Below are 97,913 nucleotides of genomic sequence, written 5' to 3' on the forward strand. Positions count from 1 at the left end.
ATTAACAGCGTCCGAAACCTGCGGACTAAAAACCCGCAATTTTTAAAGAAATAAAAACCTTGTCAAAAAGTTTCAGAAAATATAGGTGTTTAAGCAAAAACACAACCCCCTGACAAGAACTTTCAGAAAACATATACGTTTAAGTATAAAACCAGTATGGTTTTAAACTATAACGCATCTTAAAGGATGTGATCTTCACGGCTTGATAACATCAAAATATTATCAAGCCACTGGCTACGGTTTATAATACATCAACGATCGATTCACAAAGTCTGGACATATTATCCAGCGTCATACCGGCAACATTAATACGTCCGGAATTTACAATGTAAATCCCATAATTATCCCGTAATTTCAATACTTGTTCTTCACTCAGTCCGCTAAAAGAAAACATACCGTTTTGTTTTGCAATAAAACTAAAGTCTTGATTGGCACCTTTATCTTGCAGTGTTTTGACAAACAGTTGTCGCATACGGTGTATACGTTGGCGCATGCTGGTTAATTCGTCGATCCACTCTTCTTTTAGTTCATCATTGTTTAAAATATAAGAGACAATTTTAGCGCCATGTGCCGGCGGATTAGAGTAATTGGCTCGAATAATTGTTTTAACTTGACTAAAGCTACGATCGGCAATTTCAGCATCAGCAGCAATTAAGGTAAATGCGCCAACCCGTTCATTGTAAAGTCCAAAGTTTTTCGAATATGAGCTGGCAATCAACAGTTCAGGATGATGATTGGCAAAAAGTCGTAATCCATAGACATCTTCTTCAATCCCTTGTCCAAATCCTTGATAAGCTAAATCAAATAGCGGTAGCCAGCCATTTTTTAGCGCTAGCTCAGAGATAGCTTGCCACTGCTCTGGTGTAGGGTCGATGCCGGTTGGATTATGGCAACAACCATGAAATAGTACCGCTTCACCAGCGGTGACGAGGTTTAAATCTTCCATTAATCCGGCAAAATCAAGTCCATGATTTTGTGCATCGTAATAACGGTATTCACGCACTTCAAGTCCGGCGGTTTGGAAAACACTGCGATGATTAGGCCATGAAGGGTTGCTTACCCAGATGCGTTTTACTTTTGTGCGGCGTGATAAAAAGTCCGCCATAATGCGTAAAGCGCCTGTTCCGCCGGGTGCTTGGGCGGTACGTGCTCGCTCCATTTCACTGCCGAAAAGCAGTTTTTGAGTTGCAAGGTTGAATAGAGGGACGCCATCAATAGGCAAATAACTTTTTGTTGTTTCTTCGTCTAATAATAGACGTTCTGCCTTTTTCACACTCTCTAAAATAGGTGTTTTGGTGGTTTCATCTTTATAAACCCCAACGCTAAGATTTATTTTGTTGGTACGTTCATCACTGTTGTAGAGATCCGCTAGTCCTAAAATGGGATCAGCTGGTGCTTGGAGTAAATATTCAAACATAATTCACCTATTTCCTTTAATGACTCTCAACGCATTATAAACACATTATTTTGTACTTTACAATTTCGTTAATGATGTTAAACCGATAAATAATTTTTAGGGGTCAACTTACGCTGCTGGAAAAACGGTTAACTTATTGAGAAAACAAGTTAAATTTTCTGCCAACGGGCGCACTTCACCGCTAATCAGGTCTTCAATTACCACTTCGCCAGTTAGGTTATTTAATGCCACAATTTCGGTACTTTCATCGGTAGCGGCAATAAATATTGTCGGTAATCGTCTTAATTTTTTTTGTTGCAATAAATGGGCGATTATATTTTGTTCAAGATTAGAGAAGTCATCATCATTCCACGCTTGGAGCAACACTAAATTTGTTTGTTCAAATTTTGCAGACATATTGCCGGCATATTGCGTGCCATAAAAAATATGGGCACTTTGTTGAAGGGTAATGCCGACCAGTTGTTCGGCAATAGCTAACGTTTTTGCCGGCTGTAGTAAAAAAGGTTGCCAGTAAACCGCTAGCTGCTCTGTTTTGATTATGCAAGGTGAAGGTATGGCATGCAACTCTTCACTTTTAGGGGCGTTGTCAAACTGCTTTATCCAGCGTGTGGTAAAATCAATTAAGGCTTTTTTTTCAGGAACACTCATTAACAATCTAAATCTCTTTTATTGCTATATTATTGTCGTATTATACTGATTGTATTGCGATATACACGATAATCTTTCTCGCATCATGATAAAGTGCACCAAAATGTCAAGAAGTTTCAGAAAACATAGGTGTTTAAGCAAAAACACAACCCCTTGACAAGAACTTTCAGAAAATACCTATGTTTAAGTATAAAAACAAAAGTTTAAGATATTTCCAAAATATTCCCAAACCCTAATCCTTACCTTCCACAAAAGCATACAAGTGCACCAGACCGCACCTTCACAAAGCGCCGACAACGGAGAGAGGTTAACACGCCAAACAGGGATGTTTGGCGAGGCGCTGTTTTGTCCGGAACAAATCAGCGCCGGTGCGTTAAGACCGAACGAAGGCGGAGGGCAGTCGAAGACCGCTTTGGGTGGTGCTGCGAGGGGGTATAGGGGGATTTCGCATAAAATCCCCCTAATTCAGACGCAGACACCGAAATGAAAATATCAACCAATCAACAGCGTCCGAAACCTCCAAACCAAAAAACCGCAACTTTTAACGAAATAAAAACCTTGTCAAAAAGTTTCAGAAAACATAGGCGTTTAAGCAAAAACACAACCCCTTGACAAGAACTTTCAGAAAATACCCATGTTTAAGTATAAAAACAAAAGTTTAAGATATTTCCAAAATATTCCCAAACCCTAATCCTTACCTTCCACAAAAGCATACAAGTGTACCAGACCGCACCTTCACAAAGCGCCGACAACGGAGAGAGGTTAGCACGCCAAACAGGGATGTTTGGCGAGGCGCTGCTTTGTCCGGAACAAATCAGCGCCGGTGCGTTAAGACCGAACGAAGGCGGAGGGCAGTCGAAGACCGCGTTGGGTGGTGCTGCGAGGGGGTATAGGGGGATTTCGCATAAAATCCCCCTAATTCAGACGCAGACACCGTAATGAAAATATCAACCAATTCCCAGCGTCCGAAACCTGCAAACCAAAAAACCGCAACTTTTAACGAAATAAAAACCTTGTTAAAAAGTTTCAGAAAACATAGGTGTTTAAGCAAAAAACACCAAATCTTGATAAGAACTTTCAGAAAATACCCACGTTTCAGTATAAAATTATCACTATAACAACCATATTGTTAATATTATCAATAGTATCTTGGCAAAATAAAAAAAAGATTGGCTAACTGTCGATAAAATAGCAAGTTTAATTTACTTGCTATCCTTCGCTGAAACGTGAATAATAAGCGGGGATAATTTTATCCGTGTAATGCAGCAATGGCGTTAGACATTACAATTTATCAAAAAATAAAATAGCGTAAGTAGAATTATTATAATTAAATAATATGTTTATTTTAAACAATCATATAAAGATTTAATTGGTTTGCCAAAAGTCGCTTACAAACCGAAGTTTGCAAATTAATCATAGCAATAATATCAATAGTAATAAGTTTAATGGTGTTGACAAATTGCACCAATCTTTTGAATTAAAAGTTAGTTTTTGCAACCATTAGTTCTAAAGTGAAGTATCGTATTGATATTGTTTGCGTTATACAGGATTCACATAAAATAATAACAAAAATAACACAAATAAAATAATGAATGCCGTATACGAGAATATTTAGTCAGTAGCATTATTTATCATTGTTAAAATAAGCATTTATTAATAATAAAATCCTACCTACAATTAATTAAGATTAATTAAGAGTGTAGAATAATGAAAAGAATGCTGATCAACGCAACCCAGCAAGAAGAGCTGCGTGTTGCCCTTGTTGATGGCCAACGCTTGTATGATTTAGATATCGAAAGTCTTGGACATGAGCAAAAAAAAGCCAATATATACAAAGGTAAAATCACTAAAATCAATCCAAGTTTAGAAGCCGCTTTTGTCTCTTATGGTGGTGAGCGAGATGGTTTCCTACCGTTAAAAGAGATCGCTGAAAGTTATTTCCCGTCTAATATTTCTGGTCGTCGTAGTATTAAACATTTACAAGAAGGTCAGGAAGTTTTAATTCAAATTGAAAAAGAGATTCGAGGCAAAAAAGGGGCGGCGTTAACAACCTATATTAGCCTTGCCGGTAGTTATCTTGTTTTAATGCCAAACGATCCACGTGCCGGTGGTGTATCACGCCGTATTGAAGGTGAAGATCGTGATGATTTAAAACGTATTATTGATGCCTTAGAAAAGCCAAAAGGTATGGGCGTTATCGCTAGAACAGCTGGTGTGGGCAAAAGTCAGGAAGAGTTACAACAAGATTTAAATGCACTGGTTACCTATTGGACAGCCATTCAAAACGAAGCTAAAAATCACCCGGCACCGAGTTTGATTCATAAAGAAAGTGATATTATCACCCGTGCATTTCGTGATTATTTACGTGATGATGTCGGTGACATTTTAATCGATAATCCGAAAGTGCTCGAAATTGCTAAAAAACGTTTAGTTGATTTAGGACGGGTCGAGTATGTTAATCGTCTTAAATTATATGACGGTGATGTGCCTTTATTTAACCATTTCCAAATTGAAGGGCAAATTGAATCGGCTTTCCAACGTGAAGTCAGGTTACCTTCTGGTGGTTCGATTGTGATTGATGCAACTGAAGCATTAACTGCAATTGATATTAACTCCGCTAAATCAATTCGGGGGAGTGATATTGAAGAGACCGCATTTAATACTAACTTAGAAGCGGCAGAAGAGATTGCCCGCCAGTTACGTTTACGTGACTTAGGTGGCTTAATTGTTATCGACTTTATCGATATGACGCCGGTACGTAATCAACGTGAAGTTGAAAACCGCTTAAAAGAGGCGATGAAAACCGATAGAGCAAGAATACAAACAACCCGTATTTCTCGCTTTGGTTTACTTGAGATGTCTCGCCAGCGATTAAGCCCGTCGTTACGTGAAGCAACGCATCATATTTGTCCTCGTTGTCAAGGTACAGGTACGGTACGGGATAACAATTCATTATCGCTCTCGATTCTTCGTTTAATTCAAGAAGAAGCGATGAAAGATAATACTGTTCAAATCGATGTGATTGTACCGGTGCCGATCGCCAGTTACTTGCTGAACGAAAAAAGACGAGCCATTACCAATATTGAAAGAATGCATCCGGATGTCAAAATCGTCATTGCCGCTGATGAAGAAATGGAAACACCGCTTTATAAAGTGATCCGTAAGCGTACCGGCGAAGAAACTGATGTGTTAAGTTACAATCTACCGAAATTGATTCGTGAACTTGAAGACGAAGAAGAAGAGCAAGTTGCCGAAGTTGTGGTTGAACAAGCGGTCTTATCCGGTCCTAAAGTTGAAGCGTGTGGTACCGGCAAAGCGAACAACGAGCCGAAGGTTGAAAAATCGACCGGTTTATTTGGTGGTCTGTTTAGCAAAATTCGTAACCTGTTTGTTGCGAAAAAACCGGAGCCGGAACCAGAGGTTAAACCGAAACCGACCCGTAAACGTGATAACCAACGTTCGAATAATCGTCGACGTAATAACAAAAATAACCATACAGCGAACAATAGCAATAATGCCGCAAGCGATGAAGTAAAAGAGACAACTCGCAGCAATAATCGTCGCAGTAAACAAAACAATAATGCGAACAACAATGCTAATGCTAATAACAATGCCAATAACAATGTTAAAGCAGAAAAAACCGTTAATGAAGCGCCGCAACCGAAGGTCAAAGAGGTTAAACCAAGACGTCAGCAACGTGCATTAACCAAAAGTGTTCGGGTAAAAAATAGCGAAGCTACCGTACCTGCTCAGCAAGAGCGTGTTGTTATTCCGTCGTTATTATTACCGGTAATTGTGCGTGATGAGACTCAAGCGGCCGCATCGGACGCTCAACCAAAACGCCAACGTCGTACATCCCGTCATTTACGTATGAATGGGCCACGTAATAAGCGTCGGTTGAAAAATAATGAGCTGAAAACCTCACCAATGCCATTACCATTTGCCGCGGCATCGTTAGAGTTGGCTTTGGGTCGGGTTGCTATTGACTACAGTCAAGTGGTCAGCCAAACTCAATCCAATACACCAACACGAGTTGTGATCCCTTCACTCTTATTACCGGTTATTGTTAAACCGGAAGATGAAGTAAGTAGCAATGTGGATGCTGTTGAGCAAACAGTTGAGGTAAGTGAAGCGGTTGCGCCGCAAACAACAAAAAGCGTTGTGGCAAGTGAGCAAAAGTCTGAGCAACAAATACCGCAACAACTCGAACTGGTATCAGAGCCTGAGCAAGAAGCGGCGACTGAAACTAAAATTGAAACTGAAACTGAGCAAGCGGCTGATACCACGCATTCATCAACCGGTAGCGCCTCTTCAGCAATGACCAAAGCGCCAGCGCCTGATTATGTTGTCAGTGAAGCAGAAATAAAATCACGACAAGAGTCAGATTATAATTATGCCGGTAAAGGGAATGCTGGTGGTTTAAGTGCTCAAGACCATGCTTATGCCGCCGCAGGCAAACCAATGGTATCGGATGACTAATCGATACTTCATCTAAAATAACGGTGATAATCTTCACCGTTATTTTATCAATCACTAAAGCGATAAAGATAAACAATGATTACCTATATATTTAAAAAAATAGTAACGTTTTTATTTATTATCTGCGTACTGGCTCAGATTAGCTTTTGTCTTGTCTATTTTGTTCCTCATTCCACTTTTCAAAATCTGAATTTTAGCGATGCCTATATAGCTTTTTTCAAGCAATTGCTACAAGGACAATTTAGATTGATGTCGGGTGAAACCGTGCCATTTTTACACACATTATTAGCGACTTTTGAGCTGTGTATTTTGGCGTTAATCGTGGCGTTACTCATTGGTTTACCGCTCGGTATTTTATTGGGTCTTAGTAACATTAATTGGCTTAATAGTTCGATTCGGTTGAGCTGTCTGCTATTTTATTCTTGCCCGATAGTCATGCTGGTTGTGGTGGTGATGCACTTAATATCACCAAATTGGACGGTATTGATTAACTATAACGTATCGCCTTCGGTATCCGGCGTTTCTTTGTTGGATATTTTTACCTCATCAAGAACAGATAAGCTAAGTGCGATACTTGATCAACTCCATTATCTGATGCTGCCAACGATTATACTTGCCATTCAGCCAAGTATTATGACTATTCAATTAATTAGCCAAAATGTCAAAAGTACCTCACGGCAAAATTATATTAAAATGGCGATTATTCGGGAACGTTCACCCTTTAGAGTGTTACGACGTCATTTATTACCTAATTCAATTCCGAACACGATACCGCAGTTGACCTATAATACCACGACACTGTTATTTTCAACTATGGTGATCGAAATTCTCTTTAATCGGGTTGGCTTAGGGCAGTGGGTGATGATAGCATATCGTCATCACAACTATTTTATTATCTCCATTGCTATTCTTGCTTGTGGGACAGTGATTAGTTTATTAACCCTATTAGGTGAAATAACCGCTGTTGCGATTTATCCACTGCGCCGTAAGGAGCATTATGTATAACTCAGCTAATATATTAAAAAACATTAGGTTATTTTTTAATAAGCTTCATAGTAATCTTTACTCGATTGTCGGCTTTTATGGCATATTAGCAATCACATTTGTGGCAGTGTCAACCAAATGGTTTTTCCATGCCCATTTAAATCCAATTTATGTTGCTTCGTTACCGCCGGCATGGTGGGCAAATGGTGATATTAATCATATATTGGGCACCAATCATCAAGGGCAAGATATTTTTGATTATCTGCTAATCGGTTATCGCTCCACAATGTCCATGACTTTAAAAGCGGTATTTTATGTGGTTGTGATTGGCGGGATAATTAATTATTTGATGTTTTTTGTCGCTTTTATACGGCCATTCATTCTTTTTATCTTTCGATTCTTTATGGTGGTACCGCCACTGCTGGGGGTCATTGTTGTCAGTTTATTGCTGGGAGATGATATTACCAACGTATTAATTATTATCGGTTTATCTTATGCCCCACGCTTTATTTATAATATTCATCAGCGAGTGATAAAAGAGTGGAATAAGACATACATTACCGCCTATCGACTAGACGGCTTGTCACGTTTTACCATTTTAAATCACTATATTTTGCCAAATATTTTACCGCTTTATTTAACGGAAATTGTTTCACTGTTTGGGTCAATTATCTTAGCGATGACCACTATCACTTTTTTAGGCTTTGCCAATGACTATTCACGGCCTGATTTAGGGATGATGATGTATACCATGAAAGATATTATCGACACCAACTTTTTAGCATTTTTAGCGCCGGGATTGGCTGTTTCTGCTACAATTACACTGGTTTATTTATTCAATTATGGATTATATGGCCAACGAGCAGGGCAATAATTATGGCATTGTTAGATATTCGAAATTTAACCATAGAATTTATCACGCCTGACGGTCTGTTGCGTGCCATTGATCGGGTAAATTTAAAACTGTCTGAAGGTGAAATTCGTGGGCTAGTGGGTGAGTCTGGTTCGGGTAAAAGCCTGATTGCTAAAGCTATTTTAGGGGTCACCAATCATAATTGGAAAATTTCGGCCGATAGATTCTATTTTAATGACATTGATCTGCTCAAATTGACGCCAAAACAGCGTCGTAAAGTGATCAGTGCCAATATCTCAATGGTGTTTCAAGAGCCTCAGTCGTGCTTAGATCCTTCCATGAAAATCGGGCAACAATTAATTGAAGCGATTCCTCGTCGAACGTTTAAAGGACACTTTTGGCAACGCCTGTTTTGGCGAAAAAATCGGGCGATCGAACTTTTACATCGGGTTGGGATTAAAGATCATAAAGAGATCTTAAAATCTTATCCGTTTGAATTAACCGAAGGCGAATGTCAAAAAGTCATGATAGCCATTGCACTGGCAAATCAGCCTAAATTACTGATTGCCGATGAGCCAACTAACGCAATGGAAGCCACAACCGAAGCCCAAATCTTTCGGTTATTGGCGAGTATGAATCAAAATATGGGGACCACCATTTTGCTCATTAGTCATGATCTACAAATGGTAACAAGGTGGACAGATCGCATTAATGTCCTTTATTGTGGTCAAACGGTAGAAGTTGCTGATAGTGAAGATCTGATCAAGTCGCCTTATCACCCCTATACTCAAGCTTTGATTTATGCGATCCCTGATTTTGGTAAATCAATGCCGCACAAAAGTCCGTTAAATACTTTGCCCGGTGTTATTCCTTCACTAGAACATTTACCGATCGGTTGTCGGTTGGGTCCTCGTTGTCCGTATGCGCAAAAAAAATGTATTCAAGCACCCGAACTTATTCCAATAAAAGATCATGCTGTTGCTTGCCACTTTCCTTTAAATATTGATGAGTAACCATAGATAGTAGGAAGATAACATGAATCCAATATTAAAAGTGCGTAACTTATCAAAGCGATTTAAGATCCCAAAAGGTCTGTTTGGGCATTTGTATATCGATGCTGTTAAACCGATATCCTTCTCATTAAACGAAGGCAAAACCTTAGCCATTATTGGGCAAAATGGCTCCGGTAAATCAACATTGGCTAAAATGTTGGTCGGTATGATTAAACCCGATAGCGGTGATATATGGATCGACGGTAGCAAAGTCGAGTATGGTGATTTCAGTTCCCGTTCTCAATTAATTCGTATGATCTTCCAACATGTTGAAAGCTCGTTCGATCCAAGACTACGCATTGGTCAATTGCTCGAAATACCCTTAAAGTGCAATACTCAGTATGATGCTTTTGAACGGGAAAAGATGATCAGTGATGTATTAAAACAAGTCGGACTATTGCCGGAACATGCTTCTTATTATCCGTCAGTCATGGCCGCCGGGCAAAAACAGCGTGTTGCACTGGCTCGGGCACTGATTTTAAAACCTAAGGTGATTATTCTCGACGAGGCGTTAGCCGCTTTAGATATCTCTATGCGTTCGCAGATTGTCAATTTAATGCTTTCACTGCAAGCTGAGCAAAATATCTCGTATGTGTATGTTACTCAGGATATCGGCATGATGAAACATATCAGCGACGAAATTTTAGTGATGCATAATGGCGATCTTGTCGAATCCGGTAATACCGCAGAAGTATTAGCCTCGCCATTAAGTGATATCACCCAAAAGCTGATCAATAGCTATTTTGGTGAAGCATTGACTGCCGATACCTGGCGTACCGATACACGGGCTTTTTAACCATATTTTTTAATCATTCTTTTTAACATGCACTTAAATACGTTATTTACTACGCTGTTTCACCGGTCAAATCATATCGTAATATAAGCATGATTAATCCGTGCGAATAATCATCAGTAATCATGACTATTTGTCTGATTTTGTTTGAAATATCTTATCCGAATATATCTGATAAAATTCTCGACAAACTTGCTAAAACACATTATATTTAGCTATAAAGATTTCTAGACGTCTATTTTAGAGGTTTAAAATTATTTATTGTTTTTTAGGAGTTTTGTTATGCCAATATGTATTCCTGATTCATTACCTGCTGTTGATGTGCTTCGTAATGAAAATGTATTTGTGATGACGTCGTCTCGTGCCAATACCCAAGAAATTCGACCGCTTAAGCTCCTGTTCCTCAATTTAATGCCCAAAAAAATAGAGACCGAAAATCAATTTTTACGGTTACTGTCTAACTCTTCACTACAAGTCAATATCCAGTTATTACGTATCGATCAACGTGAATCCAAAAATACCCCGGTTGAACATTTAAATAGCTTTTATTGTGATTTTGATGATATTTGTCAGCAAAATTTTGACGGATTGATTATTACCGGTGCACCATTAGGTAAAGTCGCATTTTCTGATGTGGTTTACTGGCCTAAGCTTGCTCAAATCATCGCTTGGGCAAAAGAGCATGTGACCTCAACGATGTTTGTTTGTTGGGCGGTACAAGCGGCATTAAATGTGCTTTATGATTTGCCAAAATTCACCCGTAACCATAAATTATCGGGCGTGTATCAACACCAAATATTGCAACCTAATGCGATTTTAACCCGTGGTTTTGACGATGCTTTTTTAGCACCACATTCAAGGTATGCCGATTTTCCGATTGATAAAATTAAAAACTATACCGATTTAATGATTTTGGCCGAATCAGATATAGCCGGTCCTTACTTAATGGCAACCGCCGATAAACGAATGGCATTTGTCACCGGTCATCCGGAATATGACTCGTTTACCTTAGCCAATGAGTATTATCGGGATTTGAAAGCAGGAATAAATCCGGATATTCCTTATAACTATTTTCCGGAAAATAACCCCGATTTAACCCCCAAAGCAACATGGCGAAGCCACGCTTATTTACTCTTTAGCAACTGGCTTAACTACTATGTGTATCAATTAACACCGTTTGATTTAACCACTCGTAATTTGACGATTGATGATTAATTTTTAATAATAAATAGATGGATTTAAATGAATAAGTCCATCTAGGTGAATCTTTGCATATTAATGTTCATATTTTAGTAAATGGCTAAAAGCCAAAAAGCAGCATCATAGAATTTTGACAATCCGATAAGTTTATGTCTCTTGGATTTCCTTCAATACCTAAATTAACCTTTGTTGTTTTGGTAAATCCTTTTATCTCTTTCTTTTTTATGCAAAAACTCTATAATTTAAATAAAATTAATATGTTATACAATGAAAAATGTAGTTGGTTTCCATTTCTATTTTTGGACTTGGTGGCAGAATTAGCTAGGCAAGATGATAAAACTCCCTCTAAAAATCCACAATACGTATTAAAAGACGCTACAACTAAATCTAATGATAAATAATACGATATACTAAATTAGGAACAATGCTAATAATGGCTTCTATGAGTAAAATGATATTATCAGGTTTAGAATGTTTTTTTAATAAGATAAAAGTTAAATATGAATTAAATGTTTTGTTTTATTGACTTACAAGTAAACAACAAATAGCATTAATTAAAATAATAAATAGGAATAGGCAGCATAAATGACTAAAGAGATAGCATTAATCAATAATTATACTACTACTGGAGGGCGAATAATTAGCGGAGATCAACGTGAAGTTGCACATGGATATGCAGTTGCCTTGTTAGGGGATAAAACTACCTGTCCTAAATGTAAGTCGATAGGAACAATAATTGAAGGGGCTATAAACTGGTTAGTTGATGGAAAGCCTGTTGTTTATGATGGTTGTATTGTTGCTTGTGGTTGTAAACCGATTGGATGTAATCGTGTTATTGCCAGTAAAAGTTATCTGTTTGTGGGTGTAACTAGTGATCACTACCTACCTTATGCGTCTTCTTTATCAAGTAAAGAATCCACTCATTACACTAATGGATCACAAATAAATCAACACTCCAATTTTACAAAAAATAAAATTTCATATTTACACAACATAACTACTAATGAAAAAAATTTAATTCGTGCTGATGCACACCATCTTTTACAATGTGTAGATGAGCTTTGTGAAAAACATTTATATCATAACGATATAAAACAAGCTTTTAAACAAAATCTAAAGGCATTTGCTAATAATATTGTTGAGCAGGTAGATAACAACACAATATCCTATCAGCAAGGCTCTGAAAAAATCAAAGAAGAAGAAAAAGATCTATGGGATCAATCATTCGAGTGGGTGACTAGGGGATTATCTATTCTTGGTGGAACAGGTTTGCTGATGGCTGGAGCAGCAATGTGTACTACAGGTATTGGATGTGTGGTTGGGGCATATTTGGGTGCTCATGGCATAAATAGTATCCAAGAGGGGGTTTTGGGAGAAGATGGCTTTTTGAAATCGGCTTATCAAGAAGCAGCCAAACAATTAGGTATGTCAAAGTCTGTTGGTAGTTTTATTTATGACATGGTTGATATAGGAATATCGGTTAAAGGAAAACTTAAATTAGTGCCCAAAATAGGGGAGCTGGGCGAGCCTGTCAAAAAATTATGGTATTATGGTCGTCAAGATCTTGTTCGTTACTATAGGCAAATGGGAAAATGGGCTCTTGCTTCAGAAATTTTTAGTGATATGGTTTCACTAAAGTCCATTATAGAAGATTTTAAAAATATTTTTGTTTATGATAAAGATACAAAACAATCGTCATTAAGTATATCTGAACCGGAAAAAATCACGAATATAGGTAATTTAGTTGATAGTTGTGTGATAGTTCACGTACTCACATTTGATGAAAATGAAGAAGCACCCGGACATTACTATCGTTGTATAAGTCCAAATGGTGAACAATATGAGATTAAATAAATTTTAAGGATGATTATTGATGCTAATAATTGTTGTTTTTATCTATTATTTTATATCAATCACCACTCTTTGGATTTGTTATTATTTTCGGCGTTTTACTGAAAAAGATTATAAATATAATAATAGTTTGAGATGGAAACGCCGATTTGCAATTATATTGACATATGCAATGGTTTTTTTTCAAATAACAGTTTGTAGCGAACGTAAAATTTTTTTTTACACAATCGATAATTATTTTATTCTTTATTCAGCTTGCTTTTTTATCATAGCTGCTATTTTTGCAATAAATTGGGTGGAAACAATAAGACATCCTTTTAATAGAAATAAAAAAATTAAATAATATTTTTTTACGCTCACATTTATTCAATCACAATCATTTTATCTGTTACAGTCGTTGATATCATTATTGATATCGGGGCTATTATCATAGGTAAATGATACATTTTTATGGTTTTTTGGATTAACTTCGATTGTTCTATTTGGGTATTTTCGGCTGTATGCTTGTTGCCGTTGTTTAGCTACTCAATAACTATTTTTCGATTGTGTCGTAACGGTTGATGAGTGTTAGTAAATTGTGCTTAGCTTGTCTGCCATGATCTACTCGCACGTTTGCATAGCAAACTTAACGGTTAAAGCCTAGGAAAAACCCCACTGACGCCTTTTGGTTATTCAAATTTAAAAAAATCGAGTTTACCCATAGGACTGGGGTTTATTTTTTTTCTTTGTTTTTTATGTAAGTTGGCTATCTTTCTTAATTAATAAGAAACATTAGATGATTGATTTGTTTTTTCTAGCTGTTTAAAGTGGCTTAATCTTTCATCAAGCGCTTGCATATACAACATGGTATCAACACCAACGGCAACGAAATTTGCTCCCCATGAAATACATTTTTTGGCCATTTCGATATCGACCGCTAAAAATCCTGCCGCTTTACCTAATTGCCTAATTCTTTTGATCGTTTTTTCAATGATTTTTTGGACTTCTTCATGTCCTGCATTGTCGGGATAACCTAAGGAGGCGGATAAATCGGCTGGACCAATAAATACCCCGTCAATGCCGTCAGTCATCACAATTTCATCAAGATTTTCTAATGCTTTTTTGCTTTCTACTTGCACCAGCAGGCAAAGCGAATCATTCACTTTTTGTATGTAGTTTTCAATTTTTCCCCACCGGGCGGCTCTTGCCACGCTCGCCCCGACACCGCGCATCCCTTCCGGCGGATAACGTGTTGCTGAAACGATTTCTTTAGCTTGTTTGGCCGTTTCGACCATGGGAATTAATAATGTTTGTGAGCCAATATCTAAAATCTGTTTAATATTTGCTTGCTGACCTTCTAAAGGGCGTACGACCGGGTGTGCTTTATATGGCGCAATGGCTTGAAGTTGTGTCAGTAGTGTTTGTGCGGTGTTTGGTGCATGCTCACCGTCAATAAGCAACCAGTCATATTGTGATGTGGCTGCAATTTCAGCCATATAGGATGTTGCGGACGATAACCAAAGCCCAATTTGTAAATTTCCCTTTGTAATTTGTTGTTTAAATTCGTTTTCCAATAAATTTTTCATTGTGTTATTCCAAATTTTTAGGAGCTTATTGATAAAATCAATAAGCTCAGTTTATTAACTATTTTTGTTAGTCTGTTTTAGCATAAATATGGTTAAGGTACCGATTATCGTGATTAACGCCAAAGTGAGTAAACCAGCCATATTGTTATTAAAAACTGTTTCGGCTTTTACACGGATAATTGGCGCAAAAAAACCACCAAATGCACCAAACATGTTGATAAAGCCGATACCAGCGGCAAGCGCTGCGCCGGATAACAGATTAGTTGGTATCGTCCAAAAAACAGGTTGCACGGCAATAAAACCAATAGCGGCAAAACACAGCGCAATAATTGCAATGGTAGGGCTGGCAAGGGCTGAAATCCCGATGCCTAAACCGGCGATGAGTAGGGTTATTGCGGCGATATTTCGTCGTTCGCCTACTTTGTCAGAATATCGCGGAATAAAATAAGTGCCAAATAATGCGGCAATCCATGGAATGGCTGCCACTAAAGATGCTTTAAATCCAACTGTAGTTCCCATTAATTGGGCAACTTGAGTGGGTAAAAAGAAAATAAGTCCATAAACACTTATTTGAATGATCATGTAGATAATGGCCAGATGCCAAACGGTAATATTACTGATAGCATCGATTATTTTAGATGTCGTTTTTACACTTTCTTCGGATGATAATTTTGCTTGTAATGCCTGTTTTTCATTTTCATTGAGAAATCTGGCATCACTGATGTTGTCATCAAGATAAAGGAAGGTGATAACACCGGCTATCACGGCAAGCACGCCTTCGATAATAAACATCCAGTACCAACCGGGGCGATCTAAAAAGCCATGCATTTCTAACAAAGCGCCGGATAGCGGTGATCCAAATGTGAGCGCTAAAGGTGCTCCCATATAAAATAGCCCCATTATTCCGGCACGATACTTTTGCGGAAACCATTGCGAAGTTAAGTAGATCATACCGGGGAAGAAGCCCGCTTCAGCCATACCAAGTAGTACCCGTACCGCTAAGAATTTCCATTCACAATCTGCATAAGCCATTGCAGCGGATAAAAATCCCCATACTAAAGTTGTTCCACCAATCCAATAGCGGGCGCCAAATTTGCGCATTAATAAATTGGCGGGTGCACCTAAAAAAGCATAAGCGACGAAGAATATTCCGGCGCCAAGCGCAAATGCTTCGTTACTTAGTCCGGTATCTATTTGATAGGCAGATTTAGCAAAACCAATATTTGCACGATCTAAAAAAGCTAATACATATAGCACTAACATAAATGGTACAAGTCTTAAACGGGTTTTACTTACCGCTTTTTCAAGAATATTAGACATAAAAACCCCCCTCTCCATACATATGATAGAGATGTAGATAGTGTTCATATGAAGAAGATTATTGGATCTTAAATTGCAGTTTTAACGTTTTTGTAAAACTGCAATCATTAATCAACAATCGTTTTTTTCTTCATATCATTAATGAGAATAAGGACGAATGAATTTACATTCACGATTTAATTCAACGCCAAAACCCGGTTTATCAAGTACTGATTTATGAATTTTTCCATTCACAGGAACAGGCTCATCAATCAGTATTGGATCAAATTGAGGGCGTAGCGTTGAACAATCGGGGCTTGTCATTAAAAATTCACTAAATGGGGTATTGGTAAATGTTATTACTGCATGGTGGGAATACACCGATGAACCATGAGGCACAACCAGTTGTCCTTTTGATTTTGCAATGGCTGCAATTTCCAGTAACGTGGTTAAACCGCCACACCAGCCAACATCGGGTTGCATGATATCAATACCTGTTTCAGATAATGTTCTAAATGATTGAATTGTTCCATGATGTTCACCGGATGTGACCATCATTCCCGGTGGGGCATTGCGTTTTAATTCCCGGTATCCTTCATATTGTTGGGGAGGTAGGCACTCTTCGATCCATTTTAAGTTATAAGGCGCACATGCGTGAGCGAGTTTTGTTGCATAGTTGACATCTTGACTCATCCAGCAATCTAGCATTAGCCAAAAATCTTCACCGCATGCTTTACGCATTTGGGCAACCATTTGCGCATCTTTCTCTATTCCTTGATCACCGTCATGCGGTCCCCAATGCGTTGGCATCTTACCGCCAATAAATCCCATTGATTTGGCTAAATCCGGACGAGCGCCGGTTGCATAAAATTGAATTTCATCACGGACGGCACCGCCTAATAACTTGTATACAGGCAGATCCGTGACTTTTCCAAACAGATCCCAAAGGGCAAGATCAACGCACGATATGGTGTTCATCACTAATCCACCGGATCCGGCGTAATACATGGTTGCGTTGAGCATTTGATCATGAATTAATTTGATATCAGAAACACATTTTCCTTCAACAAATCGATTTAGGTGTTTTTCTACAATAAAACATCCCATTTCTCCGCCGGTTGATACGGCAAATCCTGTTTGACCATTATCAGCTTCAACTTCAACAATAAGTGTGCCAAGGACATTAATACCAAAAGATTGACGCGATTGTTCATACTCTTTATACTTACTCATTGGCGTGGCGATATGGTCGTCGATCCAGTGGTGGCCGCCCTGATCGTGATAGTCTGCCCCGCCGCTCCCTTTTTCGGCGGTTGCTCCTCCCATAAAATAAGCCCTTATTTCTTTTATTTTAGGTAGTTTCATCTACTTTCTCCTTTTGTGTTACAAAAATTATTCGTACATAAGACAGCCCAACTCTTTTGAGATATCTTTTGCACACTCCTTAATTTTAGTTGTGATTTCCGGTATGACTTTATCGGTTATTTGAAATGTTGTTCCTACAGCAGATATGGCCGCTGCGATATTGTTTTGTGCATTAAATATGGGAGCAGCTATACATCTTATATTGATATAATCCTCTTGATTATCAAAACTACAGCCTTGTTGACGAATCTTTGCTAATTCTGTATGTAATGCGCTGGTGGTCATGATTGTATTTGCGGTTTTTTGTTCGAAGGACAGTTGCTTAACAATTTCGGCTATTTTTTCACTAGGTTGGAATGCTAATAAGCATTTTCCGACGCCGGAACGATAAAGGGATACTTGTTTGCCGACATAAGAACGCACACTGATTGTGCTGTGTGATTCACATTTCAAAATGTAGTAAGCGGTATTGTTGTCTAAAATGCCCAGATGAGTTAAAAGCCCGGTGTGATTGGTTAATCGGGCAAGATGTTTTTTGGCTATTTCTCTTATATCAAAACAATTTGAAGCCAGTTCACCTAACTCAACTAATTTTATCCATAAAAAATAATCACCGTTCTGATCTTGTTTGATAAATTGATACGATTTTAGTTCTTCTAATAATAGATAAGCGGAGCTCTTAGGTATTTGTAGATTACTGATTATTTCGGCGGCACTACACTTACCTTTAGAAGCGATTAAAGTAAGAATTTTAACTGTTCTTTGTAAAGCGGGTACTTTAGACATACATTCCCATATATTGTACTTTTATCCTGTATATTGGATAAGTCGATTTTACGATTATCAAATTCCGGAACAACTATTTGATTGCATAATTGTGAACTTGATCATAAAAAATCTATAATTAACAAATGGTTATTCCTCTATATTGGAATTTTTGTTGTTATTCCAATATAGAGGAATTTCAGCAAGTTTGATTGATTAAATTTTTTTGTTTGTGTTTTGTCTTAAATTAAATTGGTTTTAGTTAGAATCGATTTAGTGGTAACAGATAAGATCATTTTTAGTAGATCTGTTTCTATTTAAGGTTTTATCGGCTAAACCATTTTAAAAGGTTTGTATCAATACGCTGCATTTATTTAGTATCAGTTTGCCGATAGGATCTTCTATATCGTCATGGGCGGTATTTTATCGCTGTTGCCTACTGTAAATACGATCTTGACTTTAAAGTGCCACGAATATTGATAGGTGGCACTTTGTGTTATTGTTATTCTATATATGCACCCGCCATTAATGATTTAGCTTTTTGGGTATATTGCTTAAACACGCCTTTTCGGTTGGAATAATCCGGTGGCGTCCATTGTTGTTTTCGTTGAGAAAATATTTCAGCAATTTCTTGTGCAGATTTCATCTCGCCATTAATACCAATAATATTGAGTTTTCTTGCGTGGACATCAATTTCGACAATATCATTATCTTCAACAAGGGCAATTGGACCGCCTTCAGCCGCTTCCGGCGATACATGACCAATACATGGCCCATGTGTCGCACCTGAAAAACGACCGTCAGTGATCAACGCAACACTTCCATTGAGACGTTTATCAAAGACAATCGCATCCGTGGTCATTAGCATTTCTGGCGCACCTGATCCTTTTGGTCCTTCATAACAGATAAAAATAACATCGCCAGGGTTAACCCGATTATTAATAATAGCTTCTTGAGCGGCTTCTTCAGAATTATAAACTTTTGCCGGCCCTGTATGTTTATGCATATCAGCACTACAAGCCGTGTATTTGATAACGGCTCCGTCCGGAGCGATATTGCCTTTTAAAACGGCGATAGATCCCATTTTTTCTTGGTTAGGTTGGCGGATTAAATCATTTCGTTGTAATTTGTAATTATGCAAATAGCCCAAATTTCGGTCAAAGAAACCGGTTTGCTGCATCATTTCCAAATTATCACCTAATGAATGTCCGGTCACGGTCATGACATCCAGATCAAGTAAGTCTTTAATCATCCATTGCACCATAGGGATACCGCCGGCGAACCATAATAATTCGGTGACATATTGCCCGCTAGGTTGTACATTGGTGAGGTAAGGTACGGTATTGTTGATTCGATCAAAGACATCTGCTGTTAACTCGAAGCCTGCTGCATGGGCAATTGCCGGTAAGTGAATGAGCGCATTAGTACTACCACTGATTGCTGCGTGGACTTTTATGGCATTTTCAAATGCTGCGGGTGTAAGGATTTTACCTGCTGTTATCCCTTCTTTGGCTAGATACATGGCATGGTGTCCGGCCGATCTGGCCATTCTTCGAATTTCAGACATGGTCGATGGCGCTAATGCACTTCCCGGAAGCGCTAATCCCAGCGCTTCGGACATACATTGCATAGTACTTGCGGTGCCCATGAATTGACATGCCCCAGCGGTAGGACAACCACATCTTTGTAAGGTTTGAATTTGTTTAATATCAATCTCGCCTTTTTTATATTGTGCAGTGGCACCGCCTAGGTCTGAGGTTGTCATATTGGGAGCAGGGCGCATCGATCCGCCCGGAACATGCACTAATGGTATATCAAGTCGTGCTGCGGCAATAAGATGAGCCGGTACAGATTTATCACAACTTGAAATAAGTACCGCGGCATCATAGGGTATGACCGATCCATGAATTTCGACCATATTTGCGATAGCTTCTCTTGAGGCTAGTATATAATTCATGCCGTCGTGACCTTGCCCCCAGCCGTCACATATATCGGTGACATGACTACGTACAGAGCGTCCACCCCGCTCATGTACACCAAGCATAACTTCATAACCTAAACTATCGAGGTGATAACTTCCGGGGTGGCTTTCTCCATAACAGTCGTCAATTAGCACTTGTGGTTTTTCAGTATCTTCAACGGTATAATTCATTCCCATTCGTAATGCGTCTAATTGTGACCATAGATCCCTGGCAAATTTACATTTCTGTTGCATAATATCCTCCAATGCAGTTTTAATTTTTTTATTTTGTTGGTTTTGCGGTGATAGCCGGTAGCGTGAACAATAACAGTATTGCCATAATTAACGCCCCAACTAAGGTATACAATCCTGCATTTTTACTTACGGTTACGGTTAATAAACCAACAAGGTATGGACCGATAAATCCGCCTAGATTACCTAGCGCATTGATTGTTCCTCGCACTCCGCCTAACACATTTGCCGGGAATAATAATGGGGGTAAAGTCCAAAATGGACCGGCATACGCTTGTAGGAAAAAGCCACATAAAACCATCATTCCATAAGCCAGCCATGTGTAATTTTCTAATAATATTGATAATGTTAAACATATCGCAAATCCAATCATTGGAATGGCGGTATAGAGTCTACGATTCAATGTTTGGTCACATAATTTGGCAATATAATATTGTCCGAAAATACATAAAATGTATGGCGCTGCGGTTAATAGCCCTACAATAGACATACCACTACCGGTCAATTGTTTAATTAACATTGGCATCCAAAGGGCAAAACCGTAAAAACCGATTTGGAAGAAGAAATAGATAGCCACCAGTTTCCATAAGTTGATACTGCTTAATACGGTTTTGACACTGGCTTTATCATCTAATTTTATCAGCGCTTTATCTTTGGCAAATTGCTGATTTAACCAATCGAGTTCTTTTGGATCGAGCCATTTAGCTTGATGTGGATAATCACAAACCAGTGGCATCCAAACAAATAGCAGTGCTAACGAGATAATGCCTTCAATGATAAACATCTCTCTCCAGCCCCAAACTTCAATTAACCAGCCAGATAACGGGCCGGTGATAATAGATGCTGCCGCTAAATTCATTTGGAAAAATGCTATTGCTCTAGCTCTTTCATGGTTAGGAAACCAATGCCCAATTAATGCTAATATAGCCGGATAAACGCCACCTTCAGCAACTCCCAATATAAAACGGATGATTAGTAGTTGAATCGGATCACGAACAAACCCTGTTATCGCTGCAAAACCTCCCCAAACAACAATCGTCCATGCAATAAATTTTTTGGCGCTGTATCGTTCAGCTATTTGACCACCCGGAATTTGTAAAAAGATATAACCAATAAAAAAGATTCCTGCGACAAGACCGGCAAACGATGCTGTCATACCTAAATCTTTATTCATTCCGCCTGCAATACCAATGGCAATATTGGTTCTGTCCATGTATGCCACTATATACACCAAAATGGTTGCTGGAATGATATGTTTCCAACGACCTTTAGGAATGGTTTTATTTTCAATATTATTCATATGGATCCCTCCAATTATTTATTGATAATAGGAATTTGTGCCGACTTTAATAGTTCAACTAATAAGTCTTGTTTGTTGTTTGGTAGTTTTTTTACCGGCGCTAAAACTTCAGTTGAAATATCGATACCGGTGAGTTTGATCGCTTGTTTAATAACAGCAAAAAATGGGGTTTCAATTGCATAAATAGGCATCAATTTTGCTAATTGACGTTGTAATGTAAATGCTGTTTCATAATCCTTTTGCTTGAACGCTTTATAGATTCCCTTGGTAACTTTAGGTGCAAAGTTAAATGTAGCCGGAATACCGCCATGACCACCTAAAATCAGCGTATCTAGCATATACTCGTCAAATCCACTGAAGATGATAAAATCAGGCCGGAAAGCATGCACTTGGTTGATCACTTCCCGTGTATGGCTAATGTTATCAATGGTATCTTTTAGCCCGATAATATTTGGCACATCCTTTGCCAATCGGGTAATGACATCTATACCAATATCTTGACCGGTTAATGCGGGGAAATTGTAAAGTAGGATCGGTATATTAATATTTTCAGCGACAGTTTTATAATGGTGATAAATTGCCTCACTATTCAATAAAGCATAATAAGGATTGACAACTAAAACGGCATCAGCGCCGATTTGTGCTGCATGTTGACCGTATTCAATTGTTTCTTTGGTACTCGGGCTGGATATACCAATCATGACCGGAATACGTTGCTTGATATGCTTAACCGCAAATTCAGCCACTTCAAATCGGAGTTTAGGTGGCATATGACAAAACTCACCACCGCTACCTAAAATCAAAACTCCGTCAGCTTCATTGTTAATCAGATGATCTAATAAATTAGCCATCCCTTTTTTATCAAGATCCCCGTGTTTATCGACGATTGTCGGAACGGGTGGGAATATTCCTTTAAATTTTGCCAGACTCATTTTTTCTCCTTTGTTCATGATATAGAACTTTATTTCTTTGCCTTGAACGGATTATTGGTGAAAAAATTCTCAATTGCAATCCGAAATTTTAAAAGAAAACAAATTTTGTGATCCTCCTCTCATTGTAAAAATTATTTTTTTTGCATGTTTATTTTTTCCGTATAATGAAATTAAGTTCTTTTCTAGGAATTGTTTAAGATGTTATTAATTTAAGAGGTAAATATGATTTATTACATTCCGCCGGTTAATTTATTAGGCAAAGGTTGCCTATCTGAATTAGGTGTACCCGTAAAAAAATTGAATTGCAAAAAGGCATTTGTGGTTAGCGATAAGTTTTTATTTGGTAATGGTACGGTCGATAAAGTCGTTGATATTTTAGAAAAAGAGGGTATCGAATCAGTTATTTTTTATGATGTGAAACCTAATCCAACCGTTGCCAATGTTGAAAATGCACTCAAGTTATGTCAAGAATCGGCATGCGATTTTATCGTCTCAATCGGTGGCGGTTCTCCACAAGATTGTGGTAAAGCCGTTGCGGTTTTGGCGACCAACGGTGGTAAAATTACCGATTATGAAGGGATGCATAAAAGTAAACAAAAATGTTTGCCTATTGTGGCAATAGCAACCACAGCGGGCACTTCTGCTGAAGTCACCATTAATTATGTTATTACCGATGAAAGTAGACATGTAAAAATGATTATGGTCGATCCTAATACGCTGGCATCAATAACCGTTAGCGATCCGGATTTAATGATTTCTAAACCTGCCAATTTAACCGCTGCAACCGGAATGGATGCGTTAACTCATGCAATTGAAGCGGTGGTTGCTAAAGGGGCGATGGATGTTACTGATTCAACAGCATTATATGCTATCGCTCAAACCTTTAAATATTTAGCCAGAGCGGTTAAAAATGGTGATGATATTCAAGCCAGAGAGCAGATGAGCTATGCCTGCTTTTTAAATGGTATCGCTTTTAGTAATGCCGGGTTAGGCAATGTGCATGCTATGGCGCATCAATTAGGCGGGCTTTATGATTTACCGCATGGTGTTTGTAATGCGATGCTGTTGTCGGTAGTTGAGAAAGAAAATGCTAAACATGCACCACAAAAATTTAGAGTGATTGCACAAACCATTGGCTTTGATACAAAAGATAAAAGTGATCAAGAGTGTGTTGATTATGTGATTAAAAGAATTGAAGATTTAGCGCAAGAAGTCGGCATTCCTAAATCATTGAAGGAATTAGGTGTTAATAATCCTGATTTTGAATTATTGGCTGAAAATTCAATGAAAGATGCCTGTGCTGGTGCCAATCCGGTATTTTTTGATAAACAAAAACTGATTGAGCTATTTAAGCAGATCGCTTAATAATGTATTGAGTAAAAGCGTTAAAATAATATTGAATCGTTATGATTCAATATTGTTAAAACTTATTGGTTAGCTGTTGGCAGGCTTTACGGACGAGCTCGGAGTATTTTTCGATCTTCTCTACCGGTAGCTGAAAAAGAACGCCGGAAATACTTATCGCCGCAATTGGTTCATGATTTTTATTAAATATCGGCGCTGCGATACAATGTACGCCTTTTACATCTTCCTGATTATCATACGCCCAACCTTGCGATCGGATTTTAGCCAGCTCTTTTTTTAACTGTTTTTTGTTGGTTATGGTGGTGTCGGTATATTTGGGCAATTTGTCTTCGGGTATCAGTTGGTCGATTTTTTCATCCGGTAACCAAGCTATTAAGGCTTTACCAATACCTGAACTATGTAATGGTAATTTTTTGCCAATCCAGGTACGAATGCCAATTGCCTGATCATTTTCAATTTTAGCAATATAGACAGAATAGAGCCCATCAAGAACACCTAGATGACAAGTTAAGTTGGTTTGATCTCTTAATTTAGTCATCAATGGCTGAGCGATTTGGGTGATATCGAACTGTTCCAACGATTTATCACCCCATTGATGCAATTTTAATCCAAGATAAAACTTATTTTGATCTTGACGTAAGATACCATGCATAACTAATGCATTAAGTAGTGTTGAAGTACTGCTTTTAGGTAAACTAAGGTCTTGAAATATTTGACTAAAAGTTGCACCTTTATGACTATCTAAATAATCACAAATACGAACGATTTTATCTAAAGCTGGTACTAGCGTCTGAATATTGGGCATGAAATATCCTAATATAATAATCTACGAAATTTATTTGTTTTATTGGTTATCATTCGTTAGAAAATCTTTTTTTGAAAGGTTAAATGTATCAAATATCTTATCTTTAACATTATATTCAAGTTATTTGATTAGGAAAAGAAAATAACTTTTATTATTTTTTCTACTTACTTCATTTTGAAGGATAAATCCTTATCTTGCATCATGTTATGCATAGTTATATCATGGTTAATAGTGCAATATTATTTAAGGAATAAGTTTATGTTAAAGTCAATTGATCCAACTACCACCTCTTCTTGGAAATCCCTTCAAGCAAGCTATCAACAACAAAAAGATAAAACCATTGCCCAAATCCTCAAAGAGGAGCCAAACCGAGTTGAACAACTCAGTATCCCTTTTGAAGATGAGTTTTTGGTTGATCTGTCTAAAAACCGTATTACTCAAGCAACCCTTAAGCAACTTTATCAGTTGGCTGATGAGTGTGATTTAAACGGCGCAATTAATGCGATGTACAGCGGCGAAAAAATCAATCGCACTGAAGATCGTGCTGTTTTGCATGTAGCATTAAGAAATGTGTCTAATACGCCGATTTATGTTGACGGTAAAAATGTCATGGATGAGGTCAATGCAGTATTAGCAAAAATGGAATCTTTCAGTAAAAAAGTCATTAGCGGTGAGTGGAAAGGTTACACCGGTAAAGCAATTACTGATGTGGTAAATATCGGTATCGGCGGTTCAGATTTGGGGCCGGTGATGATTACCGAAGCGTTACGCCCTTATAAAAATCATTTAACTATGCACTTTGTTTCAAATGTAGACGGGACACATATTGTTGAGGCACTTAAGGGCTTAAATCCGGAAACGACCCTATTTTTGGTTGCTTCTAAAACGTTTACCACACAAGAAACGATGACCAATGCCCAAACCGCACGTGACTGGTTGCTTGATGCCGCTAAAGACGATAAAGCAGTTGCCTTGCACTTTGTAGCGCTTTCAACTAACGCCAAAGAGGTTGAAAAATTTGGTATCGATACCGCTAATATGTTTGAGTTTTGGGATTGGGTTGGTGGACGTTACTCTTCTTGGTCGGCAATCGGTTTATCGATTGTATTATCCATTGGCTTTGATAATTTTAAACAGTTTTTAGCGGGCGGTCATGCCATGGATAAGCACTTCCAAAGTGCACCGATTGAAAAAAATATTCCGACGTTGCTTGCTTTAATTGGTATTTGGTATAACAACTTTTTTGGCGCAGAAACTGAGGCTATTTTACCTTATGATCAGTATATGCACCGTTTTGCTGCCTATTTCCAACAAGGCAATATGGAGTCAAATGGTAAAAGCGTTGATCGTAATGGTAAGAAAACAACTTATACCACTGGTCCAATTATTTGGGGTGAGCCAGGTACTAACGGGCAACATGCTTTTTATCAATTAATTCATCAAGGCACAAAATTAATTCCTTGTGATTTTATTGCACCGGCAATCAGCCATAACCCAGTTGGTGATCATCATCCTAAATTATTATCTAACTTCTTTGCGCAAACAGAAGCATTAGCCTTTGGTAAAACCGCTGAGCAAGTTGAACAAGAGTTTATTGCTGCCGGTAAAAAACTCGATGACGTTAAGTCGATAGTGCCATTTAAAGTTTTTGAAGGTAATAAACCGACCAACTCTATTTTAGTGAAAAAAATCACGCCATATACTTTAGGAGCATTAGTGGCGATGTATGAGCACAAAATCTTCACGCAAGGCGTTATTTTAAATATCTTTAGCTTTGATCAGTGGGGCGTTGAATTAGGTAAACAGTTAGCCGGTCGAATTTTACCTGAACTTGCGGATGATAAACCCGTTAGCTCACATGATCAGTCAACCAACAGCTTGATTAATCAATACAAAAAATGGCGTTAAACCAATTATTTGAACTCTGTGTTTGAGTTTTTGCAACAAAAAACCTTCAGCGAAAACTGAAGGTTTTTTTATGAGTAGTAACTTTTTGCGATGTTATTTTTTTACACGCATAATTGGTGTTTTACCTGCCTCAACAGAGCCAGATAACTTAGTCAGTTCAACAACAGTTTCCATATTAGATATCACAACTGGTGTTAACACTGATTTGGCTTTGCTCTCAAGTAATGGCAGATCAATTTCAATAATTGTATCGCCAATTTTTACTTGTTGCCCTTCTTCTGCAATACGAGTAAAGCCTTCACCTTTAAGCTCAACAGTATCGATACCAAAGTGAACAAATAGCTCGATACCCTCGTCAGATTCAATTGCAAATGCATGATTTGTCTCGAAAATCTTGCCAATTCTACCATTTAATGGTGCAACAATTTTATTACCAGACGGTTTGATAGCTACGCCATCACCAACGATTTTTTCAGCAAAAACCACATCTGGTACATCTTCGATTTTGACAATTTCTCCACTTAGTGGCGCAATAATTTCGATGCTATTTTTGCTACCATCGGACACAAATTGCTTAATTTTATCGAATAGACCCATTATTGTCTCCTAACAGATTTGTTTTTCAGCGGTATATTTTTCAATTAAATCAAGAATTTCTTTCGCTGTTGCTTTTTCTAATGCATTTTCAGCAAATTTCTTCGCTTCTTCGTAATTGGTGTTACGAATCAGTTTTTTGATTTTTGGAATCGATACCGCACTCATACTAAATTCATCAAGTCCCATACCGAGTAGTAAAACTGTTGCTCTTTCATCGCCAGCAAGTTCACCACACATACCCGTCCATTTGCCTTCTTTGTGAGAAGCATCAATAACATTTTTAATTAATGTTAACACTGATGGTGACAGTGGGTTATACAGGTGAGAAATTAGCTCATTACCACGGTCAACAGCAAGGGTGTATTGGGTTAAATCGTTAGTTCCGATACTAAAGAAGTCAACTTCTTTCGCTAAATGGCGAGCTATCACCGCAGCAGCCGGGGTTTCAATCATAACACCGATTTCAATACCCTTATCAAACGCTTTACCTTCAGCGGTGAGTTGTTCTTTAAGAATATTAATTTCAGATTTTAAGATACGGATTTCTTCAACCGATATGATCATCGGGAACATAATACGTAATTTACCAAATGCAGAAGCACGTAAAATAGCACGTAACTGTGCATGTAAAATCTCTTTACGATCCAGACAGATACGGATTGCACGCCAACCTAAGAATGGATTCTCTTCTTTTGGCAGGTGCATATAAGGGACATCTTTGTCACCACCGATATCCATTGTACGCACTATGACGGATAAACCTTTAGCCGCTTCAGCCACTTCTTTGTAAGCTTTGAATTGTTCTTCTTCATTTGGATACGCATCACGATCCATGAATAAAAATTCAGTACGATAAAGCCCCACACCTTCATAGCCGTTACGCTCAGCTCCGGCAATATCACGAACAGTACCGATGTTGCCACAAATTTCGACTTGGTGACCATCAAGCGTGACCGCAGGGAGATCTTTTAATTTGGCTAACTCTTCTTTATCACTGATGTATTTTGCTTGAACTTGTTTAAGTTTTTCTTGAGTGGCGTGATCCGGGTTAATATAAATTGCGTTGTTGATCGCATCTAAAATAACAAAGTCACCTTGTTTAATCATTTGCGTTGCATTTGATGTACCAACAATGGCTGGAATTTCTAATGAACGTGCCATAATTGAGGTGTGCGAAGTGCGTCCACCAGCATCAGTAATAAAGCCTAATACCATATCTAAATTAAGTTGCGCTGTTTCAGACGGTGTTAAGTCGGTTGCCACTAAAATACATGGTTGGCTAATCGCACTTAAATCAACGATTTCAATGCCTAAAATATTTTTTAGTAATCGCTTACCAATATCACGAATATCAGCTGCACGCTCTTTTAAATATTCGTCATCTAAATTTTCTAGCTCTTTTGCTTGGGTTTCAAATACAGCTTGAACTGCGGCATCAGCACTTGAATGTTTGCTTTTAATGCGAGAGATAACTTCTTGTTCAAGATCTTCATCTTCAAGAAGCATAATATGACCTTCAAATATGGCTGCTTTATCTTCGCCTAAAGTCGTTTTTGCTCGTTCCATAATCGCATTAAGTTGCTCGCTTGATTTTTGACGAGCTTGTTTAAAGCGGTCTATTTCAGCATCGATTTTGTTATCAAGAATTGGCCTATTATTGATCACAATAGGTTCTTCTTTTAATAATAGCGCTTTTGCAAAAGCGATACCCGGAGAAACAAGTATACCTGATACCATAACATTTAATCCTTATTCAATATTAAAACCGTTTATAGCTTATTGGGAGTTTTATTCCAATTCAGGAATTAATTTTACTAAATGATTTACTGCTTCTTTCTCGTCTTCGCCTTCAGCAGAAATTGTAATTGTTGTCCCTTGTGTTAAACCTAAAGTTTGCAATTTAAATAAACTTTTAGCACTGGCACTTTTACCGTTTGAAGTGACGGTGATTTCAGCGTTAAAGTTTTTTGCTTCTTTTACAAATTGTGCAGCAGGGCGGGTATGAAGACCGTTAGATGCAGTAATGGTTACATCTTGCTTGTACATAGTATTTTTACTCCCAAAAATATTTTCATTTTTACACAACCAATATAAATAAAAACAGCTAGAAAGGCTAGTAAGATTTGATAGATCTTTTACAATTAATCAATCTTATTTACACTTCTATTGCTAAAGCTAGCTGATATTATCTTAATATCGGTAAATTCGAGTGACTTTGTCACTACATTTATTAAATTCAACCTGTCCATGAATACCATGTTTGATATTTTCAAAGACGACCTCTTCACTGCCGTCAAGCTGTGATGCTCTAATCTCTTCCCGGCAGAATGTTTCAAATTTTTGTAACTCTTGTTCGCCATTACCCAATTGATAATTTCTAGGTAAATTCTGGCTACTTACATAGGTATGCGTTTTATTCTGCACATCAAGAATAATGATGCCTTGATTGGTAAACCATGCACTACAAGCGGTTAATGATAAAGCAATCAGTGATAATAGTAGAGGAAATTTCACAACTAATCTTAAAATGTTCAAAATAATTCCTTTATTAAGCAATGTAACCTGTTTATTATTGTTAACTGGGTACGAATTATATACTAATAATCAGTGAAAGTGCAGGGGGTGTATTTTTTACTGATATAACTGAAAATCAGGGTGGATTTAATGACTGATATGATCAATTATGACGAACTTAATCGCCAATTAATGCAAAATAAAATAGGGGTAAGTGCGGCCGAATTGCATGGTTTTATTTCAGGCATATTAGCTGGTGGTAATCTCGATGAGAGCTGGCGTCCTTTAGTTGAAGATATGTTAAATAATGGGCAGGCTATTGCTCAGCCATTAAATAAGCAGATTGAAAATTTATATCATTTAACTAAGCAGCAGTTAACCGATGAAGATTTTGAGTTCCAATTGCAACTGAGCTCTCAAGACCTGTTTACTCAAATCAATGATCTTGTTGGTTGGGTCAATCATTTTCTGTTAGGGATTGGGCTTGTTCAGCCAAAATTAAGTCGCATAAAAGGCGATGTTGGCGAAGCGATTTATGATCTAAGGGAAATTGCTAAGTTAGGTTTTGATGAAGATGAAGATCAGCAAGAGCTGGGTTTTGCTTTTGAAGAGATCAAAGAGTATGTACGCATTACTGCGATGCTCTGCTTTGAAGAGTTTAACGAGCCCGATATTATGCCAACTATCCATTAATCTCTATTTATCGCTAAGGTCATAACAATGCCAAACACAGATATCAAAACAGAGCTGTTTGCTCGTCGGGAGAAACTGCTTGCTCAAATGGTGCCAAATAGTGTGGCACTCTTTTTTGCTGCGCCAGAAATGACCCGCAGTAATGATACCCATTATCCTTATCGACAAGATAGTGATTTTTGGTATTTTACTCAGTTTAGTGAACCACAAGCGGTACTGGCAATCATTAAACAGTCTAATGATGCCAAATATGTGCTATTTAATCGCAAAAAAGACCCACTGGCTGAAACGTGGACAGGTTATCGTTTAGGACAACAAGCGGCGCTCGAAGCGGTATTGGTGGATGAAGCTTACCTTTTTGATGACATCGTAACTGTTTTACCCGATATCTTAGATGGCAAAACCACTATCTACCATGCTGATCAGCATTATGATTATGCCGACACTATTGTTAAACAAGCACTGATGACTTTAAGAGAAGGCGCTCGTGTTAAACGCGTTGCACCAACGACAGTCATTGACTGGCGCCCAATTGTTCATCAAATGCGAATGTTTAAATCGGAGTATGAGTTGCAGATTTTACGCAAGGCGTGTGACATTAGCGCAAAGGCGCACGTGCGTGCGATGCAAAAATGTCAGCCGTCGTTGTATGAATATCAGTTAGAAGCCGAAATCTTACATGAATTTGCATGGCATGGCGCTCGTTTTCCGTCTTACAATACCATTGTTGGCAGTGGCAATAATGGTTGTATATTGCATTATGAGAACAATTGCGATCAATTGAAAAATGGCGATTTGGTGTTGATTGATGCAGGGTGTGAATACCAATATTATGCCGGGGATATTACCCGAACATTTCCTATTAATGGCAAGTTTAGTCAAGCTCAGCGAGACATTTACGACATTGTGCTGGCGGCACAATATCACGCCATTGAACTCTTTAAACCCGGAACGACCATTTTAGCTGTTAATGAACAGGTTGTACGTATTATGGTTGAAGGTTTAGTTAAGCTCGGAATTATGCATGGCGATGTCGATAGTTTAATCGCCAATAAAGCTTATAGCGAATTTTATATGCATGGTTTAGGGCATTGGCTGGGGATAGATGTGCACGATGTGGGGCAAGGGCGAGATTGCATTTTACAACCCGGCATGGTGCTAACCGTTGAACCGGGGCTGTATATCAACAAAGATGCTGATGTACCCGAACATTATAAAGGGATTGGTATTCGTATTGAGGATAATATTTTAATTACACCGTCGGGCAACGAAGTATTAACGGCTAAGGTGCCTAAAGATCCTTTAGCTATCGAAGCTTTGATGAAAAAGCCGATGTAACGTTTTTTGGAATAATGCTTTGGTATCGCTATTATCAGCAAAATAAAATGGTGATAATAGCGAACGCCTGAACTGTTTGGGCATAACTTGTTGGGCGATGTTAATCGGATCGTTAATTTAATTTAATTTAATGGAACGGTCTCGATTAAAGACGATTTTAATTTTTAAATTTTTGGCCACAATCGGTTTATATTTCCATGTTTTCATGGCATTGATAACCGAACGATTAAAGATGTTATTAGGCTGAGCTTCGATAATTCTGATATTTTCCACTCGTCCGTCGCTGTTGATATCAAATAGTGCAATAACATAACCTTCTAAACGCATATCCAGCGCTCGACGTGGGTATTCGGGTTGATTGCGACTGATTGGCGAAGGATTGCCTGAATATTGTCGGTTTTCTGAAATTTGCGGCGCAACGGCGGTATTGGCAATATTTTGAGTGATTGCTTCCTGACGAACTTGTTGGCGTGACGATCGTTGCGTTGGTTTCGACTCTGGTTTCGGTTTTTGTTTTGGCTTTGGTTTCGGTTTTGGCTCCGGCTCCGGTTCTTTTTTTTCCACTACCTCTTTTTCCGGTAAGGGAATTGGCGTATCAACTACAGGCTCAGGTTCTTTGACAACTTCCGGCTCTTTAACTGGCTCAACCGGTGGCTCTTCAATAGGTTTGTTATCAATAATTTCACTATCTTCAACGCCTTTAATATCTGGCGTGTTTTCAACTAAGGATTGTTGCGGCGCTGCCATTTGGGTAAGATCGACCATTACCGCTTTGATTGAGTTATCCCCTTCATCAATAACAATTTCATTGGCAAACAGCGCTGAACTGAATAATAATCCAAATAAACATAAGTGCGTGATGACCGAAAGTGACGTATAGAAATAGCCACCTTGCTTTTTAATTGCAGGTACTTGTGGCGCTTTGTCAGTGTTGATATCGATATTAAAGTTGATCTTCATAACAGTGTTTATTTGTAACTTAAGTTAGCTATTCTAAATGAAAATGCGTATCATTTGTAGCATATTTTTTAAATATGATATACCAATAACTTGTTGCTTAAAAATATTTAGCAGATAATAGAGAGCAAAATCGTAATTATTGGTAGTGGTTATAGGGATGAATGATCCATCAATGAATCAAATTCTTGAACTTGTAAAAGATGACTTAGTTAAAGTTAATGCTGCAATCCAAGCAGAGCTTAACTCTGATGTGGCTTTGATTAATCAACTGGGCAATTATATTATTAGCAGTGGCGGTAAGCGTATCCGTCCAATTATTGCTTTGCTAGTTGCAAAGGCACTAAATTATCAAGGTGATAAGCATATTATTACCGCTGCGTTTATCGAATTTATTCATACCGCAACATTATTGCATGATGATGTTGTTGATGAATCTGATTTAAGACGAGGCAAATCAACAGCGAACGCCCTGTTTGGTAATGCCGCCAGTGTATTAGTGGGTGACTATATCTATACCCGCTCATTTCAAATGATGGTGCGCACTGGATCATTTAAAGTGTTAACCATTATGTCAGAAGCGACAAATGTCATTGCGGAAGGCGAAGTACAACAGCTGATAAATTGCAATGATCCTAATATCACTAAAGAGCAGTATTTAGAGGTGATTTATCGTAAAACAGCCCGACTATTTGAAGCCACTTCTCATTCGGCAGCGGTGTTGGCTGAGGCAAATGAGCAACAAGAGTATGCCTTACAACAATATGGCAAATATTTAGGCACTGCTTTCCAAATTATTGATGATTTACTTGATTACAGCGCTGATAGTAATCAAAAATTAGGAAAGAATTTGGGGGATGATTTAAACGAAGGCAAACCAACACTGCCATTACTGCATGCCATGCATCATGCGCCAAATGCTGATGACAGGGCAATGATTCGTCAAGCGATTGAGCAAGGTAATGGGCGCCATTTGTTAGATCGTATTTTACAGGTCATGGATGCGTGCGGCTCATTGGCATTTACCTTAGAAGTGGCGCAGCAAGAGGCAAAAAAAGCATTTGATGTGATTGCGATTCTACCTGACTCTCCTTATAAAAAAGCATTGCAGGATCTTGCGTTGTTATCGGTTAAAAGGGATAACTAGTTGTTATGTGTCGTTAAAGATTTAAAAGTGCTGTTTATCAATTTAATTTAACTGCTTTTACTTTCTCAGCGTTACCAATCTTTTCATCAATTATTTTTTGGTACTGTCATTTATACACACTATCACAGCGTGTGTTATTTAATGGCGGTACCTTTTGAACAAGGTATCATTTATGTTTAAAAGATCTTGGCCAGTTTTATTAATTTTTATTTCAATGATTTCGGTTCAAGGCAGTGCTTCTATTGCTAAATATCTGTTCCCCGTTCTTGGGCCAGAAGGTATGACTGCATGGCGCTTAACCTTTTCATCGGTGATGTTAGCGATGATCTTTAAGCCGTGGCGCAAAGCGATAACTAAGCAAGCTTTGCGGTATATCATCTTATACGGATTGGCAATGGGGTGCATGAATTTAAGTTTTTATAATGCTATCTCACGCATTCCGTTAGGTATTGCTGTTGCCATTGAGTTAACCGGCCCGATTATGGTGGCAATGTTTTCCGGACGTCGGTTAGCTGATTTTATTTGGTTGGGTATTGCGGTAGTTGGTCTGGGGATGTTATTGCCTATTCATCAAGCCTCGAGCGAATTAGATCCGATCGGTATAGTAATGGCATTAACTGCCGGTGCTTGTTGGGCATGTTATATTCTTTTTGGGCGCAAAGCCGGCGCAATACATGGTTCGTCAAGTGTGGCATTGGGCGCAATTATTGCTTCAATACTGTTATTTCCAATTGGTGTTTGGCAAAGCGGTAGTGCGATGTTTTCGATTTCGCTCTTGCCGTTGATTTTTCTCGTTTCGTTGCTGGCGTCTGCTATTCCGTATGGGTTAGATATGGTGGCACTTCCACGGTTACCGGCTCAAACATTTAGTACTTTAATGAGCCTTTCGCCGGTATTTGCCGCTTTTTCGGGATTGATTGTGTTACACGAGCAGTTAACGCATTATCAGTGGTTAGCCATTGGCTTGATTATCTTGTCTTCAATTGGTACCGTGCTGTCTATGAATCGTCCTACCAAAATCAAATCGCTTAAACAGCAGTAAAATAAAAACATCGCACTATAAATTAATAAAGTGCGATATAAAATTGAGATAGATTAATTGTTGAGTGGCAAGCGGTTTTTGCTTGCCGATAAGATTAGCCTAATTTAGCGTCGGGGTAATCCCATTCCGCCACCCATAAGGCCTTTCATTTGGCGCATCATCTTCATCATGCCGCCGCCTTTCATCTTCTTCATCATTTTTTGCATATCTTCAAACTGTTTAAGCAGTTTGTTGACATCTTGTACTTGAGTACCGGAACCTTCAGCGATTCGGCGTTTACGTGAGCCTTTTATAATCTCCGGATTGGCTCGCTCTTTTAATGTCATTGAGCCGATAATCGCTTCCATTTTTATGGTGATTTTATCATCCATTTGTGCTTTGATATGCTCCGGAAGCTGACCTACACCCGGCAATTTAGCCAGCATGGCACCCATTCCGCCCATATTGCGCATCTGTTTAAGCTGATCTTGGAAATCGTTAAAGTCAAATTTATCGCCTTTTTTAAGTTTTTTGGCAATTTTCTCGGCTTTTTCACGATCAACATTATTTTGCAGCTCTTCAATCAGAGAGATAACATCGCCCATGCCTAAAATACGTGATGCAATGCGATCCGGATAGAATGGCTCTAAGGCATCGGTTTTTTCACCCATACCTAAGAATTTAATCGGTTTGCCGGTAATGTGGCGAATAGATAATGCCGCACCACCACGCGCATCACCGTCGACTTTGGTCAGTATCACACCCGTTAAAGGAAGTGCATCATTAAAGGCTTTAGCCGTGTTAGCGGCATCTTGCCCGGTCATCGCATCGACAACAAATAGCGTTTCAATTGGGTTGATTGCTTGATGAAGGGCTTTGATTTCATCCATCATCTCACCGTCGATATGTAAACGACCGGCAGTATCGACAATCAGCACATCAAAAAATTGTAATTTCGCATGCGAAATGGCATTGTTAACAATGTTTATCGGTTTTTCTTTAATATCAGACGGGAAGAACGCAACATCGATAGCTTTGGCTAACGTTTCTAACTGTTTAATCGCTGCCGGACGATAGACGTCGGCAGAAACAACTAATACTTTCTTTTTCTGTTTTTCTTTTAAAAATTTGGCTAATTTTGCAACGCTGGTGGTTTTACCGGCACCTTGTAAACCTGCCATTAAAATAACCGCAGGTGGTTGGGTGGCCAGATTGAGCGAGCTGTTGACTTCGCCCATTGCGGCGGTCAGTTCAGCCTGCACAATTTTGATAAATTCTTGACCCGGCGTTAGGCTTTTGCTGACATCTAATCCAACGGCCTTTTCTTTTACTTGATTGATAAAATCACGGACGACCGGTAGTGCAACGTCAGCTTCAAGCAGTGCCATTCGCACTTCACGCAGTGCTTCTTTAATATTATCTTCAGACAAACGCCCACGACCACTTAGATTGCGAAATGTCTGTGATAAACGTTCGGTTAAATTCTCAAACATATTAACTCTCAATATACGGAAAAATTTTGGTTATCATATCAGAAAATTTAAAGAAGTCCCATGATCATCGTTACCCCTTTGCTTGACACCTAATAGTGTTCCTGTTGAAATGGGCAGAGATAAAAGTAGAATGATTTCAGATTTTTACAATCTAACTGAATGTTAAATCAAAAGGAGAGTATCGAACATGGCAACAGTAATTAATACCGATAAAGCACCTGCGGCGATTGGACCATATGTTCAGGCAATCAATTTAGGTAATATGTTATTTGCATCCGGGCAAATTCCGCTTGATCCGGCAACCGGGGAAATGCCTGCTTGTGTGAAAGAGCAAACAAAACAGAGTTTAGCGAATGTCAAAGCGATTGTGACAGCGGCCGGTTATCAAGTCAGTGATATTGTTAAAACCACTATCTTTTTAGCCGATATGAATGATTTTGCCGCCGTTAATGAGGTGTATCAAGCCTTTTTCGTCGAAAATAATGCTTCTTTCCCAGCTCGCTCTTGTGTACAAGTTGCCCGAATTCCAAAAGATGCCAAAGTTGAAATAGAAGTGATAGCCGCTAAGTAATTTATCTCGCTTCAGTTAGCACCGTTATGGTGCTAATGCTTGTCAAGAAGTTTCAGAAAATATATACGTTTGAGTATAAAATCTGAATTGAAAATATTTATCCAACAACTAAGCTAAATTGCCAAAGATTCCAAAGTTAAAGGAGACGTAAGTACGGACAGGGCACTTTTACATATTTAATCTCATTATTAGATGCTAATCTTTGTCAAGAAGTTTCAGAAAATGCATATGTTTTAGTATAAAATCTGAATTGAACATATTTAACCAATAACTAAGCTAAATTGCCAAAGATTCCAAAGTTAAAGAAGACGTAAGTACCGACAGGGCAAATTTACAGATATAATCTCATTATTAGGTGTTAATGCTTGTCAAGAAGTTTCAGAAAATGTATACGTTTAAGTATAAAAGCTAAATTGAAAATATTTATCCAATAACTAAGCTAAATCGCCAAAGATTCCAGAGTTCAAATAGACGTAAGCACAGACAGGGCAATTATACAGATTTAATCGCATTATTAGATGCCAATTGTTGTCAAGAAGTTTCAGAAAGTGTATGTGTTTGAGTATAAAATCCGGTTGAAAAACCGTTATTTTCTTTCTCTTTATTATAATGTTTATTCTCTTGTCCCGATTAATTAAAATCTTATTAAATGATTTGTTGTTAAACTGCTATTTAGAGATTGATTGCCAATGAAGTTGGTGTAATAATCTACAATTATCGATTGTCAGTTTATGTGTAATCAGGTTGCAAATATGTTTGAGAAAGTAGAGCCGTATGCAGGGGATCCAATTTTATCATTAGTTACAGAGTTTAATCATGATAACCGTGAAAACAAAGTTAACTTAAGTATCGGTTATTATTATGATGATAATAGTGTGGTACCTCAATTACAGTGCGTTAAGACTGCTCGTGATTATGTTTATCACCATAATCAAGGTGCGCAGTTATACTTACCAATGAGTGGAATGCCCGAATATTGTCAAGCGATTCAAAAGTTATTATTTGGTCAAACGCACAGTGCCTATAAAGATAAACGAATTGCAACTATTCAAACATTAGGTGGATCAGGAGCGCTTAAAGTCGGTGCCGATTTTTTATTTCGCTATTTTCCAGATTCGCAAGTTTGGGTAAGCGATCCTACCTGGGAAAATCATATTGCTATTTTTAGCGGGGCTGGCTTTAAGGTTAATAAATATCCCTATTTTGATTCTGAAACTTGTGGGGTAAATTTTGATGCAATGCTTGAAACGTTAAATCAGTTACCGGCTAAAAGCATTGTATTGCTACATCCGTGTTGTCATAATCCGACCGGCGCAGATTTGACTAAAGCGCAGTGGGATACGGTGATAGATGTTTTACGTGCACGTGATCTTATTCCTTTTATGGATATTGCTTATCAAGGCTTTGGCGAGAGTATCGAAGATGACAGTTATGCCATTAGAAAAGCCGCAGAAGTTGGTTTATGCGGGTTTGTAAGTAACTCATTTTCCAAAACATTTTCGTTATATGGCGAGCGAGTTGGTGGACTATCTGTTTTATGTGATAATAGTGAAGTAGCAAATCGTGTACTTGGTCAACTTCAAGCGACCGTACGTCGAAATTATTCTAGTCCTGCGGCCTATGGTGCGCAGTTAGTGGCTTACGTATTAAATAATGATGCGCTTAAAGCACAATGGTTTGACGAAGTCGAGTCAATGCGTAAACGTATTGCGACTATGCGTTCAACTTTAGTTCAATTACTGAAAACAGCGGCGCCTAATCAAAATTTTGATTATTTAGTCAAACAGCGTGGCATGTTTAGTTATACCGGATTTTCAGCAGCACAAGTCACACATTTAAAAGATAATTTTGCTGTTTATTTGGTGGGCAGTGGAAGGATGTGTGTGGCAGGTTTGAATCACCAAAATATTCATCGCGTAGCAGAGGCATTTGCTACCTTAAACTAACCGTGTATTAATTATAGAGGAGTATGTAATATGTTCCATAAAATATTAATTTTGGTGTTAGGGATTGTCATGACAACGCTGGTAACTGGATGTAATACATTTAGTGGTGTTGGTAAAGATGTTCAATCAGGCGGTAAAGCGATTACAAATACTGCTGAATCGGTAAGCGATAAATTATAATTAGGATGATAACCATTTTTATAAATAACCCATATTTATAAAAATAATACGTAAAAATGCGATTTATACTTATTTGTATTAGTTTATTTTTTTTGGTTGGGTGCGGTTCGTTAAATTTTCGAACTGCACCTTTAACTATGGAAAACTGCCATTATGCCTCGCTTAATCAGATTCAATTTCAATTAAATCCACTTTCTTCCAATATCACCAGTTATCAGCACATCAATATCGCACCTAGCCGATCCAGTCGGCACTTATCGGCAACTTATGCCGAGATGAAAGGTAAATTAACCGGTAATATTATCGTTCGTCATTATCCTAAAGAGACATTTTGGCGGGCACCAAGTTTATTAGAAAGAGCATCTTTGTATGATGATGGCTATGATGATCTCTACATTAGCCCTGCGCAACGAGCAGCACGTGACCGTAAAGCAAAATTTGTGGCAAGGGAAGCCATTTTACAAAATTGCCAAATTATTTATATCGTGATTGATTCTTTAGCTGAAGATAGTGACAATCCAAAGCTCATTGTTTCACCGGAAGTTTCAATTATTCAGTAAGCTCAATGCACAATGTTAGCAAAGCGAAATAAAACGGGCTGGATTTATGGATGTTAATGTTTGGAATGTGGTGCATTTTTAATCTATCGGTTTTTAGCTATAAATAATAAATTGATTGTTATCGAAATAGTATAAAGATTGTTTTATCATTATATCGATTAGAGAGTAAATTAAGTCAGTCAGAAAAAATATAAAAGTTTAGTAAGAAGTGTTGTTGGTGCGTGTATCTCGATAGCTTATATGCTAAAGTTTATACGTGTTAAACATGCCTTAGTTAATCGTAGCGGTTGTGTACCAAGCATTAACGGTATTGTTAGTTAATTTGTTTTTAAGGAAATAAAATGTCATTAAACTTTGAATCTTCTTTAAATGGAAAAGTGAAAAAAGCAGTTGTTCCGGTTGCCGGTTTAGGTACGCGAATGTTACCTGCAACCAAGGCAATTCCAAAAGAGATGTTGCCGGTGGTTGATAAGCCTCTTATTCAGTATGTCGTAAAAGAGTGTATTGCTGCTGGTATTACCGAAATTATTTTTGTTACCCACTCTTCTAAAAACTCGATTGAAAACCATTTTGATACCAGTTTTGAATTAGAAGCGATGCTAGAAGCTCGGGTTAAACGTCAATTATTGCAAGAGGTGCAAAGCATTCTACCTAAACATGTGACCATTGCCAGTGTTCGCCAAGGTTTAGCTAAAGGGCTAGGGCATGCGGTGATGTGTGCGTATCCTTTAGTTGGTAATGAGCCATTTGCCGTGGTTTTACCCGATGTCATTATTGATGAGTATGACAGTGATCTTGCCACTGATAATTTAGCGGCGATGATCAAAAACTATCATGAAACAAAGCACAGTCAAATTATGGTTGAGCCGGTACCTAAAGAGTTGGTTTCATCTTACGGTATTGTTGATTGTCGTGGTGAAGCGCTATCTGCCGGTAATGTTACCCAAATGTATAGTGTGGTTGAAAAACCTTCAATTGAAGAAGCGCCTTCCAATCAATCTGTTGTTGGACGCTATGTTTTATCTGAAAAAATTTGGCCGTTGCTTGCGAAAACGCCATTAGGTGCAGGCGGAGAAATTCAATTAACTGACGCTATTGCAATGTTACTTGAAGAAGAGCCGGTTGATGCTTATTGCATTAAAGGTCGTAGCCACGATTGTGGTAATAAATTGGGTTATGTCCAAACATTTGTGCAATACGCAATGCGTCATAAAAGTTTGGGTGATGATGTGAAAGCTTGGTTAAAAACGCTTTAATCTCCTAATACGACTGTTGTTACGAGCGTAACAACCAAAAAAAGGACGCAACGTGGCGTCCTTTTTTGTGGCTTACGTTTAATTAGGCGGAATTATCATTGTCCAGTATGACATTAGGATCGTTAAACACGTCCATATCCATTGTTCCCACCTCACGGTCGGTTGCCACAGCCGCTGTCATAGCGCCCGATACGTTGGCTAAAGTCCGTGCCATATCAATAATTGGATCAACAGCCAGTACCATACCGATAAGCGCAAAGTGCTGCGCCATACCCATGCCGGATAAAACTACTGTTGCAGCAACCGTTGCTGTGCCTGGAATGCCGGCAATACCAATTGAGCCAATGACCACAACAATCACTAACATGATGTAAAATTGAAAATTGGTGTCGATTCCTACCATATGCGCCACCATGACCGCCAGTAGCGCCGGGAAAAAGCCGGCACAACCGTTCATCCCCATAGTACTGCCAAGCGAGCCAACTAAGTTAGCTGTACCGCTATTTACGCCCATTCGCACGGTTAACGTTGAGATTGTCATCGGTAAAGTGCCAACCGATGAGCGACTGGTAAAAGCTAACAGCCATGTGCCCAATGCTTTTTTAATAAACATAACAGGTGAGATACCGTGTAGCATCACAATGGCAATATGCACAATAAGCATAATGAGCATTGCAATATAGACCGCTGCGACAAAGCTTGAGACTTCAATAATGGCAGGAATACCATTTGAAATAATTGTACGTGCCAGCAATGCAACAACTGCATAAGGCATGTATTTGATGATTGTCATGGCAATTGACATGACGATTTTATATAGTGCCTCGATAAAGGTTTTAAATAGTGCAATAGGTTGAGGATTTTTCTTTTCCATGCGATTAGCTGCCAGCCCCATCAGTGCTGAAAAGATAACTAATCCAACAATATTTTCTTTAACCATTGATGCAATAATATTGCTAGGAATAAGATTAACAAAAGTATCAATGATGCTGGTATATTGTTTAGCTTCAGCATGATGTACCGATGTTGAGCTCATTTCACCCAGTTCAAATAAGTTGGCTAAAATAATGCCGACAATACAAGCGATAGCGGTGGTGAAGAGTAACCAAAAAATTCCACGGAAGGCAATTTGTGGCAGGTTTTTTTTGCCGGAAAAATCAATAATCACTTTGACAATTGAGACAAAAATGAGCGGAATAACCAACATGCGAATAAAGGCGATAAAAGCCCGCCCAAACAGACCGTACCAATTGGCGATTTCTTGCATCCATGTCTTCGGGGTTGTTGGGAATCCCGCCATAGCTTGAATGCCTAAGCCAAGCACAGCGCCAAGGATTAACCCCACTAACATGCGGATTGAAAAACTGACTTTTTTATTTTGTAATGGTTTTAACAGCGCAAAAAAACAGATGAGTAGTAACCCTATACCAATTAACGTTTGATAGTAGGTAATCGATAGGAATTTTTCGAAAAAAACTCCATGAAAAATGGCTTCTGACATAATACCTCCGCCGTTTAGTGATAAATTTAATTATCTAATAATCCTATTTAATAATCAGTCTATTTGTTGAAATGACATGTAGACTAATTGAGCGAAACTATCTGGTTAAGATAGCGGCATGTTCATAACTTGTCTTAAAATCGAAAAGGGGGATAAACACAATTTGCTGTTTATCGGTAACCTTCTCTATTTTGCGATCGAACCTGCAATATTTAAAATGTCCCATGGTCTGGAAAATGGGGGCGCATATAAAAAGTCCATCATGGATAATTCATCGATTTTCATTTTTGCCCAAATAGCGCAAGCCAGCACATTAACCCTTAATGCAGCGCCATGGCCGCCGGCAATTTGTCCGCCTAAAATCACTCGGGTATCGGCGTGATAAATCAATTTAGCCACAATCGTGGTTTGTCCGGCGACATAATTACTGTGGTTTTTATCTTTAACCATAACCGTTTTATAGGGAATTTGTGCTTTTATCGCTTCATTTTCGCTCAGACCTGTTCGCCCGGCTTCACTATCAAATACTCTGAGCGCTGAGGTGCCTAACGTGCCCGGGAATTGGGCATTTCCGCCGGCTAAGTTCTCCCCAACGACTTTGCCCAGTTTATTGGCGCTGGTTGCTAAAGGGATATAGACGGTTGATTGGCTTACTCGATGCTCGATTGCGGCGCAATCGCCTGCTGCATAAATATTGGCAATGTTTGTTCGCCCGAAACTGTCGGTAATAATGGCGCCATTGCCCAGCATATTCATGCCAAGGTGCTGATAAATGTGGCTATTTGGCTTAACTCCGGTGGCGATAATGACCAGATCAGCTCGATATTGTCCTTTATCGGTTATGACACCGGTGACAGCGTGTTCACCTTCAAAGCCTTGTACTCGCTCTTGCAAATGTAAATCGCAGTGCTGTTTGATATTGTCTTGAATAATTGCCGTCATTTCGCTATCAAATGCATCGACTAATACTCTGTCATCGAGTTGGATCAGTTTGACTTTTTTCTTTAAAGCGACCAACGATTCGGCAATCTCAAGCCCGATATAGCCAGCACCAACCACAATCACATTTGTAACGTTAGGGTTAGATAGCGCTTGTTTAATGGCTTGACCGTCGTGAAGATCACGTAGAGTAAAGATATTTTTTAGATGACCATTTGAAAAATTTGGCATAATTGGACTTGCGCCAACGGCAAGTAGTAGTTGATCGTAATTGTCATCAAAACTATGACCGGTGCTAAGATCTTTCACCGTCACTTTTTTAGCTTGGGCATCAATAGCAATCACTTCATGGCGAGTTTTGATTTCAATACCGTCTTTTTCGAACTGTTCAGGTGTGCGGGAAATCATTTCGTTGTCATCGTTAAAATGCTCGCCAATAAAGTAAGGCAATCCACAAGCTCCAAACGATACAATATCAGACTTTTCATAAATACGAATTGTTGCATTTTGAGCCATCCGTTTGGCTTTTGCCGCAGCACTTGCTCCGGCAGCTTGAGCGCCAATAATGATTATTTTCATCTATTATTCTCCTTAGTGCTCAGATAGAATCTTATCTATCATCCTATCATAGGTTATAACCTATGGTTAACTTTGATGAAGATTTGGTATCTTTATTAGTCAATTTAAGCTGTCTGTTTCACGCTAAGCTAATAATAACTGACTATTAAATAGTTTGAATTGATGTTGATAGTAACCGATTTTGTCAAGAAGTTTCAGAAACATTATATGTTTTAGTATAATTAATTAAATCTTTGATTAAATCTACCTGTAATTGTTCGTCATTAAGTGCCGGAATATAATGAAATTGCTTACCGCCGGCATCGAAAAACAGTTGCCGATTTTCTTGATCGATTTCATAAATCGTTTCAAGACAATCAACCGAAAATCCCGGGCTGATAACATGCACATTATGTATCTGTTTTTTTGCCATTTCTTGCAACATATCGCAGGTTTTAGGTTTGACCCATTTTCCTTTACCAAATTCCGATTGATAAGCCATATGTATCGGTATAGTGATACCCTTTGCTTGGCATTTTTCAATAAGAAGTAACGTGGTCAGTTCACACCGCTCTATATAATCATCTTGACGTTGGCGGATATATCGCTCCGGAATACCGTGATAAGAAAGTAAAAGCGCTTGTGGCTGACCATGCTCATTGAAAGCCTGTTTTATTTGTAGATATAGGGCTTGGATATAACTTGGATGATCGGCATAATCACGAATATAGTGGATTTTTTGTTTGCTTTTTTCGCTCGCCACAATCTGTCTTAATTTATCTAAAACCGCCAATGTGGTGGTTGTGGAATATTGTGGAAACAGCGGCAATACAGTAATTTTTTTACATGCCTTAAGTTTATTGAATGCGGATTGAATATCTGGTTGACCATACGTCATGGCAAGCTCGCACTGCACATCAGTTAATTGCGATTGTAGTTTGTCGCACAGTAAGCGGCTGTAATGCAGTAAAGGTGATGAGCCGTCGATCCAAATTTTTTGATAATGGTTGATGATATACGGCACTCGTTTAGGTAACACGATATATTTTAGTAGTGGATACCAAAAAAAGGCCGGTAGATCCACCACATGCCGATCCAATAAAAACTCAGTTAAATACTGTTTTATTGCATCCGGTGTTGCGGCGCTAGGGGTGCCTAAATTAACTAGTAATAAACCATGCTTTTTATTCACAAGCAATCCTTATATTTAGCTAAGATATCGGTTAATAATGGCAAGAAGCCGATCTAATGCTCCTTGATTTTGTTTTAAGACTTGATACGCATTTTCGCCAATCTGTTTACGTTTAGTTGGGTGATTTAACAGATCATCTACGGTTAAATAGAGTTCATCTACTGAGTTACGGCAAACAAGCAGTCCATTGGCTGCCTTTAGTTGTTCACAAATAACCTTAAAATTGAAAAAGTGCTCGCCAATAATAATCGGTATATGATGCAAAGCCGGCTCTAACGGATTATGACCGCCGTGCTCAATTAAACTGCCACCGATTAAGGCAATATCCGCAACACCATAAAGCTCCAGTAATTCACCCATGGTATCACCTAATATCACTTGCGTTTGATCGTTTGGCGTTTGATCAGCGCTACGCTTAATATAGCGCAATCGGTTATCGATAATCAATTTTTCTACTGTTTTAAAACGCTCCGGGTGGCGAGGCACTAAAATTAATAACAGATTCGGGTGGTTTTGGACTAAGCGTTTAAATGCCGATAAAATAATTTCATCTTCACCGCTGTGGGTGCTGGCTGCTATCAATACCGGTCGATTTAATTGCCATTGCTGTTTCAACTCAGCAATGCGCTGATGTTGTTTAGCGGTTAAATCAATATCAAATTTTATACTACCGGTAATGGCTAAGTGATCTGCCGGTAAACCTAACCGGATAAATCGTTCGCCGTCTTGCTGATTTTGTGCAGCAACCACACTGATTTTACGCAGTAGGCGACTGATTGCTGAGCCAAGTTTACTGTACCGTTTCGCCGAACGCTCAGAGAGTCGGGCATTAGCGACAATTAAAGGAATATGCCGTTTATAACACTGATTGATAAAATTTGGCCATAGTTCTGTCTCCATAATTATCACCAGCTTTGGTTGAACAGTGTTTAAAAAACGACGAAGCGCACAAGGTAGGTCATAAGGTAAATAAACATGATTAACGCTATCTTTGAGCAGTGATTTTACCCGTTCGGAGCCGGTTGGTGTCATTGTGGTGACAGTAATAGGTAAATGTGGATATTGCTGTTTTAACGCGTTAATTAGAGGCACAGCCGCAATGGTTTCGCCCACTGATACGGCATGCACTAAAATGCCACCGGCCTTGACTTTATTTTGACAAAAGCCATAGCGCTCAAGCCAACGTTGACGATAAGCCGGTGCTTTTCGGCTACGCCAAAGAAGCCTTAACCATACCAACGGCTGAATAAGATAGAGTAAAACAGTGTATAAAATTTGCATAGCAATTAATGAGATAAGTTAAAAAAATGTTGGCGATAATAAACTAGCTCAGCAATGGAATCACGAATATCATCGAGCGCTTGATGTGAACTCTTTTTGCTGATGCCTTTTAAAATTTCCGGTTTCCAACGTTTTGCTAATTCTTTCACCGTGCTGACATCTAAATAACGATAGTGAAAATAGCGCTCTAAATCGGGCATGTAGTTGAATAAAAATCGGCGGTCTTGACCAATGGTATTACCGCAAATCGGTGAGCAATTTTCCGGTACCCACTGTTTTAAAAATGCCAGTGTTTGAAGCTCTGCTTGTTGTTCATTAATTTTACTTTGACGCACTCGATCAATAAGTCCCGAGTTTCCATGAGTCTTTTTATTCCAATCATCCATTAATGCTAATTGTTCGTCTGGCTGATGAACAGCAATTACCGGCCCTTCTGCAAGAATGTTGAGATTTGTGTCGGTAACGATAGTGGCAATTTCGATAATGCGATCAACCGCCGGATTAAGTCCGGTCATTTCAAGATCAATCCAGATAAGATTATTACTATTTGCTTGTGATGGTTTAGTCATAATTTGCGTCAGAAATTTTCTTTTTAGTGCTCATTAGTGTAGCATAACTGTCAATCTCTGTTTTAGCAAAATTAATGACTGTGGCAAAAATACAACTATCAAAAAATCAGAAACGGCGAGTGGCAGCTAAGCACCAACAACGTTTAGCAACAAAGCAAGATGAGAACTTGTCCAACTTTTCATCGCCTTACGAAGGTGTGGTGGTGAGTCGATATGGTAAATCTGCTGACGTTGAAAACGATGCCGGGCTTATCTACCGTTGCAGTATTCGGCGTACATTACCTTCACTGGTGACCGGCGATAGAGTTTTGTGGCGTGAAAGCCTCGAGCCTAATACCAATGGCATCATCGAGGCGGTACATCCTCGCCATTCGGAGCTGGTTCGTCCGGATTTTTATGACGGCGTTAAACCGGTTGCCGCCAATGTCGATCAAATTGTTATTATTTCAGCAGTATTACCCGAGTTATCATTAAATATTATTGACAGATACTTAGTTGCTTGTGAAGCAACCGACATTCGCCCGATTATCGTGTTAAACAAGATCGACTTGCTCAATACCGATGAGCGAGCAGCTGTTGAAAAACAGTTAGCTATTTATAGTAAAATTGGCTATCAAGTGCTGTATGTATCTTGCCAAAATCAACAGGGTATTACACCTTTACAAGCCGCTTTGCAAGGTAAAATCTCAATTTTAGTTGGGCAATCAGGTGTGGGAAAATCGAGTATTATTAATCGATTGTTACCACATCAAACGCAATCGGCCATGACAGGTGATGTATCACAACTATCCGGACTTGGGCAACATACCACTACAGCAACCCGACTTTATCATCTACCTAATGGCGGTGATATTATTGATTCACCCGGTATACGTGAATTTGGTTTGTGGCATTTGGAGCCGGAACAAGTGATAGCCGGTTTTATTGAATTTGGTGACTATTTAGGGGGCTGTCAGTTCCGTGATTGTAATCACTTAAATACGCCTGGTTGTTTACTGCAACAAGCCGTCGCTGAAGGGAAAATTGCTTCATCAAGATTAGATAATTATCATCGCATTTTACAATCGATGAAAGAAGTCAAAGCAAAAACCAATAAAAGCTATAAATAGCTATAAATCAGCGATTGTTGCGCTAGCCAGAGTTTGACCGTCGGGTGATTAAAGCGGTGAGGGGGAATGGCTATCATGAACTGTTGCCCACAAACTACCAGTGATAAATGGTGGGCAACAAGTTAATCTACTCTCTTATGGGCGTTTTTTCAGAGCAATACCAATAGCCACATATGCCCAACCTTGAAATATTAAGTCTATCCCTAAGAACATGCCTAACACCCAAAGACTATCATATGGCCAACCGACGATAATCATCACGCCTAAAATTAGTGTAATGATACCTGAGGTTAACACCCAACCCCAACTTGGTAAGTGGCGGTTATTCATGGCAGCAAATATTTGGGTAAAACCACTCATAATTAATAAGATTGAGATAACTAACGTTAATGCAGAAGATACTGCCACCGGTTGGAAATAAGACATTACGCCAATAAAGATGTATAAAATCCCCATTATTGCCCATAGCGCAGATTGTCCGAAACCTTTAACCGTAAACGCATGGACTGCTTGGGCAATACCGGCAATTAAAATTAAAGTTCCAATAAAATAGACGGAAAAAACGGTTGCAATAAACTGGTAGCCTAAGGCTAAGGCACCTAATATCATTAAAATTATACCAATAACAATAAACCAGCCTGATTTTTGTTTAAGCTCTTCAATACTATTTGTGTTTGATATCATGTTAATTTCCTATTTTATAATTGATTTATGGTTGTTAATAACAGTATTTTTCATTTCATATTTAACGTTGTTACGCCTTGAATCTGAATTGAAAAATACTAATTGATAACGTAAAGACACGATAAATAGCAAGATTAAGTGCATTTAAATTGTACAAAAATCACTCAGCATAATAAAGCGAATTGTAAAATTAATTTTTATCTTTCAGTGCTTCATCTAGTGTTGAGTAAAACATTAATTTATTGGGAATAGGTAAAATTTTGGCACGTGCCAACGTTTTTAACGGTTGAAATTGTAATTCACAAATCGATAAATTTACCTGTTCGGGCAGTTCATCGATAAAATGTATTAATGCATTAAGTCCACCTGCATCGAGTATTGGCACCGCATCCCATTGTAATACGATATTTTCGTATCCATTTATTTTTTGGTACAGTTCCAAAAATGTTCGCTCAGCAGCCGCAAAAAATAGTGGACCACTAATACGAAGAACTAAGGTTTTATCATCACTTCGGTTAAGTTCAACTAAGCGAGTCATGCTGGCAATGCGACGCATAAAGAGAATTGAAGCAAGCACAATGCCTAATGTTATGGCAATGACCATATCAAACAATACCGTCAATGACATGCAGATAAGCATGATTAATATATCATCTTTAGGCGCACGTTTGATAATATAAATTACTCGCTGAACAGCGCTCATGTTCCATGCCACAATTAACAGTAAAGCCGCCATTGCCGAAAGGGGTATAAACGACAATACTGGCGCAAAACAGACCAGCGCCAGTAAGACAATGACTGAATGCAATACGGCCGCAATTGGTGATGTCGCACCCGCTTTTACATTTGCCGCTGAGCGTGCAATTGCAGCTGTTGCTGAAATGCCACCAAAAAATGGTGCAATAATGTTGCCCAAACCTTGACCAATTAGCTCACTGTTTGAGTGGTGTTTGGTGTGGGTCATCTCATCTAACACAACTGCGCAAAGTAGTGATTCGATCGCACAAAGCATTGCCATTGTTAAGGCGATTGGCGTAAGGGCAGAAATCGTTGACCAATCCCATTTAAAATCGGCATGTTGCCAAGGTAAGATTAATTCCGGTAACACAGACGGTATACCATGACCGATAGTGTTGTCCGGTAAAGTATAGCTAAATTTAGATCCTATTGTTTCAATATGACAATTAAATTGATTTAAAATAAACATCACTATCATGCCGGCAACCAATGCCGGTAAGTGACCGGAAATTTTTACCCTCAGTTTTGGCCATACAATTAACACAACTAATGTCACTAAACCGACTAAAGTATCAGCCAGATTAATTGTTGGAAAAGTTTTAACCAGTTCGATCACTTTGCCGACATAGCTTTCCGGCATATGCTCAAGGGTTAATCCAAAAAAATCTTTGATCTGCATGGTGGCAATGGTGATTGCAATTCCGGAAGTAAAACCTAATACCACTGGCAAAGGAATATATTCAATTAAGCGCCCTAAACGAATTATCCCCATTAAAATAAGAAAAAAACCGGAAAGCAGGGTGGCAACTAAGAGTCCGGATAAGCCATACTGCAACGAAACCGGATATAAAATAACCACAAATGCCGCAGTCGGGCCTGAAACACTAAAGCGTGAACCGCCAGTTATGGCAATAACAAATCCTGCAACAATTGCCGTATATAGACCGTGTTGAGGGGGAACACCACTAGCGATAGCTAACGCCATGGCGAGCGGTATAGCAATAATACCAACAGTAATGCCTGCAATTAAGTCTTTAAAAAAACGTGTTGTGGTATAAGGGGTTTTAATACATGATGATATTAATGCACTGCTAATTAGCGTTCCGGAAAAGCCATATAATTTCATTATCTTTTAATCAATTAGTGAGGTATAACTTGAATACTAATAAGATAATCTTTTTTAAAAAAATTAAAAGAGTGTTGTGAAAATAAAATCTATTTTGTAATTAAATAAAGTGAATAAATTTAGCTTTGGCGTGGAAAAAGTTTAGGGTTAGCAAAATGGTATTTGATTAAAACTATTTGCCGTTTAATTTAATGAATCAATCAGCCGTGGTAAATAATATTGTTTTATTAAATCGCTTGTTTAGCGCCACTTTTCGCTTTAATCTATTACCGAGTACTTTCTTTACTCGTCACTATTAAAAAAATAAAAACTACCCTCTCTTTTTATCACTTATCTTGCATGATTTGTAGGAGCGATTTATGGTGTTTGCAAAGCAGCAATTTTTTAAACATTCATTTAAAGCGATAGGATTAATTATGTTACTTGCTTTATCTTCATCGGTGTTTGCGCTTGCGCAATTAGCTGGCTCAAAATCGGCTTATCAATATGATAATCAGCAAATGCTAACGCCGGCACCAAAAGGCTATAGTGCATTTTATATCGATCATGTTGGTCGGCATGGTTCACGCTATATCAGTAAAGCAAAATATGAAGATATTGCCTATAGTGTTTTAATATTGGCAGAAAAAAATAACCAGCTAACCCCAGCAGGTAAAGCGTTAATTACTCAAGTTGCTGCTATTAAACAGCTCAATAATAAGCACTATGGTGAGCTGACCGATCTTGGTCGCAACGATATAGCGTTAATTAGCAAGCGCATGCTAGCCAATAATCCAACCGTATTTAAAGGGCAGAAGATCGAGGTGCTCAGCTCAACGTCATCAAGAGCAAAACAGACCGCTCAAATTTTTATGCAAGCATTTCAAGCTCTATATCCTGATATTGAAATAGCCACTCAGCCGGAAGATCAGCAATTTTTACTGCGCTTTTTTAACTATGCGCCGGCTTACGATGAATATAAAAAAAGCGGTCTTGTTAAACAGGCATTAACATCACTTGAGCATGACCCAAAAACGATTGAAATTAGTCGAACGGTAGGCAAAAAAATCTTTACTGATGCGTTTTTATCACAGTTAAATGAAGGTATCTCAATTAATGATAAATCGCCGATTAAGACGGAAGATTTTGTGATTGCGCTTTTCCAACTTTATCAAGAGTTGTTAGCATTACCTTCACAGGTATTAGTCGATAATCATCTTGATTTTGATGATTATTTTTCAGTAGATGATAACGCATGGCTAAATACCGTTGTCACAGCTAAAAACTATCTGCAAATTGGTCCGGCGTGGGATGCAAATGGTATTCAAATTAAAATCGCTGCGCCGCTATTATGGGATATGTTAACAAGTGCCGATAAAGCCATTGAAAATGGTCATATTGATGCCAATTTACGCTTTGCTCACGCTGAAACTGTCTCGCCGTTAGCCACATTACTAGAAATCGAAGGGGCGGCAACGGTGGCTGCATCAATTTTTGATTATCCAAACGTTTGGCGAGCCGATAAAATTGTGCCCATGGGCGCCAATATTCAATTGATTTTTTATCGTAGCGAGCAGGCTAATCAACCGATACTGGTGAAGGTATTATTAAATGAGCGAGAAGTTCATCTGCCAATTAGCACCGTCAATTATCCTTACTATCGTTGGGATGAGGTTAAACAGTTTTATACCGACAAGCTCAATAAATTGGGCTTAATGCAAAATCAAAATATGATGAAAATGTTACAAAATTTGCAGTGATTTTACCGCTGCCAAAGCGGTTTTGTCACCGTTTAGCTAAATTTTGTGACAGAAAGATAATGTTGCCTAACCAACACGTTATTCTATCAGTGTTGGTTTTTAATGGGTGGATTTTTAACTATTGGTAAGATTTAAGGCGTTTTAATCAGATGATCACACTTGTAGCCAAAAAGTGACCGGGCCGTCGTTAATTAATGCCACTTGCATATCGGCGGCAAATTGACCGGTTTGGGTGTTTATCTGTTTTTGGCATTGTTCTACAAAAAATTGATAGAGTTGGTTGGCTAGTTGTGGATTAGCGCCTTTAGTAAAGCTCGGACGCATCCCTTTTTGGGTATCGGCCGCTAAAGTAAATTGGGAAACCACTAACACTTCGCCATTTACTTGACTGACATTCAAATTCATTTTACCGTCACTATCACTGAAAACCCGATATCCCAGCACTTTTTCACATAAACGTTTGGCTTTTTGTTCGTCATCGCCTTGTTCAACGCCAAGTAAAATAAGTAAGCCATGCTTAATCTGTCCAACAATGTGATCATCGATAGTAACAGAAGCTTGTTTAACACGTTGAATTAAGGCGATCATAATACGATTTACTCCGGTTGAGGCTGGTTTTCAAGGGGCTGCTTTTTTTGTCGATTAAATTCTGTCAATGTTGCGGCAAATTCTGCGCCAAAAAGTACAATGCACCAGGAGCAGTAAATCCAAACCAGCATGATAGGAATCGACGAAACAACACCGTAAATAAGTTGATAAGTTGGGAAGGAGGTCACATAAAGTGCAAATGCGCGTTTGCCTAATTCGAAAAGTATTGCTGCCACAATTGCGCCAATCATCGACTCTTTAAGTGGTACCGATTCGGTCGGAATAATGCTATAAAGTAACCAAAATCCAACCACAGAAATCAAAAACGGTAATATACTCAGTAAAATATTACCGGTGGCAGCGACAGATAACCACTTAAGTGAAAATATATAATAACTTACTGCCACACTTGATCCGACTAAAATCGGCCCCAATGTTAAAATCGTCCAGTACATGGTTAAGTTGTACATAAACGAGCGTTTACGCTTAGTTTTCCAAATATGGTTAAGTGCAGTATTAATAGTGTTGATTAATAATAACGAAGTGACTATTAAGCCAATGACCCCAGCAAAGGTCATCTTTTTGGTGTTGGCGATAAACTGTTCAAGATAATTTTGTATCGTATCACTGGCGGTAGGGACAAGGTTACTGTAAATTAATTTTTTTAATGAAAGGCTTATTTCATCAAACATTGGGAAAGCAGAAAGCAAAGAAAAGATGACAGTGATAAGCGGAACTAAAGCCAAAATCGTAGTGTAAGCAAGCCCGGCTGCTGAAGTGGTCAAGCGGTCATGATTAAGGCGAGACCACAACATCATCGAAAAGGACTGTATTTGTTTGAGTATATTCATATAATTTCTTATTAGTTAGAAATAATACAATTATTGATCCCATTACCTTTTAATGAATTTAGTGCTTTCTCTGCGTTACTTTTACTGGTATATGGGCCGACGGTAACACGATACAACTGTCCAGAGGCAATATTACCACTTATTCCAATCATAGCAAGTTGTGCTTTTAACGTATCAGCATTCGCTTTTTCTTTAAAGGCTCCGCATTGTAATAACCATTTATTTGCATCCTTACTATCTGTTGCTGATTGAGAAGACGTAGTCGGTGGTTTTGGCTGTGATGACGTTGTTGGAACATTACGGGAATTATTCACAAAACTGTCTAAGATCTGTTGTCTTTCGCTGGCAATTGCGTTAGTACCAGGATTAGCGTTTGGTGTCTCTAACTCTTTGAGATACGTCCAGCGTTCTTGCGGTTTTTCTGGCAAGGTTATCGCCGGTGGTTCCGTTTTTACTTTAGGGGGCTCAACGGGTTTGTTGGGATGATTATTCGAAACAAAATATAAAATAGCAGAAAATAGCGCAATAATAATGATTGCAAGAAAAATCATTAAACCGGAAAAGCTTTGTGATTTATTTTTTTTTGTTTGGCGCTTTTTTTTTCTCACATAATCACGCTGAACCACAATATACTCTCTTGTATTTTAGTTAATAATTATTAGATGAGTAGTTTACAAATAAAAAAAGTGGCTTACACCACTTTTTTTTAATTTTCTTTAACTTTAATAGTTAACAGATCAATAAAACATTACGCTAATGCTTTAATCTGTTTAACTAAATTCGCTTTATGACGTGCAGCTTTATTTTTGTGGATTAAGCCACGAGCTGCTTGACGGTCAACAACTGCTTGCATGTCTTTGAATGCTACTTCAGCTGTTTGTTTATCACCAGCTGCAACAGCTGCGTAAACTTTTTTAATATAAGTACGCATCATTGAACGGTTACTAGCATTATGTTTACGGCGTTTTTCAGATTGAACCGCACGTTTCTTAGCTGATTTGATATTAGCCAAAGTCAACTCCCAAGTTTAGAAAAAAATTACATATTAATAAGGCGGCAAAATATGCCTGATTTTCTGCCTATTGTCAATGGCGTTGTACAAAAAAAATTAAGAATTGCTATTTTTTATCATTATGATAAATGTTTACTATTCAGCCAATAATGGCTATAACCTAATTAGAAATTTTATGTTAGAATAGTGAAAATTTTATTATATCTATATTTATAAGAGGAAGTCTCATGTCTATTATTAGAATGCAAGATCTTGATCTAAAAGGAAAACGCTTATTTATTCGCTCAGATCTTAATGTGCCAGTCAAAAATGGTAAGGTAACCTCTGATGCTCGTATTAAAGCATCATTACCAACTATTGAAGAAGCAATTAAAAAAGGCGCTAAAGTAATGGTTACTTCACACATTGGGCGTCCAACGGAAGGTGAATATAACCCAGAGTTTTCATTACAACCTGTAGTTGATTACTTAAAAGAGCATGTTTCTTTCCCTGTACGTTTAGTTAAAGATTACTTAAACGGTGTTGATGTTAAAGAAGGCGAACTTGTTGTGCTTGAAAACGTTCGTTTTAATGTGGGTGAAGGTAAAGATGACGAAGCTTTATCAAAAAAATATGCGGCACTTTGTGATATCTATGTCATGGATGCATTTGGTACTGCTCACCGTGCGCAAGCTTCAACTCATGGTGTTGGTAAATTTGCCCCGATCGCTTGTGCCGGTCCTTTATTAGCCGCTGAACTTGATGCATTAGGTAAAGCGCTAGATAATCCAGCTCGCCCAATGGTTGCAATTGTTGCCGGTTCAAAAGTATCAACTAAATTAACTGTACTTGATTCTTTATCAAAAATTGCCGATCAAATTATCGTTGGTGGTGGTATTGCTAATACTTTCATCGCAGCAGAAGGCTACAATGTTGGTAAATCACTTTATGAAGCTGATTTAATCCCTGAAGCGAAAAAATTAATGGCTAACTGCCATATTCCTGTCCCGACTGATGTGCGTGTTGCAACTGAATTTAGTGAAACAGCAACAGCGACTGAAAAATCAGTTGCCGATGTTAAAGAAAATGAACAAATTCTTGATTTAGGCGACAAATCAGCTGAAGCATTAGCCGACATTATCAAAAAAGCCAAAACGATCTTATGGAATGGCCCTGTAGGCGTATTTGAGTTCCCTAATTTCCGTCGTGGTACTGAGATTGTTGCTAAAGCAATTGCTGATAGCGATGGCTTCTCAATTGCTGGTGGTGGTGATACATTAGCTGCGATTGATTTATTTGGTATTGAAGATAAAATCTCTTATATTTCAACTGGTGGCGGTGCCTTCCTTGAGTTTGTAGAAGGTAAAAAACTTCCTGCTGTTGCAATGCTAGAAGAGAGAGCAAAAGCGTAATAGTTTTCTATATGAAGGATGAGTCAATCACTCATCCTTTAATTTTTATATAAATAAATTTATAGGTATTAAAATGGCTACAAAGATTTCTGATGTCGTTAAACCTGGTGTTGTAACCGGTGATGATGTTCAAAAAGTGTTTCAAGTTGCTCGTGAAAATAATTTTGCATTACCCGCTGTTAACTGTGTTGACACTAATACAATTAATGCAGTAATTGAAACTGCGGCTAAGGTTGGTTCTGCTGTTATCGTTCAATTCTCTAACGGTGGCGCTCAATTTATCGCAGGTAAAGGATTGAAATTAGATGGGCAAGAAGCTGCTGTTTTAGGTGCGATTTCTGGTGCTAAACATGTTCACCTTATGGCTGAAAAATATGGCGTGCCTGTTATTGTTCATACTGACCATTGTGCAAAAAAATTATTACCATGGGTTGATGGATTACTTGATGCTGGCGAAACGCATTTTGCTAAAACCGGTAAACCACTATTTTCTTCACATATGATCGATCTATCTGAAGAGACATTAAAAGATAATATTGATATTTGTTGTCAATATCTTGCTCGTATGTCTGCAATGAAAATGACATTAGAACTTGAATTAGGTTGTACTGGTGGTGAAGAAGACGGTGTTGACAATAGCCATATGGATAGTTCAGCACTTTATACTCAACCAGAAGACGTTGCTTACGCTTATGAACGTTTAAGCGCAATTAGCCCACGTTTTACCATTGCGGCTGCATTCGGTAACGTACATGGTGTTTATAAACCAGGTAATGTTAAATTAACGCCAAAAATTCTTGATAACTCTCAAAAATTTATATCAGAAAAATTCAATTTACCTGAAAAATCACTAAACTTCGTATTCCATGGCGGTTCTGGCTCTACACCAGAAGAGATTGCTGAAGCAGTAAGTTACGGTGTTGTTAAAATGAACATTGATACTGATACTCAATGGGCTAACTGGGCAGGTATCTTAGAATATTATAAAGCGAACGAAGCTTACTTACAGGGTCAATTAGGTAACCCTGAAGGTGCCGATGCGCCAAATAAAAAATACTATGATCCACGCGTATGGTTACGTAAAGGTCAAGAGTCTTTAGTTTCACGTTTAGAACTTGCATTTAAAGAGCTTAATGCAGTAAACGTACTTTAACTTATTGTTTTTAAACATATTAACTTAAGGCAGGGTGATAGCCCTGCTTTTGGTTTATCCTTTAATAAATAAAACTTGCATTTTTTTATTTGTTGTAGGATAATTCTGCCCTCATTTAACTTAGGGGAGCTGTCTATTTATTAATATTGGTTATTAATAGAGGCGTTTGCACCCGAGAAAAGGAACCTAAAATGGCAAAGAAAGTACAAGCCTACATCAAGTTGCAAGTTGCAGCTGGTGCAGCAAATCCTAGTCCACCAGTTGGTCCAGCACTTGGTCAACATGGTGTTAACATCATGGAATTCTGTAAAGCATTTAACGCTAAAACAGAAAGCATGGAAAAAGGTCTACCTATTCCTGTTGTTATTACAGTATATTCTGACCGTTCATTTACTTTTGTTACTAAAACCCCACCAGCAGCTGTATTATTGAAAAAAGCTGCAAAAATCAAGTCTGGTTCTGGCGAACCTAACAAGAAAAAAGTTGGTAAAGTAACGAGTGCGCAAATTCGCGAAATCGCTGAATTAAAAGCTGCAGATATGAATGGTGCTACCATTGAAACGATGATGCGTTCTATCGAAGGAACTGCACGTTCAATGGGCTTGGAAGTGGAGGGTTAATTCATGGCTAAATTATCTAAGAAAGCTAAACTTATCCGCGAAAAAGTGAATGCGACTAAACAATATGAAATCAATGAAGCAATCGCTTTATTAAAAGAGCTTGCTACTGCTAAATTTACTGAAAGCGTTGACGTTGCTGTTAATTTAGGTATCGATTCACGTAAATCAGATCAAAACGTTCGTGGCGCAATCGTGCTTCCACATGGTACCGGACGTAGTGTTCGTGTTGCTGTGTTCACACAAGGCGCAAATGCTGAAGCCGCTAAAGAAGCTGGTGCTGAATTAGTTGGTATGGACGATCTTGCTGAACAAATCAAAAAAGGCGAAATGGATTTTGATGTTGTTATTGCATCTCCAGACGCTATGCGTGTTGTTGGTCAATTAGGTCAAATTTTAGGGCCACGTGGTTTAATGCCAAACCCTAAAGTCGGTACTGTAACACCTAACGTTGCTGAAGCAGTGAAAAACGCTAAAGCTGGTCAAATCCGTTACCGTAATGATAAAAATGGTATTATCCATACTACTATCGGTAAAGCTGATTTTGATGCAGATAAGCTTAAAGAGAATTTAGAAGCATTACTTGTTGCATTAAAACGTGCAAAACCAGCTTCATCAAAAGGCGTATTTATTAAGAAAGTAAGCCTTTCTACAACAATGGGCGCTGGTGTTGCTATCGATCAAGCAACATTAAATGCAACTGTTTAATTAGCTGTTAGCCAGTTAAACAAAAAATCGGTTGGTGTCTGGCCTTAACCAGACCCCGTCCAAGACCGTAGGTGTAATTGATATTTGATTACTTAATTTTCCTACGTAGACGGTGACAGAACCTGATAAGATATAATACAGGAATTCTGCTCATCGTGGTTATGCTAGTTACGTGTGTAACTAGTTAAAATCAGTCTAGGCTTTGCCTAGTTTAATCCAGGAGCAATACCAATGGCACTAAATCTTCAAAATAAACAAGAAATTGTTGCTGAAGTTAACGAAATCGCCAAAGGTGCGCTATCTGCAGTTGTTGCTGACTCTCGTGGCGTAACTGTAGAAAAAATGACTGCATTACGTAAATCTGCTCGTGAAGCTGGTGTTTATATGCGTGTTGTTCGTAATACGCTATTACGCCGTGTTGTAGAGGACACTCAATATGAGTGTTTAAAAGATACGTTTGTTGGTCCTACTCTAATTGCATTTTCAAACGAGCACCCAGGTGCCGCAGCGCGTATTTTTAAAGCGTTTGCTAAAGAAAATGATAATTTTGAGATTAAAGCCGCAGCCTTTGAAGGTGAGTTGATTACCGCAGCGAACATTGATCGCTTAGCAACATTACCTACTTATGAAGAAGCATTAGCTCGCTTGATGTCAACCATGAAAGAAGCCGCAGCTGGCAAATTGGTTCGTACTCTTGCAGCGGTTCGCGATCAAAAACAAGCTGCTTAATAGCGCTGTGATTGTGAATTTTATCAATTAAAAAAATGTAAATTTGGGAAACTATATTATGTCTATCACTAAAGAACAAATTTTAGATGCAGTTGCTGAAATGTCTGTAATGGACGTTGTTGAACTTGTATCAATGATGGAAGAAAAATTTGGCGTTTCTGCAGCAGCAGCTGTAGCAGTTGCAGCAGCTGGTCCAGCTGAAGCAGCAGAAGAAAAATCTGAATTTGATGTAATCTTAAAAGATGTTGGCGCTAACAAAGTAGCGGTTATCAAAGCCGTTCGTGGTGCAACAGGTTTAGGCTTAAAAGAAGCTAAAGATCTTGTTGAATCAGCTCCAGCAACAGTTAAAGAAGGCGTTAGCAAAGCTGATGCAGATGAACTTAAAAAGGCACTTGAAGAATCTGGTGCAGTTGTCGAACTTAAATAAGTTTATCAAAAGCAAGCTAAATGGCTGGGGGTTTTTTACCTCCAGCCTTTTTGCGCTGTAATAAGTCAAAGAATTTTATTTTAAGATTATCAATAAGAAGTAATAAAGAAATAGTATATTTATTAAGCCTAATCAATTGATATTTATAGATATTTTCGATGAGGTGTCAGGCGTTATTATTTAAAGGTAGTACCCCCTGATGAATATTTAATCATGCTAAAATAGCAGATAAGCAAGTTGAGGAACTAATGGTTTACTCTTATACCGAGAAAAAACGAATTCGTAAGAATTTTGGTAAGCGTCCACAAGTCTTGGATATACCGTATCTTCTTTCTATTCAACTTGATTCGTTCCAGAAATTTATTGAGCAAGACCCGGAAGGTCAATATGGTCTAGAAGCCGCTTTTCGTTCAATATTTCCGATAAAAAGTTATAGTGGTAACGCTGAGTTACAATACGTGAGCTTTAAAATGGGCGAACCTGTGTTTGATGTTAAAGAATGTCAAATTAGAGGGATCACTTACTCAGCACCGTTGCGCGTAAAATTACGTTTAGTTATTTATGATAAAGATGCGCCAGAAGGAACAGTAAAAGATATTAAAGAGCAAGACGTCTACATGGGCGAAATTCCTTTAATGACGGACAACGGAACATTTGTGATCAACGGTACAGAACGTGTAATCGTATCACAATTACATCGTAGTCCTGGTGTGTTCTTTGATAGTGATAAAGGTAAAACACACTCTTCTGGTAAAGTTTTATATAATGCTCGGATTATTCCTTATCGTGGCTCTTGGCTTGATTTCGAATTTGATCCAAAAGATAATCTTTTTGCTCGTATTGACCGTCGTCGTAAACTACCAGCAACAATCATTCTACGTGCGTTAGGTTATGAAACTGAAGAAATTTTAGATATATTCTTTGAAAAGACCATTTTTGAAGTTGGCAAATCAAAATTAAAAATGGATCTTGTTCCGGAGCGTTTACGTGGTGAAACAGCGCTATTTGATATTGAATCTAAAGGCAAAGTTTATGCTGAAAAAGGTCGTCGAATCACTGCGCGCCATATCCGTGAACTGGAAAAAGACAAAGTTACTAAAATTGATGTACCTGTTGAATATATCGTTAATAAAGTTCTGGCAAAAAATTATGTCAATGAAGCAACGGGCGAAATTATTGCCGCTGCTAATACACCAATTTCATTAGAACTATTATTGGAATTAACCAACGCAGGTCATAAGAAAATTGAAACCTTATTCACTAATGACTTAGATCATGGTCCATTCATTTCTGAAACATTGAATGTCGATTCAACTCGTGATCGTTTAGGTGCATTAGTTGAAATTTATCGAATGATGCGTCCGGGCGAGCCACCAACAAAAGAGGCTGCCGAAGCGTTATTTGACAACTTATTCTTCTCTGACGAGCGTTATGATCTCTCTGCTGTTGGACGAATGAAGTTCAACCGTTCTTTAGGGCGTGACGATATTGAAGGCGAAAGCGTCTTAACGAAAGGCGATATCGTTGATGTTATGAAAAAACTTATCGCTATCCGTAATGGTCATGGCGAAGTGGATGATATCGACCATTTAGGTAATCGTCGTATTCGTAGCGTTGGGGAAATGGCAGAAAACCAATTCCGTATTGGTTTAGTTCGTGTAGAACGAGCTGTGAAAGAGCGTCTATCTTTAGGCGATCTTGATTCATTAATGCCACAAGATATGATTAATGCTAAACCAATCTCAGCGGCAATCCGTGAGTTCTTTGGTTCTAGCCAGTTATCACAGTTTATGGATCAAAACAATCCATTATCTGAAATAACACATAAACGTCGTATTTCGGCGTTAGGTCCGGGTGGTTTAACTCGTGAACGTGCAGGCTTTGAGGTGCGTGACGTACATCCAACTCATTATGGTCGTGTATGTCCGATTGAAACGCCGGAAGGTCCAAACATCGGTTTGATTAACTCATTAGCGGTTTATTCACGTACCAATGAATACGGATTCTTAGAAACGCCATACCGCCGAGTGATTGACGGTATTGTAACTGATGAAATTAACTATTTATCAGCAATTGACGAAAGTGAATTTGTTATCGCACAGGCTAACTCAAACCTTGATGACAATGGTCGCTTTAAAGAAGATTTAGTGACTTGCCGTTTAAATGGTGAATCTGGTTTATACAGCCCGGAACAAGTTCATTATATGGACGTATCAACACAACAAATCGTTTCTGTTGGTGCTTCATTAATCCCATTCCTTGAGCACGATGATGCGAACCGTGCCTTGATGGGTGCGAACATGCAACGTCAAGCTGTACCGACGTTAAAAGCAGAAAAACCATTTGTTGGTACTGGTATGGAACGTGCGGTTGCGGTTGACTCAGGTGTAACAGCGGTTGCTCGTCGTGGCGGTACAGTACAATATGTTGATGCTTCACGTATTGTTATTAACGTTAACGATGATGAAATGTATGCCGGTGAAACAGGTATTGATATTTACAACTTAACTAAATATACCCGTTCTAACCAAAATACTTGTATTAACCAAATTCCATGCGTGGAATTAGGCGAAAAAGTTGAACGTGGCGATGTACTTGCAGACGGTCCATCAACCGATTTAGGTGAGTTAGCACTTGGTCAAAATATGCGCGTGGCATTTATGCCATGGAATGGTTATAACTTCGAGGATTCTATTTTAGTTTCTGAAAAAGTGGTACAAGATGACCGTTTTACATCGATTCATATTCAAGAGTTATCTTGTGTATCTCGTGACACTAAATTAGGTGCGGAAGAGATTACTGCCGATATTCCTAATGTGGGTGAAGCAGCACTATCTAAATTAGATGAATCCGGTATTGTTTATATCGGTGCTGAAGTGAAAGGTGGTGATATTCTGGTTGGTAAAGTAACGCCTAAAGGCGAAACGCAATTAACACCAGAAGAGAAATTACTACGTGCTATTTTCGGTGAAAAAGCATCTGATGTTAAAGATACTTCATTACGTGTACCAAACGGTGTTTCCGGTACGGTTATTGATGTTCAAGTCTTCACTCGCGATGGTGTACAAAAAGATAAACGTGCACTTGAAATTGAAGATATGCAACTTAAACAAGCACGAAAAGATCTGACTGAAGAGCTTAAGATCTTAGAAGCAGCATTATTTGCTCGTATTCGTGATGTGTTAATTTCAGGTGGAATTAAGGCAGAAAAATTAGATGCACTACCACGTGAAAAATGGCTAACAATTGGTATCTCAAACGAAAGCAAGCAAGAGCAATTAGAGCAACTTGCTGAGCAGCACGAAGAGATCAAAGCTGAGTTTAACAAGAAACTTGAAGCTAAGCGCATGAAGATCACACAAGGTGATGATCTACAACCTGGTGTGCTTAAAATTGTTAAAGTTTACTTAGCGGTTAAACGCCAAATCCAACCGGGTGATAAAATGGCGGGTCGTCATGGTAACAAAGGGGTTATTTCGAAAATTAACCCAATTGAAGATATGCCATATGATGACAAAGGCCGTCCAGTTGATATCGTGTTAAACCCACTAGGGGTTCCGTCTCGTATGAATATTGGACAGATCCTGGAAACTCACTTAGGTATGGCTGCTAAAGGTATTGGTCAAAAAATTGATACCATGCTAAAAGAGCAACAAGAGTTAGCTAAGTTACGTGAATTTATCCAAAAAGCTTATGATCTTGGTCTAGGTGCGGCACAAAAAGTCAATGTAGCTGAATTTACCGATCAAGAAGTGATGACTTTAGCACAAAACTTACGTAATGGTATGCCACTTGCTACACCAGTGTTTGACGGTGCAAAAGAGCAAGAAATCAAGTCATTACTTGAGCTGGGTGATTTACCAACTTCAGGTCAAATTACATTGTATGATGGCCGTACTGGTGAACAATTTGAACGCCCGGTTACCGTTGGTTACATGTACATGCTTAAGTTGAATCACTTAGTTGATGACAAAATGCATGCTCGTTCTACTGGTTCATATAGTCTTGTTACTCAACAACCATTGGGCGGTAAAGCTCAATTTGGTGGACAACGTTTCGGTGAGATGGAAGTGTGGGCACTTGAAGCATATGGTGCAGCTTACACCTTACAAGAAATGTTAACTGTTAAGTCAGATGACGTGAACGGTCGTACTAAGATGTATAAAAATATTGTAGATGGTGATCATCGTATGGAACCTGCGATCCCAGAATCGTTTAATGTATTATTAAAAGAGATTCGTTCGTTAGGTATTAATATCGAGTTAGACGAAGAGTAATCTTCGCTAACTTAAATGATTTCTATTTATAGGGATAACTTATTAGCAATAATAAGTTATCTAATTGGTTTAACTCCATAGGAGTCAATTGTGAAAGACTTACTAAAGTTTCTAAAAGCACAAACAAAAACAGAAGATTTTGATGCTATCAAGATAGGCCTTGCCTCTCCTGATATGATCCGTTCATGGTCTTTTGGTGAAGTGAAAAAACCTGAAACAATCAACTATCGTACGTTCAAACCGGAACGTGACGGATTGTTTTGTGCACGTATTTTTGGACCAGTAAAAGATTATGAATGTTTATGTGGAAAATATAAACGTTTAAAACACCGTGGTGTGATCTGTGAAAAATGTGGTGTTGAAGTTACTCAAGCCAAAGTACGTCGTGAGCGTATGGGGCATATTGAACTTGCATCGCCAACTGCACATATTTGGTTTTTAAAATCATTACCATCACGTATTGGTCTTTTATTAGATATGCCACTTCGTGATATTGAACGTGTGCTTTATTTTGAATCATTTATGGTTCTTGACGGCGGAATGACAAACTTAGAACGCGGTCAAATTTTAACAGAAGAACAGTATTTAGATGCGTTAGAAGAGTTTGGTGATGAATTCGATGCTCGTATGGGTGCCGAAGCAATTCAAGAATTATTACGTAATATCGATGTGCAAGCTGAATGTGAAGCACTACGTGATGAGCTTGCAACTACCAATTCTGAAACTAAACGTAAAAAACTGACTAAACGTATTAAGATTATTGAAGCATTCATTCAATCAGAAAATAAACCGGAATGGATGATCTTAAACGTATTACCTGTGTTGCCACCTGATTTACGTCCATTAGTACCACTAGACGGCGGACGTTTTGCAACATCAGATTTGAACGATCTATATCGTCGTGTGATTAACCGTAATAACCGTTTAAAACGTTTATTAGATTTGGCGGCGCCGGATATTATCGTACGTAACGAAAAACGTATGTTACAAGAATCTGTTGACGCATTACTTGATAATGGTCGTCGTGGTCGTGCAATTACCGGTTCTAACAAACGTCCATTAAAATCACTTGCCGATATGATTAAAGGTAAGCAAGGTCGTTTCCGTCAAAACTTATTAGGTAAACGTGTTGACTACTCAGGTCGTTCAGTAATCACTGTAGGTCCATACTTACGATTACATCAATGTGGTTTACCGAAGAAAATGGCACTTGAATTATTCAAACCATTTATTTACGGTAAATTAGAGCGTCGTGGTTATGCAACTACCATTAAAGCAGCCAAGAAAATGGTTGAACGTGAAGATGCAATTGTTTGGGATATCTTAGATGAAGTTATCCGTGAACATCCGGTATTACTAAACCGTGCACCAACACTTCACCGATTAGGTATTCAAGCGTTTGAACCTATCTTGATTGAAGGTAAAGCGATTCAGTTACATCCATTGGTTTGTGCGGCATTCAATGCTGACTTCGATGGTGACCAAATGGCGGTGCATGTTCCATTGACGTTAGAAGCGCAATTAGAAGCGCGTGCGTTGATGATGTCAACTAACAATATTCTTTCACCTGCGAGTGGTGAGCCTATCATCGTTCCTTCTCAGGACGTGGTATTAGGTCTTTACTATATGACTCGTGATAAAATTAATGCTAAAGGTGAAGGCATGGTATTAACCGGACCTAAAGAAGCAGAAAAACTGTATCGTTTAGGTTTAGTTGAATTACATGCAAAAGTTAAAGTACGTATCACTGAAAGTCATCGTAATAGCGTTGGCGAATGGGAAGATACAACATCAGTTATTGATACCACTGTTGGCCGTGCTATTTTATGGTTAATTATGCCTAAAGGTATGAGTTTTTCAGTTATCAATCAGCCATTAGGTAAAAAAGCGATTTCACGTATTTTAAATATCTGTTATCGCCAACTAGGCATGAAAGAAACCGTTATTTTAGCTGACCAAGTGATGTACACAGGATTTGCTTATGCAGCACGTTCAGGTGTATCGGTTGGTATTGATGATATGGAAATTCCGGCGAAGAAATTACAAATCATCAATGAAGCTGAAATTGAAGTTGCTGAAATTCAAGAGCAATTCCAATCAGGTTTAGTTACCGCTGGCGAACGCTATAACAAAGTTATCGATATCTGGGCGGCAGCCAATGAACGTGTTGCTAAAGCCATGATGGATAACTTATCAACGGAAAAAGTGATTAACCGTGAAGGTAAAGAAGAAGTTCAATCTTCTTTCAACAGCATCTATATGATGGCCGACTCAGGTGCTCGGGGTTCTGCGGCGCAGATTCGTCAGTTAGCTGGTATGCGTGGCTTGATGGCAAAACCGGATGGTTCTATCATCGAAACACCAATTACAGCAAACTTCCGTGAAGGGTTAAACGTACTACAGTACTTTATTTCTACCCATGGTGCACGTAAAGGTCTTGCTGATACGGCGTTAAAAACTGCGAACTCAGGTTACTTAACTCGTCGTTTAGTTGATGTGGCACAAGATTTAGTTGTTATCGAAGATGACTGTGGCACATTAGAAGGCGTAGTAATGACACCAGTTATCGAAGGTGGAGATGTTAAAGAGCCACTTCGTGAACGTGTTTTAGGTCGTGTAGCAGCTGAAGATGTATTAAAACCGGGTAGTGCAGATATCTTAATTCCACGTAACACATTACTTGATGAAAGTTATTGTGATTTACTGGAAGCAGAATCTGTTGATAGCGTAAAAGTTCGCTCTGTGGTTTCGTGTGATACTGATTTTGGTGTGTGTGCGAAATGTTATGGTCGTGACTTAGCCCGTGGTCACCTGGTAAATAAAGGTGAAGCAATCGGTGTTATCGCTGCTCAGTCAATCGGTGAGCCAGGTACACAGTTAACCATGCGTACGTTCCACATTGGTGGTGCGGCATCACGTGCGGCAGCAGAATCTAGTGTTCAGGTTAAAAATAAAGGTAGCATTAAATTAACCAATGCTAAATTTGTGACTAACCCGGATAAGAAACTGGTTATTACTTCTCGTAATGCTGAGTTAACCATTATTGATGATTTAGGTCGAATGAAAGAGACTTACAAAGTTCCTTATGGTTCGATTTTAACTAAAGGTAATGGCGCTGCGGTTGATGCGGGTGAAACAGTTGCAAACTGGGATCCGCATACAATGCCTGTTATCTCTGAAGCGAAAGGCTTTGTTAAATTTGTTGATATGGTTGATGGTCAAACTATTACCCGTCAAACCGACGAATTAACCGGGCTTTCATCTATTGTGATTTTAGATGTAGCAGAAAGAACAGGTGTCGGTAAAGATTTACGTCCAGCAATCAAAATTGTTGATGCTAAAGGTAAAGATATCTATGTTGCCGGCACTGAAATGCTTGCGCAATACTTCTTACCGGGTAAAGCATTAGTGCAGTTAGAAGACGGCGCTGAAATCAATGTCGGTGATACCCTTGCTCGTATTCCACAAGCATCGGTTGGTACTAAAGATATTACCGGTGGTTTACCACGTGTTGCTGACTTATTTGAAGCACGTAAACCAAAAGAACCGGCAATTCTTGCTGAAATCGACGGTATTATCTCGTTCGGTAAAGAGACCAAAGGTAAACGTCGCTTAATTATCACGCCATTAGATGGTAGTGAGCCGTATGAAGAGATGATTCCAAAATGGCGTCAACTTAACGTATTTGAAGGCGAACAAGTTGGCCGTGGTGATGTGATTTCTGACGGTCCTGAATCAGCGCATGATATTTTACGCTTACGTGGTGTAAATGCGGTGACACGTTACATCGTTAACGAAGTTCAAGAAGTTTATCGCCTACAAGGTGTAAAAATCAATGATAAACACATTGAAGTTATTGTTCGTCAGATGTTACGTAAAGCGACAGTTATTCATCCGGGCGGTTCTCGTCTACTTGACGGTGAACAACTTGAAGTTTCACGCTTGAAGATTATCAATCGTGAACTTGAAGCGCAAGGTAAAGAGCCTATTGTTTATTTACACGATCTGCTTGGTATTACTAAAGCATCGTTAACAACTGAATCGTTTATTTCTGCGGCATCGTTCCAAGAAACGACTCGCGTATTAACCGAAGCAGCTGTTGCAGGTAAAAACGACGAATTACGTGGCTTGAAAGAAAACGTCATTGTTGGTCGATTGATTCCTGCTGGTACAGGTTATGCTTACCATAAAGAACGTTTACGTAAACGTGCAGTACCTGCAAGCGATGAAATTCAAACAACTGTTTCTGCTGAAGAAGCAAGCGCTAACTTAGCTGAATTACTTAATTCTGCAGAAGAAAACCAATAGTCAGTAAGACTAAGTTATTAAAATAGCACGTGTAAGCACGTGCTATTTTTTTATCTCTATAATAAAAAAAAGGAGTTTTAATATGTATATTGTCATGAATCGCTTTAAAGTAAAACGAGGTAGCGAAGATACTTTTATTGAAATATGGCGTAACCGTGATAGCCATTTAAAAGAGATGAAAGGATTTAATCGTTTTTATTTTTTAAAAGGGAAAACTGACGAAAATTATACGTTATTTTCATCATTTGCCGAGTGGGAATCGAAAGCCGATTTCGAAGCTTGGGTGAATTCTGAACAATTCAAACATACACATCGTAATACTGGCAATAGACCAAACAATAATGATATCTATTATGAGCCAGCGCAATTAGAATGCTTTGAAAGTGTATTGTAATTAATTTCAAATAGAACGCCGCTTATTTTTGTGAATTTATAAAATCGACATTAATCATAATTAATCGTCATTTTGTGATCTACAATACAAAATAAGCGGCTTATTTTTATGAGTAAATTAGCAATATAAATAGCATGCAATGTAAAAATGGATATAATATGAAATAAATTATCCTAAACTAAATGGATTTAGCTGACATTAGCTTGCAACATAACCGATTACGTATTGGTTAGACTATCTATTATTAACATACATATTTTAATTTTACCGAGTTAATTCTTCTTTTTTTGAAATAGGGTAAATAAATTTGTTGATGAAATTTGAATTCAAGTGATAACTGAGTGTTTATTAATTACGTACGTAGATAGCTTATTTTATTTCTATTTTTGATGTATTCATTTGTTAAGCTATCCATAAATTCAACTATTTATAGGAATCTACAATGAAATCAAAATTATTATTAGTTGTTTTGGTGTTAGTTATTATTGCGGCATTTTTCTGCTTTAGCCGTTACAACGGTATCCAAACCCGTGACGAAGGCGTGGCTGCTGCGTGGTCAGAAGTCGTTAACCAATATAAACGTCGGGCAGATTTAACCCCAAATTTAGTTAATGCGGTTAAAGGTTATACTACACACGAAAAAGAAGTGTTAACTCAAGTGACCGAAGCAAGAAGTAAAGTTGGCTCAATTCAAATCAATGCTGATCAGCTAACCGATCCGGCTTTATTTGCCAAATTCCAACAAGCACAATCTGAATTAAGCACTGCTTTAAGCCACTTAATTGCTGTCAGTGAAAACTATCCTGATCTTAAAGCCAGTTCACTTTTTCAGGATCTGATGAGCCAGCTAGAAGGCACCGAAAATCGCATTGCTGTTGCCCGTGGACGATATATACAAGCAGTACAATCATTTAATATCTATATCCGCCAAATACCGAATAACTGGATAGCAGGCTTTTTAGGTACCGGGCCAAAACAACAATTTACGGTTGATAATGAAAAGGAAATTTCAAATGCACCCGCAGTTAACTTTCAATAATCAAGATTGTCAAAAAATATTGAGCGTTGAGTTTGCTGTGAATCATCAGTTGGTTTAGCTATCAATCAACTGAAATTCTCTTCCTTTAAAATCGAGTTATCGTTATGACCATACGTTAACTCGATCACATAGATATACTTCACAATAATGCTCTATTGAGTTTCCCCAATACAAAATAAATCGTGCCAAATTTCCATGACGGCAAAACTTGATAAAAAAAGCAGATGTTAATAGCAAAATTGTTATCTGGCTATATAATAGTCATTTCTATCAATTGATGTCTTGTATAACTTAAACCTGAAATAAATAGAGTCGATTAGCTTTTGATATGCGCTTTTGAAAAGTCATAATATTATTCTATAGCAGGTCATTTTGGACAAAATGTAATGAAAAGATATGTTTTATTGAGTATGTTGTTAATGTTGAGTTGGTTTAGTTATGGTTTGACTGAAATTCCTGCGTTTAATAGCCATATTATCGATACAACCAATACCTTAAGTGCATCGCAAGTCAATTCTTTAGAATCGAGCCTAATTCAATTTGAACACTCTAGGACTGATGGCGCACAAATAGCCGTTTTGATGATCGCAAAACTCGACAATGAAACCATAGAACAGTATGCGCAGAGAGTTTTTAACCAATGGAAAATTGGTAAAAAAGATCTGGATAATGGCATTTTATTGTTAGTGGCAAAAGATGACCGACAGATGCGTATTGAAGTGGGGTATGGGCTTGAAGGCATTGTTACCGATTTAGTCGCTAGTCACATCATTCGGGAACAGTTAGCCCCACAATTTAAGCAAAATAACTATTATCAGGGCATTGATGATGCAGTGTCGGTATTAAAAAGTGCCATAATTGGTAATAATATTTATTTAGAGAATCAAACCCAGGATAATCAGACAATTGGCTTGAGTGAAATGTTAGATATGTTGTTTCACTGGATCGCTCAATTAAGTTGGAAAGTGTGTTCTTTTCTTGTGTGTTTAGCCTTAACGGTTAAATTCGAAAAAAATATATTTAAACGCATTATTATCACATCACTATCAAATAGCTTGTTTATCCTTTTTGTAACTTGGTGTGTTGACGGTTTTAGTGACTTAGATCTGACCGATGTCGTTTTTATTTTTGTTATAAACTATGTGTTTGCTAACTTGTTAATCATCGCTATATTTATCGCTATCAGTTGTAAAAACGGCACTATAAATTATGTGTTTGCTAACTTGTTATTTACCGCTATCAGTCGTAAAAACGGTACTATAGAAAGTCATAGCGAGAGTGACAGTAGCAGTCGATCTTCATCTGGTGATTCGAGTAGAAATTCCCAAGATGGAGGTGGCGGCCGCAGTGGCGGTGGCGGTGCATCCGGTCGTTGGTAATGAGATGAACAAAGATCATACTTATTAAGTTTTAATAGTAAGATTGTGATTTGGCTATATAATAGTTTTAGTTAACCAACGATATCTTGTCTCAACGCTTTATAAAATGGATCGCAATTAACTGTTTGTTGTAAAACAGAAAAAGTAAAATTTTATTTAGCGTTGTTAATCATAAGGCAAAAAATACCATGAAAAGATATTTTCTAAGTAGTTTATTGTTAATATTCAGTTGGTTTTGTTATGGGCTAACCGACATCCCGGAATTTGCACACCGTGTTATCGACACGACTCATACTTTAACCGATTCTCAAAAAGAGTCATTAGAATCAAGTCTAATTGACTTTGAAAAACCTCGAACCGATGGCGCCCAAATAGTGGTTTTAATGATTGCCAAACTGGATAATGAAACGGTAGAACAATACGCAGATAGAGTCTTTATTCAATGGAAAATCGGTCGAAAAGGACAAGACAATGGTATTTTATTACTTATTGTAAAAGATGATAAACGTATGCGAATTGAGGTTGGCTATGGGCTTGAAGGAACTATTACTGACTTATTTGCCAGTAAAATTATTCGTGAACAATTAGCGCCACAATTTCGGCAAAATAACTATTATCAAGGTATTAATAATGCCTTATCTGTGCTGAAACAAGAAATCGATAATCCTTCCCCGAAAAGTGAAGATAACGAACAAGGCTCTAACCTTAACATTGGATGGTTATTTACAGAAAACTTTGCTTATTATGCACTGGTGTCATTTTTTATTTGTCTTATACTTGCTAACTTATTTTATCGTAAAGATAAAACCAAACAATGTTTATGTGCAAGTTTATTTAATGCACTATCTGTTGGTGGACTCACCTTTTGGCATGTGCGCAATCTACATATTATAATAGTATATATCATGTTTGTGGTATTTATTTTGAGTGCCATTGCTAGCCACTATGTAATTCGCAGAGCTGGCAGAAGAAGAGGGCGAAGAAATAATCGCGGAAGAAGTGACTATTTTGGTGGTTCTAGCGGAGGCGACAGAAGCAGTGGAGGCGGCAGAAGAGGCGGCGGAGGCGGCGGCTTTAGTGGCGGCGGTGGTGGCCGCAGTGGTGGCGGTGGCGCTTCCAGTAGCTGGTAAATGGGATAAAAAAATAAGGCGCTAGATGCGCCTTAATTATATCGATTAATGGTAGTTTATTTTTTACCATCCTTCCCTATTTAAAAATTTAGCCACAACATATCTCGCTGCAATCAGCGATAACATTTTCTGATTTATGTAGCCTTTAATTTTGGTTAAAACAGTGTTGATATGCCCATTGATTCATCGTCTTTTTTAGAAAAATCGTGTTAATTTTTATGATCTAACTCACAAAATTAACAATCATTTATTTATCAAAATTGACCTATCAAGCAAGATTAAGTCTGCTTGTCCCACGATAGAACCCCCATAATAAAAAATTTCCTATTGTTGAAGGAAAAACTCTCTATCCACATTGCTTATGGTTTGATTTAGGCTTTATTCATTCTCAAAACAGACAATGCTAGTGGTTATGACTCAAATAAAATTTCGCATGATCGAAGATGATCTGACGCTTGAAGAGGTGACAGAAAACACAATCAACATTATTAATACTTGGTTAGCTGAGCATCAAATTGTACAAAATGAGGTGCAAAAATTGATGCTCTATTCCCATATTAAATCCATGGTTCAACGGGCTAAAACTTTAGAACAATTACCTGAACTCGATCTCACTTTATTTGACCAACTATCTGAAGAGTCCTTAGCGTTAGCGCAAAAAACAGTAAATTTATTCGATAATTTACCAATAGAAGAAGCATATTTATTGGCTATTCACTATGACGTAGCCAAAGCAAATGAATCGATAAACAAAAATTAAAAAATAAATGGAAAGGAGAAACATTATGGCTCAAGTGATCATTGTAATAGGCGATCGAATGGGAAAAGGACAAAAAATTGCCCAAGGCATTAATTCGGTAGAAGGCTGTCAAGCAATTGTGATCCCCGGTATGGCAGCCGATATGAAATTGGGAGATGTGATGAATCAAGAAAATGCCGATTTAGGTCTTTCATTTTGTGGTAGTGGTGGGGCAGGCGCAATTACCGCCCAAAATAAATATGGTTATACCCAACGTCATGGAATGCGTTCGATTGAAGAAGGAGAAACGGCAATCAATGATGGCTGTAAAGTGCTGGGTTTTGGTTTTATGGATACCGAAGAATTAGGGCAACGTATCGCCAAAGCATTTTTGAAAAAAAATCCTCGTGAGTAAAAGGGCGCATCAGCATGAAACAAAATCAACAGCAAATAGTAAGAGTAAGTGGTCAAGGTGATTCTAAGCAACGTGCATTTGCTAATGCATTAAGTCAGGTACAAAAACAGGTGCTTAAAAATTCATCCAATATGATGTTGCGTATAGAGCCGCTGAATATTCAAATCGTATCAGCAATAAAGAAGATCACCACAGAACGATTTTTATTTATCTTTTTACCCAGAAAAAAGGCCATTTATGACATTACACTCGATGTGGCTGTTGATGTTTGTTTTGTTGATTTAAGTCATATTGAATTTACTTCTCAATAACAAAAAAGGAAAGTTATGGAAATTCTCATCATTGCATTTAAGTCAATCATTATTGGTGGACTTTGTGGTTTAGGGGTTGGAGCCGGGGCGGCAAGGATGTTTCACGCCCCAACTTATCAAGGTATGGGGGCATTTCGGACATTGGGTGAGCTCAACGCTTGTGAAGGCGATCCGGCTGCGCACTTTTCATTTGGTTTAGGGTTCTTTTTTAATGCCTGGGCATCATCCGTTGCCGCAGGTTCGTTTACCCAAGATGTTGATCATCGCATTATTCCAAACTGGGGCGCCGCTTTATTGATGATTAAAAATCGTAATCTTGGCGAAACGTTGCATGATCCTAAAAAAATGGCCATTGCCTGCGCAATCATCGGCATGATAGTGGTGCTGTTTTTAAATACAACAACATCGGTTATTCCCGATTCGTTAAAGATAACTGCCACAAAAGTTCTTGTGCCTGCTGCCAATTTGCTAGTCGCAACAGTGATGCCGGTTATTTTCTGGCTGGCAGCTTTAGATGCAGGGCGACGTAGTGGATTTTGGGGAACATTATTTGGTGGTCTGGCGCAGTTAATTATGGGCAATGCCGTTCCCGGTCTGGTGTTAGGCATACTTATCGGTAAAGGTGTCGATGATAGTGGTTGGAATCGAATGATGAAAATTATGTTAATTGCTGTCATTTTGCTATTTGTGATGAGTGGCTACTTCCGGGGCTTTGATATGAAGATGATAAACGCATTTAGCGACGGTTTATCTTATTGGTTTAAATAATATAGGAAATGATTATGAATACACAAACAGCACTAAATAAAAGTTTCTGGTATGCCGATTGGTCGTTTCCTATTCTTTGTGGATTATTATCCGCCGGAATTTTTGCCGGGACACATACCTTTTATGTTTATGGTATCGGCGCTTTTAACGAAATTGCCTTTGTTGCCATGCTCAAATCGGGTATGAGCACCGGGGATTATGGTGCAGTGGCCGCATTTGGGGCAAGTTTTTTATTTGCTCGTGTGATTGAAGGCTCTTTAGTTGGCATACTCGATATAGGTGGCGCTTTACAAACCGGTATTGGGCTTGGTGTACCCGCCTTATTATTGGCCGGTGGTTATACACTACCCATTGAAAACTTCTTTATCGCTTTAGTAACTGGCTTCGTGTTAGGCGCCTTAATTGGTTTAGTTATCATTTTGATCCGAAAATTCACCATTAACAGCGCTGGTGGTTCAACTTTTGGCGCTGATGTCATGATGGGGGCGGGTAATGCTTCGGGGCGTTTTTTAGGACCAATGATTATTTTATCTGCAATGGCTGCTTCTATTCCAATTGGCATAGGGTCTTTACTAGGCGCACTCATTTTCTATATTTGGAAAAAGCCAATTACTGGTGGCGCAATTTTAGGTGCGATGATTTTCGGTGGAATATTTCCTATTGTCTGATGTTAACTCTCCGCTGTCGTTGGTTAAATTACAGCGGATTTGGAACAACGTATGTATGATTTAATAATAAAAAATGCCAAACTCATTGATGAGACGTGTGTCGATATCGCTATAGAACAAGGTCAAATTGCTGAGATTGCAAATTCGATTTTAGCTCGATCAAAACGGGTGTTGGATCTACGCAATAAACACTATATCAGTGCCGGTTGGATCGATTCACATACGCATTGCTTTGCGCATTCACCTATCTATTACGACGAACCTGATGTAATTGGTATAAAAGCCGGCGTGACATCGGTCATTGATGCCGGGAGTGTCGGCGCGCTTGATGTGGCTGAATTTTATCAATTAGCCAGACAAGCACATACCCATGTTTACTCATTTTTGAATATATCCAAAATCGGCTTAATAACGCAAAGTGAACTTGCCAATATGGATAATATTGATGCGCTTTTATTTGAACAAGCATTAATAAAATATCCTGATTTTGTGGTCGGAATCAAAGTAAGGATGAGCCGAAGTGTGGTGGGTGAAAATGGTGTTGAGCCTTTAATTAAAGCCAAAAAGATCCAAAAAAAATGTGGCTTACCGTTGATGATTCATATTGGCAACAATCCCCCCGATCTGGATGAGATCGCCGATTTATTGACGGAAGGTGACATTATTACTCACTGTTTTAATGGTAAGCCTAATCAAATCCTTGATAAGAACAATAATTTACGGGATTCGATGAAATCCGCTATTAAACGTGGCGTGATTTTAGATATTGGTCATGGTGGCGAAAGTTTTAGTTTTGCCGTTGCTGAGCGGGCGAAAAGTTTAGGTATTTACCCTAATACCATAAGTTCAGATATCTATGCGAAAAATCGCTTACATGGCCCGGTATTGAGTTTGGCAAATATTATGACCAAATTTATCGCGCTAAATTACAGTAAAAAACGAATTATTGATAGTGTAACGGTAAATCCAGCGCAGATCTTACATCTCAAAAATAAAGGTCTTATCGCTGTGGGTTATGATGCTGATTTAACTATTTTTGATATTAAACAGCAACCAACCTCATTATCAGATGCACATGGTGAGGTACGACAAAGTCAAGAACAGTTTGTTCCGTTAGCTTCCATTGTTGCTGATGTTGCAAAAGATGATATACATATACAAATCACGCAAGAAGGTAGTAAAAATGAGCTTAGAATCTCCAGCTAAAAAAGATATTTATGGTCAATATCACTTAAAAAAAGTGATTAATGCTTCAGGACGTATGACAATATTGGGTGTTTCAACACCAAGGCCGGAAGTGGTCGAAACTGTCTCGCAAGGATTAAATGAATATTTTGAAATTAAAGATTTGATTGATAAAACAGGACAATATATTGCACGTTTACTCAATGTTGAAAATGCAGTTGTGGTATCTTGTGCGTCTGCCGGTATTGCACAGGCTGTTGCCGGTTTGATTGTGAAAGATGATCGTGATCTGTTATTTAATTTACATTCATCGATTAAAAATGTTCCTCGTGAAATCATTGTAGCAAAAGGGCATAACGTTAATTTTGGTGCACCGATTGGCACCATGGTTGCATTAGGTGGGGGAGTGGTCGTTGAAGCCGGTTATGCTAATGAGTGTGATGCTGACCATATTGCCTCACTGATTAATGTTAATACTGCTGCTATTTTATATGTTAAATCACATCACTGCGTCCAAAAAAGTATGCTGTCAGTTGCGCAGGCGGCAGCTGTAGCCCAAAAATATCAGATCCCTTTAATTGTTGATGCCGCAGCTGAGGAAGATTTAGTGACCTATTATCAGCAAGGCGCTGATATTGTGATTTATAGCGGAGCTAAAGCAATTGAGGGGCCAACTAGTGGATTGGCCATTGGTCGGCATCAAGCTATCGAATGGTTAAAGCGTCAGTCAGAAGGCATCGGCCGACCAATGAAAGTGGGTAAAGAAGGTATTTTGGGCTTAACTCGAGCCATTGAGCTTTATATTAACGACCCCAAACATGAAACCGGCCAACAAATGGTTAGCAAAATGCAGCCTTTTATTGAAAAACTCAATGCGCTTAATGGAATATCGGCCAAAGTGGTTTGGGATAGTGCCGGCCGGGATATTGCCAGAGCCGAAATCGCTTTTGATGCTAAAGTGATAGGCAAAACAGCAATTGAAATGGTTGATTTAATGAAACAAGGTGATATTGCCGTCTATTTCAGACAATACAAAGCCAATGAAGGCAAAGTTGATGCTGATGTAAGAAGTGTAACATCAGCGCAACTCGATACGATTTACCACAAAATTAAAAATATTATTCAAGGAGTAGAATAATGAAGCTAATGCCGAATTATTATCATGATCGAGTTTGTTTGAATGTGTTGGCTAATTCAATTGACAATGCTAAAGCTATTTATGAAGCAGCACAAACGCATGTAGTAGTTGGTATCTTATCTAAAAACTATAAAGATATCCAATCAGCGATCGATGATATGAAACAATATGCCAAAGCTATCGATAACGCGATTTCTATCGGCCTTGGTGCCGGTGATCCTAACCAATCAACCATGGTTTCACAACTATCAGCGGCGCTACAGCCCCAACATGTAAATCAAGTGTTTACAGGTGTGGCAACGAGTCGAGCATTATTAGGTCAACAGCAGACCGTGATTAATGGTTTAGTGTCGCCAACCGGTCAAGTCGGGCTGGTGAATATCGCAACCGGCCCATTAAGCTGCCACTCACCAGCGGCAATTGTGCCGGTTGAAACAGCGATTGCTTTATTAAAAGATATGGGCGGAAGCTCAATTAAATACTTTCCTATGGGAGGCTTAAAGCATCAGGATGAATTTGAATATGTGGCAAAATGTTGTGCTGAACATAATTTCTATCTTGAACCAACTGGCGGAATTGACTTAAACAATTATGAAGCGATCATGAAAATAGCATTAAATGCCGGCGTGAAAAAAATCATCCCGCATATTTATAGCGCAATTATCGACAAAACCACAGGTGCCACCCGTACCGATGATGTCAAACAACTGTTGGCGATGACGCAAAAATTAGTAGGATAGGTGATGACATCTAACATGATGTTTTCTTATCAACGATTAGTCTATTTGTTTGATACGATAAAAAATGAGACGCTACCTCAAAAAGAGTTAGCGAATCGTTTTTCGGTATCAACGCGTACTATTCGAACCGATATTGCAGCGCTTAATGATATATTAGCTAACTATGGTGCTCAAATTCAGTACACCAAAAATCTGGGTTATCAACTTGTTGTATCAGATCCTGTTTGTTATGCAACGCTGCCGATAGTGCCTTCAACAAAACAGCTACCACGTACCAGTAAAGAAAGATTTTCAGCCCTGCTTATTGCCTTTTTAACTCAACCTCACGCAGTAAAATTGGATGATATTGCAGATAAATGGTTTTTAAGCCGCAGCACGTTACAAAATGATATTCTTGAAATAAAACAGTATTTAGATAAGTATAATCTATCACTCGAAAATCGCCCGTATTACGGATTGCGTCTGGTTGGCGATGAGTCATCAATACGTGCATGTTTAACCGACATTATATGGCAACGCCATTTAGCGCAAGACCTCATCACTGTTGAAAGGCTTAAACAAACAATTTTAAATGATATTGATTTAAACTATCTGGAAAAAGTGTTACAAAATCAGTTTGAGCGTTTTGAATTAAAGTTAACGGCGGAAGGTCAGAGCTATTTACTCTATAGTTGTGCGGTATCGATAACTCGTATCACACAAATGCATGAGTTAATTGAATATCAGGTCGATAAGATTAATTCAACCGTGATTGGCGCAGCCAGAGAAATATCAGAAGAGTTCTCCCATTTTTTAGGCAACCCACTCGGTGAAGCGGAGTTTAATTATCTGTGTGTTCAAATTATTTCACGCACCATGACCGAATCACCCAATCAAGCCAAAAGTTTAGCGCTGGTTGAACATATCTTATCTTATATCAATGATTGTTATCACTATAATTTACGGGAAGACAACAAGTTACGGCAAGATCTCCTTATTCATATCTCCTCAATGTTATCAAGGATACAGTATCAAATAAGAGCGACCAATCCCTTATTGGATGAAATTAAACAATATTATCCTTTTGCTTATGATATTACGCTTTCAGCATTGGCAAATACTAAAAACTATACTCAAGCAAAAATGACCGAAGATGAAATAAGTTATCTAGCGGTACATATTGGCGTGGCTTTAGAGCGTAATTACAGTGCCGGGCATGCACGATTTGCGCAAATTTTGCTGGTCAGCGAGCTTGGTAATGCCACTTTGCGGATGATTGAATCAAAAATTAAGCGGGATTTTCCCCATATTCAAATTAGTCGCACGCTTTCATATCGTGCATATGAGCAACTGACAAAGGTAGAAGAAGACTTCGTTGTATCCACCGTTCGTTTGACCGAAAAAGATAAACCGATTGTTAAAATTGCGCCTTTCCCAACGGCTTACCAACTTGAACAGCTCGGGCGGTTGGCGATGATTGATCGCACTATGCCTTATATCATAGAGCGATTTTTCGATGAAAAATTCTTTTTTATTATCGATGAGCCAATGACACAAAAAACACTGTTTAACCAAGTCTGCGCAAAATTAGTTCAACAAGGGTATGTTGATAGCGATTTTTATCCGTCGGTTGTTGAACGTGAAAAAATTGTTTCAACTCTGTTGGGAGAAAACATCGCCATACCTCACTCAGTAGGATTACTGGCCAGAAAAACCGTTGTCACAACCATTTTGGCGCCACAAGGCATTGTCTGGAATAAAAACGAAGTAGCGCATGTCATTTTTTTATTGGCGATCAGCAAAGATGAGTATGAAGATGCGATGCGCATTTATAATCTATTTGTTAACTTTGTAAAAGAGAAAGCGACTAAGCGCTTGCTAGATAGCCAAAACTTTGACGATTTTACGGCAATCGTAAAAGATAGTTTTGGACGATTATCATAATAAATAGGCAAATTTAAAAAGTTTTATACTTAAACGTATATATTTTCTGAAAGTTCTTGACAAGCGCAAAATAGTCGTAAAAAAGTAAATATTAAGGTAATAATCAACAACTAAAACAAATTATATTATCGATGCCCATTGACGAAATCTTGATTTAAAGGTAAGATGCGCGCCTTACGGCATTGTGCAGATTTTAGCTGCACTAAACAAAATTTTAAGGTAGTATGCATATCTTATGCAAAATAAATTACCATTAACAATTGACCCTATCAAAGCGGCACAAAAAAGACTTGATTACGTTGGATATTATCCAATGCAAGCTATAACGCGCTTGGAGAGTCCAAAAAGTGATATCGAATGTCGTTTATCTTTTGGTTACGATGAACAAAAACTTTGCGTTATCACAATTGATGCAAAAATAACGTTAGAACAGATTTGTCAACGTTGTTTTAAGCCTTTTATCACAGAAGTTCATGTGATGAATAAATTTAGTCCTGTTAAGAGCGATGCTCAAGCAGAGACATTACCGGAACATTATGAACCTGTTCTTATGAACGAGTTTGGTGAAGTAGATATATTAGCGTTACTTGAGGACGAAATTATTCTCTCATTACCTATTGCGCCGGTACATGATAGTAAACACTGCGAAGTGTCAGAGGCAGATATGGTATTTGGTGAAATTCCAGCTGAGAATGAAAAACCAAATCCATTTGCAATTTTAGTTAGTTTAAAGAATAAGGGGTAAATCCATGGCTGTTCAACAGAATCGTAAAACTCGTGCAAAACGTGGTATGCGTCGTTCTCATGATGCATTAACTGTTGCTAATATCTCAGTTGATGAATCAGGTAAAACACATTTACGTCATCACGTAACCGCTGATGGTTATTATCGTGGTCGTAAAGTGATTTCTAAATAATTACTCAGTAATTAGAAATCCTCAGGTGACATTTTGGATAATCTAACCATTGCGTTAGATGCTATGAGCGGGGACTTCGGTCCTCGTGTTGTTGTTCCTGCTGCAATACAAGCATTAAATCGTTATCCAAATCTTTCTCTATTTCTGGTAGGTGATCTAACAGAAATCGGTCTTCTTTTGTCCAAAGAAAATTCAAAATTAATTGCCCAATATCAAGATGAAGGACGATTAACTTTGGTTAAATCCACCGCAGTTATCGCTAATGATATGAAACCATCTTATGCTATTCGCCACAGTGAAGGCTCTTCAATGAGAATTGCACTTGAACTGGTGAAAGATAATCAAGCGCAAGCATGCGTAAGTGCTGGTAATACAGGGGCATTAATGGGGCTATCTAAACTCTTATTACACTCCTTAACCGGCATTGATCGCCCGGCATTAGTTGCTACCATTCCTGCCTTAAATAATCAAAATACGGTAGTACTGGATTTAGGTGCAAATGCTGAGTGTGATAGTGATATGTTGGTGCAATTTGCCATAATGGGCGAAATCTTAGCAAAAACAGTACTTAACATTGAAAATCCACGGGTAGCACTACTCAATATTGGTGAAGAAGACATTAAAGGTTTGGATAAAATCCGTGCAGCTGCGTCCATTTTAAAATCAAATAATCAAATTAACTATATCGGTTACTTGGAAGGTAACGAGCTTTTAACCGGTAAAACTGATGTTCTGGTTTGTGACGGCTTTGTGGGGAATGTGACATTAAAAACGGTTGAAGGCTTAATTAAAATTTTTATGTCTTCTTGCAAATTATCATTTGGTCACAGCTCTTTTATCATGAAGTTATTAAGCAAGTGGTTACAAAGAAAGATCGCAAAAAATTTTGGTTATTTAGATCCCGGACGATATAATGGAGCCTGTTTGCTTGGTCTTCGAAGTATTGTGATTAAAAGTCACGGTAGTGCTAATCAAAAATCTTTTTTTGCAGCAATTGAACAAGCTATTTTGGCTATACAGACGAATATACCTGAGAAGATTGCAATCAGCCTTTCTTCTGCACTACCTAAGAGCGAATAATTAGATGTATACAAAGATATTAGGAACAGGAAGTTATCTTCCAAAACAGATTAGAACAAATGCCGATCTTGAAAAAATGGTTGATACCAGTGATGAATGGATTACAACCCGTACCGGCATTAAAGAAAGGCGTATTGCCGCACCCGATGAAACTGTCACCACCATGGCTTATCAAGCTGCAATCAATGCTATTGATATGGCTGATATCGATAAAAACGATATTGGTATGATTATTGTTGCAACAGCGACTTCAGTCAATGCTTTCCCTAGCGCCGCAACTGAATTGCAGGCTAAACTTGAAATTGGTGACGTGATTGCATTTGATGTATCAGCCGCTTGCTCGGGCTTTGTCTATGCACTTGATATTGCTGATAAATACATTAAAAGTGGCGCCATTAAATATGCATTAGTGGTGGGTTCAGATATGTTGACACGGGGTGTTGATCCAAAAGACCGTGGCACGATTATTATATTCGGTGACGGCGCCGGCGCAGTTGTGGTTGGTGCATCACAAGAACCCGGTATTATTGCTTCACATTTGCATGCCGACGGTCGTTATGGCGATTTGTTAAAATACCCGTATGTTGATCGCCGTGATATGAATGACCCTGTTTATATGACAATGCATGGTAATGAAGTGTTCAAAATTGCCGTTAAAGAGCTGTCTAACTTAGTTGATGAGCTATTGACTGAAAATGCCTTTAATAAAGCAGATTTAGATTGGCTGGTACCACACCAAGCTAACCTAAGAATTATTTCGGCAACCGCAAAACGTTTAGATATGGACATGAGCAAAGTGATTGTTACGCTTGATAAACAAGGCAATACTTCTGCTGCATCAGTACCTTGTGCTTTAGATGCCGGGGTGCGGGACGGACGTATTAAACGAGGTCAACTAATCTTATTAGAGGCTTTCGGTGGCGGCTTTGTTTGGGGCTCTGCGCTCGTTAGATTTTAAATACAAATTATTTTGAGTAATCAAGGATTTTAAAAATGACCAAATTTGCAATGGTATTTCCAGGACAAGGCTCACAATCTGTGGGTATGTTAAAAGATCTTGCGGACAATTACCCTATTGTAAAAGCAACTTTTGATGAAGCATCAGAAGTATTAGGCTATGATCTATGGGCACTTGTTCAAGACGGCCCGGCTGAAGAATTAAATAAGACATGGCAAACGCAACCTGCGTTACTTGCTTCGTCGGTTGCAATATATCGCGTATGGCAAAGCGTTAATGGCGCTCAACCGGAATTTATGGCCGGTCACAGTTTAGGTGAATATTCAGCCTTAGTTTGTGCAGGCGTGATTGATTTTAAAGATGCAATCGAATTAGTTGAGTTACGTGGAAAATTGATGCAAGAAGCTGTGCCAGCAGGTACAGGTGCTATGTATGCCATCATTGGTTTAGATAACGAATCAATCAGCAAAGCTTGTGAGCAAGCGGCTGAAGGTCAAATCGTTGCGCCAGTTAATTTTAATTCACCTGGGCAAGTGGTTATCGCTGGCAATAAAGAAGCGGTTGAACGGGCGGGCGCATTATGTAAACAAGCCGGAGCAAAACGCGCCTTACCTCTAGCGGTTAGCGTACCGTCACATTGTGCTTTAATGAAACCGGCAGCTGATAAATTAGCCACTGCATTGCAAAACATAACGTTTAATGCACCAAAATTTGCGGTAATTAACAATGTAGATGTTAAAGTGGAAAGTTCTGCTGAGCAGATTAAAGCAGCGTTAATTGCCCAACTTTACAGCCCGGTACGTTGGACTGAAACCGTTGAAATGATGGCAAAACAAGGCGTGACACTTTTAGTTGAAATGGGACCGGGTAAAGTATTAACTGGATTAACTAAACGTATTGTTGATTCACTATCAGCGTGTGCTGTTAATGATAAAGCATCATTAGATGCTGCAATTGAAAATACAAAATAGAAGATAAAAGAGGTAGCTATGAACCTATCAGGAAAAATTGCTTTAGTGACAGGTGCCAGTCGCGGAATTGGTAAAGCCATTGCAGAAAAGTTAGTCGCTTGTGGTGCAACAGTGATTGGTACAGCAACAACAGAAAAAGGTGCTGAGGCTATCAGCCAATATTTAGGCTCACATGGTAAAGGTTTTGCATTAAATGTGACTGATGAAGCATCAATTGAATCAGTTATCCAAGCAATTAAAACTGAATTTGGTGATATTGACATTTTAGTCAATAATGCAGGGATCACTCGTGATAATTTGTTAATGCGAATGAAACAAGACGAGTGGCAAGATATTTTAGATACTAATTTAACGTCTGTTTTCCGCTTATCTAAAGCATTAATGCGCACCATGATGAAAAAACGTTATGGCCGAATTATCACGATTGGATCGGTTGTCGGTACTATGGGTAATGCCGGTCAAGCCAATTATGCTGCTGCAAAAGCCGGTCTAATTGGTTTTAGTAAATCATTAGCTCGTGAAGTTGCTTCTCGTGGCATTACCGTTAATGTTGTTGCACCGGGCTTTATCGCAACGGATATGACTGAAGCATTAACTGATGAACAAAAAGCACAAACATTAGCTCAAGTTCCGGCTGGTCGTTTAGGTGAACCTGTTGAAATTGCTAATGCTGTGGCATTTTTAGCGTCAGACGAAGCTAGCTATATAACTGGCGAAACTTTACATGTCAATGGCGGCATGTATATGGTGTAATTGATTAGAATAGTGTAAAATAACCCCATATTTTGAGGTTTTGAACAAAAAATAAACAATTGGGTTGAAAAATGATTTGCATCTTTTTCAACATTTTATAAACTTACATTCACCGCCGCTTTTGGCGATATTTATAGGAAAAAAAGAGTATGAGCACTATCGAAGAGCGAGTTAAGAAAATTATTGTTGAGCAACTTGGTGTAAAAGAGGAAGAAGTAAGAAATGAATCTTCTTTTATTGAAGATCTTGGCGCTGACTCTCTTGATAACGTTGAACTAGTTATGGCTTTAGAAGAAGAATTTGATACTGAAATTCCTGATGAAGATGCTGAAAAAATCACAACTGTTCAATCAGCAATTGATTATATTACTGCAAATCAATAGGGTTAGCAGAATGTTCACAATAGGCGGTCACATGATCGCCTAGTTTATTTTATGCCTACATTTTTTCGCATAGCGAATGAGGCATAAAGTAAGCGTGAAACTTAACGTAAACTTTTAATGATTCAAATTTCATTTCAATCCTTTTCTGGAGGACAATGTGTCTAAACGCAGAGTTGTTGTTACTGGAATGGGCATGATATCTCCAGTAGGTAATACAGTTGAATCCACTTGGCAAGCGTTACTAGCAGGTCAAAGTGGAGTTGAGCTCATCGAACACTTTGATACAGCCCCATTTGCCACACGCTTCGCAGCGATGGTTAAAAACTTTAACGGCGAAGATTATAATATTACACGCAAAGATGCCCGTAAAATGGATTATTTTATCCAATATGGTATTGCTGCTGGTATGCAAGCAATGCAAGATGCCGGCATTGAAATAACGGAAGAAAATTCAGAACGTATTGGTTGTGCCATTGGTTCCGGTATTGGCGGTCTTGGGTTAATTGAAGAAAATCACAGTGCGCTAATTAATGGCGGTCCACGTAAAATTAGCCCGTTCTTTGTCCCTTCAACGATTGTTAATATGATCGCTGGTCACTTATCTATCATTTATGGATTAAAAGGACCAAGTATTACCATTGCAACAGCTTGTTCTTCCGGTGTTCATAATATTGGTCATGCTGCCCGAATGATAGCCTATGGTGATGCTGACGGAATGTTAGCTGGTGGCGGTGAAAAAGCCAGTACACCACTCGGTATTGGCGGTTTTGGTGCAGCTCGTGCATTATCGACTAATAATGACAATCCAAAAGGCGCAAGTCGCCCGTGGGATAAAGACCGTGACGGTTTTGTTCTTGGTGATGGTGCAGGGATCATGTTCTTAGAAGAGTATGAACATGCGAAAAAACGTGGTGCAAAAATTTATGCTGAAATTGTCGGTTTTGGTATGAGTGGCGATGCTTATCATATGACTTCACCGCCGGAAGATGGAAGTGGTGCAGCTTTAGCCATGAAATGTGCGATACGTGACGCAGGTATTACGCCGGAACAAGTCGGTTATATTAATGCGCACGGTACTTCAACACCTGCTGGTGATAAAGCTGAAACTCAAGCAGTAAAAAGTGTTTTCAAAGAAAACGCTAACAAAGTAATGGTGAGTTCAACTAAATCGATGATCGGGCATCTATTAGGTGCAGCCGGTGCCGTTGAATCAATCTTTACTGTACTTGCTTTACGTGATCAGGCTGTTCCACCGACAATTAATTTAGACAATCCTGATGAAGGATGCGATCTTGATTATGTCCCGCACACTGCTCGCCAAGTTAAAAATCTTGAATATGCGCTTTGCAATTCATTTGGTTTTGGTGGCACTAACGGTTCTGTACTATTCAAAAAAGTTTAAGACAGCTACTATTTTCCCGTCCCAGCTAGGTGACGGGAATCCTTTCCTATTTTCTATCAATTCTGAAAAAATATACTTATAAAATGTGGCATATCCCTCATTTTTTTAAAAATCCTGTGGATTATCAATAATAAAAGCGTATGTTGTAATGAATCATAGAGCATTACTATCTTTCGCCATTACCTAAAGATAATAGTTTTATTGATAAACAGATATTTATTTACCTTTGTTGGGAGCTGTTATTATGATCACAACTGCACTTTTTCCGAATCGTTATATCCAAGGTGACAATGCAATTGAACATTGTTTAGGTCAAGAGTTAGCCAGATTAGGCAAAAAAGCATTATTACTGCAAAGCCCATCGGCACATAAAAATCTATCTACAACAATTGAAAAATCTTTAGACGGTAATATCAAATTTGCCATTGATATATTTAATCGTGAATGTTGTGATGAAGAGATAGCTCGAATTTCAGCTTTAGTCGAAGCAAATGGAATTGATGTGATTGTTGGCATTGGTGGCGGAAAAGCTATCGATACCGCAAAAGCGGTGGCTGCGGAGTTGAATTATCCTTGCGTTGTGGTGCCAACGCTTGCCTCTACTGATGCGCCATGTAGTGCATTATCTGTTATTTATACCCCGAACGGCGAATTTAAACGTTATTTCATGTTGCCACGTAATCCTGATTTAGTCTTGGTTGATTCAAAGGTTATTGCTAAGGCGCCAGCTAGATTTTTAGTAGCCGGCATGGGAGATGCGCTTGCAACATGGTTTGAAGCAGAGGATTGCCGGCAATCAAAAGCCCCAAATATGACCGGCAGGCCGGGGCCAATTTCGGCATTCCAACTCGCCAAATTCTGTTTTGATATACTCCTTCAATATGGTGTTCAAGCTAAAATAGCTTGCGAACAAAAAGTGGTTACCCCTGCACTTGAACATGTTATTGAAGCTAACACGCTCTTGTCTGGGCTGGGCTTTGAAAGTGGTGGGCTATCGGCTGCCCATGCTATTCATAACGGTTTTACCGCATTAGAAGCAACCCATGAGTATTGGCACGGTGAAAAAGTGGCGTTTGGGACACTTGCAATGTTGATGTTAATTGATAGTGAACCTGATATGATTGAGACAGTTTACGCATTTTGTCAATCTGTTGGATTACCTACCACACTGGCACAAATTGGTTTAGCCGACGTGACTGATGAAGATTTAATGAAAGTTGCTGAGCTGGCTTGCGCTGAAGGTGAATCAATTCACAACTCATTGTCAGAAGTCACCCCTTATACGGTTTTCGCTGCAATAAAAGCGGCTAATGCGTATGGGCTGCGCCGTCAGTAAACGTTTTTTAAAATTTATGCTAATTTCGCTTAACTTCCGTAAGCCATATATTATGGGAGTTAAGTTTATCCCCTTTTGCCCCGTTCTTGGCAAAAGATAAAGAGAATAAGAATATTCATATTGCTTGTGTTATAATTCAAAACAATTTTTTAAGCATAATTATTTCTGGTAAATATGGCGGAACCTAAGTTTATTCATCTTCATTTACATAGCGATTTTTCAATGGTCGATGGCATTGCTAAAGTCGGTGCATTGGTAAATGAAGTGAGCAAGTTGCAAATGCCGGCTTTTGCAATTACTGACTTTACCAATCTTTGTGGGCTTGTAAAATTTTATGGCTCAGCAATGTCAAAAGGGATCAAACCAATTATTGGTGCTGATTTAGCTATTCGTAGCCCACAATTGTCAGATGATATTTATCGTTTAACGTTACTTGCAGCCAATAATGAGGGGTATCAAAATCTCACTTTGTTGATATCAAAAGCTTATCAACGAGGTTATATTGATGATATGCCTGTTGTGGATCAAGAATGGTTAACCACGCATAAAGAAGGTTTAATTATCCTGGCTGGACGAGAAAGTGATATTGGTATTGGCATTATCCGTGATAATCAAGCAATCATTGATAATGCCATGGATTATTATCAACAAACATTCCGTGACCATTTCTATTTTGAATTAGTTCGAACGAATCGAGCTAACGAAGAGTTATTTATTCATACTGTCGTTGAACTAGCTGAGCAGCATGATTTGCCAGTTGTTGCGAGCAATGATGTGCGGTTTTTAAAATCAACTGACTTTGAAGCGCATGAAATTCGTGTCGCCATTCATGACGGTAATACACTTGAAGATCCTAATAGACCCAAAAACTATTCGCCTGAACAATATCTACGCTCTGAACAAGAGATGTGCGAACTGTTTTCAGATATTCCGGAAGCACTGGAAAACAGTGTTGAAATCGCCAAGCGCTGTAATGTCACCATTCGACTAGGTGAGTACTTCTTACCGCAATTTCCAACCGGTGATATGTCCACTGAAGATTTTCTGGTGCATAAGTCCCGGGAAGGGTTAGAAGAACGGCTTGAATTTTTGTTTCCTGATCCGCAAGTAAGAAAGCAAAAACGACCTGAATACGATGAACGCTTAGAAACCGAATTAAATGTTATCAACCAAATGGGATTTCCGGGCTACTTTTTAATCGTCATGGAATTTATTCAGTGGTCAAAAGATAATGATATTCCGGTTGGCCCTGGACGGGGATCCGGCGCAGGCTCATTGGTTGCTTATGCGCTAAAAATCACCGATTTAGATCCACTTGCATTCGATTTGCTTTTCGAACGATTTTTAAATCCGGAACGTGTTTCCATGCCTGACTTTGATGTCGACTTTTGTATGGAAAAACGTGATTTGGTTATCGATCATGTGGCCGATATGTATGGCCGTGAGGCGGTATCGCAAATTATTACTTTCGGTACCATGGCGGCTAAAGCGGTTATTCGTGATGTTGGGCGAGTACTAGGGCACCCGTACGGTTTTGTTGACCGCATATCGAAACTGATTCCTTTAGATCCGGGGATGACACTGGCAAAAGCGTTTGAGGTCGAACCACAACTACAAGAATTATACGATAACAATGAAGAGATCAAATCATTAATCGATATTGCACGACAGTTAGAAGGGGTGACTCGCAACGCTGGTAAGCATGCTGGTGGGGTGGTGATTTCACCGACAAAAATTACTGATTTCTCACCAATTTATTGTGATCCGGAAGGTCATCATCCTGTTACCCAATTTGATAAAAATGATGTTGAATATGCTGGTTTAGTTAAATTTGACTTTTTAGGTTTGCGAACGTTAACCATTATTGATTGGGCAATTAAGATGATTAATCAGCGCCAATTAAGAGAAGGCAAACCACCGGTAGATATCACTCGTATAGCGTTAGACGATCAAGCCTCTTTTGATTTACTGTTAAAAGCTGAAACAACAGCAGTCTTCCAGCTTGAATCTCGAGGGATGAAAGATTTAATCAGACGTCTTAAACCCGACTGTTTCGAAGATATGATAGCGTTAGTTGCGTTATTTCGTCCCGGTCCTTTGCAGTCCGGTATGGTTGATAACTTTATTGACCGTAAACATGGACGGGAAGAGGTCTCATATCCGGATATAAATCATCAACACGAATCACTAAAACCTATTTTAGAGCCGACCTATGGCATTATTTTATACCAAGAACAGGTTATGCAAATTGCTCAAACCCTTTCCGGTTATACATTAGGTGGCGCTGATTTATTACGTCGTGCAATGGGTAAGAAAAAGCCCGAGGAGATGGCGAAACAGCGATCGGTATTTAAAGAAGGGGCAGAAAAACAAGGTGTGAATGGTGAACTTTCCATGCGCATCTTTGACTTAGTAGAAAAATTTGCCGGTTATGGTTTTAATAAATCCCACTCAGCGGCATATGCGCTGGTTTCTTACCAAACACTATGGCTAAAAACCCATTTCCCGGCGGAGTTTATGGCAGCAGTAATGACTGCTGATATGGATAACACCGATAAAATTGTTGGTTTAGTCGATGAATGTTTACGAATGGGGCTAAAAGTCAATCCACCGGATATCAACAGTGGGCTTTATCATTTTCACGTTAATGATAAAGGTGAAATTGTTTATGGTATCGGCGCGATAAAAGGGGTGGGTGAAGGACCGATTGAAGCCATTGTCGAAGCACGCAACAGTGGTGGTTATTTCAAAAATATTTTTGAACTTTGTGCACGAACAGATATGAAAAAGATTAATCGTCGTGTACTAGAAAAACTGACTATGGCGGGGGCGTTTGATAAATTAGGACCGCATCGTGCCGCAATACTGCACAGTATTAACGATGCAATGCAAGCGGCTGATCAATATACCAAAGCCCAAGATATTGGGCAGGAAGATATGTTTGGCGTTCTGGCTGAAGAGCCTGAACAAGTAGAACATGCTTATGCTGCTGTGCCGGAATTACCCGCCCAAGTATTACTTGATGGTGAGCGTGAGGCATTAGGTCTGTATTTGACCGGCCATCCGGTTACCCAATATTTGAAAGAGCTAAACCGTTATGCTGGTGGCGTGCGTATTAGCGAAGCTTCGCCAACCGGTTGGGGCAAAATGGCAACTTTTGCCGGTATTGTGGCTGATGCCCGAATCCGGATCACCAAAAAAGGGAATAAAATTGGTCTGTTTACCTTAGATGATCGCTCAGGCCGTATTGACGGCATGCTTTTTGCCGACTCTTTAGAAAAATTTGGACATCTGTTAGTCAAAGATAAAATCATCATTGTCACCGGACAAGTCAGTCATGATGATTTCAATGGCGGACTTAAAATGTCGGTCAGAGATATGGTTGATTTAAAAGATGCCAGAGCGAAATACGTTAAAGGTCTTGCTGTGACTTTAACCGAAAGTGAAGCAAACCGCCCGATGTTACAACGAATCCAACAAACGTTTGAACCATATCGCCATGGTAGTGTACCTGTAAACTTATATTATCATCGTGACGATTGTGTTGTGCGTATTCAATTTGGCACCACATGGCGAGTTGTACCGGAAGATGCGCTCATTGTAGAACTTAAAACTTTATTGGGTAATGATCGTATCGAATTTGAGTTTGAATAAATCGCCTTAAAAGAGTGTTTTAAAGAGCTTATTTTATGGTCTAGGTATTGAAAAAATGAAGCAACAACCACCATTTAAATATGGTGTAATGTTGAGTCAATTGAAGAGCTGACAGTTAAATGTTGATGACTTCAATGAGTATTACATAGTAGAATTGGCTTAATTTTATTTTAAGAAATAGTCAGTATACTTTATTAGAAAATGTATTTTTAAAAAATACAAATAAACGAGAGGCAATCATAATCGTTATGAACAATTTTTTGGAATTTGAAAAGCCGATAGCGGAATTAGAAGCAAAAATTAATTCCTTAAAGAACATTGATTCACAACAAGTTGAATTAGATATCAATTTAGATAGAGAGATCAAACAATTAAATCAAAAAAGCCGAGAGTTGACCAAAAAAATATTTGCAAGCTTATCGCCTTGGGATGTTGCTCAATTAGCAAGACATCCAAATAGACCTTATACCTTAGATTATATTCAAGAGATATTTACCGATTTTGATGAGTTGGCCGGTGATCGTGCTTATGCCGATGATAAAGCCATTGTTGGGGGTATTGCCCGTATAGATGAGCGCCCGGTAATGGTTATTGGTCATCAAAAAGGTCGTGAAACTAAACAAAAAATCTACCGTAATTTTGGTATGCCAGCGCCAGAAGGCTATCGTAAAGCATTAAGATTAATGCAATTAGCTGAAAGATTTAAACTACCTATTATTACTTTTATTGATACTCCGGGCGCTTATCCCGGTATCGGTGCAGAAGAGCGTGGACAGGCAGAAGCTATTGCACGTAATTTACGTGAAATGTCACGGTTAAATGTACCGACCATTTGTACCGTTATCGGTGAAGGTGGCTCAGGCGGGGCGCTAGCTATCGGGGTAGCGGATAAAGTCAATATGCTACAATATAGTACTTATTCTGTTATTTCACCGGAAGGGTGTGCGTCAATTTTATGGAAAAGTGCTGATAAAGCACCGGTTGCAGCTGAAGCCATGAATATGACAGCTGATAAGTTAATTAAGTTAAATCTTATCGATTCAATCATTCCAGAACCGCTAGGCGGAGCGCATCGAGATTATCCTGCCGTTGCTGCATCACTTAAAGCACAACTGCTTAATGATTTAGATGAGCTCGAAGGTATGGAGTTACCGGTACTACTTGAAAGAAGATTTCAACGCCTTATGAATTATGGTTATGCAAGATAATTTTAAATTTGGACAGTTATTGTGAAAAAATCAACAGGACTACAACGCATTATCAATGCGACAAAATACTCATTAAAAGGATTTAAATCAGCTATTAAAAATGAAGCAGCGTTCCGACAAGAACTCATCTTGTTGGTTGTTGCTTACATTATAGTAATGCTTATTGATTTTTCCATTTACGAACGAATCTTACTAGTTGGGTCAATAGGCTTTGTGATGATAGTTGAGCTCATTAACAGTGCTATTGAATGTGTGGTTGATAGAATTGGAAGTGAGCGACATGAATTATCCGGACGAGCGAAGGACTACGGTTCAGCGGCGGTCTGCTTATCCTTATTGCTAACAATCATCTTATGGATCTATCTGTTTGCTTGTCACTATTTTCCCTAAATTCTACTAAAACGTAGGTATTTTCTGAAAGTTCTTGACAAAAATTGCACATCAGTTAAGCAAAATAGTTGCGATAGCGAATCTAAAAAATGCGAGATTGTTCTCGCATTTTTAATGGATGCGATCTTAATTTCACTCAGAAACTAACTCTTTAATAACAAAGTTTCCGGTTTTTTCTGTATCAAGAACGGAAAGTAACCATGGCATAATTGTTTCCATTTGATTATGTAATTTCCAAGGTGGATTGATCACTATCATCCCTGACGCGGTCATGCCTTTTTGATTATTATCTGGTTTTAACGCCAGCTCAAATTGAGACACTCGTTTAATACCTAGCTTAATAATTCCGTCGATCATTCGTTGCGTTTGAGTGCGTGAAACAACCGGATACCAAATTAAGTAAATCCCTGTTGCAAAACGTTTATAAGCTTCATAAAGTGCGGCCGGAATTTTTTGATAATCCTCTTTTATCTCATAAGACGGGTCGATCAAAATAATCCCACGGCGGGACGGAGGCGGTAACTTTGATTTAAGTTGTGCAAACCCGTCTTCTCGTAAAACTTTAGCTCGTTTATCTTTACTAAATTCCTGTTTTAACAGCGGGTAATCTGTTGGATGCAACTCAGTTAAATTAAGCTTATCTTGCTCTCTTAATAGTTGTTTGGCAATCAAAGGTGAACCCGGATAATATTTTAACGTGTCAAACGGATTATAGCGCTTTAAAACCTGCAAATACGTGGTGAGCTGTTGTGGAACAGTTGCTTGTTGCCATAATAAATTTATACCGGAAAGATATTCACCGGTTTTTTCGGCATGCTCACTTTGTAGCAAATAACGACCAGCTCCGCTATGGGTATCTAAATATAAAAATGGTTTTTCTTTCTCTTTTAGTGATTCAATACATAGTGTTAACACAATGTGTTTTAACACATCGGCATGATTACCTGCATGATAACTATGACGATAACTTAACATGGTGAATTTAACCTCTTTTGCTCATTTTTTTGCATATAAAATGTTGTTAGTGCTAAACAAAGCAAACAAGGGATTTCCATTAACTCTTCAATAAGATCTTTTCTTTCGTGACTTAAAACTAACAATTGATGACCAATTCGATGATGTTCAGCAATATCGGCAATCCCTAAAAAGAGAAACGCAAATAAGATATGCCAAACTGGAACTTGCTCATATTGATAACGGCGAGCTATCTCTTGACGTATTGTTGGTAAAAAGAGAGTTAAAAATGGTATTCCCATTACGATACCAGCAATGATTTTATAGTAGAAACGGGGCACCTCGGGGAAAAAGTCACGACCCCAGCTAATACCTCGACCAAAAAGCATAAACCACCAAAAAATAGTCCAGATCCAAAATTCATAAAGCGATTTATGGTTTTTCACACTTTTTGCATAATGATAGGTATAACCAAACATAAATAATAAAAAAAGTGATTGGATATGCTCAACAATAGTGACACTAAGCCCGTTATAAAGAGGAATAAGAAAATTACCTAAAATATATAAAATAGCACTAAGTGCAACAATGAAAATAGAGCTTTTATAAAAATGGAAATCAAACTTAGGCATCGAATGTTTCAATATTAAATGGTGTTTTTGAGTTTAAGTATAGTACCGCATTTACGACAAACATAACTAGTCTTATTGTGATTAATTTTATTATGTCTGATTTTCGATAAACGATGTTCCTGACATTGGCAATGATATAAGTAATCTTCACGTTTAATGGCAAAATTATGTGTGGTTTTCGGTGCTTTTCCCATTATCTCAGACATAACCGATTGCCACTGCACTCCGTGAGGCTTCACTTTACCATACTGTTTAAATACAATCAGATGTGCTAATTCGTGGGGAACGACTTCTTCGATAAAGGCGGCGCCATTATCGATAAGCATTCTTGAATTAAGTTGAATTTCCCAACGCGCCAAATAGGCGCAGCCTGCAATACTTCCTTTAGGTTTATAAGTAATTTTAGGCTCGCCATATTGGGTATTTAATACTTGATTGGCTTGTTTTAAGTGCATTCTTAAACAAGCCATTACCTGATTGTGTAAGTGAATGGGTATTCGCTTATAATCCTGCTGCATCGCGTAGTAGTGCTGCTTTATCGGTTTTTTCCCAAGGGAAAATATCTCGTCCAAAATGGCCGTAGGATGCGGTTTGTTGGTAAATCGGCTTAATAAGATCAAGCATTTGAATTAATCCATAAGGTCTTAAATCAAAAAACTCTTCAATTAAAGCAACGATCTTATCGTGGGCAACTTTTTCTGTACCAAAAGTGTTGACATAAATCGATGTTGGATGTGCGATACCAATAGCATAAGAAATTTGTAATTCACATCTATCAGCAAGTCCCGCCGCAACAATATTTTTAGCCACATAACGGGCAGCATAAGCAGCAGAACGGTCAACTTTTGACGGATCTTTACCAGAAAACGCACCGCCGCCATGGCGTGCTGCTCCACCATAAGTATCGACAATAATTTTACGACCGGTTAAACCACAATCACCCATTGGACCACCAATCACAAAGCGTCCGGTAGGATTGATAAAATATTTTGTTCTGGCTGTTAACCATTCGGCTGGTAAGGTTGGTTTAATAATTTCTTCCATTACCGCTTCATGTAATGTGTTTTGTTCGATATCTTCTGAATGCTGAGTTGATAATACAATTGTATCAACACCTTTAATTTTACCGTCTTGATAAATAAGGGTAACTTGACTTTTGGCATCTGGTCTTAACCAAGGAAGTGTGCCGTTTTTCCGTACTTGAGCTTGACGACGCATCAAATCGTGAGCATAACTAATGGCTGCCGGCATTAAATTTGGCATCTCATTAGTTGCATAGCCAAACATAATACCCTGATCACCGGCACCTTGTTCTAATGGATTTTGACGATCAACCCCTTGATTGATATCCGGTGACTGCTTACCAATTGCATTTAACACCGCACAAGAATTTGCATCAAACCCCATATCTGAACTGGTATAACCAATATCGTAAATCGTTTTTCGGGTCAATTCTTCAATATCTACCCATGCTGAAGTAGTAATTTCACCGCCAACTAAAGCCATACCGGTTTTGACGTAAGTTTCACACGCAACACGTGCTTTAGGGTCTTGTTTTAAAATAGCATCAAGCACAGCATCAGATATTTGATCGGCGATTTTATCTGGGTGACCTTCTGAAACGGATTCTGAAGTAAATAGAAATTCTGACATATATACCTTCTTTAACTTTTTTAATGCAATGCTTAAATATAATCTTTTAATATAAAATGCTTAAATTTAGCAGTTTTACCATCTAGACGTCTATTTTAATAATTTATTAGCCAAAAAGCCAGTATTACCTTAAACAAAATTACTTGCATAAATTTCTAATCAATTTACGATAGTGCTCGTTTAACTTTTCCAATCATTGCTAGCGAAATATGAATATTGTAAGAAAACTTCCCACAGTATTGGTGTTTGATTCCGGTGTTGGCGGATTATCTGTCTATAACGAAATCCATAATAAAATGCCTAATGTGCATTATATTTATGCATTTGATAATGAAATGTTTCCTTATGGGGATAAATCCTCAAGCTTTCTTATTAATAGAGTCATTGCGGTGATTGATACAATTAGCAAATCACATACTATCGATTTAGCCGTTATTGCCTGCAACACAGCCAGCACAATCTGTTTACCAAGCTTGCGGGAAAAATTCAGCTTTCCTATTGTTGGTGTTGTGCCGGCGATCAAACCGGCAAGTCAAATAACTCAAAATAAATGTATTGGACTGTTAGCAACCAAAGCCACAATACAGCGAGCCTACACCAACAATCTAATACAACAGTTTGCACCCGATTGCACTGTTGAGTTATTGGGATTATCTGAGTTGGCGCATATTGCTGAAAATAAATTGCAAGGCATTGCTGTCGATATGCAACAACTGAAAGAATTGTTACAGCCATGGTTATGCTTGCCAGTGATACCGGACACCATTGTCCTAGGTTGTACCCATTACCCTTTTATAAAAGAAGAATTAAAACACCTTTTCCCTAATGCCACATTTATTGATTCGGGTAATGCTATTGCCTCACGAGTTTATAATTTGCTAAAAGATCAATATGAAGTTCATCAAGCAAAAACACCAGCTAAAGAAAACTTAATATTAAGTACAGCGCATAACCAATATGTTGAAAAGTTAGCTCAAAAATTATCTGAATATAATCTTAATAAATATCAATGCATTAAAGTTGTCGGTGTTTAAACCTTATTCGAACAGTTAAAGAATTTGTTATTTTTACTTGCTAAAAAAAATGAAGTGCCTATAATGCGCATCCACTGACACGGCGTCAGCGAAAGCAGACGGGAAAAGTGGTTAGTGAGCAAGATCAAATTTTTTAAAAAAAGATCTTGACGAATAAAAAGGTGTAGCGTAGTATACGCAGCCCTTGAGACAGCAA

87 protein-coding genes are annotated in these 97,913 nt (G+C 38.5%); 55 read left to right on the plus strand and 32 right to left on the minus strand.

What is annotated here, in order from left to right:
- Window positions 1-241: 241 nt before the first annotated feature.
- Window positions 242-1,417: an aromatic amino acid transaminase gene (locus J3U42_RS09740; protein ID WP_220218260.1), complete on the minus strand. Its 1,176-nt coding sequence runs from the start codon at window positions 1,415-1,417 to the stop codon at window positions 242-244.
- 108 nt (window positions 1,418-1,525) lie between these two features.
- Window positions 1,526-2,065 (minus strand): SecY-interacting protein, encoded by a 540-nt coding sequence (gene syd, locus J3U42_RS09745; RefSeq protein ID WP_267336344.1) that lies wholly within the window; start codon window positions 2,063-2,065, stop codon window positions 1,526-1,528.
- A 1,707-nt stretch (window positions 2,066-3,772) separates the two neighbouring features.
- On the opposite strand from syd, the gene rne reads away from it, so the two are divergent.
- From rne to J3U42_RS09785, 8 genes are all read left to right on the plus strand, one after another.
- The gene (gene rne, locus J3U42_RS09750; RefSeq protein WP_267336345.1) at window positions 3,773-6,544 is read left to right on the plus strand and encodes a ribonuclease E; all 2,772 of its coding nucleotides are present in this window, start codon (window positions 3,773-3,775) and stop codon (window positions 6,542-6,544) included.
- Window positions 6,545-6,619: 75 nt separating this feature from the next.
- Complete coding sequence (locus J3U42_RS09755; protein WP_220218256.1) at window positions 6,620-7,549, plus strand: ABC transporter permease subunit; 930 nt, start codon at window positions 6,620-6,622, stop codon at window positions 7,547-7,549.
- A complete protein-coding gene (locus J3U42_RS09760; protein ID WP_267329049.1) occupies window positions 7,542-8,402 on the plus strand; it encodes an ABC transporter permease subunit in 861 nt (286 codons plus the stop codon). The genes J3U42_RS09755 and J3U42_RS09760 overlap by 8 nt, the downstream gene beginning before the upstream one ends.
- Window positions 8,403-8,404: 2 nt before the next feature.
- A complete protein-coding gene (locus J3U42_RS09765; RefSeq protein ID WP_220218254.1) occupies window positions 8,405-9,394 on the plus strand; it encodes an oligopeptide/dipeptide ABC transporter ATP-binding protein in 990 nt (329 codons plus the stop codon).
- A gap of 22 nt (window positions 9,395-9,416) precedes the next feature.
- Entirely contained in the window at window positions 9,417-10,229 is an 813-nt protein-coding gene (locus J3U42_RS09770) for an ATP-binding cassette domain-containing protein (protein WP_267329050.1), read from the plus strand.
- 279 nt (window positions 10,230-10,508) lie between these two features.
- Window positions 10,509-11,441 (plus strand): homoserine O-acetyltransferase MetA, encoded by a 933-nt coding sequence (metA, locus tag J3U42_RS09775; RefSeq protein ID WP_220218252.1) that lies wholly within the window; start codon window positions 10,509-10,511, stop codon window positions 11,439-11,441.
- A 134-nt stretch (window positions 11,442-11,575) separates the two neighbouring features.
- Window positions 11,576-11,827, plus strand: coding sequence for a hypothetical protein (locus J3U42_RS09780; protein ID WP_267336346.1), 252 nt, complete (start codon window positions 11,576-11,578; stop codon window positions 11,825-11,827).
- 184 nt (window positions 11,828-12,011) lie between these two features.
- Window positions 12,012-13,280, plus strand: coding sequence for a PAAR domain-containing protein (locus tag J3U42_RS09785; RefSeq protein WP_267336347.1), 1,269 nt, complete (start codon window positions 12,012-12,014; stop codon window positions 13,278-13,280).
- A 755-nt stretch (window positions 13,281-14,035) separates the two neighbouring features.
- Here J3U42_RS09785 and yfaU read toward each other — a convergent pair.
- The 7 genes from yfaU to J3U42_RS09820 all read right to left on the minus strand — a co-directional run bounded on the left by yfaU (window position 14,036) and on the right by J3U42_RS09820 (window position 22,715).
- Complete coding sequence (yfaU, locus tag J3U42_RS09790; protein WP_267336348.1) at window positions 14,036-14,842, minus strand: 2-keto-3-deoxy-L-rhamnonate aldolase; 807 nt, start codon at window positions 14,840-14,842, stop codon at window positions 14,036-14,038.
- A gap of 54 nt (window positions 14,843-14,896) precedes the next feature.
- Window positions 14,897-16,162 (minus strand): MFS transporter, encoded by a 1,266-nt coding sequence (locus J3U42_RS09795; protein ID WP_220218249.1) that lies wholly within the window; start codon window positions 16,160-16,162, stop codon window positions 14,897-14,899.
- 138 nt (window positions 16,163-16,300) lie between these two features.
- Window positions 16,301-17,506: an L-rhamnonate dehydratase gene (rhmD, locus tag J3U42_RS09800; protein ID WP_267336349.1), complete on the minus strand. Its 1,206-nt coding sequence runs from the start codon at window positions 17,504-17,506 to the stop codon at window positions 16,301-16,303.
- A 27-nt stretch (window positions 17,507-17,533) separates the two neighbouring features.
- Complete coding sequence (locus J3U42_RS09805; protein WP_220218247.1) at window positions 17,534-18,292, minus strand: IclR family transcriptional regulator; 759 nt, start codon at window positions 18,290-18,292, stop codon at window positions 17,534-17,536.
- A 481-nt stretch (window positions 18,293-18,773) separates the two neighbouring features.
- Window positions 18,774-20,486: a dihydroxy-acid dehydratase gene (gene ilvD / locus J3U42_RS09810; protein ID WP_220218246.1), complete on the minus strand. Its 1,713-nt coding sequence runs from the start codon at window positions 20,484-20,486 to the stop codon at window positions 18,774-18,776.
- Between the two features lie 28 nt (window positions 20,487-20,514).
- The gene (locus tag J3U42_RS09815; protein ID WP_220218245.1) at window positions 20,515-21,783 is read right to left on the minus strand and encodes an MFS transporter; all 1,269 of its coding nucleotides are present in this window, start codon (window positions 21,781-21,783) and stop codon (window positions 20,515-20,517) included.
- 14 nt (window positions 21,784-21,797) lie between these two features.
- The gene (locus J3U42_RS09820; protein ID WP_267336350.1) at window positions 21,798-22,715 is read right to left on the minus strand and encodes a dihydrodipicolinate synthase family protein; all 918 of its coding nucleotides are present in this window, start codon (window positions 22,713-22,715) and stop codon (window positions 21,798-21,800) included.
- A 222-nt stretch (window positions 22,716-22,937) separates the two neighbouring features.
- On the opposite strand from J3U42_RS09820, the gene J3U42_RS09825 reads away from it, so the two are divergent.
- Complete coding sequence (locus J3U42_RS09825) at window positions 22,938-24,080, plus strand: iron-containing alcohol dehydrogenase (protein WP_267336351.1); 1,143 nt, start codon at window positions 22,938-22,940, stop codon at window positions 24,078-24,080.
- A gap of 55 nt (window positions 24,081-24,135) precedes the next feature.
- Here the strand turns inward: J3U42_RS09825 and J3U42_RS09830 are convergent, their stop codons facing one another.
- On the minus strand, window positions 24,136-24,885 hold the full coding sequence (locus tag J3U42_RS09830; RefSeq protein ID WP_267336352.1) for an IclR family transcriptional regulator: 750 nt from the start codon (window positions 24,883-24,885) through the stop codon (window positions 24,136-24,138).
- A 258-nt stretch (window positions 24,886-25,143) separates the two neighbouring features.
- Here J3U42_RS09830 and pgi point away from each other — a divergent pair, with 258 nt between their 5' ends.
- On the plus strand, window positions 25,144-26,793 hold the full coding sequence (pgi, locus tag J3U42_RS09835; RefSeq protein ID WP_267336353.1) for a glucose-6-phosphate isomerase: 1,650 nt from the start codon (window positions 25,144-25,146) through the stop codon (window positions 26,791-26,793).
- A 93-nt stretch (window positions 26,794-26,886) separates the two neighbouring features.
- Here the strand turns inward: pgi and crr are convergent, their stop codons facing one another.
- The 4 genes from crr to J3U42_RS09855 all read right to left on the minus strand — a co-directional run bounded on the left by crr (window position 26,887) and on the right by J3U42_RS09855 (window position 29,925).
- On the minus strand, window positions 26,887-27,390 hold the full coding sequence (gene crr, locus J3U42_RS09840; protein ID WP_220218240.1) for a PTS glucose transporter subunit IIA: 504 nt from the start codon (window positions 27,388-27,390) through the stop codon (window positions 26,887-26,889).
- Between the two features lie 9 nt (window positions 27,391-27,399).
- Window positions 27,400-29,127 carry a phosphoenolpyruvate-protein phosphotransferase PtsI gene (gene ptsI / locus J3U42_RS09845; protein WP_220218239.1) on the minus strand — a complete coding sequence of 576 codons (1,728 nt, stop codon included), beginning with the start codon at window positions 29,125-29,127 and terminating at the stop codon, window positions 27,400-27,402.
- Window positions 29,128-29,178: 51 nt separating this feature from the next.
- Window positions 29,179-29,436 (minus strand): phosphocarrier protein Hpr, encoded by a 258-nt coding sequence (gene ptsH, locus J3U42_RS09850; RefSeq protein ID WP_220218238.1) that lies wholly within the window; start codon window positions 29,434-29,436, stop codon window positions 29,179-29,181.
- Between the two features lie 144 nt (window positions 29,437-29,580).
- A complete protein-coding gene (locus tag J3U42_RS09855) occupies window positions 29,581-29,925 on the minus strand; it encodes a hypothetical protein (protein WP_267329058.1) in 345 nt (114 codons plus the stop codon).
- Between the two features lie 129 nt (window positions 29,926-30,054).
- Between J3U42_RS09855 and J3U42_RS09860 the strand changes: the two genes are divergently transcribed.
- Both J3U42_RS09860 and pepP read left to right on the plus strand, forming a co-directional pair.
- Entirely contained in the window at window positions 30,055-30,597 is a 543-nt protein-coding gene (locus tag J3U42_RS09860; protein WP_220218236.1) for a UPF0149 family protein, read from the plus strand.
- Window positions 30,598-30,624: 27 nt separating this feature from the next.
- Window positions 30,625-31,935, plus strand: a complete 1,311-nt coding sequence (pepP, locus tag J3U42_RS09865) for a Xaa-Pro aminopeptidase (RefSeq protein WP_267336354.1) — start codon at window positions 30,625-30,627, stop codon at window positions 31,933-31,935.
- A gap of 117 nt (window positions 31,936-32,052) precedes the next feature.
- On the opposite strand, the gene J3U42_RS09870 is transcribed toward pepP, so the two are convergent.
- Entirely contained in the window at window positions 32,053-32,895 is an 843-nt protein-coding gene (locus J3U42_RS09870) for a TonB family protein (protein ID WP_267336355.1), read from the minus strand.
- A gap of 157 nt (window positions 32,896-33,052) precedes the next feature.
- Between J3U42_RS09870 and ispB the strand changes: the two genes are divergently transcribed.
- The gene (gene ispB, locus J3U42_RS09875; protein ID WP_267336356.1) at window positions 33,053-34,039 is read left to right on the plus strand and encodes an octaprenyl diphosphate synthase; all 987 of its coding nucleotides are present in this window, start codon (window positions 33,053-33,055) and stop codon (window positions 34,037-34,039) included.
- 172 nt (window positions 34,040-34,211) lie between these two features.
- Complete coding sequence (locus J3U42_RS09880; protein ID WP_267336357.1) at window positions 34,212-35,081, plus strand: EamA family transporter; 870 nt, start codon at window positions 34,212-34,214, stop codon at window positions 35,079-35,081.
- A gap of 104 nt (window positions 35,082-35,185) precedes the next feature.
- On the opposite strand, the gene ffh is transcribed toward J3U42_RS09880, so the two are convergent.
- On the minus strand, window positions 35,186-36,553 hold the full coding sequence (ffh, locus tag J3U42_RS09885; protein WP_220218231.1) for a signal recognition particle protein: 1,368 nt from the start codon (window positions 36,551-36,553) through the stop codon (window positions 35,186-35,188).
- Window positions 36,554-36,740: 187 nt separating this feature from the next.
- Here ffh and J3U42_RS09890 point away from each other — a divergent pair, with 187 nt between their 5' ends.
- The 5 genes from J3U42_RS09890 (at window position 36,741) to galU (ending at window position 41,066) form a co-directional block, all read left to right on the plus strand.
- On the plus strand, window positions 36,741-37,124 hold the full coding sequence (locus J3U42_RS09890; protein ID WP_220218230.1) for a RidA family protein: 384 nt from the start codon (window positions 36,741-36,743) through the stop codon (window positions 37,122-37,124).
- A gap of 752 nt (window positions 37,125-37,876) precedes the next feature.
- Window positions 37,877-39,070, plus strand: coding sequence for an aromatic amino acid transaminase (locus J3U42_RS09895; RefSeq protein WP_267336358.1), 1,194 nt, complete (start codon window positions 37,877-37,879; stop codon window positions 39,068-39,070).
- A 30-nt stretch (window positions 39,071-39,100) separates the two neighbouring features.
- Window positions 39,101-39,250, plus strand: a complete 150-nt coding sequence (locus J3U42_RS09900) for an entericidin A/B family lipoprotein (protein ID WP_255556151.1) — start codon at window positions 39,101-39,103, stop codon at window positions 39,248-39,250.
- A gap of 137 nt (window positions 39,251-39,387) precedes the next feature.
- Complete coding sequence (locus J3U42_RS09905) at window positions 39,388-39,810, plus strand: hypothetical protein (protein ID WP_267336359.1); 423 nt, start codon at window positions 39,388-39,390, stop codon at window positions 39,808-39,810.
- Window positions 39,811-40,151: 341 nt separating this feature from the next.
- Complete coding sequence (gene galU, locus J3U42_RS09910) at window positions 40,152-41,066, plus strand: UTP--glucose-1-phosphate uridylyltransferase GalU (RefSeq protein WP_220218227.1); 915 nt, start codon at window positions 40,152-40,154, stop codon at window positions 41,064-41,066.
- An 82-nt stretch (window positions 41,067-41,148) separates the two neighbouring features.
- On the opposite strand, the gene J3U42_RS09915 is transcribed toward galU, so the two are convergent.
- The 5 genes from J3U42_RS09915 to orn all read right to left on the minus strand — a co-directional run bounded on the left by J3U42_RS09915 (window position 41,149) and on the right by orn (window position 47,106).
- Window positions 41,149-42,567 carry a cation:dicarboxylate symporter family transporter gene (locus J3U42_RS09915; RefSeq protein WP_267336360.1) on the minus strand — a complete coding sequence of 473 codons (1,419 nt, stop codon included), beginning with the start codon at window positions 42,565-42,567 and terminating at the stop codon, window positions 41,149-41,151.
- A gap of 186 nt (window positions 42,568-42,753) precedes the next feature.
- A complete protein-coding gene (locus J3U42_RS09920) occupies window positions 42,754-44,085 on the minus strand; it encodes a CoA-disulfide reductase (RefSeq protein WP_267336361.1) in 1,332 nt (443 codons plus the stop codon).
- 184 nt (window positions 44,086-44,269) lie between these two features.
- The gene (hemH, locus tag J3U42_RS09925) at window positions 44,270-45,256 is read right to left on the minus strand and encodes a ferrochelatase (protein ID WP_267328788.1); all 987 of its coding nucleotides are present in this window, start codon (window positions 45,254-45,256) and stop codon (window positions 44,270-44,272) included.
- A 15-nt stretch (window positions 45,257-45,271) separates the two neighbouring features.
- Window positions 45,272-46,537, minus strand: a complete 1,266-nt coding sequence (gene waaA, locus J3U42_RS09930; RefSeq protein ID WP_267336362.1) for a lipid IV(A) 3-deoxy-D-manno-octulosonic acid transferase — start codon at window positions 46,535-46,537, stop codon at window positions 45,272-45,274.
- Between the two features lie 5 nt (window positions 46,538-46,542).
- Window positions 46,543-47,106: an oligoribonuclease gene (orn, locus tag J3U42_RS09935; RefSeq protein WP_267336363.1), complete on the minus strand. Its 564-nt coding sequence runs from the start codon at window positions 47,104-47,106 to the stop codon at window positions 46,543-46,545.
- Window positions 47,107-47,186: 80 nt separating this feature from the next.
- Between orn and rsgA the strand changes: the two genes are divergently transcribed.
- A complete protein-coding gene (gene rsgA, locus J3U42_RS09940; protein ID WP_416380007.1) occupies window positions 47,187-48,215 on the plus strand; it encodes a small ribosomal subunit biogenesis GTPase RsgA in 1,029 nt (342 codons plus the stop codon).
- A gap of 135 nt (window positions 48,216-48,350) precedes the next feature.
- On the opposite strand, the gene J3U42_RS09945 is transcribed toward rsgA, so the two are convergent.
- Together J3U42_RS09945 and dauA are read right to left on the minus strand one after the other, a co-directional pair.
- Window positions 48,351-48,899: an HdeD family acid-resistance protein gene (locus J3U42_RS09945; RefSeq protein ID WP_220218220.1), complete on the minus strand. Its 549-nt coding sequence runs from the start codon at window positions 48,897-48,899 to the stop codon at window positions 48,351-48,353.
- 190 nt (window positions 48,900-49,089) lie between these two features.
- A complete protein-coding gene (gene dauA / locus J3U42_RS09950) occupies window positions 49,090-50,763 on the minus strand; it encodes a C4-dicarboxylic acid transporter DauA (protein ID WP_267336365.1) in 1,674 nt (557 codons plus the stop codon).
- A 359-nt stretch (window positions 50,764-51,122) separates the two neighbouring features.
- On the opposite strand from dauA, the gene J3U42_RS09955 reads away from it, so the two are divergent.
- Complete coding sequence (locus tag J3U42_RS09955; RefSeq protein ID WP_267336366.1) at window positions 51,123-52,502, plus strand: histidine-type phosphatase; 1,380 nt, start codon at window positions 51,123-51,125, stop codon at window positions 52,500-52,502.
- 153 nt (window positions 52,503-52,655) lie between these two features.
- Here J3U42_RS09955 and dtd read toward each other — a convergent pair whose 3' ends face one another.
- The 4 genes from dtd to rpsT form a co-directional block, all read right to left on the minus strand.
- Window positions 52,656-53,090: a D-aminoacyl-tRNA deacylase gene (dtd, locus tag J3U42_RS09960; protein WP_220218217.1), complete on the minus strand. Its 435-nt coding sequence runs from the start codon at window positions 53,088-53,090 to the stop codon at window positions 52,656-52,658.
- An 8-nt stretch (window positions 53,091-53,098) separates the two neighbouring features.
- A complete protein-coding gene (locus J3U42_RS09965) occupies window positions 53,099-53,941 on the minus strand; it encodes a virulence factor BrkB family protein (RefSeq protein WP_220218216.1) in 843 nt (280 codons plus the stop codon).
- 11 nt (window positions 53,942-53,952) lie between these two features.
- Entirely contained in the window at window positions 53,953-54,567 is a 615-nt protein-coding gene (locus J3U42_RS09970; protein ID WP_267328795.1) for an SPOR domain-containing protein, read from the minus strand.
- Between the two features lie 122 nt (window positions 54,568-54,689).
- Window positions 54,690-54,953 carry a 30S ribosomal protein S20 gene (gene rpsT / locus J3U42_RS09975; RefSeq protein ID WP_220218214.1) on the minus strand — a complete coding sequence of 88 codons (264 nt, stop codon included), beginning with the start codon at window positions 54,951-54,953 and terminating at the stop codon, window positions 54,690-54,692.
- Window positions 54,954-55,180: 227 nt separating this feature from the next.
- Here rpsT and pgk point away from each other — a divergent pair, with 227 nt between their 5' ends.
- The 33 genes from pgk (at window position 55,181) to J3U42_RS10140 (ending at window position 93,444) form a co-directional block, all read left to right on the plus strand.
- On the plus strand, window positions 55,181-56,344 hold the full coding sequence (gene pgk / locus J3U42_RS09980; RefSeq protein WP_267328796.1) for a phosphoglycerate kinase: 1,164 nt from the start codon (window positions 55,181-55,183) through the stop codon (window positions 56,342-56,344).
- 73 nt (window positions 56,345-56,417) lie between these two features.
- Entirely contained in the window at window positions 56,418-57,497 is a 1,080-nt protein-coding gene (gene fbaA / locus J3U42_RS09985; RefSeq protein ID WP_220218212.1) for a class II fructose-bisphosphate aldolase, read from the plus strand.
- A gap of 191 nt (window positions 57,498-57,688) precedes the next feature.
- On the plus strand, window positions 57,689-58,117 hold the full coding sequence (gene rplK / locus J3U42_RS09990; protein ID WP_034884321.1) for a 50S ribosomal protein L11: 429 nt from the start codon (window positions 57,689-57,691) through the stop codon (window positions 58,115-58,117).
- A 3-nt stretch (window positions 58,118-58,120) separates the two neighbouring features.
- On the plus strand, window positions 58,121-58,822 hold the full coding sequence (rplA, locus tag J3U42_RS09995) for a 50S ribosomal protein L1 (protein ID WP_267336367.1): 702 nt from the start codon (window positions 58,121-58,123) through the stop codon (window positions 58,820-58,822).
- A 231-nt stretch (window positions 58,823-59,053) separates the two neighbouring features.
- Window positions 59,054-59,551: a 50S ribosomal protein L10 gene (gene rplJ / locus J3U42_RS10000; protein WP_220218211.1), complete on the plus strand. Its 498-nt coding sequence runs from the start codon at window positions 59,054-59,056 to the stop codon at window positions 59,549-59,551.
- Window positions 59,552-59,609: 58 nt separating this feature from the next.
- Window positions 59,610-59,978: a 50S ribosomal protein L7/L12 gene (gene rplL, locus J3U42_RS10005; protein ID WP_034901671.1), complete on the plus strand. Its 369-nt coding sequence runs from the start codon at window positions 59,610-59,612 to the stop codon at window positions 59,976-59,978.
- Window positions 59,979-60,226: 248 nt separating this feature from the next.
- The gene (rpoB, locus tag J3U42_RS10010) at window positions 60,227-64,255 is read left to right on the plus strand and encodes a DNA-directed RNA polymerase subunit beta (RefSeq protein WP_220218210.1); all 4,029 of its coding nucleotides are present in this window, start codon (window positions 60,227-60,229) and stop codon (window positions 64,253-64,255) included.
- 90 nt (window positions 64,256-64,345) lie between these two features.
- Window positions 64,346-68,563, plus strand: a complete 4,218-nt coding sequence (gene rpoC / locus J3U42_RS10015; RefSeq protein ID WP_220218209.1) for a DNA-directed RNA polymerase subunit beta' — start codon at window positions 64,346-64,348, stop codon at window positions 68,561-68,563.
- Window positions 68,564-68,645: 82 nt separating this feature from the next.
- A complete protein-coding gene (locus J3U42_RS10020; RefSeq protein ID WP_267336368.1) occupies window positions 68,646-68,957 on the plus strand; it encodes an antibiotic biosynthesis monooxygenase family protein in 312 nt (103 codons plus the stop codon).
- 442 nt (window positions 68,958-69,399) lie between these two features.
- The gene (locus J3U42_RS10025) at window positions 69,400-69,996 is read left to right on the plus strand and encodes a LemA family protein (protein WP_267336369.1); all 597 of its coding nucleotides are present in this window, start codon (window positions 69,400-69,402) and stop codon (window positions 69,994-69,996) included.
- Between the two features lie 386 nt (window positions 69,997-70,382).
- Window positions 70,383-71,375, plus strand: coding sequence for a TPM domain-containing protein (locus tag J3U42_RS10030; protein WP_267336370.1), 993 nt, complete (start codon window positions 70,383-70,385; stop codon window positions 71,373-71,375).
- Between the two features lie 188 nt (window positions 71,376-71,563).
- On the plus strand, window positions 71,564-72,505 hold the full coding sequence (locus J3U42_RS10035) for a TPM domain-containing protein (RefSeq protein WP_267336371.1): 942 nt from the start codon (window positions 71,564-71,566) through the stop codon (window positions 72,503-72,505).
- A gap of 412 nt (window positions 72,506-72,917) precedes the next feature.
- Window positions 72,918-73,265 (plus strand): PRD domain-containing protein, encoded by a 348-nt coding sequence (locus J3U42_RS10040; protein ID WP_220218203.1) that lies wholly within the window; start codon window positions 72,918-72,920, stop codon window positions 73,263-73,265.
- Window positions 73,266-73,290: 25 nt separating this feature from the next.
- Window positions 73,291-73,659 carry a glycine-rich SFCGS family protein gene (locus J3U42_RS10045; RefSeq protein WP_220218202.1) on the plus strand — a complete coding sequence of 123 codons (369 nt, stop codon included), beginning with the start codon at window positions 73,291-73,293 and terminating at the stop codon, window positions 73,657-73,659.
- A 14-nt stretch (window positions 73,660-73,673) separates the two neighbouring features.
- Window positions 73,674-73,970 (plus strand): DUF4312 family protein, encoded by a 297-nt coding sequence (locus J3U42_RS10050; protein ID WP_267336372.1) that lies wholly within the window; start codon window positions 73,674-73,676, stop codon window positions 73,968-73,970.
- Between the two features lie 15 nt (window positions 73,971-73,985).
- Window positions 73,986-74,738: a DUF4311 domain-containing protein gene (locus J3U42_RS10055; RefSeq protein WP_220218200.1), complete on the plus strand. Its 753-nt coding sequence runs from the start codon at window positions 73,986-73,988 to the stop codon at window positions 74,736-74,738.
- A 14-nt stretch (window positions 74,739-74,752) separates the two neighbouring features.
- Window positions 74,753-75,406 carry a DUF4310 family protein gene (locus J3U42_RS10060; protein ID WP_267336373.1) on the plus strand — a complete coding sequence of 218 codons (654 nt, stop codon included), beginning with the start codon at window positions 74,753-74,755 and terminating at the stop codon, window positions 75,404-75,406.
- Between the two features lie 51 nt (window positions 75,407-75,457).
- Window positions 75,458-76,612 carry an amidohydrolase/deacetylase family metallohydrolase gene (locus tag J3U42_RS10065; protein WP_267336374.1) on the plus strand — a complete coding sequence of 385 codons (1,155 nt, stop codon included), beginning with the start codon at window positions 75,458-75,460 and terminating at the stop codon, window positions 76,610-76,612.
- Window positions 76,590-77,729: a DgaE family pyridoxal phosphate-dependent ammonia lyase gene (locus tag J3U42_RS10070; protein WP_267336375.1), complete on the plus strand. Its 1,140-nt coding sequence runs from the start codon at window positions 76,590-76,592 to the stop codon at window positions 77,727-77,729. Before J3U42_RS10065 ends, J3U42_RS10070 begins: the two co-directional genes overlap by 23 nt.
- The gene (dagF, locus tag J3U42_RS10075; RefSeq protein ID WP_267336376.1) at window positions 77,729-78,469 is read left to right on the plus strand and encodes a 2-dehydro-3-deoxy-phosphogluconate aldolase; all 741 of its coding nucleotides are present in this window, start codon (window positions 77,729-77,731) and stop codon (window positions 78,467-78,469) included. The genes J3U42_RS10070 and dagF overlap by 1 nt, the downstream gene beginning before the upstream one ends.
- A 15-nt stretch (window positions 78,470-78,484) precedes the next feature.
- Entirely contained in the window at window positions 78,485-80,392 is a 1,908-nt protein-coding gene (locus J3U42_RS10080) for a BglG family transcription antiterminator (protein WP_416380457.1), read from the plus strand.
- Window positions 80,393-80,627: 235 nt separating this feature from the next.
- Window positions 80,628-81,137, plus strand: coding sequence for a 23S rRNA accumulation protein YceD (gene yceD / locus J3U42_RS10085; protein ID WP_220218194.1), 510 nt, complete (start codon window positions 80,628-80,630; stop codon window positions 81,135-81,137).
- Between the two features lie 4 nt (window positions 81,138-81,141).
- The gene (gene rpmF, locus J3U42_RS10090) at window positions 81,142-81,309 is read left to right on the plus strand and encodes a 50S ribosomal protein L32 (protein ID WP_025316508.1); all 168 of its coding nucleotides are present in this window, start codon (window positions 81,142-81,144) and stop codon (window positions 81,307-81,309) included.
- 33 nt (window positions 81,310-81,342) lie between these two features.
- Window positions 81,343-82,389 carry a phosphate acyltransferase PlsX gene (plsX, locus tag J3U42_RS10095; RefSeq protein ID WP_267328807.1) on the plus strand — a complete coding sequence of 349 codons (1,047 nt, stop codon included), beginning with the start codon at window positions 81,343-81,345 and terminating at the stop codon, window positions 82,387-82,389.
- A 4-nt stretch (window positions 82,390-82,393) separates the two neighbouring features.
- Window positions 82,394-83,347, plus strand: a complete 954-nt coding sequence (locus tag J3U42_RS10100) for a beta-ketoacyl-ACP synthase III (protein ID WP_220218193.1) — start codon at window positions 82,394-82,396, stop codon at window positions 83,345-83,347.
- A gap of 35 nt (window positions 83,348-83,382) precedes the next feature.
- Entirely contained in the window at window positions 83,383-84,318 is a 936-nt protein-coding gene (gene fabD, locus J3U42_RS10105; RefSeq protein ID WP_267328808.1) for an ACP S-malonyltransferase, read from the plus strand.
- A gap of 18 nt (window positions 84,319-84,336) precedes the next feature.
- Window positions 84,337-85,071 (plus strand): 3-oxoacyl-ACP reductase FabG, encoded by a 735-nt coding sequence (gene fabG, locus J3U42_RS10110; RefSeq protein ID WP_220218191.1) that lies wholly within the window; start codon window positions 84,337-84,339, stop codon window positions 85,069-85,071.
- A gap of 149 nt (window positions 85,072-85,220) precedes the next feature.
- Window positions 85,221-85,454, plus strand: a complete 234-nt coding sequence (gene acpP, locus J3U42_RS10115; RefSeq protein ID WP_220218190.1) for an acyl carrier protein — start codon at window positions 85,221-85,223, stop codon at window positions 85,452-85,454.
- Window positions 85,455-85,611: 157 nt separating this feature from the next.
- On the plus strand, window positions 85,612-86,856 hold the full coding sequence (fabF, locus tag J3U42_RS10120) for a beta-ketoacyl-ACP synthase II (protein WP_255556148.1): 1,245 nt from the start codon (window positions 85,612-85,614) through the stop codon (window positions 86,854-86,856).
- Between the two features lie 244 nt (window positions 86,857-87,100).
- On the plus strand, window positions 87,101-88,192 hold the full coding sequence (locus J3U42_RS10125; protein ID WP_267336378.1) for a glycerol dehydrogenase: 1,092 nt from the start codon (window positions 87,101-87,103) through the stop codon (window positions 88,190-88,192).
- Window positions 88,193-88,366: 174 nt separating this feature from the next.
- Window positions 88,367-91,846, plus strand: coding sequence for a DNA polymerase III subunit alpha (gene dnaE / locus J3U42_RS10130; protein ID WP_267328811.1), 3,480 nt, complete (start codon window positions 88,367-88,369; stop codon window positions 91,844-91,846).
- 248 nt (window positions 91,847-92,094) lie between these two features.
- Window positions 92,095-93,054 (plus strand): acetyl-CoA carboxylase carboxyl transferase subunit alpha, encoded by a 960-nt coding sequence (accA, locus tag J3U42_RS10135; RefSeq protein WP_267328812.1) that lies wholly within the window; start codon window positions 92,095-92,097, stop codon window positions 93,052-93,054.
- Between the two features lie 21 nt (window positions 93,055-93,075).
- The gene (locus tag J3U42_RS10140) at window positions 93,076-93,444 is read left to right on the plus strand and encodes a diacylglycerol kinase (protein ID WP_255556147.1); all 369 of its coding nucleotides are present in this window, start codon (window positions 93,076-93,078) and stop codon (window positions 93,442-93,444) included.
- A gap of 132 nt (window positions 93,445-93,576) precedes the next feature.
- Here J3U42_RS10140 and J3U42_RS10145 read toward each other — a convergent pair whose 3' ends face one another.
- Genes J3U42_RS10145 through metK form a run of 4 tightly spaced genes read right to left on the minus strand, consistent with a single transcriptional unit; the run spans window position 93,577 to window position 96,683 of the window.
- Window positions 93,577-94,419, minus strand: a complete 843-nt coding sequence (locus tag J3U42_RS10145; protein ID WP_267336379.1) for a 23S rRNA (adenine(2030)-N(6))-methyltransferase RlmJ — start codon at window positions 94,417-94,419, stop codon at window positions 93,577-93,579.
- On the minus strand, window positions 94,413-95,030 hold the full coding sequence (locus J3U42_RS10150; protein ID WP_267336380.1) for a hypothetical protein: 618 nt from the start codon (window positions 95,028-95,030) through the stop codon (window positions 94,413-94,415). Before J3U42_RS10150 ends, J3U42_RS10145 begins: the two co-directional genes overlap by 7 nt.
- Before the next feature lie 14 nt (window positions 95,031-95,044).
- A complete protein-coding gene (locus J3U42_RS10155; protein WP_267328813.1) occupies window positions 95,045-95,548 on the minus strand; it encodes a SprT family zinc-dependent metalloprotease in 504 nt (167 codons plus the stop codon).
- Window positions 95,532-96,683 carry a methionine adenosyltransferase gene (gene metK / locus J3U42_RS10160; protein WP_220218183.1) on the minus strand — a complete coding sequence of 384 codons (1,152 nt, stop codon included), beginning with the start codon at window positions 96,681-96,683 and terminating at the stop codon, window positions 95,532-95,534. The genes J3U42_RS10155 and metK overlap by 17 nt, the downstream gene beginning before the upstream one ends.
- A 209-nt stretch (window positions 96,684-96,892) precedes the next feature.
- Here metK and murI point away from each other — a divergent pair, with 209 nt between their 5' ends.
- Window positions 96,893-97,717 (plus strand): glutamate racemase, encoded by an 825-nt coding sequence (gene murI, locus J3U42_RS10165; RefSeq protein WP_267336381.1) that lies wholly within the window; start codon window positions 96,893-96,895, stop codon window positions 97,715-97,717.
- On the opposite strand, the gene J3U42_RS10170 is transcribed toward murI, so the two are convergent.
- The coding region (locus tag J3U42_RS10170; RefSeq protein ID WP_267336382.1) for a hypothetical protein at window positions 97,714-97,913 on the minus strand (200 nt) is incomplete at its 5' end. The genes murI and J3U42_RS10170 overlap by 4 nt on opposite strands.

Origin of the sequence: Gilliamella sp. B2923 (genome assembly GCF_026536565.1) — a bacterium.
In the GTDB taxonomy this organism is placed as follows: domain Bacteria; phylum Pseudomonadota; class Gammaproteobacteria; order Enterobacterales; family Orbaceae; genus Gilliamella.

What these genes read in the sequence shown, in the direction of transcription:
- J3U42_RS09740 (WP_220218260.1), bottom strand. Translation starts at nt 1,417, where the DNA reads ATGTTTGAATATTTACTCCAAGCACCAGCTGATCCCATTTTAGGACTA.
- syd (WP_267336344.1), bottom strand. Translation starts at nt 2,065, where the DNA reads ATGAGTGTTCCTGAAAAAAAAGCCTTAATTGATTTTACCACACGCTGG.
- rne (WP_267336345.1), top strand. Translation starts at nt 3,773, where the DNA reads ATGAAAAGAATGCTGATCAACGCAACCCAGCAAGAAGAGCTGCGTGTT.
- J3U42_RS09755 (WP_220218256.1), top strand. Translation starts at nt 6,620, where the DNA reads ATGATTACCTATATATTTAAAAAAATAGTAACGTTTTTATTTATTATC.
- J3U42_RS09760 (WP_267329049.1), top strand. Translation starts at nt 7,542, where the DNA reads ATGTATAACTCAGCTAATATATTAAAAAACATTAGGTTATTTTTTAAT.
- J3U42_RS09765 (WP_220218254.1), top strand. Translation starts at nt 8,405, where the DNA reads ATGGCATTGTTAGATATTCGAAATTTAACCATAGAATTTATCACGCCT.
- J3U42_RS09770 (WP_267329050.1), top strand. Translation starts at nt 9,417, where the DNA reads ATGAATCCAATATTAAAAGTGCGTAACTTATCAAAGCGATTTAAGATC.
- metA (WP_220218252.1), top strand. Translation starts at nt 10,509, where the DNA reads ATGCCAATATGTATTCCTGATTCATTACCTGCTGTTGATGTGCTTCGT.
- J3U42_RS09780 (WP_267336346.1), top strand. Translation starts at nt 11,576, where the DNA reads ATGTCTCTTGGATTTCCTTCAATACCTAAATTAACCTTTGTTGTTTTG.
- J3U42_RS09785 (WP_267336347.1), top strand. Translation starts at nt 12,012, where the DNA reads ATGACTAAAGAGATAGCATTAATCAATAATTATACTACTACTGGAGGG.
- yfaU (WP_267336348.1), bottom strand. Translation starts at nt 14,842, where the DNA reads ATGAAAAATTTATTGGAAAACGAATTTAAACAACAAATTACAAAGGGA.
- J3U42_RS09795 (WP_220218249.1), bottom strand. Translation starts at nt 16,162, where the DNA reads ATGTCTAATATTCTTGAAAAAGCGGTAAGTAAAACCCGTTTAAGACTT.
- rhmD (WP_267336349.1), bottom strand. Translation starts at nt 17,506, where the DNA reads ATGAAACTACCTAAAATAAAAGAAATAAGGGCTTATTTTATGGGAGGA.
- J3U42_RS09805 (WP_220218247.1), bottom strand. Translation starts at nt 18,292, where the DNA reads ATGTCTAAAGTACCCGCTTTACAAAGAACAGTTAAAATTCTTACTTTA.
- ilvD (WP_220218246.1), bottom strand. Translation starts at nt 20,486, where the DNA reads ATGCAACAGAAATGTAAATTTGCCAGGGATCTATGGTCACAATTAGAC.
- J3U42_RS09815 (WP_220218245.1), bottom strand. Translation starts at nt 21,783, where the DNA reads ATGAATAATATTGAAAATAAAACCATTCCTAAAGGTCGTTGGAAACAT.
- J3U42_RS09820 (WP_267336350.1), bottom strand. Translation starts at nt 22,715, where the DNA reads ATGAGTCTGGCAAAATTTAAAGGAATATTCCCACCCGTTCCGACAATC.
- J3U42_RS09825 (WP_267336351.1), top strand. Translation starts at nt 22,938, where the DNA reads ATGATTTATTACATTCCGCCGGTTAATTTATTAGGCAAAGGTTGCCTA.
- J3U42_RS09830 (WP_267336352.1), bottom strand. Translation starts at nt 24,885, where the DNA reads ATGCCCAATATTCAGACGCTAGTACCAGCTTTAGATAAAATCGTTCGT.
- pgi (WP_267336353.1), top strand. Translation starts at nt 25,144, where the DNA reads ATGTTAAAGTCAATTGATCCAACTACCACCTCTTCTTGGAAATCCCTT.
- crr (WP_220218240.1), bottom strand. Translation starts at nt 27,390, where the DNA reads ATGGGTCTATTCGATAAAATTAAGCAATTTGTGTCCGATGGTAGCAAA.
- ptsI (WP_220218239.1), bottom strand. Translation starts at nt 29,127, where the DNA reads ATGGTATCAGGTATACTTGTTTCTCCGGGTATCGCTTTTGCAAAAGCG.
- ptsH (WP_220218238.1), bottom strand. Translation starts at nt 29,436, where the DNA reads ATGTACAAGCAAGATGTAACCATTACTGCATCTAACGGTCTTCATACC.
- J3U42_RS09860 (WP_220218236.1), top strand. Translation starts at nt 30,055, where the DNA reads ATGACTGATATGATCAATTATGACGAACTTAATCGCCAATTAATGCAA.
- pepP (WP_267336354.1), top strand. Translation starts at nt 30,625, where the DNA reads ATGCCAAACACAGATATCAAAACAGAGCTGTTTGCTCGTCGGGAGAAA.
- J3U42_RS09870 (WP_267336355.1), bottom strand. Translation starts at nt 32,895, where the DNA reads ATGAAGATCAACTTTAATATCGATATCAACACTGACAAAGCGCCACAA.
- ispB (WP_267336356.1), top strand. Translation starts at nt 33,053, where the DNA reads ATGAATGATCCATCAATGAATCAAATTCTTGAACTTGTAAAAGATGAC.
- J3U42_RS09880 (WP_267336357.1), top strand. Translation starts at nt 34,212, where the DNA reads ATGTTTAAAAGATCTTGGCCAGTTTTATTAATTTTTATTTCAATGATT.
- ffh (WP_220218231.1), bottom strand. Translation starts at nt 36,553, where the DNA reads ATGTTTGAGAATTTAACCGAACGTTTATCACAGACATTTCGCAATCTA.
- J3U42_RS09890 (WP_220218230.1), top strand. Translation starts at nt 36,741, where the DNA reads ATGGCAACAGTAATTAATACCGATAAAGCACCTGCGGCGATTGGACCA.
- J3U42_RS09895 (WP_267336358.1), top strand. Translation starts at nt 37,877, where the DNA reads ATGTTTGAGAAAGTAGAGCCGTATGCAGGGGATCCAATTTTATCATTA.
- J3U42_RS09900 (WP_255556151.1), top strand. Translation starts at nt 39,101, where the DNA reads ATGTTCCATAAAATATTAATTTTGGTGTTAGGGATTGTCATGACAACG.
- J3U42_RS09905 (WP_267336359.1), top strand. Translation starts at nt 39,388, where the DNA reads ATGGAAAACTGCCATTATGCCTCGCTTAATCAGATTCAATTTCAATTA.
- galU (WP_220218227.1), top strand. Translation starts at nt 40,152, where the DNA reads ATGTCATTAAACTTTGAATCTTCTTTAAATGGAAAAGTGAAAAAAGCA.
- J3U42_RS09915 (WP_267336360.1), bottom strand. Translation starts at nt 42,567, where the DNA reads ATGTCAGAAGCCATTTTTCATGGAGTTTTTTTCGAAAAATTCCTATCG.
- J3U42_RS09920 (WP_267336361.1), bottom strand. Translation starts at nt 44,085, where the DNA reads ATGAAAATAATCATTATTGGCGCTCAAGCTGCCGGAGCAAGTGCTGCG.
- waaA (WP_267336362.1), bottom strand. Translation starts at nt 46,537, where the DNA reads ATGCAAATTTTATACACTGTTTTACTCTATCTTATTCAGCCGTTGGTA.
- orn (WP_267336363.1), bottom strand. Translation starts at nt 47,106, where the DNA reads ATGACTAAACCATCACAAGCAAATAGTAATAATCTTATCTGGATTGAT.
- J3U42_RS09945 (WP_220218220.1), bottom strand. Translation starts at nt 48,899, where the DNA reads ATGATATCAAACACAAATAGTATTGAAGAGCTTAAACAAAAATCAGGC.
- dauA (WP_267336365.1), bottom strand. Translation starts at nt 50,763, where the DNA reads ATGAAATTATATGGCTTTTCCGGAACGCTAATTAGCAGTGCATTAATA.
- J3U42_RS09955 (WP_267336366.1), top strand. Translation starts at nt 51,123, where the DNA reads ATGGTGTTTGCAAAGCAGCAATTTTTTAAACATTCATTTAAAGCGATA.
- dtd (WP_220218217.1), bottom strand. Translation starts at nt 53,090, where the DNA reads ATGATCGCCTTAATTCAACGTGTTAAACAAGCTTCTGTTACTATCGAT.
- J3U42_RS09965 (WP_220218216.1), bottom strand. Translation starts at nt 53,941, where the DNA reads ATGAATATACTCAAACAAATACAGTCCTTTTCGATGATGTTGTGGTCT.
- pgk (WP_267328796.1), top strand. Translation starts at nt 55,181, where the DNA reads ATGTCTATTATTAGAATGCAAGATCTTGATCTAAAAGGAAAACGCTTA.
- fbaA (WP_220218212.1), top strand. Translation starts at nt 56,418, where the DNA reads ATGGCTACAAAGATTTCTGATGTCGTTAAACCTGGTGTTGTAACCGGT.
- rplK (WP_034884321.1), top strand. Translation starts at nt 57,689, where the DNA reads ATGGCAAAGAAAGTACAAGCCTACATCAAGTTGCAAGTTGCAGCTGGT.
- rplA (WP_267336367.1), top strand. Translation starts at nt 58,121, where the DNA reads ATGGCTAAATTATCTAAGAAAGCTAAACTTATCCGCGAAAAAGTGAAT.
- rplJ (WP_220218211.1), top strand. Translation starts at nt 59,054, where the DNA reads ATGGCACTAAATCTTCAAAATAAACAAGAAATTGTTGCTGAAGTTAAC.
- rplL (WP_034901671.1), top strand. Translation starts at nt 59,610, where the DNA reads ATGTCTATCACTAAAGAACAAATTTTAGATGCAGTTGCTGAAATGTCT.
- rpoB (WP_220218210.1), top strand. Translation starts at nt 60,227, where the DNA reads ATGGTTTACTCTTATACCGAGAAAAAACGAATTCGTAAGAATTTTGGT.
- J3U42_RS10020 (WP_267336368.1), top strand. Translation starts at nt 68,646, where the DNA reads ATGTATATTGTCATGAATCGCTTTAAAGTAAAACGAGGTAGCGAAGAT.
- J3U42_RS10025 (WP_267336369.1), top strand. Translation starts at nt 69,400, where the DNA reads ATGAAATCAAAATTATTATTAGTTGTTTTGGTGTTAGTTATTATTGCG.
- J3U42_RS10030 (WP_267336370.1), top strand. Translation starts at nt 70,383, where the DNA reads ATGAAAAGATATGTTTTATTGAGTATGTTGTTAATGTTGAGTTGGTTT.
- J3U42_RS10035 (WP_267336371.1), top strand. Translation starts at nt 71,564, where the DNA reads ATGAAAAGATATTTTCTAAGTAGTTTATTGTTAATATTCAGTTGGTTT.
- J3U42_RS10040 (WP_220218203.1), top strand. Translation starts at nt 72,918, where the DNA reads ATGACTCAAATAAAATTTCGCATGATCGAAGATGATCTGACGCTTGAA.
- J3U42_RS10045 (WP_220218202.1), top strand. Translation starts at nt 73,291, where the DNA reads ATGGCTCAAGTGATCATTGTAATAGGCGATCGAATGGGAAAAGGACAA.
- J3U42_RS10050 (WP_267336372.1), top strand. Translation starts at nt 73,674, where the DNA reads ATGAAACAAAATCAACAGCAAATAGTAAGAGTAAGTGGTCAAGGTGAT.
- J3U42_RS10055 (WP_220218200.1), top strand. Translation starts at nt 73,986, where the DNA reads ATGGAAATTCTCATCATTGCATTTAAGTCAATCATTATTGGTGGACTT.
- J3U42_RS10060 (WP_267336373.1), top strand. Translation starts at nt 74,753, where the DNA reads ATGAATACACAAACAGCACTAAATAAAAGTTTCTGGTATGCCGATTGG.
- J3U42_RS10065 (WP_267336374.1), top strand. Translation starts at nt 75,458, where the DNA reads ATGTATGATTTAATAATAAAAAATGCCAAACTCATTGATGAGACGTGT.
- J3U42_RS10070 (WP_267336375.1), top strand. Translation starts at nt 76,590, where the DNA reads ATGAGCTTAGAATCTCCAGCTAAAAAAGATATTTATGGTCAATATCAC.
- dagF (WP_267336376.1), top strand. Translation starts at nt 77,729, where the DNA reads ATGAAGCTAATGCCGAATTATTATCATGATCGAGTTTGTTTGAATGTG.
- J3U42_RS10080 (WP_416380457.1), top strand. Translation starts at nt 78,485, where the DNA reads ATGATGTTTTCTTATCAACGATTAGTCTATTTGTTTGATACGATAAAA.
- yceD (WP_220218194.1), top strand. Translation starts at nt 80,628, where the DNA reads ATGCAAAATAAATTACCATTAACAATTGACCCTATCAAAGCGGCACAA.
- rpmF (WP_025316508.1), top strand. Translation starts at nt 81,142, where the DNA reads ATGGCTGTTCAACAGAATCGTAAAACTCGTGCAAAACGTGGTATGCGT.
- J3U42_RS10100 (WP_220218193.1), top strand. Translation starts at nt 82,394, where the DNA reads ATGTATACAAAGATATTAGGAACAGGAAGTTATCTTCCAAAACAGATT.
- fabD (WP_267328808.1), top strand. Translation starts at nt 83,383, where the DNA reads ATGACCAAATTTGCAATGGTATTTCCAGGACAAGGCTCACAATCTGTG.
- fabG (WP_220218191.1), top strand. Translation starts at nt 84,337, where the DNA reads ATGAACCTATCAGGAAAAATTGCTTTAGTGACAGGTGCCAGTCGCGGA.
- acpP (WP_220218190.1), top strand. Translation starts at nt 85,221, where the DNA reads ATGAGCACTATCGAAGAGCGAGTTAAGAAAATTATTGTTGAGCAACTT.
- J3U42_RS10125 (WP_267336378.1), top strand. Translation starts at nt 87,101, where the DNA reads ATGATCACAACTGCACTTTTTCCGAATCGTTATATCCAAGGTGACAAT.
- dnaE (WP_267328811.1), top strand. Translation starts at nt 88,367, where the DNA reads ATGGCGGAACCTAAGTTTATTCATCTTCATTTACATAGCGATTTTTCA.
- accA (WP_267328812.1), top strand. Translation starts at nt 92,095, where the DNA reads ATGAACAATTTTTTGGAATTTGAAAAGCCGATAGCGGAATTAGAAGCA.
- J3U42_RS10145 (WP_267336379.1), bottom strand. Translation starts at nt 94,419, where the DNA reads ATGTTAAGTTATCGTCATAGTTATCATGCAGGTAATCATGCCGATGTG.
- J3U42_RS10150 (WP_267336380.1), bottom strand. Translation starts at nt 95,030, where the DNA reads ATGCCTAAGTTTGATTTCCATTTTTATAAAAGCTCTATTTTCATTGTT.
- J3U42_RS10155 (WP_267328813.1), bottom strand. Translation starts at nt 95,548, where the DNA reads ATGCAGCAGGATTATAAGCGAATACCCATTCACTTACACAATCAGGTA.
- metK (WP_220218183.1), bottom strand. Translation starts at nt 96,683, where the DNA reads ATGTCAGAATTTCTATTTACTTCAGAATCCGTTTCAGAAGGTCACCCA.
- murI (WP_267336381.1), top strand. Translation starts at nt 96,893, where the DNA reads ATGAATATTGTAAGAAAACTTCCCACAGTATTGGTGTTTGATTCCGGT.